This window comes from Formosa agariphila KMM 3901, assembly GCF_000723205.1.
Taxonomy (GTDB): Bacteria; Bacteroidota; Bacteroidia; order Flavobacteriales; family Flavobacteriaceae; genus Formosa; species Formosa agariphila.
In genome coordinates this window covers 3,866,849-3,982,191 of the sequence record NZ_HG315671.1, presented here as the reverse complement: position 1 = coordinate 3,982,191, position 115,343 = coordinate 3,866,849, and the positions used below count along the sequence as shown (strand labels likewise).

90 protein-coding genes (2 of these 90 running past the window's edge) are annotated in these 115,343 nt (G+C 34.0%); 45 read left to right on the top strand and 45 right to left on the bottom strand.

Annotation, left to right across the window (positions count from 1 at the left end):
* From BN863_RS16760 to BN863_RS16745, 4 genes are all read left to right on the top strand, one after another.
* Positions 1–1,210, top strand: partial view of a TonB-dependent receptor domain-containing protein gene (locus BN863_RS16760; protein ID WP_038532550.1) — the final stretch only. 1,253 nt of this gene lie to the left of the window's left edge; the window shows 1,210 of its 2,463 coding nt (coding positions 1,254–2,463); the start codon falls outside the window, past its left edge; the stop codon is at positions 1,208–1,210.
* Between the two features lie 105 nt (positions 1,211–1,315).
* Positions 1,316–3,658 carry a type IX secretion system anionic LPS delivery protein PorZ gene (gene porZ / locus BN863_RS16755; protein WP_038532548.1) on the top strand — a complete coding sequence of 781 codons (2,343 nt, stop codon included), beginning with the start codon at positions 1,316–1,318 and terminating at the stop codon, positions 3,656–3,658.
* Positions 3,658–4,377, top strand: coding sequence for a DNA repair protein RecO (gene recO / locus BN863_RS16750; protein ID WP_038532546.1), 720 nt, complete (start codon positions 3,658–3,660; stop codon positions 4,375–4,377). Before porZ ends, recO begins: the two co-directional genes overlap by 1 nt.
* A gap of 20 nt (positions 4,378–4,397) precedes the next feature.
* Positions 4,398–6,809, top strand: a complete 2,412-nt coding sequence (locus BN863_RS16745; protein ID WP_038532544.1) for a TonB-dependent receptor — start codon at positions 4,398–4,400, stop codon at positions 6,807–6,809.
* 2 nt (positions 6,810–6,811) lie between these two features.
* Here BN863_RS16745 and BN863_RS16740 read toward each other — a convergent pair whose 3' ends face one another.
* Complete coding sequence (locus tag BN863_RS16740; protein WP_038532543.1) at positions 6,812–10,813, bottom strand: choice-of-anchor D domain-containing protein; 4,002 nt, start codon at positions 10,811–10,813, stop codon at positions 6,812–6,814.
* A gap of 97 nt (positions 10,814–10,910) precedes the next feature.
* On the opposite strand from BN863_RS16740, the gene BN863_RS16735 reads away from it, so the two are divergent.
* The gene (locus tag BN863_RS16735; RefSeq protein ID WP_038532542.1) at positions 10,911–11,384 is read left to right on the top strand and encodes a regulatory protein RecX; all 474 of its coding nucleotides are present in this window, start codon (positions 10,911–10,913) and stop codon (positions 11,382–11,384) included.
* 55 nt (positions 11,385–11,439) lie between these two features.
* On the opposite strand, the gene BN863_RS16730 is transcribed toward BN863_RS16735, so the two are convergent.
* The 3 genes from BN863_RS16730 to BN863_RS16720 form a co-directional block, all read right to left on the bottom strand.
* Positions 11,440–11,928: a DUF6646 family protein gene (locus BN863_RS16730; protein WP_038532541.1), complete on the bottom strand. Its 489-nt coding sequence runs from the start codon at positions 11,926–11,928 to the stop codon at positions 11,440–11,442.
* Positions 11,929–11,969: 41 nt separating this feature from the next.
* Positions 11,970–12,833, bottom strand: coding sequence for a cupin-like domain-containing protein (locus BN863_RS16725; protein WP_038532540.1), 864 nt, complete (start codon positions 12,831–12,833; stop codon positions 11,970–11,972).
* A 217-nt stretch (positions 12,834–13,050) separates the two neighbouring features.
* Positions 13,051–14,874, bottom strand: coding sequence for a TonB-dependent receptor plug domain-containing protein (locus tag BN863_RS16720; RefSeq protein WP_038532539.1), 1,824 nt, complete (start codon positions 14,872–14,874; stop codon positions 13,051–13,053).
* 69 nt (positions 14,875–14,943) lie between these two features.
* On the opposite strand from BN863_RS16720, the gene BN863_RS16715 reads away from it, so the two are divergent.
* Entirely contained in the window at positions 14,944–16,437 is a 1,494-nt protein-coding gene (locus tag BN863_RS16715; RefSeq protein WP_038532537.1) for an aminotransferase-like domain-containing protein, read from the top strand.
* A gap of 99 nt (positions 16,438–16,536) precedes the next feature.
* On the opposite strand, the gene BN863_RS16710 is transcribed toward BN863_RS16715, so the two are convergent.
* The 5 genes from BN863_RS16710 to BN863_RS16690 form a co-directional block, all read right to left on the bottom strand.
* The gene (locus BN863_RS16710) at positions 16,537–18,576 is read right to left on the bottom strand and encodes a beta-N-acetylhexosaminidase (protein WP_038532534.1); all 2,040 of its coding nucleotides are present in this window, start codon (positions 18,574–18,576) and stop codon (positions 16,537–16,539) included.
* A 17-nt stretch (positions 18,577–18,593) separates the two neighbouring features.
* Positions 18,594–19,019 (bottom strand): hypothetical protein, encoded by a 426-nt coding sequence (locus BN863_RS16705; protein ID WP_038532532.1) that lies wholly within the window; start codon positions 19,017–19,019, stop codon positions 18,594–18,596.
* Between the two features lie 6 nt (positions 19,020–19,025).
* Positions 19,026–20,954 (bottom strand): glucosamine-6-phosphate deaminase, encoded by a 1,929-nt coding sequence (gene nagB / locus BN863_RS16700; protein ID WP_038532530.1) that lies wholly within the window; start codon positions 20,952–20,954, stop codon positions 19,026–19,028.
* 97 nt (positions 20,955–21,051) lie between these two features.
* Entirely contained in the window at positions 21,052–22,644 is a 1,593-nt protein-coding gene (locus tag BN863_RS16695) for a RagB/SusD family nutrient uptake outer membrane protein (protein WP_038532528.1), read from the bottom strand.
* Between the two features lie 5 nt (positions 22,645–22,649).
* Positions 22,650–25,739: a SusC/RagA family TonB-linked outer membrane protein gene (locus tag BN863_RS16690; RefSeq protein ID WP_038532526.1), complete on the bottom strand. Its 3,090-nt coding sequence runs from the start codon at positions 25,737–25,739 to the stop codon at positions 22,650–22,652.
* Between the two features lie 754 nt (positions 25,740–26,493).
* Here BN863_RS16690 and BN863_RS16685 point away from each other — a divergent pair.
* The 6 genes from BN863_RS16685 to BN863_RS16660 are packed head-to-tail and all read left to right on the top strand — an operon-like array spanning position 26,494 to position 32,478.
* On the top strand, positions 26,494–27,534 hold the full coding sequence (locus BN863_RS16685; RefSeq protein WP_242404047.1) for a sensor histidine kinase: 1,041 nt from the start codon (positions 26,494–26,496) through the stop codon (positions 27,532–27,534).
* Positions 27,531–28,244: a LytR/AlgR family response regulator transcription factor gene (locus BN863_RS16680; RefSeq protein ID WP_038532523.1), complete on the top strand. Its 714-nt coding sequence runs from the start codon at positions 27,531–27,533 to the stop codon at positions 28,242–28,244. Before BN863_RS16685 ends, BN863_RS16680 begins: the two co-directional genes overlap by 4 nt.
* 46 nt (positions 28,245–28,290) lie before the next feature.
* Positions 28,291–29,631, top strand: a complete 1,341-nt coding sequence (locus BN863_RS16675) for a sugar MFS transporter (protein ID WP_051774905.1) — start codon at positions 28,291–28,293, stop codon at positions 29,629–29,631.
* A 4-nt stretch (positions 29,632–29,635) separates the two neighbouring features.
* Positions 29,636–30,727, top strand: a complete 1,092-nt coding sequence (locus BN863_RS16670) for an acyltransferase family protein (protein ID WP_038532521.1) — start codon at positions 29,636–29,638, stop codon at positions 30,725–30,727.
* A gap of 57 nt (positions 30,728–30,784) precedes the next feature.
* Positions 30,785–32,041 carry a Y-family DNA polymerase gene (locus tag BN863_RS16665; RefSeq protein ID WP_038532519.1) on the top strand — a complete coding sequence of 419 codons (1,257 nt, stop codon included), beginning with the start codon at positions 30,785–30,787 and terminating at the stop codon, positions 32,039–32,041.
* A complete protein-coding gene (locus BN863_RS16660) occupies positions 32,038–32,478 on the top strand; it encodes a LexA family protein (protein WP_038532518.1) in 441 nt (146 codons plus the stop codon). Before BN863_RS16665 ends, BN863_RS16660 begins: the two co-directional genes overlap by 4 nt.
* Positions 32,479–32,603: 125 nt before the next feature.
* Here BN863_RS16660 and BN863_RS16655 read toward each other — a convergent pair whose 3' ends face one another.
* The 7 genes from BN863_RS16655 to BN863_RS16625 all read right to left on the bottom strand — a co-directional run bounded on the left by BN863_RS16655 (position 32,604) and on the right by BN863_RS16625 (position 43,508).
* Positions 32,604–32,897 carry a FoF1 ATP synthase subunit delta/epsilon gene (locus tag BN863_RS16655; RefSeq protein ID WP_038532516.1) on the bottom strand — a complete coding sequence of 98 codons (294 nt, stop codon included), beginning with the start codon at positions 32,895–32,897 and terminating at the stop codon, positions 32,604–32,606.
* A 79-nt stretch (positions 32,898–32,976) separates the two neighbouring features.
* The gene (gene atpD / locus BN863_RS16650; protein ID WP_038532514.1) at positions 32,977–34,485 is read right to left on the bottom strand and encodes a F0F1 ATP synthase subunit beta; all 1,509 of its coding nucleotides are present in this window, start codon (positions 34,483–34,485) and stop codon (positions 32,977–32,979) included.
* Between the two features lie 165 nt (positions 34,486–34,650).
* On the bottom strand, positions 34,651–36,270 hold the full coding sequence (locus tag BN863_RS16645) for an SGNH/GDSL hydrolase family protein (RefSeq protein WP_038532511.1): 1,620 nt from the start codon (positions 36,268–36,270) through the stop codon (positions 34,651–34,653).
* A gap of 10 nt (positions 36,271–36,280) precedes the next feature.
* Entirely contained in the window at positions 36,281–39,007 is a 2,727-nt protein-coding gene (locus BN863_RS16640; protein ID WP_038532509.1) for a TonB-dependent receptor, read from the bottom strand.
* 220 nt (positions 39,008–39,227) lie between these two features.
* Positions 39,228–41,078, bottom strand: coding sequence for a glutamine--fructose-6-phosphate transaminase (isomerizing) (gene glmS, locus BN863_RS16635; RefSeq protein WP_038532506.1), 1,851 nt, complete (start codon positions 41,076–41,078; stop codon positions 39,228–39,230).
* 6 nt (positions 41,079–41,084) lie between these two features.
* Positions 41,085–42,674, bottom strand: a complete 1,590-nt coding sequence (locus BN863_RS16630; RefSeq protein WP_038532504.1) for a DUF4270 domain-containing protein — start codon at positions 42,672–42,674, stop codon at positions 41,085–41,087.
* Positions 42,675–42,698: 24 nt separating this feature from the next.
* Entirely contained in the window at positions 42,699–43,508 is an 810-nt protein-coding gene (locus tag BN863_RS16625) for a glycogen/starch synthase (RefSeq protein ID WP_038532502.1), read from the bottom strand.
* 109 nt (positions 43,509–43,617) lie between these two features.
* Here BN863_RS16625 and panC point away from each other — a divergent pair, with 109 nt between their 5' ends.
* From panC to BN863_RS16570, 11 genes are all read left to right on the top strand, one after another.
* A complete protein-coding gene (gene panC / locus BN863_RS16620; RefSeq protein ID WP_038532499.1) occupies positions 43,618–44,466 on the top strand; it encodes a pantoate--beta-alanine ligase in 849 nt (282 codons plus the stop codon).
* Between the two features lie 13 nt (positions 44,467–44,479).
* Positions 44,480–44,830 (top strand): aspartate 1-decarboxylase, encoded by a 351-nt coding sequence (gene panD, locus BN863_RS16615; RefSeq protein ID WP_038532496.1) that lies wholly within the window; start codon positions 44,480–44,482, stop codon positions 44,828–44,830.
* A gap of 51 nt (positions 44,831–44,881) precedes the next feature.
* Positions 44,882–45,796: a lysylphosphatidylglycerol synthase transmembrane domain-containing protein gene (locus BN863_RS16610; RefSeq protein WP_242404046.1), complete on the top strand. Its 915-nt coding sequence runs from the start codon at positions 44,882–44,884 to the stop codon at positions 45,794–45,796.
* Between the two features lie 90 nt (positions 45,797–45,886).
* Complete coding sequence (locus BN863_RS16605) at positions 45,887–47,035, top strand: alpha/beta hydrolase (RefSeq protein WP_038532490.1); 1,149 nt, start codon at positions 45,887–45,889, stop codon at positions 47,033–47,035.
* Entirely contained in the window at positions 47,035–48,396 is a 1,362-nt protein-coding gene (radA, locus tag BN863_RS16600; RefSeq protein ID WP_038532488.1) for a DNA repair protein RadA, read from the top strand. The genes BN863_RS16605 and radA overlap by 1 nt, the downstream gene beginning before the upstream one ends.
* Positions 48,397–48,506: 110 nt before the next feature.
* Positions 48,507–50,609: a M13 family metallopeptidase gene (locus BN863_RS16595; RefSeq protein ID WP_038532486.1), complete on the top strand. Its 2,103-nt coding sequence runs from the start codon at positions 48,507–48,509 to the stop codon at positions 50,607–50,609.
* A 97-nt stretch (positions 50,610–50,706) separates the two neighbouring features.
* Positions 50,707–51,171: a hypothetical protein gene (locus BN863_RS16590; protein WP_038532483.1), complete on the top strand. Its 465-nt coding sequence runs from the start codon at positions 50,707–50,709 to the stop codon at positions 51,169–51,171.
* 107 nt (positions 51,172–51,278) lie between these two features.
* Entirely contained in the window at positions 51,279–54,683 is a 3,405-nt protein-coding gene (gene ileS, locus BN863_RS16585; RefSeq protein WP_038532481.1) for an isoleucine--tRNA ligase, read from the top strand.
* 4 nt (positions 54,684–54,687) lie between these two features.
* Positions 54,688–55,068: a TraR/DksA family transcriptional regulator gene (locus BN863_RS16580; protein ID WP_038532479.1), complete on the top strand. Its 381-nt coding sequence runs from the start codon at positions 54,688–54,690 to the stop codon at positions 55,066–55,068.
* Positions 55,069–55,171: 103 nt separating this feature from the next.
* On the top strand, positions 55,172–55,753 hold the full coding sequence (locus BN863_RS16575; protein WP_148304638.1) for a DUF4097 family beta strand repeat-containing protein: 582 nt from the start codon (positions 55,172–55,174) through the stop codon (positions 55,751–55,753).
* Positions 55,754–55,782: 29 nt separating this feature from the next.
* Positions 55,783–56,406: a lipoprotein signal peptidase gene (locus BN863_RS16570; RefSeq protein WP_038532476.1), complete on the top strand. Its 624-nt coding sequence runs from the start codon at positions 55,783–55,785 to the stop codon at positions 56,404–56,406.
* Positions 56,407–56,439: 33 nt separating this feature from the next.
* Here the strand turns inward: BN863_RS16570 and BN863_RS16565 are convergent, their stop codons facing one another.
* The 4 genes from BN863_RS16565 to BN863_RS16550 are packed head-to-tail and all read right to left on the bottom strand — an operon-like array spanning position 56,440 to position 59,281.
* On the bottom strand, positions 56,440–57,003 hold the full coding sequence (locus BN863_RS16565; RefSeq protein WP_038532474.1) for a 5-formyltetrahydrofolate cyclo-ligase: 564 nt from the start codon (positions 57,001–57,003) through the stop codon (positions 56,440–56,442).
* Entirely contained in the window at positions 57,000–57,980 is a 981-nt protein-coding gene (locus BN863_RS16560; protein WP_038532472.1) for a succinylglutamate desuccinylase/aspartoacylase family protein, read from the bottom strand. The genes BN863_RS16565 and BN863_RS16560 overlap by 4 nt, the downstream gene beginning before the upstream one ends.
* Positions 57,981–58,859, bottom strand: a complete 879-nt coding sequence (gene rimK, locus BN863_RS16555; protein ID WP_038532469.1) for a 30S ribosomal protein S6--L-glutamate ligase — start codon at positions 58,857–58,859, stop codon at positions 57,981–57,983.
* Positions 58,856–59,281, bottom strand: coding sequence for an ATP-dependent zinc protease family protein (locus BN863_RS16550; protein ID WP_038532467.1), 426 nt, complete (start codon positions 59,279–59,281; stop codon positions 58,856–58,858). Before BN863_RS16550 ends, rimK begins: the two co-directional genes overlap by 4 nt.
* 111 nt (positions 59,282–59,392) lie before the next feature.
* Here BN863_RS16550 and uvrC point away from each other — a divergent pair, with 111 nt between their 5' ends.
* The 8 genes from uvrC to BN863_RS16510 all read left to right on the top strand — a co-directional run bounded on the left by uvrC (position 59,393) and on the right by BN863_RS16510 (position 72,101).
* Positions 59,393–61,186, top strand: coding sequence for an excinuclease ABC subunit UvrC (uvrC, locus tag BN863_RS16545; protein ID WP_038532464.1), 1,794 nt, complete (start codon positions 59,393–59,395; stop codon positions 61,184–61,186).
* Positions 61,187–61,190: 4 nt separating this feature from the next.
* Positions 61,191–63,428: a patatin-like phospholipase family protein gene (locus BN863_RS16540; RefSeq protein WP_038532462.1), complete on the top strand. Its 2,238-nt coding sequence runs from the start codon at positions 61,191–61,193 to the stop codon at positions 63,426–63,428.
* 159 nt (positions 63,429–63,587) lie between these two features.
* On the top strand, positions 63,588–64,370 hold the full coding sequence (locus tag BN863_RS16535) for a DUF3108 domain-containing protein (protein ID WP_038532459.1): 783 nt from the start codon (positions 63,588–63,590) through the stop codon (positions 64,368–64,370).
* Positions 64,371–64,729: 359 nt separating this feature from the next.
* On the top strand, positions 64,730–66,046 hold the full coding sequence (locus BN863_RS16530; RefSeq protein ID WP_084817569.1) for a M23 family metallopeptidase: 1,317 nt from the start codon (positions 64,730–64,732) through the stop codon (positions 66,044–66,046).
* A 2-nt stretch (positions 66,047–66,048) separates the two neighbouring features.
* Entirely contained in the window at positions 66,049–67,695 is a 1,647-nt protein-coding gene (pgi, locus tag BN863_RS16525) for a glucose-6-phosphate isomerase (RefSeq protein ID WP_038532457.1), read from the top strand.
* A 159-nt stretch (positions 67,696–67,854) separates the two neighbouring features.
* Positions 67,855–70,407, top strand: coding sequence for a TonB-dependent receptor (locus tag BN863_RS16520; RefSeq protein ID WP_038532455.1), 2,553 nt, complete (start codon positions 67,855–67,857; stop codon positions 70,405–70,407).
* A gap of 11 nt (positions 70,408–70,418) precedes the next feature.
* Positions 70,419–71,558 carry a hypothetical protein gene (locus tag BN863_RS16515; protein ID WP_038532453.1) on the top strand — a complete coding sequence of 380 codons (1,140 nt, stop codon included), beginning with the start codon at positions 70,419–70,421 and terminating at the stop codon, positions 71,556–71,558.
* A 99-nt stretch (positions 71,559–71,657) separates the two neighbouring features.
* Positions 71,658–72,101, top strand: a complete 444-nt coding sequence (locus BN863_RS16510) for a hypothetical protein (RefSeq protein WP_038532450.1) — start codon at positions 71,658–71,660, stop codon at positions 72,099–72,101.
* A gap of 15 nt (positions 72,102–72,116) precedes the next feature.
* Here the strand turns inward: BN863_RS16510 and BN863_RS16505 are convergent, their stop codons facing one another.
* Positions 72,117–73,184, bottom strand: coding sequence for an endonuclease/exonuclease/phosphatase family protein (locus tag BN863_RS16505; protein WP_038532447.1), 1,068 nt, complete (start codon positions 73,182–73,184; stop codon positions 72,117–72,119).
* Positions 73,185–73,294: 110 nt separating this feature from the next.
* On the opposite strand from BN863_RS16505, the gene BN863_RS16500 reads away from it, so the two are divergent.
* Both BN863_RS16500 and BN863_RS16495 read left to right on the top strand, forming a co-directional pair.
* The gene (locus tag BN863_RS16500; RefSeq protein ID WP_038532445.1) at positions 73,295–76,057 is read left to right on the top strand and encodes a TonB-dependent receptor; all 2,763 of its coding nucleotides are present in this window, start codon (positions 73,295–73,297) and stop codon (positions 76,055–76,057) included.
* A gap of 21 nt (positions 76,058–76,078) precedes the next feature.
* On the top strand, positions 76,079–77,485 hold the full coding sequence (locus BN863_RS16495) for a DUF5689 domain-containing protein (RefSeq protein ID WP_038532444.1): 1,407 nt from the start codon (positions 76,079–76,081) through the stop codon (positions 77,483–77,485).
* Between the two features lies 1 nt (position 77,486).
* Here BN863_RS16495 and BN863_RS16490 read toward each other — a convergent pair whose 3' ends face one another.
* Positions 77,487–78,425, bottom strand: a complete 939-nt coding sequence (locus BN863_RS16490) for an endonuclease/exonuclease/phosphatase family protein (protein WP_038532441.1) — start codon at positions 78,423–78,425, stop codon at positions 77,487–77,489.
* Between the two features lie 114 nt (positions 78,426–78,539).
* Between BN863_RS16490 and hflX the strand changes: the two genes are divergently transcribed.
* Positions 78,540–79,766 (top strand): GTPase HflX, encoded by a 1,227-nt coding sequence (hflX, locus tag BN863_RS16485; RefSeq protein WP_038532439.1) that lies wholly within the window; start codon positions 78,540–78,542, stop codon positions 79,764–79,766.
* Positions 79,767–79,833: 67 nt separating this feature from the next.
* Complete coding sequence (locus BN863_RS18880; RefSeq protein ID WP_038532437.1) at positions 79,834–81,108, top strand: bile acid:sodium symporter family protein; 1,275 nt, start codon at positions 79,834–79,836, stop codon at positions 81,106–81,108.
* A 121-nt stretch (positions 81,109–81,229) separates the two neighbouring features.
* Here BN863_RS18880 and BN863_RS16475 read toward each other — a convergent pair whose 3' ends face one another.
* The 13 genes from BN863_RS16475 to BN863_RS16415 form a co-directional block, all read right to left on the bottom strand.
* Complete coding sequence (locus BN863_RS16475; RefSeq protein WP_038532434.1) at positions 81,230–81,526, bottom strand: EF-hand domain-containing protein; 297 nt, start codon at positions 81,524–81,526, stop codon at positions 81,230–81,232.
* A gap of 144 nt (positions 81,527–81,670) precedes the next feature.
* Positions 81,671–82,594 (bottom strand): DUF3078 domain-containing protein, encoded by a 924-nt coding sequence (locus tag BN863_RS16470; protein ID WP_084817568.1) that lies wholly within the window; start codon positions 82,592–82,594, stop codon positions 81,671–81,673.
* A 69-nt stretch (positions 82,595–82,663) separates the two neighbouring features.
* A complete protein-coding gene (locus tag BN863_RS16465; protein ID WP_038532429.1) occupies positions 82,664–83,170 on the bottom strand; it encodes a DUF2480 family protein in 507 nt (168 codons plus the stop codon).
* Position 83,171: 1 nt separating this feature from the next.
* Positions 83,172–83,495 (bottom strand): DUF59 domain-containing protein, encoded by a 324-nt coding sequence (locus BN863_RS16460; RefSeq protein ID WP_038532426.1) that lies wholly within the window; start codon positions 83,493–83,495, stop codon positions 83,172–83,174.
* A gap of 1 nt (position 83,496) precedes the next feature.
* Positions 83,497–83,919 (bottom strand): SufE family protein, encoded by a 423-nt coding sequence (locus BN863_RS16455; RefSeq protein ID WP_038533829.1) that lies wholly within the window; start codon positions 83,917–83,919, stop codon positions 83,497–83,499.
* 38 nt (positions 83,920–83,957) lie between these two features.
* A complete protein-coding gene (locus BN863_RS16450; RefSeq protein ID WP_038532423.1) occupies positions 83,958–84,431 on the bottom strand; it encodes a hypothetical protein in 474 nt (157 codons plus the stop codon).
* Between the two features lie 47 nt (positions 84,432–84,478).
* A complete protein-coding gene (locus tag BN863_RS16445) occupies positions 84,479–85,693 on the bottom strand; it encodes an aminotransferase class V-fold PLP-dependent enzyme (RefSeq protein ID WP_038533827.1) in 1,215 nt (404 codons plus the stop codon).
* A 96-nt stretch (positions 85,694–85,789) separates the two neighbouring features.
* On the bottom strand, positions 85,790–87,103 hold the full coding sequence (gene sufD, locus BN863_RS16440) for a Fe-S cluster assembly protein SufD (RefSeq protein WP_038532421.1): 1,314 nt from the start codon (positions 87,101–87,103) through the stop codon (positions 85,790–85,792).
* Between the two features lie 78 nt (positions 87,104–87,181).
* On the bottom strand, positions 87,182–87,934 hold the full coding sequence (sufC, locus tag BN863_RS16435; RefSeq protein ID WP_038532419.1) for a Fe-S cluster assembly ATPase SufC: 753 nt from the start codon (positions 87,932–87,934) through the stop codon (positions 87,182–87,184).
* An 11-nt stretch (positions 87,935–87,945) separates the two neighbouring features.
* On the bottom strand, positions 87,946–88,347 hold the full coding sequence (locus BN863_RS16430) for a hypothetical protein (RefSeq protein WP_038532416.1): 402 nt from the start codon (positions 88,345–88,347) through the stop codon (positions 87,946–87,948).
* Positions 88,348–88,367: 20 nt separating this feature from the next.
* Positions 88,368–89,816: a Fe-S cluster assembly protein SufB gene (sufB, locus tag BN863_RS16425; protein ID WP_038532414.1), complete on the bottom strand. Its 1,449-nt coding sequence runs from the start codon at positions 89,814–89,816 to the stop codon at positions 88,368–88,370.
* 85 nt (positions 89,817–89,901) lie between these two features.
* Positions 89,902–90,231, bottom strand: coding sequence for a HesB/IscA family protein (locus tag BN863_RS16420; RefSeq protein ID WP_038532411.1), 330 nt, complete (start codon positions 90,229–90,231; stop codon positions 89,902–89,904).
* 492 nt (positions 90,232–90,723) lie between these two features.
* Positions 90,724–91,506, bottom strand: a complete 783-nt coding sequence (locus BN863_RS16415) for an MbnP family protein (RefSeq protein WP_038532409.1) — start codon at positions 91,504–91,506, stop codon at positions 90,724–90,726.
* A 164-nt stretch (positions 91,507–91,670) separates the two neighbouring features.
* Between BN863_RS16415 and thiL the strand changes: the two genes are divergently transcribed.
* Positions 91,671–92,723 carry a thiamine-phosphate kinase gene (thiL, locus tag BN863_RS16410; RefSeq protein WP_038532407.1) on the top strand — a complete coding sequence of 351 codons (1,053 nt, stop codon included), beginning with the start codon at positions 91,671–91,673 and terminating at the stop codon, positions 92,721–92,723.
* Between the two features lie 4 nt (positions 92,724–92,727).
* Here thiL and BN863_RS18350 read toward each other — a convergent pair whose 3' ends face one another.
* The 3 genes from BN863_RS18350 to BN863_RS16400 all read right to left on the bottom strand — a co-directional run bounded on the left by BN863_RS18350 (position 92,728) and on the right by BN863_RS16400 (position 94,557).
* Positions 92,728–92,997 carry a hypothetical protein gene (locus BN863_RS18350; RefSeq protein WP_084817567.1) on the bottom strand — a complete coding sequence of 90 codons (270 nt, stop codon included), beginning with the start codon at positions 92,995–92,997 and terminating at the stop codon, positions 92,728–92,730.
* Positions 92,998–93,061: 64 nt separating this feature from the next.
* Positions 93,062–93,835, bottom strand: coding sequence for an alpha/beta fold hydrolase (locus tag BN863_RS16405; RefSeq protein ID WP_038532405.1), 774 nt, complete (start codon positions 93,833–93,835; stop codon positions 93,062–93,064).
* Positions 93,836–93,900: 65 nt separating this feature from the next.
* Positions 93,901–94,557 (bottom strand): hypothetical protein, encoded by a 657-nt coding sequence (locus BN863_RS16400; protein WP_038532402.1) that lies wholly within the window; start codon positions 94,555–94,557, stop codon positions 93,901–93,903.
* A gap of 102 nt (positions 94,558–94,659) precedes the next feature.
* On the opposite strand from BN863_RS16400, the gene BN863_RS16395 reads away from it, so the two are divergent.
* The gene (locus tag BN863_RS16395) at positions 94,660–95,982 is read left to right on the top strand and encodes an aspartate kinase (RefSeq protein ID WP_038532401.1); all 1,323 of its coding nucleotides are present in this window, start codon (positions 94,660–94,662) and stop codon (positions 95,980–95,982) included.
* A gap of 23 nt (positions 95,983–96,005) precedes the next feature.
* On the top strand, positions 96,006–96,452 hold the full coding sequence (locus tag BN863_RS16390) for a GNAT family N-acetyltransferase (RefSeq protein WP_038532398.1): 447 nt from the start codon (positions 96,006–96,008) through the stop codon (positions 96,450–96,452).
* 110 nt (positions 96,453–96,562) lie between these two features.
* Here the strand turns inward: BN863_RS16390 and BN863_RS16385 are convergent, their stop codons facing one another.
* Entirely contained in the window at positions 96,563–97,129 is a 567-nt protein-coding gene (locus tag BN863_RS16385) for a hypothetical protein (RefSeq protein ID WP_038532395.1), read from the bottom strand.
* A gap of 97 nt (positions 97,130–97,226) precedes the next feature.
* Positions 97,227–98,519: an aminopeptidase P family protein gene (locus BN863_RS16380; RefSeq protein ID WP_038532393.1), complete on the bottom strand. Its 1,293-nt coding sequence runs from the start codon at positions 98,517–98,519 to the stop codon at positions 97,227–97,229.
* A 379-nt stretch (positions 98,520–98,898) separates the two neighbouring features.
* On the opposite strand from BN863_RS16380, the gene BN863_RS16375 reads away from it, so the two are divergent.
* The 4 genes from BN863_RS16375 to BN863_RS16360 all read left to right on the top strand — a co-directional run bounded on the left by BN863_RS16375 (position 98,899) and on the right by BN863_RS16360 (position 104,230).
* Positions 98,899–99,576 carry a succinate dehydrogenase cytochrome b subunit gene (locus tag BN863_RS16375; RefSeq protein ID WP_038532391.1) on the top strand — a complete coding sequence of 226 codons (678 nt, stop codon included), beginning with the start codon at positions 98,899–98,901 and terminating at the stop codon, positions 99,574–99,576.
* A gap of 12 nt (positions 99,577–99,588) precedes the next feature.
* Complete coding sequence (locus BN863_RS16370) at positions 99,589–101,601, top strand: fumarate reductase/succinate dehydrogenase flavoprotein subunit (RefSeq protein WP_038532389.1); 2,013 nt, start codon at positions 99,589–99,591, stop codon at positions 101,599–101,601.
* 10 nt (positions 101,602–101,611) lie between these two features.
* Positions 101,612–102,367, top strand: a complete 756-nt coding sequence (locus BN863_RS16365) for a succinate dehydrogenase/fumarate reductase iron-sulfur subunit (protein ID WP_038532388.1) — start codon at positions 101,612–101,614, stop codon at positions 102,365–102,367.
* A gap of 93 nt (positions 102,368–102,460) precedes the next feature.
* Positions 102,461–104,230, top strand: coding sequence for a MutS-related protein (locus BN863_RS16360; RefSeq protein ID WP_038532386.1), 1,770 nt, complete (start codon positions 102,461–102,463; stop codon positions 104,228–104,230).
* Between the two features lie 508 nt (positions 104,231–104,738).
* Here BN863_RS16360 and BN863_RS16355 read toward each other — a convergent pair.
* From BN863_RS16355 to BN863_RS16345, 3 genes are all read right to left on the bottom strand, one after another.
* Entirely contained in the window at positions 104,739–105,761 is a 1,023-nt protein-coding gene (locus tag BN863_RS16355) for a phytase (protein ID WP_148304637.1), read from the bottom strand.
* A gap of 63 nt (positions 105,762–105,824) precedes the next feature.
* Positions 105,825–108,677, bottom strand: coding sequence for a TonB-dependent receptor (locus BN863_RS16350; RefSeq protein ID WP_084817566.1), 2,853 nt, complete (start codon positions 108,675–108,677; stop codon positions 105,825–105,827).
* A 162-nt stretch (positions 108,678–108,839) separates the two neighbouring features.
* A complete protein-coding gene (locus BN863_RS16345; RefSeq protein WP_038532384.1) occupies positions 108,840–110,465 on the bottom strand; it encodes a tetratricopeptide repeat protein in 1,626 nt (541 codons plus the stop codon).
* 171 nt (positions 110,466–110,636) lie between these two features.
* On the opposite strand from BN863_RS16345, the gene BN863_RS16340 reads away from it, so the two are divergent.
* The gene (locus tag BN863_RS16340; RefSeq protein WP_148304636.1) at positions 110,637–111,020 is read left to right on the top strand and encodes a hypothetical protein; all 384 of its coding nucleotides are present in this window, start codon (positions 110,637–110,639) and stop codon (positions 111,018–111,020) included.
* Between the two features lie 222 nt (positions 111,021–111,242).
* Here the strand turns inward: BN863_RS16340 and BN863_RS16335 are convergent, their stop codons facing one another.
* Positions 111,243–113,330, bottom strand: coding sequence for a S46 family peptidase (locus tag BN863_RS16335; protein ID WP_038532379.1), 2,088 nt, complete (start codon positions 113,328–113,330; stop codon positions 111,243–111,245).
* Positions 113,331–113,516: 186 nt separating this feature from the next.
* Here BN863_RS16335 and BN863_RS16330 point away from each other — a divergent pair, with 186 nt between their 5' ends.
* Positions 113,517–113,846 (top strand): hypothetical protein, encoded by a 330-nt coding sequence (locus BN863_RS16330; protein WP_038532378.1) that lies wholly within the window; start codon positions 113,517–113,519, stop codon positions 113,844–113,846.
* Positions 113,846–114,625 carry an amidohydrolase gene (locus BN863_RS16325; RefSeq protein ID WP_038532376.1) on the top strand — a complete coding sequence of 260 codons (780 nt, stop codon included), beginning with the start codon at positions 113,846–113,848 and terminating at the stop codon, positions 114,623–114,625. The genes BN863_RS16330 and BN863_RS16325 overlap by 1 nt, the downstream gene beginning before the upstream one ends.
* On the opposite strand, the gene BN863_RS16320 is transcribed toward BN863_RS16325, so the two are convergent.
* Positions 114,612–115,343: the 3' end of an Ig-like domain-containing protein gene (locus tag BN863_RS16320; RefSeq protein ID WP_038532374.1), read on the bottom strand. Its footprint extends 876 nt past the window's final position; only the last 732 of its 1,608 coding nucleotides appear in the window; the start codon falls outside the window, past its right edge — the gene reads right to left on this strand; its stop codon occupies positions 114,612–114,614. The genes BN863_RS16325 and BN863_RS16320 overlap by 14 nt on opposite strands.

Sequence of the window (115,343 nt, the reverse complement as noted above, 5' to 3'; positions counted from 1 at the left end):
AAACGGATTAGACACAGAAAAAGTAAGAACCTTAGAAAATCAAGAAGAGGTATTGTTACAAGCAGATTATGTATTGCCTATTGGAGAAGATGGTCAGTTTGAGTTTGGATACCGTGGAAATTTCAACACCTTAGATACAGATTATACCTTAGCTTTTAACGATGGTTCGGACTTTGTAGTCGATACAGACGTGAGTAATAATTTAATATACGAAGAGCGTATTAATGCTTTGTATACCCAATATGGTAATAAAATAAAAGATAAATTTTCGTACTTGTTAGGATTACGTATGGAATCTACAGGAATTACTATAGATCAAGTAACTAGTAATGATTACGAAAAGAAAGATTATTTAGGTTTCTTTCCAACAGTAAATTTAGGTTACGAGATTTCTGAAGACCAGAGCGTTATGTTTGGTTACAACAGAAGGATAAGAAGACCAAGATCAAGATATATAAACCCATTCCCGTCTAGAAGTAGTGCTACAAATTTATTTCAAGGTAACCCTGATTTAGATCCAAGTTATTCATCTTCTGTAGATTTAGGATATCTAAATCAACTAGGTAAACTAACTTTAAATAGTTCTGTATATTATCAGCATTCAACAGATGTTTTTACATTTATATCTGAAGCAACTGGGGAAACGGTTCTCGTAGGAGGAACAGAAATACCTGTAATTAAGCGTTCGCCAATTAACTTGGCAACTAACGATCGCTATGGTTTCGAGTTTACAACTACATATAGAGCGAGTAAGAAATGGAACATGAATGCGAATTTTAATTTCTTTAACTCTATAACACGAGGCGATTATAACGGAATTAATTTTGATGCAGATAACCTAAGCTGGTTTATTAGATTGAATAACAAAGTTACTTTGCCAGCAGAAATAGAATGGCAAACACGACTTATGTATAGAGGTCCAAGTGAGGATGCACAGAATGAAACAGACGGCATGTTTTACTGCGGTTTAGCATTTAGTAAAGAAGTGTTTAACAAAAATGCATCTATAACATTAAATATTAACGATGTGTTTAACTCTATGAAAAGGAGTACACTTTCTACCACAGAAACCTACATTAGCGATAGCGAATATCAACGAAGAGAACGCTCGTTCAATATAGCATTCACATACCGTTTCAATCAGCAAAAGAGTCGTCAGGAACGCGGTGAGCGAAATGGAGATGGAGACGACATGGATTTTGAAGGTTAAAAATTTTTAAAGCTTCCCTTAACGGGAAGCTTTTTTTCTTTAATATATTTTTTTACCATAAAAACTCGTTACTTATAAATATATTTGAAATATTAAAAATCATATATGTTTAAAAGAATTCTTCTCGTTATTTTATTGGTATGCCCTTTAATTACAATGGCGCAAGATTATACCGAATCTTGGGAAGGTCACTTTTCGTATATTAACATTATAGATGTAACGGCAAGTGAAACTAAAATTTATGCAGCTTCAGAAAATGCTGTTTTTAGTTACGATATTCAATCTCAAGAAATAAGTACACTGTCTACAATTCAAGGCCTTTCGGGAGAATTAATTTCAACCGTTCATTATAGTGATAATTTTAAAGCCTTAGTTATTGGATATGAAAATGGTTTAATAGAGATTTTTTTAGAAGACGATACTAACGTTTTACATGTTGTAGATATTGTCGATAAACCAACTATTCCGCCAACTAATAAAAGAATTAATCATATTAACGAGTATGAAGGGGTGTTGTATATCTCAACAAATTACGGAATCTCAGTTTATAATTTAAGCCGATTAGAATTTGGAGACACCTATTTCATTGGAGATTCAGGAGTACAAACAATAATTACTCAAACCACAGTGTCTAATGGTTATATATGGGCTTCAGGACTTAATGCAACAGGTATAAAACGTGCTGAACTCAGTAATACTGATTTAATAGATTATAATCAGTGGACTAAAATTTCTCTAGGCAATTATACTTCTGTACAAGCAGTGTCAGATAATGTATATGCCACAAATACGAATAGAGAAATTTTTAGAATTGAAAATAATTCAAATCTAAATCGATTAAAACAATTTCCGAGTGACGTTTTAGACGTTAAATCTGCCAATAATGAGCTTGTAATTACAACGGCCAATCTTGTGTATTTGTACGATGATGCTTTTAGAATTATTGCTCAAGTGGGAGCAAACGACTCTTTTAACACGAGTTATACATCTGCAATTTCCACTATAGACCATTTTTATATCGGTTCTAACAGTTTAGGTGTGTTACAATCTCCTATTGGTAATGCTTCCGTTTTCGAAGATATTTATCCTAATGGACCATTATTGAATATTCCTTTTTCGGTGCAGGCTGGTAATAATAATGCTTGGGTAACTTACGGCGATTATACAGTAAGTTATAATCCGGCCCCTGTAAAAAGGTATGGAATTAGTCATTTAAAAAGTGATGTATGGAATAATATTCCAACCGATAGTGTTTTAGGAGCCACAAATTTAAATGCAATAAGTGTCAATCCAAATAAAATAAGCCAAGTCTATATTAGTTCATTTAATGAAGGAATATTAGAAGTAGAGTCAGATGTAGCTGTTAAGCTTTTTAATGAAACAAATAGCGGTCTAGAAACTGTAGATGTACCGGGTTCTAAGAGTGTTCGTGCAAGTGCTTCAACTTTCGATAATAATGGTTTGTTGTGGTCTTTAAGTAGTCTTGTTTTAAGTCCGTTAAAATCGTATGATTTGCAATCTAATCAATGGAAGTCTTATAGTTTTGAAGGGTTGTATTCCGATCCTATAAATGACGAATTAGGATTTTCGGATATTGCAATAGACAATGCGGGTATTGCATGGATGGGAGCTTATTTTAATGGCCTAATTGGCTACGATTATAAATCGGGTACGTCACAAATAAAAAGTTTGAACGAGGAGTCTCAAAACATGCCAGACAAAACAGTTACCGCCCTGGCTTTAGATAACAGAAATCAATTATGGATTGGAACACCTAGAGGTTTACGGGTTTTGTATAATACATCTTCCTTCTTTACAGATCCTAATGTAGAGGTTAGTGAAATTATAGTTTTAGATAATGGTATTGCAAGCGAATTGTTATCTCAAGAATATATTACGAGTATTGAAGTCGATGGCTCAAACAATAAATGGATAGGAACCATTGGTTCTGGAATTTTTTATTTTTCTTCAGACGGACAAGAAACGATTTATCATTTTACAAAGGACAATTCACCCTTACCATCTAATAATATTACAGACATTAGTATCGATAATTCTAACGGAAAGGTTTTTATAGGGACAGAAAGTGGCTTATTAGCTTTTAATTCTGGTAGCTCTGGTACTAAAGATAATTATAGTGATGCTTATGTGTATCCAAATCCTGTAAGGCCAACATTTAATATTACAGACGACCTTGTAAAGATTAAAGGATTAACAGATAATGTAAATATTAAAATCACCGATATTGAAGGTAATTTAGTTGCAGAAGCTCAGGCCAATGTTAATTCTAGATATGGTGGAGCTAATTTAGAAATTGATGGTGGAACAGCCTTTTGGAACGGAAAAAATCTTGCAAATAATGTCGTGCGTTCAGGGGTGTATTTAATCATGCTTTCAGATACAGATACTTTTGAGACTAAAGTGCTTAAATTAATGATTATAAGGTAATGTATTACTCTTCAAGTGCTATTGTATTATCTAAACTTAAGTATCGAGACCATGATCTTATAGTTAGTTGTTATACCAAAGAATATGGTATTGTAAGCTTTTTGTTGCGTGGTGTTTTAAAGAGTAAAAAAGGAAATGCAAAGGTCGCTTACTTTCAGTTGTTATCTCAAATCCAAATTGAGGCAGATATTAAGCAAAACAGGTCGCTACAAACATTAAAAGATGTAAAGATTAATGTATTGTACGCCACGCTTCACACTCAGGTTGTAAAGAGTGCTATTGTAATGTTTTTAGCAGATGTGTTGGCAATGGTTTTAAAAGAAGAAGAAGCCAATTTCGAGTTGTTTGAATATATAGAAACAGCTTTAAATACTTTAGATGAAACTAACGATTGTGCAAACTTTCATTTGGTGTTTTTGGTTCATTTAACAAAGTATCTTGGTTTCATGCCAGACACCTCAAATATTGCATATAACTACTTTAATTTAAGTACAGGTCAATTCGAAAAACAATCTACAAGTATTTATTCTGTCACTGGAGACAATTTAAAATTTCTAAAGATTCTATTAGGCATACTTTTTGATGATTTGGAAGCAATAAAAATGAATGCTAAACAGCGTCAGTCAGTTTTAGAGATGTTGCTTTTGTATTATGAATTACATCTTGGTCACTTTAAAAAGCCAAAATCATTAGCCATTTTTAGCCAAGTATTTAATTAATAACCGACCAAAGATTCTGTATGAATTCAAAATTACTTTTCGGGTTTTTTTTCCTGATATCTTTCTCCATTTTAGCCCAAAATATTACCGTTTTAAATAATCAAAATGAAGAGCCTATTCCTGGAGTAGTTGTTTATAATGCAGATAAATCCCAGAGTGAGATTTCAGATATTAACGGTATAGTGTCAATTCAAAGATTTTCAGATAACGAAATCATATTTTTTAGGCATATGTCTTTTCAAGATTTTTCTATTGAAAAGTCTAAGCTAAAAGCAACCTTAAGTATGTATTTAGAGCCCTTAACAGAAGGACTTGATGAGGTGGTTGTTTCTGCATCAAAATTTGGTCAAGGTAAACGCGATATTCCTCAAAAAATAGTGTCTATTTCTAGTAGTGCAATTGCGCTCGATAATCCGCAAACTAGTGCAGACCTTTTAGAAAATACTGGAAATGTATACGTTCAAAAAAGTCAGTTAGGTGGAGGAAGTCCCATGATTCGTGGATTATCGACTAACCGATTACTAATAACTGTAGATGGTGTGCGCATGAATAATGCTATCTTCCGTTCTGGAAATGTTCAAAATGTAATTTCTATAGACCCGTTTGGAATAGAACATACTGAAGTTATTTTAGGAGCGGGGTCTGTGGTTTATGGTAGCGATGCTATTGGTGGTGTAATGAGTTTTTATACCAAATCTCCTCAGTTATCTTATACAGATAATTTAGGTGTTTCTGCAAATGCGGTGGTACGTTATGCAACAGCTAATAACGAAAAAACGGGACATGTAGATTTTAATATAGGCTTAAAAAAATGGGCGTTTTTTAGTAGTGTAAGTTATACCGATTTCGATGATTTAAGAATGGGTAGCCATGGCCCGGACGATTACTTACGTCCAGAATATGTAATTACTGAAAATGGCGAAGATCAAATTGTTGTTAATCCTAATCCAGAAGTTCAAGTCCCAACAGGATACAATCAAATTAATGTGATGCAAAAGGTGCGTTTTGAGCCTAGAGATAATTTAACTTACGATTTAGGGTTGTATTATTCTACAACATCAGATTATTCAAGATACGATAGATTAATACGTTACAAAGGGGATGATTTGCGTTCTGCCGAGTGGAATTATGGACCACAACGTTGGTTTATGTCTAATTTACAAGTCACTAAATTAAGTCGTCATTCTTTGCTTTACGATAAGTTTCAGGCTAATGTAGCATATCAGAATTTTCAAGAAAGTAGAATTGATAGAGATTATCAATCTGTAATTAGAAACTCAACAGAAGAACATGTAGATGCTATTTCAGCAAACATAGATTTTGAAAAACAACTGAGTTTAAAAACACAGTTATTTTACGGTTTAGAATACGTTTATAATAAAGTTCATTCTTATGGCGAGCAAGAAAATATAGAAGAAAATACAGTAATTGACGCTATTTCTCGATATCCAAATGGATCCGATTGGTCGTCTATGTCGGCATATACAAATTTTAAATATAAACCGAGTTCTCAATTTATATTACAAACGGGGTTGCGTTATAATCATGTATTAGCAAATGCTAATTTTGAAGAAAACAATGTGTTTTTAAATCTGCCGTTCGATACTGCCGAAATTAATACAGGAGCTTTAACAGGAACAGCAGGAATTAGTTGGATTCCAGCTGATATTATTCAGTGGAAATTAAATTTTTCAACAGCATTTAGAGCGCCAAATATTGATGATGTTGGAAAGGTTTTCGACTCAGAACCTGGAGCTATTGTGATACCAAACGATGATCTTAATCCAGAATATGCGTATACAGGAGATTTAGGTGTTAGTATAAATATTGAAAATAAAGTAATTATTGATGCGGCTACTTACTACACCTTTTTAGATGATGCGTTGGTACGTCGAGATTCAGAAATTAATGGCGATTCGTATATCGATTATAATGGAGAAAACAGTCGTGTACAGTCTATGCAGAATGCCGCAGAAGCTCGTATTTATGGTTTTGAAGCTGGAATACAAATTCATTTTTCAGAAGCTTTAAAATTAACGTCTCAATACAATGTGGTAAGCGGATATGAAATGGAGGAAGATGAAAAATTACCGTTACGACATGCAGCTCCTAAATTTGGAAATACACATCTTACTTGGCAACAAAATAAGCTTACTATAGATGCTTATGCTATGTATAATGAAGAAATGTCTTATAACGATTTAGCGCCTTCAGAACAAGGTAAAGACTATATCTATGCTTCTGATGAGGATGGGAATCCATATACGCCTTCTTGGTACACATTTAACTTAAGAACTCAGTATAAGTTCAATCCAGCTTTAACTTTAACAGCAAGTTTAGAAAACATTACCGACCAACGCTATCGTCCATATTCTTCGGGGATTTCTGGAGCGGGTAGAAATTTAATAGTAGCAGTAAAATATAGTATCTAAGTTTATTTTTTAATAAACTTTTTTCTAAAAATAATTTCATTTTTACTTGATGCGGTAAGCACGTATGCACCAGAATTTAATTGTGGAAGATTATAGATGTCGCGATTCGATTTTGCATTGAATTTGTAAATCTGACGACCCAAAATATCATGAATTATTAGCTGTCTCATTTTAAATTGATTCGATTCTAATTTAAAAATCCACTCATTTGCATTTAGTTGAATAATCTGAACTAAAGATGAAATGTCTAATTCTTCTACAGTTAATGTTTGCGCTTTAAATTTCAAGTAAAAACGATTGTTAAATTCTCCAGGTTCCGAAGTAAACGTATACGCTGATACTTTTAAATTATGATATATGTTTAAATAAGTATCTTCTAAATAAATTTCATTTTCTTCGAAAAATTGACCTTCAAACGAATCTAAACTAATGCTGTAAATTGTAGGGGTTGTTATTTTAGAATAAAACCCCAGATTAATTTGTTCTTCTGTTGTTATACTTTCTGTAGCCTTTCCTTGAATGGTTAGCTTTTTATCAGTATCAGTAATTCTGGAGTATAATTTTGCATGGACATCTTTGGTGATGTTTAGGTCTAAATCATAATAAACGCCATCATAACTGTCATTTGCACCTGTAATGTAACTCACTAAAGTTTGGTTAAAAATGCCATTATCTGAGGTTAAGTTTACCCAAATTTTATTCGATTTAGTTGGTCTAAAAAATTGAGTGTTTTTGTCTGTAACACGCATTGCATTATTAAATATAACATGTCCACTAGGTGAGGGGTAATCATTAGAAAATTTTACAAAGAAACCCTGACACGATGGAATAAAATTATCAGGTATTGTACCTGTTCCTTCTTGTGCGGCTATAGCACCTGAGCCGTTAATAATGGCATAGTCAGACGGACTATAATTAAATAAATAATTACCATTATTGGTGTTCGATATTGGCGAGTCGTGAGACCATAAATAGATAACGCCTTCTAGAGTGCCTTCAGGATTTCTAACATTTACATTGGCATCAAAAAATGCTGAAACATCAATTGCAGAAGGATAGGGGTTTCCTATTAAATTCCAGTTGCCATCTAGTAACGAAACATCATTCCGTTCTACAGGAGTAAGAATTGTTCCATTATTAAAGTCGCCAGAAAAAGAATAGGTGTAAGTGTTTCCTTCAATAAAATTGGTGTTAGAATGAGTCGCTGCATAACCTACACCTGCAGCTAAATAATCTGTACGTTTTACTGCCTCAAGTTCGCCAATAGATTGCCAGTCGTTAGCATCGTCGTCCACATCGTCTTGACCTAATTCTTGGGCATTATTATTGTTTTCTTCTTTGTAGATATCGACAAAATTAGATGCTTTATACCAGAATAAACGTTTAGAATGACTAAAAACATTATTAAATGTTTCATTCTTAACCGGAGAACTCCAATAGGTGTACTCATCCCAAGTGTTTAAAATGGCTGTCTCTTTTTCAACTGTAATGGTTCCCGAATTTATAATATTTGAATCATCAGACTGAACAAAACTTCCTTTGTCTTTCACTAATAACTCTCCTTCAATATGTAATGTATTTGTTACTTTTGCAAACGAATTAGCACCAACAATTAAACTGTTTTCTATAGGGATATACAAGCCACAAGTAGTAAGGTTACCATGCAATAAGGTATTGTAATTATTATCTATAATGGTAAGAGATTGTACTGTAGGAGCAATATCATTTTCCCATGCTGAACCTGTCCATACACTTTTGTTTACAGAAATTTTATTACTATTTGTAGCTATAAAGCAGAGGTTAGAATCTTCTAATACTCTACAGTAATATTGGTTTTTATTAACATTGGTAGTATTCGTTATTGTAAGGGTTTGAGATTGTGCGCCAATGTGATTTTCATCGTCTAAAACTTCTACCCAAGTATCGCTTTCTGGAGTGTTCACTAACCACTGATAGCTTAAGTTTTTCTGTCCTAAAACACCTTCATTTGCAGTTGTTGAAAGTTGAGTTGTTAAACTGCAATTGGCATTGTTGTGACTGGGTTGAGATGTAATGGTTGGTGCAGTTCCAATCGAAAAATCATAGGTTCCAATATTGGTGTAATCAACAGTTGTGAAAGCCTCCCAATCGTTTGTATTCCATATGGTGCTAGGTGTATTCTGAATGTTGTTTTTCCGTCTGTAAGTATATCCTTTTTGTGAAATAGTAAAGGAGTCTCCAGAGATATTTCCCCATAAATCAATCCAATTCCCGTTGTGTAATAACCGAATATTATCATTATTATTTATTCCAACTAAGTTGCTTAGTAAGTCATAACCGTGAGTTGAATGCGGATAGTTAGCATCGGTTGCGCCAAAAGCAATTACAAAAACATCTTGATTGTCTAGGGTAGACGATTCAAATTCAATAGTTCTTACAGTCGTGGCATTGTAATGAATTTCCAGACTATAATCTTCCATGTTTATAGTTTCTCCAGAGCCGTTAAAAATTTCGATATAAGAATGAGATCCATTGGGGTGGTCTGTAATTTCGCTAATAAATAAATGAGTTGGTGTATAACCGTTGTCACCATCACAATCAGTCGTTTTGTTGGTAAGCAGATTGAAGTTTGTCGTGTTTTGACAACCTAAATCATTAATTATAGAAAGGTTTCCCGAACTACTGTGTTCTGGAATGGTAACTTCTATTTCAGTGTCAGAAATAACATGTGTATCAGCTGGAATACCATTAAGATTTGCTGTTGTTGCTGTTCCAAAATTTGAAGCTGTTATAGTAACCACAGTTCCCGCAGGACCATTGTTAGGCTGAGCTAAAAGTGTCGCCGATGAACATTTTCCTGTGCCTTGTACTTCAAAAGTATATGGATTTTCGTTATCGTCGTTATTTAGAATTGTAATTATAGAACTACGAATACCTGAGGACAATGGTGTAAACTGTATAAAAAAATCAATTTTTGTTTGATTAGGAATAGTGGAATTACTTGGATTTGAAATAATTTGAAACTCTGAAGGGTTTGATGAGGTAATCTCCCCAACAATTAAATCTAATTCTCCTTCATTGTGAATGTAGTAAGTCTTTGGTGTTGTTGCTTCGCCAACAACTGTCGCTGCAAACACGGTGTTGTACCCTGTATTAGCTGTTGCTTCAGAGGGGATGGAAGCTCCTGAATTCCGTTCAATATCAATTTCTGGTGCTGGTGTAAATCCGTTTCCAATAAGTGAGATGATACAATCATTTTCGTTTGTATCTGAATTTAATATGTGAAGTTCTCCAGTAATTACACCTGTGGTATTGGGTTGAAATGTTACTGTTATTGGTAAAGTTTCGTTTGGAGGAATTATTAAAGGAAAATTAAAGATGTTACTTGTGAAATGAGACGTAATAGTAGATGTTGAAACTTCTAAATTGACATCGCCTGTGTTTTTAATTGTAAAGCTTTTTTCAACACTTGCATTGGTGGCAGTACTTCCAAAATCCATTTCGAAACCACAATTTTGAAGATTTCCATATTCATCTAAAAGTTGTAATTCGGGAGTATTTGCACCTCCACAATAAATTGTAACATCATCTAAATAATAAGAACCACCATCTCTGTCAGACATGATAATCTGTATATAATACTCGCCAATTAAATTTAAATCGATAGAGAATAATTGATGTGTTTCATTGGTCTGATCAACGGTAATTAATCCTGCTTCTGTCCAAGGTCCAGTCATGGACGTGCTATATTCAATACTTAATGTTCTATTGTCGGTAGATGGTGATCTAGCCAATAAAAATTGTATACTTTGTGGGCTTGTTATAGCGACCTGTGTTACGAGGTTGTCAGTAGTAGCATTAAAGCCAACACCTTTTCCTTCATAACCGGCCGTAGTATTTGTATAAGTGTTTGAAGCTGTCCAGTTTCCGTAACTTGTATTAAAATTATCCGATAAACATTGGCATAAACCTAGAGGAATTACCGATAAAAATAATACTATTGTAATAGTATATTTAAATTTCATCGCAGTAATGTGATTTATGTCCTTAAGGGAGAAACTTAAATTTAGAATAAAAAACACTGATAATCAAGTGTTTGTGTAAAATTATTTAGAATAATCTATGGATACCCATAAAACTTATACTGTAGAAGAGGCTAAACGCGCTTTGGAGCATTATTGTGCATACCAAGAGCGTTGCCATAAAGAAGTGCAGGAGAAATTGAGAAGTATACGTATGATTCCCGAGGCCATAGACGAAGTGATTGTACATTTATTAAACCATAATTTTTTAAATGAAGAACGGTTTGCAAAAGCCTATGTTCGTGGAAAATTTAAATTTAAAAATTGGGGAAGAAATCGATTGACAATGGAGTTAAAACGACGTCAAATAAGTAGATTTAATATACAAACGGGGCTAAAAGAGTTAGATGCCTTAGATTACTATGGTGTTTTTGATGCTTTAGCAGAACGAAAATATAATACGATACAAGAGTCTAATAAGTATAAAAAGAAGAAAAAATTAGCCGATTATTTGTTGTATCGCGGATGGGAATCGCCAATGGTTTACGAGAAAGTAAACGAGTTAATTAAATAAAAAAGGAGTTTCAATATAAGATTGAAACTCCTTTTTTTATATTTTAAATTTGTGCTTATATATTAAAAGAAGCACCTATGTTAAACACAAATTGGTTGTTTAATTCTTCTTCTAAAGATAAATTATCTGTATTATATCTCGCTATAGGGAAGTTAATTTCAGAATAGATTCCGAAGCCTTCCGAAAAGAAATATCTAGCACCAACATGAGCTCCAAAATTCTTTAAGCTAAAATTTAATCCAGGATAAATGTCGAATTCATTAATACCAATAACCGAAGAAAGGTTTGCGTTAAAACGTGCTTTAAGGTCAAAACGGTCTTCAAAATTAGCATCTAAGTTATCGTTTACACCTAAAAGGTAAGTAGACGCTAAACCAAACGAAATGTTCTCGCCAGCACCAAAATCGTAAGTACCTGTTATACCAGTTCCGTTATCTTGGAAACTAGCTCCAATTTGAAATTTTTGGTCACCTTTACCTTTAAAAGCTTGAGCATTAGCAAAAGAAACTACGCATAAGCATGCGATAAATAGAAAATTTTTCATGAGTTGTAATTTTGGAGCAAATATAAGTTTTAAACTGAAACTTAAGAATTATATTTTGAGGTTCTCTTAATGGCTTCTTCATTTTTCCAGTCAATCCAATCTTGACCTTTAATGCGTCGCATAAGATTGTCGTAGTTACGCATTACAAATACATTGTATAGGGCTTTACCTAGGTTTTTAGGACGTCTAGCAATAGCACGAAGACTCATTGAAAATCCGGGCGTAATGTAGCGCATATAATGCCAATAACCTTCTGGCATGTATAAGACCTCGCCATGATTTAATTCGGTTTTATAACCTTTCGCCTTTTTTAAAGCGGGCCATTTATCTAAATCAGGATTATTAAAATCGATATCTTCTCGAGTAATTAAGGCGTGGGGTACTTTATATAAATACTTATTTTGCTTTTGGTCGAACAGAATGATTTCTTTTTTACCTTCAAAATGAAAATGGAAAATATTGGCCAAGTCAATATCGTAATGCATAAAAGTGTAGGAGTCTGTTCCTCCAAAGAATAACATCGGGAGTCCTTTCATAAGGCGTAAGCCAAAATCAGGAAATGTAAAATCGTTTTGTAATTGAGGGACTTCCTTTAAAATATTCCAAAGAAAAATTCTGAATTTTGTTGGTTCACGTTTAAGTAAATCAATGTATTCACTCATTTTCATTTTAGCGTGCGGTTCGTTAAAACCATCTTTAAAATCTACAGGCCGATCGTCGTAAAGCGGAACCGTCTTGTCGCCTGCAACAGATTTTATGTAATCTAAATTCCATTTGGAATACGCAGGCCAATCGTCTACAAAATGTTCGATAACCACAGGTTTCTGTGGTCTAAAATATTGGGACATAAATTCCTCTTTTGTAATGGTTTTTACACGAGGAATATCTTGAAGATTTAGTTTCAAACGAACAAATAATTAGTACTGCAAGTTAAGAAATTGTTATATAAAAATTGAGCTTCAAAAATAAAATCAGCTTAATTTTTTTAATTTCAAAACTTTAAAAGCATCTATTAATAACGCATAGTACTTGTTGTTTAATTTAAATTATTATGCCACGTAGGTTAAGTATACTGGTGTTAGGCAAAACGAAAACCACTATGTTATTTACTTTATAATTAATTTATTTAAATGAATATTTTAATCCGAATAGTAGGTTACCTTTTGGCATTGGCACAAGGTTTGTCTCGGTATATTCAGTATTAAAAATATTACTTGCTATCACTGAAAATTCGAAAGCTGTATATGTATACGTTACACTAGCATCTACCACAGAATAGCTTTCTCCAGAAGTACGTTCTGCATATTTATAAATAATGGCTTGCGACAGATTTTTTAAAAATTGAGAGGAGTAACGTGTTACAAAATGATGCTTCAAAGAGTTGATAGAATATTTTGAATAGTTAGAGTCTAAATCTTTTAAATCATCGTCTATGTAGGTGTAAGATGCATTTATACTTTGCGAATATACGCCCATTAAAAAGTTGTAATTGGTGTATACATCGACACCCATAGTGTTAACTTCTGCAATATTTGTGGCTTGCCAAAGGTCGTCTTCATTTTCTTTTACATAATCTATTAGCTCTCTAGAATCTCTATTAAAAAGGGCAATAGAAGCACTAAAATTATTTTTATTGTATTTTATTCCAAGTTCTTCAGCGACAGCTTCTTCTGGTTCCAAATTTTCATTACCTAAAGTCGTTGGATCGCTATAGTATAAATCGGTATAAGTTGGAATTCTATAAGTATATCCTATGTTTCCATAGACTTTAAAATGGTTATTTAATTCGTATCCTATATCGACACCTGGAAAGGCGTGCCATTTAAAATCTGAATAATAAGTAACAGCAACTCCAGGAGTAACATCAAATTTATCATTAAAAAACTTAAATCGATGTTCTAAAAATACTGTTGTCATGAAACGATCTCGATCCCCTAAATTATTACTAGCTAAATACACTTGGGCAGCATCTACTCCAAAACCTGTAATTCCTAAGTTAGAGGTGTAAGAAGCGTTAACTTGTGCTCCAACTTTATTGGTAATATGTAAGTTTCTATAGCCAGTAGGATTATTACGGTCGTATAAATACATGTCTTGATTTCGTCTCCAATACAGCTGAGGTTTTATAATCCAATCATCCTTTTTTATTTTTGTAGATAATCCAACTAAACTCGTTTGTGTTTCCTCGTATTGTTCGGTTGCAGAAGGTGTTGAATAAAAACCATTTGCTCCAAAATCACGTTCAGAAAAAGCTGTTAAAAGCGTTATTGGTAATTTGTTTTTATTGAATGTGCTTTTAATAAAGTAATTCTGATTGTCGTAATCGGTGTTATGTCTGTAGCCTTCAGATGTGTTTTTAGATACGTGTACAATATGATTAGAATCTTCTAAATTCACACCAGCAGTCACTGCAGCATTCAGAGTATGAAAAGAACCTCCTTGTGTTTCTAAAGTTAACATATCTTCTGTGTATTTTTTGGTGACAATGTTTACGGCTCCAGTAAAAGCATTCTGTCCAAAAACACGAGCGGCAGGTCCCGAAATAATTTCTATGCGCTCAATAACTTCAATTGGTAACGCCATATTCATGGTATGGTGCCCCGTTTGTGCATCATCTACTTTTATGCCATCAATAAGTAGTAAGGTTTGTTCGAAACTTCCACCGCGGATATATAAATCAGACTGCATACCAGCAGTTCCACGCCTACGAATATCTACACCGGCCACTTGTTGTAATAAATCTGCAACATTGGTCGCTGCCGAAGCCTGAATAACTTCAGATGTTATGATGTTTATAGATCTAGAGTTTTTAGAAAACGGAAGATCTATTCTACTTGAAGTTACTATAACTTCTTCTAATTGTTCTTCTAGTATAGGCTCTTGTGCAAATAAGAATGATGTTGTTGTTAAGAGGCTTAGAGTGGTAATTAGTTTTATTGGTTTCATGATTGTAAATTAAATACGATACAAAAGTCGTAACTTTACGGACTATTAAAATAGTCCAGTTACAAAACAATGAATAGTCCGGTTGAGACCCTTTTTAAAAAGTTGCTTGAATTTGATAAATCGAAAACAAAACCGGTATATATTCAAGTGTCCGAACAAATTGTAAATTTAATACAACGCGGCTATTTATTAAAGGGGTCGGTGTTACCAGGTACACGTGCTTTAAGTCAATTATTAAATATTCATAGAAATACAGCTGTCGCTATTTACGACGAGTTAGCCTCTCAAGGTTGGGTAGAAATTATACCTAACAAAGGTACTTTTGTACTTCTTCCTGAACAGAAAACCGCCAAAATTAAAGCGTCTGCTCATTCTTTTAATAAAGCCTATTCCTATTCTGAAACTACAGGTTTTCCTTTTCATAATGCTATGCATTTAGCGTCTACCTCACAAGTAACCAAATCGGAGTATGTTATAAACGACGGTAAACCCGATTTAAGATTACATCCTACATTTCAGTTTGCGCGATGGTATAGTGCGGCAATGAAGCGTAAACCATTAATAAAAAAATGGAATAGAACAAGAACAGGGTCTTATTCTGAGTTTGAAACCCAACTTAGTAATTACTTGAATGCCACTCGTGGTTTTCGTATAAAACCGAAGAACCTAATCAGTACGCGAAGTACAGAAATGAGTCTGTATATTGTTTCTCAGTTGCTTATTAAGCAAAACGATATTGTCTTGGTTGGTCGTTTAAGTAATTATGCTTCGAATATGATATTTCAACAAGCAGGAGCAATCATTAAAACAATTCCTGTAGATGAAGATGGGCTAGATGTAGACTATATTAAAACGCATTTTGTAAAAGGGAGCATAAGGTGCATTTATATTTGTGCACAACGCGATTATCCTACAACAATTACTTTAAGTGCACAACGTCGTTTAAAATTATTACAGTTAGCAAAGCAATATAAGTTTGCTATTATTGAAGACGATTTCGATTACGATTTTCAATTCGAAGGCTCTGCCATGTTGCCGTTGGCGAGTTCAGATGCAAATGGATTGGTCATTTACCTTGGAAAAATGGGGCAATCTTTGTTTCCTAGTTTTCAAACCGGATTTGTTGTAGCACCAGAAAATTTAATTTCAGAAACAAAAAATTATTTACAGTTGCTCGATCAGCAAGGCGATTTAATTCAAGAGCAAATGTTGTCTGAATTAATTTCTGAAGGGGAGATTAATCGTTTAATAAAAAAGAATATTCTAATTTATAAACGCAGACGTGATTGTTTAATTCATCATCTTTCAATGTCTTTTAAAAAAAGTATTCAATACGAAATTCCTTCAGGCGGATTAGCTATCTGGTTACAGTTTAAACCTGAGATTTCGTTAGCTAAATTTGCTGAAGTTTCCGAAAAGAACAATGTTTTTATCCCGAAAACGATGCTATATCAAGATAAAAATACCTGTGCTATTCGTTTTGGGTTTGGACACCTAGATGAAGCGGAAATTGCAGATGTTGTTCAAGCTTTAAAATTAAGTTACGATACCGTAATTTCTTAAGATGAATAATAACCGTTTTAGTTTTTAATATGTAATGCAAAAACCCCGATATGAACCAAAAATATCGGGGGTTACAAACAAACTAATTCAAATGAACTATTAATTATATTTAGAGAGTGCTTCTAAAGATTCTACCATAGCAACCTCAACATCTACATGATCTTGTTTTAAAACCGATAAATTGTTTTGTAGTTGCGCTTTGGCAGAATCAGAAAGCGTGGTATTCGTTAGTTTCTGAAGTATAATAGATGACGCTTCAGAGAGGTTTTTAGACAATGAATCTAAATCATTTAAAAGGGGTGTTTTTTCTAATTTAGAAAATGTCTCATGATTTTTAGACCACTGTTTTAAATACACTATAAGTTCTGCTTTAGTGTTTTCGGTAGGTGATGCCATATAGCTTTTTACTAAGCGGTTAAACTTAACGGCATCTTTAGCATCTACAGTACAAGCATCTGCAAATAATCGAAACGGAGAGAAGGTTTTGTATTCTGTTCCGCCTTGATTTCTTGAATAGATTTTAAGTGGTTCGCAAATATTCATTAGTGTTTCTAAAGAAGAAATATCTTGATTATTCGACAAGTTTCTTAAAAGAACAGCTTTGTTTTTAATATGCGTTATACCTAATTCTTCTAGGCGGTAGCTGATTACGTCTAAACGCTTTAACATATTATCTACATCGTTTACATCTTTTTGCGACCAAAGGCGTTCTGCTATGGCTGCTGTTCTTGGCCAAATTCTAGAATCTATAGTTTCCGATGTGGTAAGTTCGCTCCACATGGTTGCTTCTCCTCCTAGAATACGTGCTTGTTCTTCTGCTGTTAATTGGATATCGCCAATTGGTTCGTTTTGATAGTGCTTTATCACAGATTCCATACGGTCTATATAAAACCCGTTAGATAAAATGGTGTTGTAGCCTTGTTTAGCGGCCTCAATTAATGAACCTCCTTTTGGAAGGCCTTCGTTTTCCGATCTCCAAGAGTGAATCACAGCTGTTGTTGGCATGGTTGGCGTCATAATCTCATCCCAACCCACTAGGTTTTTGCCTAATTTATTTAAAACTTTCTCAAGCTTAATATTAAAATAGGTTTGTAAATCGTGATTGGTTTTTAGTTTATGCGCTTTTTTAAATTTCTGAATATTTTCATTAGCATCCCAGTGTTTTCCTTCGTTTTCATCGCCTCCAATATGGAAGTAAGTGTCAGGAAAGAGTGGTGCGATTTCAGTAAATAGATTTTCTAAAAAAACATAAGTGTTGTCGTTTGTAGGATCTAATGTCGGGTCGAACACACCTGAATAACGCTCTACACTATAAGTGGCTCCCGGTTTACTTCCCAATTCAGGAAAGGCTGTGAGTATAGCTGTGGCATGTCCAGGGACATCTATTTCTGGAATGACGCGTATTCCTAATTTTGAAGCATAAGCTACCACGTCTTTAATTTGGTTTTGGGTGTAAAACAACCCGTCTGAAGCCAAATCTGTTAATTGCGGATACACTTTAGATTCTATACGAATCCCTTGGTCGTCTATTAAATGCCAGTGAAATACATTCATTTTTACCGAAGCCATAGCCTCTAAATTGCGTTTAATCACATGTACGGGATGGAAATGTCTAGATACGTCTATCATTAAACCGCGCCATACAAAACGAGGAGCATCAGAAATTGAAGCGCCTTTAAAGTAGTATGTAGTAGCATCGTTGCTTGTAAGTTGTAACAAGGTTTCAATTCCTCTTAAAGCCCCGATATCTGTGTTTGCGGTAATAGTTGCACCAGAATTTGAAACGTTTAATTGATACGATTCGTCGTTGTCTATAGTCAGTTTTCCTTCGTTTTTATAGCTGATTTTAATCGTTGCATTGGGATTAGCTTTTGCTGAAGTTGGGAAACCTGAATTAATAAATACACCCGTTCTACCAGAAAGGCGTCTTAAAAAAGAGGTCGCCACAAAGTGTACACGGTCTTGTGCAGGACCGTCAATAGAAATAGTTAAGTTTTCAGTAATAGGAAGGATTTGCTTCGTATCCTGTATGTTTTTTGGCCAAGGCATCAAATCATATGTACTTGCTAATGCATCTTGAGCGTGACTCAAAGCACTGTTAAAGGTTATGATTATTAATAGTAATATGATTTTTTTCATTGTGTCTTATTTAAGGCTCAATTAATTTTAATGTACTTTTCTGTAATGGTTCTATTAATTCCTGCGGCTTCGATTTTTTCTATTCCAGTCTGAATTAACGTATCTCCTTTCATTTGAATTTTAAAAGAAAATGTTTGATTTTTAATGGCTTCCGAATTGGTGTAACTCAAAACCTCTTCATAGTCTCGTCCGTTTAAAACGTAAGAGCCAGCACCGCTGTAAAAATGTGCATTAGAATTTATATTCTGATTGAAAAAAGCAAAATGTGAGTCATTGATAATTTTAATGAACTCGGTATGTTGTAAATCTTTAATTTGAATAGTATCATTTTCAATAATTTCAGCATAAACCATTTTCCAAGTTCCTGAAATTGGTATGTTTTCAGGAGTGTTTTTACAAGACAAACAGATTAAAACTGAAATTATTAAAAGTGATTTTTTCATTCTATTTTAGAAATGATAACGTTTAAACGCTTCAATAGCAGCGTAATCTGCAAGCCCTAAATCGTTATATTTTTTGGCTGTTAAGCGATTTCTGTCTTCTGCACGAACCCAAAATTCTCTGGAGTCGTCGCCCTGAAACATGACACCATCTTTTTGAGATTGGTGATAGAAAATAGCATGACGTTTTTTAAGTACCTGATCCGGACTCATAGGCACAGCCATTTCTATTTCGTAAGATTCCCATTCGTGCCAAGCACCACGGTATAACCAAACCCAGCAATCGTTCATGAATGCTTTTGGTTTAAGCACATCTATAGCTTCAAAAAGCGCATCTAAACACACTTTATGAGTGCCGTGCGGATCTGCCAAATCTCCTGCTGCATAAATTTGATGAGGTTTAACAGCTTCAATTAAAGATGTAACAATGTCGATGTCGTCCGACGTTAAATTCCCTTTTTTAATGGTTCCAGTTTCGTAAAACGGTAGATTTAAAAAGTGAACATTTTCATCTTTTACACCCAAATAGCGTGTTGCGGCTAAAGATTCACTTTGTCTGATTAAGCCTTTTAATTGTCGCAATGCTTTCGAATCGATATCCTTGTCTGTCTTACTTTGCAGAAAGTCTATTATCGCTTTAGCTTCAGAATTATCTGGATTTAATTTGCAGATAATTTCAGCAAATTTTAAAGCCTCTTCATCTGAAACAGCAATGTTTCCAGAGGTTTGGTAAGCAATATGTACCTCGTGACCTTGTTCTACTAACCTATCGAAAGTTCCTCCCATAGAAATAACATCGTCGTCTGGGTGCGGACTAAAAATAATAACACGTTTTTTAGCAGGATTAGCACGCTCTGGTCTGTGAGAATCATCGGCGTTTGGTTTTCCTCCAGGCCATCCTGTAATTGTGTGTTGTAGTTTGTTAAACATTTTTATGTTTAAATCGTAAGCCGTACCTTCTTCGGTTAACAAGCCAGACATTCCGTTGTCGTTATAGTCTTTATCTGTTAATTTTAAAATAGGTTTACCTAATAGTTCACTAAGCCAAACCACAGCTTTAAGTTTTAAAATGTCTGTCCAACGGCAAGAAGCAACCAGCCAAGGTGTTTTTACGCGTGTTAATTCTGATGATGCTTCGCTATCTATAACAAAAGTAGTATTGTCGTGGTCTTGTAAATAGGTTGCAGGTACGCTTGAAGTTTCTTCGCCTTCAATAGTTTCTTTAAGGATTTTAGCTTTGTTTAAACCCCAACCTAATAATACAATACGTTTTGCGCTTTTTACGGTACCAATTCCCATGGTAATGGCTTTTCTTGGTACGTTATCTATACCTAAAAAAGCAGGCGCAGCATCCGCTCTTGTAACGTGGTCTAGCGTAATACTTCTGGTTCCAGAATTTAAATGTGAACCCGGTTCGTTAAAACCAATATGTCCAGTACGTCCAATTCCTAAAAGTTGAAAATCTAAGCCACCATACGATTTAATTTTTAACTCGTAATCGATGCAATATTGATATAAATCGTCTGCACTTACCATTCCGTTTGGAATGTTAATGTTTTCAGGAAGAATGTCTACATGATTAAACAGGTGCTCATGCATGAAGTAGAAATAACTTTGAATATTATCTTTCCCCATAGGGTAGTATTCATCTAAGTTAAAGGTGACTACATTAGAAAAACTTAAGCCCTCTTCCTTATGCATTCTAACTAGTTCTTCATACACTTTTATAGGAGAAGATCCTGTAGCCAGACCTAATACACAAGGCTGATTTAACTCCTCCTTTTCTTTGATTAATGCAGCTATTTCTTCAGCAACAATTATTGATGCTTCATTTGAAGAGTCGAAAATTACGTTATGAATTTTTTCAAAACGGGTTTCTTCAAATTTTCCAGCCTCCGTGTAGGCTATACTTTTTATATCAGTACTATCTACTCTCATTTTAATTTTTTTTTGATAAAGTAAACGGGACTCAACTCCCGTTTACTTTGTGAACTAATCAACACTTAATCAATTTATATAATTCGGTAATTCGGGATTAAAAATTAGATGCTCCAGTGTCCCACCATAATCTTGTTCCTCCAGTGTCTGGACCTTTTAACATTCCTACAGCAGCATCTACATTTGCTCCGTTTGTATTTTTCTCTACGTCTACAAAATTGATTCGACGAATTTGAATGTCTGAGTCTATTGTTCCTCCACTATTGTTAACAACTACAGGGAATAATCTAGGGTAACCCGTACGTCTAAATTCACTCCATGCTTCTTGTCCGTCAGGGAACATAGCAATCCATTTTTGAGTTATAATTTGTTCTAATTGCTCTTCTTTAGAACCTGCTTCGTTATATGCAATTTTAACATCTGAATTGTAAGCAATATTGTTATCTGGGTTTAAGGCGTCTACAAAATTTGCAGGTGTACTTGTTGTATCTGCTAAGTAAGCATCAACTCCAGAGGCTCCAAATTGTGCAAAAGAAGCACGAACACCAGCTTCGTAATTTGCTTTAGCATCTCCAGCACCAGCCCAACCTCTTAAGGCAGCTTCTGCTTTTAAGAAGGCTACTTCTGCAGCAGTCATCCAGATTTTATTAGAACCACTTACGGCAGAGCCAATAGGCGAGTGGCTTCCATATTCACTTTTTGCTTCAATTTCTATACCTTGACGAATCCCTTTGTACGCTCCTAGACTAGGGTCTAAAGCTGCGTTAAATAAAGTTGAAATTCTGTTGTCTTTAAATCCAGTTAAGATAGATTCCATTTCTGCACTCATGGCAATATCTCCCCAAACCTGGCTAATTGTTAATACGGGATGCACAAAGCCACCCATATCTACTAACATGTCTTGAGATTCTAATAATCCAGCGTTGCTAGATAATGCAAGCTCACCTTGAGTTTGTGCCAAAGTAGGATTTACTTTAGAAACACGAATTGCTAAACGTAAACGTAATGTGTTAGCAAAAGCTCTCCATTGCCCAATGTCTCCACCAAGAGATGATTGGTCGAAAGCAGTAAATTGTGCATCTTCTATAAATGGTTCAAGACCATCTATAGCTTCACTTAAATCTGCGAAAAATGCATTGTAAGCTTCTTCTTGAGAATCATATTGTCCTGTAGTATCGTAATCGTTAAATTTTGAGTAACGTATTGGTCCGAATACATCTGAAATACGATGCATGGCCATAACTTTAATGATGTTAGATAAGAAAATAAATTTAATCCCGTTTGGGTCTCCAGAAATCTCTACTTGTTGGGTGATTTCACGAGCGTAAGGCATAACACCATTTCCGTCGTTAGCATCGTAAGCATCGCTCCAAATAAAACCGTTCCAACCATTTACTAAACTATAGGTTTGGTTGTTTATGTTTCCTGCAAAAGGTGTAGGCGAAGTCATATATCCTGAAAAGATATCTGCATTCAAGTTTTGTTGTAATTGGTAGTTCCAGGCTGGCTCTACACGAATTACATTTGAAAACATTGGTGAAAATCGAGATCCTATATGGTTGTTTTGTTGTGTTAAACTTTCTTGAGAGATTCCGTTTGGATTTGTGTTTATATCTTCAAAATCTCCAGTACAGTTTGATAAACTCATGGCAACAACAGATGCCAATGTGTATTTTAATATATTTTTCATTTTTCTTAGAAATTTATGTTAACATTTAATCCGATACTTCTTGTAGAAGGTTGGTTATAAATATCTACTCCTTGTAATCCCATTCCTGTACTTGCTGCAATATTCGGGTCGAAAGGCGCATCTTTATAGATGAAGAAAAGGTTGTTTGCGATAAGAGAGAAGTTAATGTTATCTATCGTACTATCGTTTAAATTTAATTTGTACCCTACAGATAATTCACGTAAGCTAATGTTAGTGGCATCGTAAACATATTCTCCTAACATACCATCTCTACCACCAATTGCATTGTAATACGTTTGTGCATCGATTTGAGAAGCAGTACCACTTTCGTCTACAACGTTTATCATTCCGCCGTTGTTATTTCTAGCATCTGCAGAAGCTTGAGATACACCGTATTTATCGTTTACAGCTTCAGTAACACTTACAACATCACCTCCAAATTTACCATCGATAAGGAAATTGAAGTGGAAGTCTCCAAATTCAAAAGAGTTATTCCATCCTAATGTAAAGTCTGGTTGAGCATGTGCTACAGTTTCGAAATCTGTGCTTAATAGTGTTCCAGAAGAGTTAATTATTGGTGTGCCATTTTCGTCTCTAACTAAAGAACGCGCCTTAATACTTCCAAAGTCTTCTCCTTCAATTAAAGAATACTCGTAACCATTTACACCACGAGCAGTAATAATAGCTTCACCGTTTTGTAATGATGGGTGCACTGCAATCACTTCGTTATCGTTTTTAGCAAAGTTGATAGCTGTATTCCAGGTAAAGTTATCTGTAACTACAGGTTTTCCGTTTAATACAAGTTCGATACCTTTATTAGAAATTTCCCCAGCATTTACAATGTTTTGTGCATATCCGTTTGGATTTGGTTCAGCTTGGATGTAGAAAATTTGGTTGTAAGTATTCGTACTATAGTATGTGAAGTCTAAACCTAAACGGTTACCAAAGAAACGCCATTCTGTACCAATTTCGTAAGCTTTTTGTCTTTCTGGCTCTAATGTCTCACCTTCAATAGGAGCAAAAGGGGCAGTACCAATTCCTGTATTTGTGTTGTTTATTGAGTTTAAAGGAATAGTAGCGTATACCGGAATATCTTTTCCTACCTCTGCGTAAGATCCTCTTACTTTAGCGAAAGAGATAAAGTCTGGCATATCGAACATTTCTGTTAATACCGCTGTTAAACCAACAGAAGGATAAAAGAATGAATTTGAATCTGTATGTACTAAGGTAGAAGACCAGTCTGAACGTCCAGTAACATCTAAGAATAACATATCCTTATATCCTAAGTTTAATGATCCGAAAACCGATTGTACTTCTCTGTTTAAAACCGATTGTTTAATGTTATTTGTAGTTGCAAAGTTTGCAATTGTAAATACATTAGGATAGTTAAGACCTACACCATCACGACCAGAGTCTAATAAAATTTGATCTCCCAGTTGGTATTTTGTTAAACTTGTTCCTAAAAGACCAGAGAAAGAAAAGTTTTCTGACAAGTCTTTGTTATACGATGCTATTAAGTCGATGTATTGTTGTGTGTTTTCTGTTTTTTCTAAAACATAACGTCCATTATCTCCAGAGTTTACTGGGTCTGTTCCTGCATATTGTCTTTTGTCGAATGTAAAGAAAGACTTGTCGTAACTTCCTCTAGATTGTAAAGCGAAATTTTCGGTAACATTATATTTTACAGATACATTAGCCAATACGCGTTGTGCAATATCTTTACTTGGGCTACGGTTAATTAACCAGTATGGGTTTTGTTGTATGTTCTCATCGAAAGACGAAGCATATTGGTCCATTTGGTTTAAGTTTGTATTGAAATATTCGTACTTGTCTTTGTACATATCTCTACTAATTCCAACAGGATTAAGGTAAACCGCTGTTAACGGGTTAGAGTATAAACCATTTGTTGGACGATTCCATATACGTTGATCCGATAAGTTAATACTTGCAGACACTTCAATTTTATTGTCGAAGAATGCTGCAGTTTCTCTTAATGTAATATTGTTACGTGTTAATCTGTTTTCTGGAATAACACCTTCACCTACTGTATTTGCGTAAGAGAAATACGTTTGAGCTTTCGAGTTTCCTGCGGTTAACGATAAAGCGTTAATAGAGGTGAATCCTGTTTGGAAAAAATCTTTAGCATCATTACTTAATCCGCTAGCTTTATCTCCCCAAGATTTAGCATCTGCAACACGACCATTTTCTGCAATTGGCTGTCCAACAGATTTACTTTGATATTCAGATTGTAACTCTGGTAATGAAGTTACATTGTCTACCGTAAAACTTGAGTTGAAGTTTACTGCAAGAGCACCATCTTTACCTTTTTTAGTAGTAATTAAAATTACACCGTTAGCCCCTTGGCTACCGTATAAAGCCGAAGCTGAAGCACCTTTAAGGATAGTCATGCTTTCAATATCGTCTGGATTAATTAACGACATAGCATCACCACCATCACGGTTACCTGTTTGGCTACCAAAAATATCGGTACCAGGCTCGTTTCCGTTAGAACCGTTTCCGCTGTTTAACATCGGGATACCATCAATTACATATAACGGGTCATTGTTAGACGTAGAAGAGTTTCCTCTTAATACCACTTTAGATGCGCCTCCTAAACCAGAAGAACTTTTTGTAATAGTTAAACCTGCCGACTTTCCAGATAAACTGTTAATTGGGTTGGTTTGTTTTACCTGTGTTAATTCGTCTCCGCTAACTTCTTGAGCAGAATACGTTAAGGCTTTTTTCTCTTTCTTGATACCTAAAGCCGTTACTACAACTTCGTTTAATTGCTCGCTATCTTCATCTAATTGTACATCATAAGTACTTGAAGCAGCAACCGTAATTTGAGAGGTTGTCATTCCTAAATATGAGAATTTTAATACATCTCCTAGGCTGGCGTCTAATGTATAGTTCCCATCAAAATCTGTTAGTGTTCCATTCGATGTGCCTAAAACCACAACATTTACCCCTGCGATCGGCATGCCGTCTACTTTAGAGGTAACAGTTCCTTTAATTTCCTTGTCTTGCGCTTGCATTGCTTGTGCGCTACAGAACAATAAAGAAAATAAGAAGGTCATTCTTAAAAAGTGTTTCATAATTTGATTGTTTAGTCTCTGTTATTTGATTCAAGTTTATTTCTTTTTATGTTTATTTTAAAATTAAATATCTAAACGACACGATTTAACATATAAATAACATTAAGCCATGGACAAGCGTTTTGTATAAAATGCTAAAAGGTGAATATAGTTAGAGAATGATTATGGTATTGTTTAATTTTTTTAATATTTAGTCTTTTTGTTGAAGTATTATTATGAAATAACTAAAAACGTTGAATTATTTTAAATTGATGTTAGGTGTATTGTTCGCCTAATATGAGTACAGCATATTCAAGTTGAGGTTTATTATATTAATTGTAATTCTATTAATAAGCAGTTTGTGTAGTTGTTGATAATTAGATGTCTAGTGTTTTTTTGTGTGTTGCATTGCTCAATTGTAAGACTCTAATAATTAGAGGAAGCCTTTTTGTGATTCTAAAAAAAATATGTTTTCTAGTTTTAGTCTTTCTGTATTTAGGGTGAATTTGTTTTTATTACTTCTTAACTATAAACAAAACCTTTAGTGTTAAATCTCAGGTGTTTGATTCATGTTTACTTTCCTCAAATTTATTTTGAAATTAAATATCTAAACGACACGATTTAACATATAAATAACATTAAGTGGTAGATAAGCGTTTTTCGTGAAATAAAGAAAGGTGAATTTAATTGTGAATTAACTATTATATTATTAAAATTGCTTAATGATTACCCTTTTTCTTTAAAATATTATCATCGAATTCTAAAAAACGTTGCATTGTTTAAAATTGATGTCAAACAATCTATTTCAGTAAAATATCACATCCTATTTTGGTTGGGATACTTTATGTTTAATGTCATAAGGTGGGGAAGTTACTTTAATGATTATTGGTATTCGTTGAAATCCAATTTAATAGAGTTCCCTATACATATTATAGTAGTTTATATTAATGTATATATATTAATTCCGAAATTAGTGTTGCGTAAGCGCTATTGGAGTTATTTGTTCTGGCTGATATTTATGTTGGCCATGGTGTATTTGGTAAGAACGGGATTAAATTACGTTTTAGTAACCAAAAATATTTGGCCAGAGGCAGGGAGTTCTGGACAGTTTTTAGAACTAAACCATATAGTGGCCGTGGTTTTAGGCGAATTATATGTTATCGGGTTTGTGTCTGCTATAAAATTGCTTATCGATTGGAGTATAGAAAAGCAACGTAATGAAGCTTTAGCAAAGTTACAGTTAAGTACAGAGCTTAAATATTTACGAACACAGATTCAGCCACATTTCTTTTTTAACACCTTAAATAATTTATATGCGCTAACCTTATCTAAGTCTGATAATGCTCCGCAATTGGTGATAAAAATATCAGATATGATGCAATATGTGCTATATGAAGTTAATAGTTCTAAAGCCGATTTGTTTGAAGAAATAAATCATATTAATAACTTTATAGATATTGCCCGTTTGCGTTTTAACGATAGTATAGAATTTGAAACAGACATCACTGGAAATATTGAAGATGTTGAGGTGCCGCCATTACTGTTTTTAACGTTTATAGAAAATAGTTTTAAGCATGGATTAAAAAATAGTGACAAAGTAACGGTGGCAATGAGTTTTGAAGTCAAAGGAAAAGATTATTTAGAGTTTAATTTAGTGAATAGTTTCAATTCTAATTCCGATATTACAAACGAACAAGGTATAGGTATTGCAAACACCAAGCGGCGATTAAATTTATTGTTTGGTAGCAATTATGTATTAGAAACTACTATTAGGGATAATACATATAACCTGTTTTTAAAAATTCCCATTCGATGAAAATTAAATGCTTAATAATTGACGACGAATCTCTAGCAATTAAAGTTATAGAGGATCATTTAAAGAATTTCGATCACATAGAAATCGTGGCGACTTTTAATAATCCTTTAAAAGCATATCCTATTATTGAACAAGAAAAAATCGACGTCATTTTTTTAGATATTAATATGCCACAATTAAGTGGTTTTGCCTTTATTGAAAACCTAAGTTATAAACCTTTAATAGTTTTTACCACAGCCTATCGCGAATATGCAGTAAAAAGTTTCGAGTTAAATGTGTTAGATTATTTAGTGAAACCTATTCCGTTTAATCGCTTTCTAAAAACCATGAATAAGGTCTACCAGCAGGCTTATATAACAAATGCAACTTCAGAATTAAACTTACAACAAGAACCTCATATTTTTCTTAAGGTAAGTAAGAAGTTAATTAAGGTGAACTTAAATGATATTCTCTATATAGAAAGCCTTAAAGATTACATTAAAGTGATAACCTCTTTAGGAGATTATGTGGTTCATAAATCTTTAACCGCTATTTCCGAAGAGTTACCACAATCTAACTTTTTACGCGTACATCGGTCTTATACCATTTCTATAAATAAAATTAAATCGGTAGAAGGAAATACTATTGAAATTGCTAATCGTAGAATCCCAATTGGGAGGAATTACGTAAAAATTGCACGTGAGCGTATCTTTAAAAATGAAGATTCTTAAATTAAAACAACTACATATTAATTAAATAATTACTTACTAAAACATCATGTCTAAAACCGCAGAAACACACGCGGCACAGAAGAATACTTCTTTAGTGCCTATACTAATTATTGCCGGATTGTTCTTCATTTTCGGATTTGTTACTTGGATTAACGGTGCCTTAATCCCTTTCATGAAAACCATAAACGAGCTTACAGATGCGCAATCGTATTTAGTAGCTTCAGCATCTTATATTTCATTTGTTGTTATGGCTTTACCAGCCTCTTATATTATAGGAAAAGTAGGCTATAAAAAAGGAATGTCTTTAGGTTTAGCTGTTATGGGTGTTGGTGCCTTGGTTTTTATTCCTGCTGCCGAAGCTAGAACGTATACCTTGTTTTTAACCGGAATCTTTATTCAAGGTTTGGGAATGACATTGTTGCAAACTGCTTCTAATCCGTATATAACAATATTAGGGCCTATGGAAAGTGCTGCTAAACGTATTGCTATTATGGGAATTGCAAATAAAATAGCAGGTGCTTTAGGGTCTTTAATTTTTGGTGCAATTTTATTATCTGGTATCGATGAAATTAATGAAAGATTAACCAGAGTGTCTTTAGATGAAAAAACAACGTTGCTTAACGAAATGGCCGATAGCGTTGTAACGCCGTATATTATTATGGCTGTTGTGTTATTTATACTTGCGGCGTTAATTACAAAAGCGCCGTTACCACATGTTGAGGCCGAAGAGGTTGAAGAAGAAGCTACATCTGGATCAGTAATTGTAAAAAAGACAAGCATCTTTCAATTTCCACATTTATGGTTAGGTGTACTTGCTTTATTCGTGTATGTAGGTGCAGAAGTTATTGCCGGAGATACTATTATTTCTTACGGATTATCTCTTGGAATGCCTGGTGAAGAAGCCAAATCGTTCACGCTAATGACATTGTTAGCTATGGTAGCAACTTATGCGTTGGGTGTGTTTTTAATTCCTAAATATGTAAGTCAAGTGTTGGCTTTAAAAGTTAGTGCTATTCTAGGAATTATTTTCTCACTTTGTATTTTAAATACTACCGGATTTACTTCAGTATTATTCGTTGCAGCTTTAGGTATTGCGAATGCTCTAGTTTGGCCAGCAATTTGGCCTTTAGCGTTAACAGGTATGGGTAAATTTACTAAAACAGCTTCGGCCTTATTAGTTATGGCTATTTCTGGGGGAGCTATTATTCCGCCATTATATGGTTTATTAGTCGATGGTAAAAAAGAGGAATTAATGACTCAAGGTGTAGATCAAGCGACAGCTATGGCTAACTCTGCAACTTCAGGATATTGGATTTTAATTCCGTGTTATGTGTTTATTCTATTTTATGCCGTGTACGGACATAAAGTTGGATTAAAAAAAGCATAGGATAATGAAACAACGTATTGAATCTGTAGACCTACTTCGCGGCATTACCATTGCCGCGATGATTTTAGTAAACACACCCGGAGATTGGGGTAATGTGTATGCGCCACTTTTACATGCCGATTGGCATGGGTTAACACCTACAGATTTAATTTTTCCATTCTTTTTATTTATTGTCGGAATTTCAATCTATTACGCCTATAAGAATAAAACGGCTTCTGTAGACGTTTATAAAAAAGTAGCTGTTCGAAGTTTAAAACTCATTGGTTTGGGGTTGTTTTTAAAATTATTTACTCCAATACCGCCATTTTTCGAAGCTTTAGAAACAATTAGAATTCCAGGTGTACTGCAACGCATAGGAATAGTATTTTTTGTTACAGCTTGGTTATATCTTAATTGTAATTGGAAAACTTTAATCGGAATTTCAATCACTGTTTTGCTAGGATATTGGATGTTTTTAGGATTTGTACCGTTTCCAGATGGTACCTTACCAACTTTTGACAGAGCTCCGAATAATTGGTCTAATTATATCGATTTAAAAGTTTTAGGAAAGCATATGTGGAAACCCGATTATGATCCTGAAGGTATTTTAGGAACATTTCCAGCAATTGTAACCAGTATTTTAGGTGTGCTAGTAGGGAAGTTTTTAGATTCGGAGACGACCTATAAAGCTATAAAACTTGTAGCAATGGGCTTGGTTGGTGTGCTTTTAGGATATTTATGGGATTTAGTTTTTCCTATAAACAAAGCACTCTGGAGCAGTAGTTTTGTTCTTGTTACTGCGGGTATGGGGACCATGATATTAGGACTAATTTATTATATAGTCGATGTTAAAGGTTGGCATTTTGGTGCACTCTTTAAATATGCGGGTATGAACGCAATTACAGTCTATTTTCTATCTAGCTTAATTAGTAAAATATTTTATAAAATTCCTGTAGGTGTGGGTAAAAACATACATTCTTGGTTGTATCAGACCTTATTCGTTCACGATGCGTTAGCTGCAAACTTTTCTTCATTATTGTATGCTTTAACTGTTGTTTTATGTTATTTAGGCTTGGGGTATTATTTATATAGAAAGAATATTTTTATTAAGGTTTAACATTCTAATGTAAGACGCAGGCGAATAAAATATATGAAAAACATGTACCTTTATCGCATGTATGCTTTAGTCGATTGTAATAATTTTTATGCGTCTTGCGAGCGGGTTTTTAATCCGGATTTACGCGGAAAACCCATTGCTATTTTATCAAATAACGATGGTTGTGTTATTGCGCGTAGCGACGAGGCAAAAGCGTTGCAATTACCTATGGGTGCGCCCGCTTTTAAATATGAGTCTTTTTTTAAGGCAAATAAAGTTCAGGTATTTTCTTCTAATTATCCGTTATATGGAGATATGAGTACGCGTGTTATGCGTATACTAGAGCAATTTACTCCAGATGTTGAGGTATACAGTATAGATGAAGCTTTTTTAGAATTTAAAGGCTTTAAAGACTTCGATTTTAAGTCTTGTGGTCACGATATGCGTTCGCGCATTTTAAAATGGACAGGTATTCCTACTTGTGTAGGAATTGCTCCAACTAAAGCGCTCTCTAAAGTCGCTAATAAAATTGCACGTAAATTTCCAGAGCATACAAAAGGTGTCTTTTTAATTGATTCTGAAGCTTCTAGAATTAAAGCTTTAAAATGGTTTAAAATTGAAGATGTTTGGGGAATTGGCAGACGCTTAGCACGACGATTAAAACTAATAAATTGTCATACTGCTTTCGATTTTACTCAACTTTCCGATGCATTTATTAGAAAAGAATTTTCTATAGTAGAATGGCGTCTTAAACAAGATTTATTAGGATATCCTACATTGAGTTTAGAAGAACCGTCTCCTAAAAAATCTATTGCAACCACAAGAAGTTTCGAACGTACTTTTTCTGATATCGATAACATTATCGAACGTATTTCTACATTTGCTACTAGTTGTGCAGAGAAACTGCGGAAACAGAAAAGCAGTTGTCATATGATTATTGTAGAATTAAGTAGCGATCGACATAAAAAAAATGAAGTACGTGAATATGGTAGTAAAATGATTACCTTACCATATCCAACAGATTCGTCTTTGCTCATAAGCACGCAAGCTGTTGCTGCTGTAAAACAACTATTTAAACCAGGAGTAAAATATAAACGGGCTGGTGTTGTGGTTACAGGTTTAGTGCCTAACGATGCGTTTCAGTTAGATTTGTTTGCTTCAGAAAATCCGAAACATAAACCTTTAATGCATGTTATAGATGCTTTAAATACAAAGTATAAAGGCCATGCTATTAAATTAGGAAATCAAGATTTGCAACGCACATGGAAAATGAAACAAGAGCGCTTGTCTCCAAAATATACAACCAATATTAACGATATTATTATTGTAAAATGATGTTACATAAAACTCAAAATTTAACCTTTTTCACACCAGAGATTGTTCTAGACTCTGGAGCCGTTTTTGTGGATTCAGGAATTTCAGCTGGATTTCCATCACCAGCAGACGATTTTAAAGAAGAACGTTTATCCTTAGATGCTGAGTTGGTACGAAATAAGGAGGCTACTTTCTTTGCACGTGTTAGCGGACAATCTATGATAGGTGCAGGGCTAGATGATAACGATTTGTTGGTAATAGATAGAAGTTTATCTGCAACGCATAATAAAATTGCTGTATGTTTCTTAGATGGAGAATTTACGGTAAAACGATTAAAGGTTGATGGCGATGAAATTTGGCTGCTACCTGAAAATCCAAATTATAGCCCAATACAGGTTACAGATGCAAACGATTTTGTGATTTGGGGCATTGTGACCAATGTTATTAAAAGAGTGTGATTTATTACTATAGGAAATACGGATTTTAAATTGATTGGTGAATTAATCTTTAATCTTTTAGTAAATCAAAAAACGCCTCAAAAAATAAATTTTAGTAGGCGTTTTATATATAAGTAATAAAAGTATTAATCGGCTAAGATTATAATTTTATTGTCTTTAGCTTCTAAAGTTCCAGACTTAATATTAAGCGTTAATGTTTTATTGTCTGATACATGTGGAGTAACTTCTGGATGTAATGCGTTGTACTCTAAATGTGGCTGACTATGTACTTTAATTTTTATAGTTCCAGCTGTTAAAAGTGATACTATAGCCGCATGATGATTAAGCATTTCAAACTCTCCATCGGCACCAGGTACAGTAACGGCATCTACTTCCGAACTAAATAAAGTGGCCTCTGGCGATACAATTTCTAAATACATATTCTTTTTAGTTATTTGTTTTTAGTTATTCGTTACTGGTCAAATGTCTATTAACCATTAACTAATATCTAACAACCAATTATGCTTCCGCTAACATTCTATCTCCAGTTTCTATAGCTTCTTCAATAGAACCTTTAAGGTTAAATGCTGCTTCTGGTAAGTGATCTAAATCACCAGACATAATCATATTAAAACCTTTAATAGTTTCTTTAATATCTACTAAAACTCCTGGAATACCTGTAAATTGTTCTGCAACGTGGAATGGTTGAGATAAGAAACGTTGTACACGTCTTGCTCTACCAACGGCTAATTTATCTTCTTCAGATAATTCTTCCATACCTAGAATAGCAATAATATCTTGTAATTCTTTGTAACGTTGTAACAACTCCTTAACACGTTGTGCACATTCGTAATGTTCTTTTCCTAAAATATCTGCTGTTAAAATTCTTGAAGTAGAATCTAATGGATCTACCGCTGGGTAAATACCTAGCTCAGCAATTTTACGAGACAATACAGTTGTTGCATCTAAGTGAGCAAAGGTTGTAGCAGGAGCAGGGTCAGTTAAATCATCTGCAGGTACGTATACCGCTTGTACAGATGTAATAGAACCTGTTTTAGTTGATGTAATACGCTCTTGCATAGCACCCATCTCTGTAGCTAATGTTGGTTGGTAACCTACGGCAGAAGGCATACGACCTAATAATGCAGATACCTCTGAACCAGCTTGAGTAAAACGGAAAATGTTATCTACGAAGAAAAGAACGTCTTTTCCTTGACCATCTCCAGCACCATCACGGAAATATTCTGCGATAGATAAACCAGATAATGCAACACGTGCACGTGCTCCAGGTGGTTCGTTCATTTGTCCGAATACGAATGTTGCTTTAGATTCTTTCATGATGTTTTTATCTACTTTAGATAAATCCCATCCTCCATCTTCCATAGAGTGCATAAAGTCATCTCCGTATTTGATAATACCAGACTCTAACATCTCTCTTAAAAGGTCATTTCCTTCACGAGTTCTTTCTCCAACTCCAGCAAAAACTGAAAGTCCACCGTGACCTTTTGCAATATTGTTAATCAACTCCTGAATTAATACTGTTTTACCAACACCAGCACCACCGAATAAACCAATTTTACCTCCTTTTGCGTAAGGCTCAATTAAGTCGATTACTTTAATACCTGTGAATAAAACTTCTGTAGACGTTGATAAATCTTCGAATTTTGGTGCTTGTCTGTGGATTGGTAATCCAGCATCACCTGTTTTTGGCAAGTTTCCTAAACCATCAATAGCATCTCCAATTACATTGAAAAGTCTACCGTAAACATCATCTCCAATTGGCATTTGTATTGGTGAACCCGTAGCAACTACTTCTGTTCCTCTACTTAATCCATCAGAAGAGTCCATTGCGATTGTACGAACAGTGTCCTCACCAATGTGAGATTGTACTTCTAATACTAGAAGTGTACCATCAGGTCTTGTGATTTCTAATGAATCGTAAATTTTTGGAAGAGCTCCTTCTGAGTCGAATACAACATCGATAACTGGACCAACGATTTGTGCAACTTTACCTGTAATTTTTGACATTACTTAAATGTTTATAGATTTTTGCTTAAATTTCTTGAAAAATAACTATTTTTTCGCGCTGCAAATATAATAGTTTATATTTAAAAAGAAATATGTTTTTATCTTTTTTATGAATGAAAAACGCCTTCAAATAGAAGACGTTTGGTTTTTTAAGTGATATTTAAATTATTGAAGTAAAGGAGAATAGTTTGTTGGGTAATCTCCAAGGTTCGTAAAGTTTCCTGAAGCCTCAAAATTCGATTCGTAAGTAGCGTCAATTGCTTTCATAAATTCATTTGCAATTAAGGCATATCCTCTAGATGTAGGATGTACTCCATCTAATGAAAACGCACCACCCGTTACTAAATTCGAGTTCAATATAAATTCTCCATAACCATAACCTCCTGGATTTGCAACTTGTTGTAACACCCAATTTGCATCTACATGTGCTAAACCTGCTTGGTCTGCTATAGTTTTAATTGTACTGTTAAATTGATCTGTAGCTGTTTTTATTTCAGTCTGTTCAGAAGGAATTAAAACCCATTTATCTTCTAACGGAAGAGTTATACCTTCAGCCGAAAATTGATTCGCTATATTTTCTGATAATCCTTGAGCTATTAATGCATCTGCCATAGTTTGATTTATAGTTCCAATAACGGCACTACTAGGCAATACAAATAAATCGTCTTCGGTTGCTTGTCTTGCTTGTCCATAAAAGGAGCCTAGTAAAGGTGCTACAATAGGAGCGGCAGCTGCTGGTAAACCCATAGATTCTAAAAATGCAGGAAATGTTGGACTTGCTAATAAGGCTCCTGAAATTTCAGCAGACATATCGCTTAAACTTTCATCTTTAATTACAACAGCATTTGCACTAGTTTCTGTAAATACAATATTACGTTGCGATTGTCCGTACGCATCGAATATTTGGTTTAAAGCACCATACACAGTGTTAAGTGTTGGAATTAATGGTCCGAATGAAGGGTTTGTAGGGTCTAAAGGATTGTATGGTACGGTTGTAAAATGTGCAATGCTTGTTACATACGGTATGTTGGCTACAACGCCTTTTGCTCCTGCAGATGTTAATGAGTTAACTAAAGTAGAGTATACATAATCGAAGGTTGGGCCATCTGTAATAGGGTTTGATCCATCTCCGCCACTAGTAGCATAGCCTAAAATATCGTTATTACCAATCCAAAGTGAAAAGAAGGTCGGGTTTTGTGCCATGGTTAGTTCTAACATAGATACATCCGGTGTGCTACCTGTCATTCTAATAAAATAAGGATTTGCTAGTCCTGCAGAAAGGTTTGCAATATTTCCGTAACCATTAGCTAGGAGGTGAAAACTTTTAGCGCCAGGAACGCCCATGTTGTTAAAAGGACCTGTAGGGTTGTTCAATACAATATCTGTAGTTACTGTAACTGGACCAATAACAGATTCTAATGATAGCGGAGAACCTCCAGTGGTTACTAATCTTGGATTAAACCCAGGAAGGCGTGTTCCTGCAGCGGCTAATCCACCATAATTATCGTTAGTTAAAGGTTGTGTAAATGTCCCACCACCTGCTAACTCAAATCTTTCTGAGAGCATTTTGGGGAATGAATTTTCCTGTGCAGCAATAAATAAAGAGTTATCGGTATATCCAGAAGTTAAGGAGTTTCCTATAGATACATAATTTGAAAAATCGGCAGTTCCTGCAGTTAACTCAGGATATATAACAGTATTATCATCTATAGCGTTGTCATCGTCGTTATTACAAGCAGCAAATGTAAGGGAAAGGGCTGCTAACCAAATATATTTTACTTTCATGTGTTAAGTGTTATAGGTTGTTAATTGTCCAAGAAACATAATACATAGAGCCGATGTAACCTGTACCAATGGCAGTATAATATTCATCGCCTAATAGATTTGTTGCTCCTAATTTAAATGAAGATTTTAAAGATGGAACTCTGTAGTTTACTTGCGCATCTATAGTATGATATGCAGGAATGTCTCCGTCTCCAAAGGTAGATTGCCATAAATAGGCATCACTCCAGCGCCAAGAAACATTAAAACCGAAATTTGTAAATAGATTAACGTTTCCGAAACTTGCTTTTACTTTGTGTTCTGGTGTATTAAAATTGGTTCTGAAATCTGGGTATGCCGCTTGATCGAATTCTTGTTTTGTAAAGGTGTAATTGGCAGATAAATCATAAGAATTAAAAACTTTAGTAGACAGTTGAACAGAAGCACCATAAGATTCGACATCGGCCGCCGAGTTTGTATAGGTTTGATACGCCTCATAATCGCCGTTTTGAATTGCTGCTAGCGATAAACCATTGTCTCCAGCAGTTCCGTAAAAAGGAACAAGCACTGTTTCGTTCGAAATAAAATCTTTGTATTTGTTGTAATAGGTGCTAAAATCGATAATAATACCATCTATTTTTCCGCGATATCCAATTTCGAAAGATAAAACTTGTTCTGGTTTTACAATATCGGTATTTGTGGCAACAGGAGCGCCATTTTGAACAGAATTTAAGCTGAAAGCATTTTCGTAAGCAGCTCTCCCTACTACATTAACTGTTGCAGGTTGTCCTAAAGCTTGTCCGCTTGCACTTACATCGTAAGTTCTTATATCTCTATCTAAATTACTTTCTGCAGAACCGACTAATATTGCTCGACCTGAATCTAAGCCAATAAATAAATCTTGTGTTGTTGGGTTTCTAAATCCGGATTGTACAGAGCCTCTTATGTTGTGGTTGTCTGTTTCTCCCATGGTGTATCCTAAAGAAAGTCTTGGAGAGAAGAAACCATCAAATAATTCAGACTTATCGTAACGTAAAGACGCTGTTAGTTTTAAAGCTTCATTAGCTAAGAATTTTTTCTGAAGTTGGGTGTATAATCCTATTTCGTTATATTTAATAGAGCCATCGCTATCGGTATAAATGGTCCCAGACGAATTTAAATCGTATTGTCTAAAAGAACCACCCACTTGAATTTCTGCCCAATCTGTTAAATGGCTAAAATTATAGTTCGCATCTGAATGGTAATATTTAGAGGCGTCCTTAAACTGAGAGCCTCTAGTTAAATCTGGTTCACTAGTCACTTTATCGAAAGCGGCTTTAAATTCGCTTGTTCCAGGAATTAAACGACCTTGATCTGCTGCGGCTCTTGCATCGGCATGTGCTTGTGTATCTGTTGCTCCGCCTAATGTCGCAGCTGCATAGGTTTGAATGTATTCGCCAAACCATTGTTGGTCGCTTTTCCACGTTCTGTTAATGTTAATTCCGGTAAAAACCATATCGTAAGAGTCTCCGGCATTATCTGCAACGATATATCCTCTAACAAAAAAATTATCGTTTTTCACTTCTAATTTATGTTGTTGTTGAAAGAAATTTGCAATGTTGTATCGGTTTGTTCCTTGGTAAATGGTGTTTCCCGTTCCTGCTTTTCCAACATAAGATATCTCGAAATCATCTTTCCATGGTCTAAAATATAATCCCCAATCGGCCTTTAAGCTTTCGGCATTGTAATCGGTTAAATCTGTTTCATAATATCCTGTTCGACTTACATTCATGTTTGGAATGATTCCTAGTCCTCCAGATGCGGCTTTTATATTTGTAGCAACTTCGTCTCCGTACACGTTGTAACCATCGTAATCTGCAGATGCTCTAGTTGCACCTGTTCCTGGTTTACCTGTATAATTATTTGCAGCCCAATCTGTACCTTTTAGCCAGCCAAAATTAACCTTGGCTGCAAAAACATCGCTGAATTTATGAGCAATTCTAACTCCAACATCGGTATACGAATTTGTTCCAGCGGCTTCTTGAGAAGTTACACCTTGTTTTACGTAACCACTAATTCCTGAGTAATCGAACGGATTTTTACTTCGCATAAATAAAATACCATTAAATGCATTGGCACCATATAATGCAGAAGAAGCTCCAGGAAGTAATTCTACGCTTAACACATCTGTTTCTGTCATTCCAACTAAATTCCCTAATGGGAAGTTTAATGCGGGTGTAGAATTGTCCATGCCGTCTACTAATTGCATAAATCGTGTATTAGAAAAAGATGCAAAACCTCGTGTATTAATAGATTTAAAAGTTAAACTGTTAGTATTTATATCTACACCTTTTAAATTTTCTAATCCATCGTAAAAATCGGCAGATGCTGTATTTTTAATTTCTGTCTGTCCAAAACGTTCAATAGTTACAGGTGATTCGAATATACGTTCTGGTGTACGTGATGCAGAAATAACAACTTCATCTAAAACGGTACCTTCTTTAAGGATAAAATTTAAAGTTTGATTGGAGGAAGTGACTTCAAGTACCATAGGGTCGAATCCTACACTGCTTGCATTAACTTTAAAAGGTGGGGTTCTATCTGTAGTAATGTTAAAATTACCGTCGAAATTTGTAACGGTTCCGGTTGTAGTACCTTCAATTATTATACTAGCACCAGGGAGCGGTTGACTGTTGTCATCTAATACGGTTCCGGAAAATGTTGTTTGTGAGTAGGTTAAGCTACAAACAAGTACGGCCAGAAGAGAAAGGATGTTTTTCATATACGAGTTTAGTTAAAGTGTTTGTTTAGCAATATACATTTTTTTACTATAGAAAAAATATGATTTACTAATAAAAAGACATCTATATTAACAATATCGTAATTTAATGACGAGTAGTTTGATTATTTAGTAATTTACTTTTAAGATTGGTATGTACAAAAAAAGGCATTTAGAACTTCCGTTCTAAATGCCTTTGCTTATAAGTAATAGAATATATTATTTATTCTACGGTTACAGATTTTGCTAGGTTACGAGGTTGATCTACGTTTTTACCTAGTTTTACAGCTATATGATAAGATAATAATTGCAGTGGAATCGTTGTTAATAATGGTGATAAAGATTCTGAACAATCAGGCACTTCGATAACGTGATCTGCAAGGTCTCTTACACTTTCGTCTCCTTCGGTAACAATTCCAATAATTTTTCCTTTTCTAGATTTAATTTCTTGAATATTGCTGACTACTTTTTCGTAATGTCCTTTTTTAGTAGCAATCACGATAACTGGCATTTGCTCATCAATTAAAGCAATAGGTCCGTGTTTCATTTCTGCTGCAGGATATCCTTCAGCATGTATATAAGAAATTTCTTTCAATTTTAAAGCGCCTTCTAAAGCTACAGGGAAGTTGTAACCTCTTCCTAAATATAAACAGTTTTTAGCGTCTTTATAAATGTCGGCTACCGTTTCTACGTAAGCGTCTGATTCTAATGCTTTTTTTACTTTTTCAGGGATAAGTTCTAACTCAATTAAATGACGACGGAAATCTGAGCTTGACATGGTTCCTTTAGCTCGAGCTAAACGTAATGCCATTAAAGTTAAGACCGTAATTTGAGTTGTAAATGCTTTAGTAGAAGCAACACCTATTTCTGGACCTGCATGAGTATATGCTCCCGCATCACTTTCTCTAGCTATAGATGACCCTACAACATTACATACACCAAAAACAAATGCACCTTTAGATTTCGCTAATTTAATAGCAGCTAAAGTATCTGCTGTTTCTCCAGATTGTGAAATGGCAATTACAATATCTTTTTCTGTAATAACAGGATTTCTGTATCTAAATTCTGAAGCATATTCTACTTCAACAGGTATGCGCGCTAAATCTTCGAATATATATTCTGAAACCAGTCCAGCATGCCAAGATGTTCCACAAGCGACGATAATAATACGATCGGCGTTAAGGAATTTTTTCATATTGTCCTCAATTCCGGCCATCTTAATTATACCTTCATTTGCTAATAAACGACCTCTAAAGGTGTCTAATATCGCATTAGGTTGTTCGTAAATTTCTTTCAACATAAAGTGCTCGTAGCCACCTTTTTCAATTTGTTCAATATTTAATTGAAGTTCTTGAATATAAGGATCGACTAATGAGTCATCTTTTATTTTTCTAACTTTAATCTCTTTTCCTAAACGAATAATTGCTAATTCTTCGTCTTCTAGGTAGATTGCGTTTTTTGTGAATTCTAAAAATGGAGAGGCATCACTTGCAATAAAAAACTCGTTTTCTCCAACTCCAATAGCTAACGGGCTTCCTAATTTGGCAGCAATAATTTCGTTAGGTTTCTTTTTGTCGAAAACAGCGATTGCATAGGCACCTACAACTTGATTAAGAGCAATTTGTACTGCTTTTCCAAGTTTTAAGTTCTTTTCTTGTTTTAATACTTCTTCAATCAGGTTTACTAATACTTCTGTATCTGTATCCGATTCAAAAGTATAACCTCTAGTGATTAATTCTTTTTTAATCGACTCGTAGTTTTCAATAATTCCGTTATGGATAATTACTAAGTCTCCAGAATTGGAGTAGTGAGGGTGAGAGTTTACATCGTTTGGAACCCCATGAGTTGCCCAACGTGTATGTCCAATAGCTACAGAGCCACTGGTATCAAACTTTTCATTGATGAGCTCTTCAAGATCAGAAACTTTACCTTTAGTTTTACATATTTTTAGCTCAGTACCGTTATAAATTGCAACACCTGCACTATCATAACCACGGTATTCTAATCGTTTAAGTCCATTAATTACTATTGGGTAAGCTTCTCTATGACCTATGTATCCTACTATTCCACACATAATTTTTTAGTTTTCTGGTTCGGTGTAATAAATTTTTAATTTAGCACGTAAATTTTCAGGAACATTGGAATTACTTCCATGTAATACCGTTCCTTTAGGAGATAAAATTGCTCCTTCTGGAAGCCCTGTTACCTCTTCACCTTCGCTACCTAATAAGTCGGCAGTCAGAGTGTTATTTACATTAGTTGATAAAACTAAACCAATTTTTGTGTTTGTAGAATCTTTTGTTAAAATATTTTTAACATGTTCTGTTATGCGTATTTTATACTTATAGTTACCGTCTGTATCTAAACGTTGGCCCAAATGCGAAATTTTAGAATATAGAGGATCACCTGTATTTGTTGTCTGGTCGAAAGAATAATCTATTAAAGTGAGATTGTTATTTACATCGTAAGCATATAATCTGTCGTACGTATGATTGTCGTTTGCGGTGTTAATTTGACTCTCGTCTTCGTAAACAATTAATTGGGCTTCATTAATTAACCACTTATCTTTTTGGGCTAAAAATTCGTCTAAATAGCTATCTGCTTCACCATCTCCATCTTCATCTGGACCATGAAATAAATCTATAACAGCCATAGAACCTTCACCTCCTTTTAAGTATAAATTAGTGTCTCCTGTTAGAGCATTACCATCAGAAAAATTTATATCACTTTCAAACAGATTAATTCTTGTTGTATTAAATTTAAGAGTGTACTCGCCTTCAAAAATTTCTGCGTCTGTGTCAGATTCGGTAGTGTAGTTATACTTTATAGCAATTTCTGCATCTCCAGAATCGAAGTTTATTAAGATTTGATTTCCATCATTATCTACAGTTTCAGCTTTAATATAAATACCTCTAAAGTAATTTACAAAGTTGTTCTGGTTACTTAACTCAGGGCTGTCTTCTTTGTCGAAAATTAATTTCTCCCAAAAGTTATTGGTGTTTAGAAGGTCTACTTGTAGTCTAGGCGATAAACGGCTAGTTACAACATCTTCTTCGGTGTCTTCGTCGTATTCTTCTATTACAATTTCTTCGTTACTTGGGAAAAAACTTGTGTTACTGTATAAAAGTTCTCCTTTAAAGTTGTCGAAATTAATGGTTTCATTTGCATTTGAGTAATACAACTGACTTTCGTTAAAATCTGAACTTGGATCCGTACTTCTTAAATAATACGTGTTTTGATAAATCGATAATTTAATAGGAGCGGTTCCGTATAAAGAATCTAACTTGTACGTTGTTCCACCTTCGTCGTCAACTTCAACAGCTGTAGAATAGTATGGTAAAGTTAAAGTTATGGATTCGATTTCAGGGTTTATTCCAAAATAAGGGCTGTATGTATTAGGGTACATTTGCGAAACTACACTTGCTGTAGTGATTCCGTAATCTGGATCGTTATAGGCACCTAATAAATTTGATGATAAACCGTTAGTTTGTACTGGTTTTACTTTTTTAGAGTAAGCAATAATCGGGTATTCTATACTGTCGGTAATAAAATCTTTATTACCAACAATGTCTGTACCGATAGAATTATAATCTTTATCGCACGCTATTAAAACTGTTAGTATAACTAGAAGTATACTAGATAGTTTAATGACTTGTAAAATCTTTTTCATATATTTTTTATGAAGTAAAACGAATTATTTTAAAACTTCATTCATGTAGAAGTTAGAATACGCCTCGCCAAATTCTTCTTTGTTCTTGTATCCTAAAACAGGTTTGTTAGAATTGTCTAAGTGTGTAGTTATTTCTTTAGAAATATCCTCAGAACCAATAATAAGAGCATCGGAATAATCGATAGCTACTTTCATTAAGTTGTTATATGTAGGCTCGCTTAACGTTTTAACAACATCATCATTAATATTGTCGAATTTAATTTTGTCAGACATCGTTTTATTTAACGTGCCTTCGTAACCTTGGTTGTAAATAGATGTTACAACTTTACTGTCGTTAAATAAAGGTTCTCCTGCAAAATATTCCTTTAAATACAATGGAAGTAAAGATGCTAACCAACCGTGTACGTGTATAATATCTGGTGACCAATTTAATTTCTTAACGGTTTCTATAACACCTTTTGCAAAGAAAATAGCACGTTCGTCGTTATCAGAAAATAAAGCACCATTCTCGTCTGTAAGAGTTGCTTTACGTTTAAAATATTCGTCGTTATCTATAAAATATACTTGTATACGTTCTTTAGGAATAGATGCTACTTTTATAATAAGCGGCATATCTAAGTCGTTAATTACTAGATTAATTCCAGATAGTCTTATAACTTCGTGTAATTGATGTCTCCTTTCGTTAATGTTTCCATATCTAGGCATAAATATCCTGATTTGTCCACCCTGTTGGTTTACCATTCTAGGCGTTTCAAACGACATAGAAGAGATTTCTGTTTCAGGTAAATAAGGAACTACTTCAGATGATACATATAATATCCTCTTATCTTTCATAAATTACTGGGCTTTTGAGAATTCAAAATAAAAAACACGCAAAATTACAAAATTTTATGCAGATTGCTACTAAAATAATAACTTTGCCCCCGTTAATTTTTTATTAAAGGTGAAGATATTTACAGAACAATCGGAATTAAAAAAGGAAATAGAACTATTAAAATCTCAAGGTAAGACTTTGGGATTGGTTCCTACAATGGGCGCGTTGCACAAAGGACATCTGTCTTTGGTACAGCGAGCTTTAGACGAAAATGATGCGTTGGTAGTGAGTATTTTCGTAAATCCTACTCAGTTTAATAATCCAGACGATTTGGTTAAATATCCAAGAACATTGGAGCGTGATGTTGCCTTGTTGAAAACAGCATCTGATGATATTTTAGTGTATGCGCCTGCTGTTGAAGATGTTTATGAAGACAAGGTAGAGTCTGTGGAATACGATTTCGATGGATTAGAGCACAAAATGGAAGGGAAATTCAGACCAGGACATTTTGACGGTGTTGGAACCATTGTAAAACGATTGTTTGAAATTGTTACTCCAGATAATGCGTATTTTGGCGAAAAAGATTTTCAGCAATTAGCCATTATAAAAAAGATGGTAGAGAAGCATAATGTGCCTGTAAACATTGTGCCTTGCGAGATTTTAAGAGAAGATAGTGGTTTAGCTATGAGCTCTAGAAATGTGCGTTTAACACCAGAATATTTAGAAGCATCGCCATTTATTTATGAAACCTTGAAAGCTTCTAAAATCAAGTTTGGCACAGAAAGTGCTAAAGATGTAATGGAATGGGTTGAGAGTCAGTTTAAAAACCATCCGTTATTAGAGTTGGAATATTTTGTTATTGCAGATATAAATACTCTAGAAACTATAGATAACAAAAAAGAAAATACACTTTATCGCGCGTTTGTAGCAGTATATGCAGACGATATAAGATTAATAGATAATTTAGCACTAAATTAATTAACTTTGCCACATGCAAATTCACGTAGTAAAATCGAAAATTCACAGAGTTAAATGTACTGGAGCAGATTTAAATTACATTGGTAGTATCACTATCGATGAAGATTTAATGGATGCAGCAAACATTATTCAAGGTGAAAAAGTTCAGATTGTAAATAATAACAATGGTGAACGTTTAGAAACTTATGCTATTCCTGGACCACGAAATAGTGGAGAAATTACATTAAATGGTGCCGCTGCTAGACGTGTTGCTCCAGGAGATGTATTAATACTAATTACTTATGGTATTATGGATTTGGAAGACGCTAAAACATTTAAACCTGCTTTGGTCTTTCCAGACGAAGCAACCAATAAGCTTATATAATTATTGAATCCTAAAATATCCAAAATATTAAAAATCTCACTCCCAATTTTATTGGGAGTTTTTTTAATAGCATATTCGTTGTCTAAAGTTTCTTTAGATGAGCTTCTAGTGTATTTTAAAAATGCCAATTATTGGTGGATTTTTCTCGGATCTATTTTAGGTTTATTAAGTCATTTGTCTCGTGCGTATCGTTGGTTGTTTATGCTTGAGCCTATGGGGTATCAAGTAAAAATGTCTAACAGTATTATGGCTGTTTTTGCTGGATATTTAATAAATTATACCATTCCTAGAGCAGGAGAAGTTGCTCGGGTTTCTATTTTAACGACTTACGAAGGTGTGCCTTTCGATAAAGGTTTTGGTACTGTGGTGGCAGAGCGTATTGCCGATTTAATCGTGATGATGGTAATCATTTTGGTGACCTTATTTCTTCAGTTCGATTTTATTTTCAATTTCTTTCTTTCTAAGTTCGATTTGCCTAAAGTAATTACGGGTTTGGTTACTCTAACGGTGTTGGGTTTGGCGTTTCTGTTTTATATTAGAAAGAGTCGTTCTGGTTTAGCAATAAAAGTTAGAACCTTTGTGGCTGGTTTGATAGAAGGAGCATTAAGCATCTTTAAAATGAAGAAAAAGTGGCAGTTTATTGGTCACACACTTTTTATTTGGGCTATGTATGTGCTCATGTTTTATATTACTACGTTTGCTTTAAATGGTTTACAACCTATTTCTATTGGAGCTATCTTAATCGGATTTATTTCGGCAAGCTTCAGTATAGCTGCTACTAACGGCGGAATTGGGTCTTATCCAGTTGCGGTTTATGCAGCGTTTTCTTTATTCGGAATTGCTCAAGGTCCTAGCATTGCTTTTGGTTGGATTATGTGGTCTTCTCAAACCATTTTAATTATTATTTGTGGCGGATTGTCACTATTATTACTTCCCATTTTTAATAGAAAAAGAACCTTAAAATAGGGGTTTTAAAGAAAGTTTCATTATCAAATAGATTTTTTTCAACAAAAAAGGTATTTTTCATACCTTGCGTAAGACTTAACCGTGTTAAAAATGAAAAGACTATTATACCTATTTGCTTTACTATTTTCTTGTCAATTTGTCTCTGCCCAAGCTATTTATGAAACCATTCGGTCTGAAAAACTTTCGGCAACAAGAGAACTTAAAATTCAACTCCCTAGAAATTATAGCGAAAATGTCGATAAAAAATACCCTTTAGTAATTGTTTTAGATGGTGATTACCTGTTTGAAATTGTTGCAGGGAACATAGATTATTATTCATATTGGGAAGATGTTCCCGAAGTTATTGTTGTAGGAATAAATGAGGTTGAGGATAGATATTACGACACCATGTTCTCTGAGCAAAATTCATTACCAATAGATAGTAGTGCTAAGTTTTTCGAATTTATCGGGATGGAATTAATTCCGTATATAGAAGAAAAATACAGAACAGAAGATTTTAAATTAGCAATAGGTCACGGTGCCACTGCCAATTTTATTAACTATTATTTGCTAAAAGAAAAACCTTTATTTCAATCGTATATCGTGATAAGTCCACAATTGGCTCCGAATATGACGCGATATATTCCAGACCGTTTAGGTAAAATTGATAAAAGAACATTTTATTATTTAGCAACTACTACAGATGATCTTAAGCCAGTGCTAAATGGAACAGATTTATTAAACAATAGTTTAAAGAATATAGATAACGATTATTTACAATACGATTTTGATAAGTTTGAAGGTTTAACACATTACTCTGTAGTTGCCCAAGCTATTCCAAAAGCATTAGAACGTATTTTTTACGTGTACCAGCCTATCACTGCTAAAGAATTCGATAAAGATATTATGGCGTCTAACGAGCCGGCTATCGATTATTTAAAAGAAAAATACGAGTCTATTAAAGAGTTGTATGGTGTAGAAAAAACCATTTTGGTAAACGATTATAAAGCTATTGCAGCAGCAATTGAAAAGAAATCTGAATATAAAGATTTTCAAGAGTTAGGTAAAATGGCGAGAGAATCATATCCAGAAACCATGTTAGGTCAGTATTATCTTGCACGTTATTACGAAGAAACAAATCAGCCTAAAAAAGCAATGAAAACTTATCAATCGTCTTACATTTTCGATGAAATTGCAGGATTAACGAAAGACGATATGATTGAACGTGCAAACCGACTTAAAGCAGATTTCGGATATTAATGGCAAAAGTAAAAACAACCTTTTTCTGTCAGAGTTGTGGAGCGCAATACGCCAAATGGCAAGGGCAATGTAATTCGTGTAAAGCATGGAATACTATAGCTGAAGAGGTAATTCAGACCCCTGAAAAAAGCGATTGGAAAACACCAAATTCAAACACAGCTAAACGGACTTCTGTTCCACTTTTAATAAACGAAATAGATGCCTCGAAAGAAGCGCGGTTAGACACCTTCGATGCAGAATTTAATCGTGTATTAGGTGGCGGAATTGTACCAGGGTCTCTAACGCTTTTAGGAGGAGAGCCAGGGATAGGTAAAAGTACATTGTTGCTTCAAGTAGCTTTAAAACTACCTTATAAAACATTGTATGTGTCTGGTGAAGAAAGCCAGAAACAAATAAAAATGCGTGCCGAACGCATTAATCCTAATAATAGCAACTGCTATATTTTAACAGAGACTAAAACGCAAAATATCTTTAAGCAAATTGAAGCCTTGCAGCCCGATATTGTTATTGTAGATTCTATTCAGACGTTACATAGCGATTATATCGAGTCGTCTTCTGGAAGCATTTCTCAAATAAAAGAATGCACTACAGAGCTTATAAAATTCGCCAAAGAAACTTCTACGCCAGTGGTGCTTATAGGGCATATTACTAAAGATGGTAATATAGCTGGCCCAAAAATTTTAGAACATATGGTAGATACGGTACTTCAGTTTGAGGGCGACCGCAATCATGTGTTTAGAATATTAAGGGCTAATAAAAACAGATTTGGATCGACTAGCGAACTTGGTATTTATGAAATGCAAGGTTCTGGGTTAAGAGAAGTTTCTAATCCTTCAGAAATTCTAATATCTAAAAAAGATGAAGAATTAAGTGGAAATGCAATTGCTGCAACTCTAGAAGGTATGCGCCCGTTAATGATTGAAGTTCAGGCGTTGGTTAGTACTGCGGTTTATGGTACGCCACAACGTTCGGCAACAGGTTTTAATGCCAAACGGTTAAACATGTTGTTGGCTGTTTTAGAAAAACGTGCCGGATTTAGATTAGGTGCAAAAGATGTGTTTTTAAATATTACAGGAGGAATTACTGTAGATGATCCCGCGATAGATTTAGCGGTAGTTGCTGCTATTTTATCTTCTAATGAAGATGAAGCCTTGGCCAAAGATTATTGTTTTGCTGCAGAAGTTGGTTTGTCCGGAGAAATTCGTCCTGTGCAACGTGTTGAGCAACGTATTCAGGAGGCAGAAAAACTAGGATTTTCAACTATTTTTGTATCTAAGTATAATAAAATCTCTCTTAAACCTAAGGCGATAAAGATTCAATTAATTTCTAAAATTGAAGATTTAGTTGATCTAATTGTGTGATTTTACTAAATAATTCAAATTTCGAGTAACTTTTTAAGAGAAATGGAGACTATACATTGTGTAAGTTCACTTATTTTTAATTTTTAAAAAATCAATTCAAACTTAAATATATGAAGACTAATATTTTAAAGTTATCTGTGCTTGGTGCCATTGCTTTTGGAAGCTTAACAGCTTGTAAAGAGGAGGCCAAAAAAGAAACGGCAGAGGTAGTAAAAGAAGACGTTGTGCCCGGAATCAATTTAGATTATATGGACAATTCGGTTAAACCGAATGATGACTTTTTTAAATACGTAAACGGAAATTGGATAAAAAACAATACCATTCCTGATGATAGATCACGATGGGGAAGTTTCGATGAATTAAGACAAAAAACAGACGAAGATGTTTTAGGCATTTTAAAATCGGCAATGTCAGATAATAAAGATCTAGAGCAAGTGCAAGTACTTCCTGGTTCAGATCAAGAAAAAGCAGTGTTTCTTTACGAAACAATTATGGATACTGTAGCTAGAAATAAAGCAGGTATCGATCCTTTAAAACCTGTTTTAGCTAAAATTGATGCAATAAGCAATGTTAAAGATTTAGAGGCTTATTTAATTGAAATGGAGCCTCAAGGAGGTGCTGGGTTTTTTGGATTTAGAGTAGGTGCAGATGCAAAAGATAGTAATAAAAATGTTGGAAGCTTAGGGACAGGCCGTTTAGGACTTCCAGATCGTGATTATTATGTTAAAGACGACGCAGATTCTAAAGAAAAAAGAGAACAATATGTAGCATACATTACAAAAATGCTTCAGTTTTTAGGAGATACGGAAGCAGTTGCGAACGAACAAGCTAAACAAATTTTAGCGTTCGAAACCAGTTTGGCTGAACCTAAAATGGATAAAGTAGAATTAAGAGATAGAAGAAAAACATATAACCCAACTGCGGTTACAGATTTACAAAAAATGGCTCCGGCTATAGATTGGAAAGCGTATTTTGATGGTATTGGTGCTAAAAATTTAGATACTGTTGTTGTAAGCCAGCCTCAATATATAAAAGCGCTTCAGTCTATTTTAGCAAAAGACAATGTTAGCGATTGGAAAGCATATTTGCGTTGGTCTGCACTTAATAGATCTGCAGGTATGTTAAGTCAAGAACTAGAATATGCAAGCTGGGAATTTTATAGCAAAACATTACGTGGTGCTAAAAAACAACGTCCAAGCGAAGAAAGAGCATTACAAACTATTAATGGTACAGTTGGAGAAGCTTTAGGTAAGTTATATGTAGATAAAAAATTCCCACCAGAAGCTAAAGCAAAAGCAGAAGAAATGATTAAAAATGTGATTAAAGCATTTGAAAAAAGAATTTCTTTATTGCCTTGGATGAGTGAAGACACTAAAGCAAAAGCAATTGAAAAGCTAAAAGCAACTACAATAAAAATTGCTTACCCAGATAAGTGGAAAGATTATTCTGCTTTAGAGATTGCAAGTGTAGAAGATGGAGGGTCTTACCTTCAAAATATACAAAATGCAAGAGCTTGGAACTTCAAAGAAGATATCGATAAGCTAGGTAAACCCGTAGATAAGAGTGAGTGGTATATGGCGCCACAAGTTGTAAATGCGTATTTCAATCCATCTTTCAACGAGATCGTGTTCCCTGCAGCTATTTTACAACCTCCATTTTATAATTATCAAGCAGACGATGCTGTAAATTATGGTGGAATTGGAGCCGTAATCGGACATGAAATTTCTCATAGTTTCGATGATTCAGGATCTAGGTACGATAAAGATGGTAACTTAAATAATTGGTGGACAGATAAAGATTTAGAAGAGTTTACAAAACTTGGAAAAGCTTTAGCAGATCAATACAGTAGTTTAGAAGTGTTACCAGAAACATTTATTAATGGTGAATTTACTTTAGGTGAAAACATCGGAGATTTAGGTGGAGTAAACGCCGCTTACGATGCTTTACAAATAAAATTTAAAGAAAATGGTATTCCAGAACCTATAGACGGGTTTACGGCAGACCAACGTTTCTTTTTGTCTTGGGCTACTGTTTGGAGAAGTTTGTATAGAGATGATGCGTTAAAAAATCAAATTAAAACGGATCCGCATTCTCCAGGTATGAATCGTGCCGTGCAACCCCTTTTAAATGTCGATTCGTTTTACGAAGCATTTAATATTAAAAAAGGTGACTCGATGTATATCGCTCCAGAAAACAGAGTTAAAATCTGGTAAGTACTTTCGTTTGAGTTAAATATTTTAAAACCCCCGACAATACGTTCGGGGGTTTTCTTTTACCTTTCATTTTTAATAAAGATGATTAACCATACCTATGAAAGTAAAAGGAATTTTATTAGCGATATTAAGTGTCATGATACTGTCCTGTGGCACACGCAAAACCATTAATAAAGATGAATTAGTTGGAACTCTAAATGACTATACAACTAAAGTCGATGGAAATACTGCATTAAAGCAAGCGGTATCCGATGGGGTCTTGACAGATCTTCAAGGTGCTGAAGATATCGGAACCTATAAAATTTATGTGGATTACGATAAGCAGACTGGTGATTTAGTGCATATTAGGAATGTAGAAAAAACAGGAAACCTTAGAGACGAAAACTATTATTTTAAAGATAATGCTTTGGTGGTTGCAATTGTAAAATCTTCTGTAGCTAAAGCAAAGCGAATTTACCTTAATAAAGGTAAAATAATCTCGTCATCAAATATAGATTCTAAAGAAGAAGATTTGCTTTTAACTAAGGCAAAACGCTTTCAAACCGAATATAAAGACAACTAAAAAATGAATTTAAAAAACCAATTATTTTCAATTGGTTTTTTTGAGTATTAACACCGCTGTTTTCTTAAAATTCATTAATTTCGCGTTCTTATAAGAAAATAGAACGAATGAGCATGAGATTTCCTGAGTATAAAGGTCTTAACTTACCAAATGTTGCAGAAGAAATTCTTGATTTTTGGGAGTCTAAAAATATATTTGAAAAGAGTATCACAACTAAAGAAGGAAAGGAACCCTATGTTTTTTTCGAAGGGCCTCCGTCTGCAAATGGCTTACCTGGTGTTCACCATGTTTTAGCACGTTCTATTAAAGATATTTTTCCGCGTTATAAAACCATGAAAGGATTCCAAGTAAAGCGTAAAGCGGGTTGGGATACACACGGTTTACCAATTGAACTTGGAGTGGAAAAAGAGTTAGGGATTACCAAAGAAGATATTGGTAAAACCATTTCTGTAGAAGATTATAACGCGGCTTGCCGTACTGCCGTAATGCGTTATACAGGTATTTGGAACGACCTAACTCGTAAAATGGGATATTGGGTAAATATGGATGATCCATATATTACTTACGAACCAAAATACATGGAAAGCGTATGGTGGTTATTAAAACAGATTTACGATAAAAAATTAATCTACAAAGGGTATACCATTCAGCCGTATTCTCCAAAGGCAGGAACAGGTTTAAGTTCTCACGAATTAAATCAGCCGGGAACCTACCAAGATGTTACCGATACAACAATAGTTGCACAGTTTAAAGCTAATGCAGATTCGTTACCAGACTTTTTACAAGACGAAGGCGATATCTTTTTCTTAGCTTGGACAACAACGCCGTGGACCTTACCAAGTAACACCGCCTTAACTGTAGGAAATAAAATAGACTACGTTTTAGTAGAAACGTATAACCAATATACATTCGAACCTATGAATGTGGTATTGGCAAAACCATTATTAGCAAAACAATTTGCTGGTAAATTTTTCCAAGTCGATGCTAAGCCTGCATTGTTAGATTATAAGCATGGCGACAAGAAAATTCCGTTTTACGTTGTAAAAGAATTCAAAGGAAAAGATTTAGTTGGGATTACTTACGAGCAATTAATGCCGTATGCACTTCCAAACGATAATCCTGAAAATGCCTTTAGAATTATTTCTGGAGACTTCGTTACTACCGAAGATGGAACAGGAATTGTACATACTGCACCTACTTTTGGGGCAGACGATGCCTTGGTTGCAAAACAAGCGACTCCAGAGATTCCGCCACTATTGGTAAAAGACGAAAACGGAAACTTAGTACCGTTAGTAAACTTACAAGGTAAATTTAGACCAGAAATGGGAGAATATGCTGGTAAGTATGTGAAAAACGAATACTATAACGATGGTGAAGCTCCAGAACGCTCTGTAGATGTTGAAATCGCTATTCGTTTAAAAGAAGAAAATAAAGCCTTTAAGGTTGAAAAATACAAGCACAGTTATCCAAATTGTTGGAGAACAGATAAGCCTATTTTATATTATCCATTAGATTCTTGGTTTATTAAGGTAACCGACGTTAAAGGACGTATGGTAGAACTTAACGACACCATTAATTGGAAACCAAAATCTACGGGGACAGGACGTTTCGGAAATTGGTTAGCAAACGCTAACGATTGGAATTTATCACGTTCGCGTTACTGGGGAATTCCATTACCAATTTGGAGAAGCGAAGATGGTAAAGAAGAAATTTGTATTGGTTCTGTTGCCGAACTGAAAGCAGAAATGACTAAGGCTGTCGAAGCTGGCGTAATGGAAGCCGATATTTTCGAAAGTTTTGAAATCGGAAACAATTCTGAAGAAAACTACGCACAATTAGACTTGCATAAAAATATTGTCGACCAAATTACATTGGTGTCTGCATCAGGGCAACCTATGAAACGTGAAAGCGACTTGATAGATGTATGGTTCGATTCTGGTTCTATGCCGTATGCACAATGGCATTATCCGTTTGAAAATAAAGAAAAAATTGATGGAAACGAATCGTATCCAGCCGATTTTATCGCAGAAGGTGTAGACCAAACACGTGGATGGTTTTATACACTTCACGCCATAGCAACTATGGTATTCGATTCTGTAGCCTATAAAAATGTAGTATCTAATGGATTAGTATTAGATAAAAACGGACAAAAAATGTCGAAGCGTTTAGGAAATGCTGTCGATCCTTTTGAAACCCTTACAGCTTACGGTCCAGATGCCACACGTTGGTATATGATTGCAAATGCAAATCCGTGGGATAATCTAAAATTCGATATTGAAGGTATTGAAGAGGTAAAACGTAAATTCTTCGGAACACTTTACAACACCTATTCATTCTTTAGCTTATATACTAATTTAGATAAATTTACTTACAGTGAAGCTGATATTCCATTAGCAGAACGACCAGAATTAGACCGTTGGATTTTATCAGAATTACACACCCTTATTCAGCGTGTAGACGAATATTATGCTGAATACGAGCCAACAAAAGCGGCACGTGTAATTTCTGAGTTTACACAAGACTATTTAAGTAACTGGTATGTGCGTTTAAGTAGAAGACGTTTCTGGAAAGGCGATTACGAACAAGATAAAATTTCGGCTTACCAAACCTTGTATACTTGTATGCTAACCATTGCAAAATTAGGGGCTCCGATTGCGCCATTCTTCATGGATAAACTTTACCGAGACTTAACACAAGTGACACAAAAAGAAACATTTGAAAGTGTACATTTGGCTGAGTTTCCTGTGTTTGATGAAGCAGTTATAGACAAGTCTTTAGAGCGTAAAATGGGACGTGCTCAGGTAATTTCGTCTTTAGTATTATCATTACGTGCTAAAGAAAAAATTAAAGTACGCCAGCCGTTACAAAAAATCATGATTCCTATAGATACCAAGGAACAGAAAGAAGAGATTTTAGCAGTTGCCGATTTAATTAAGCACGAGGTAAATATTAAAGATATCGAGTTGTTAGAAGACGCGTCAGATATCTTAGTGAAACAAATAAAACCAGATTTTAAAGTCTTAGGACCACGTTTTGGGAAGGATATGAAGTTGATAGCTAGTGAAATAGCTAAAATGACCTCGGAAGACATCAAAAAAATTGAGCAAACAGGAACTTTAGACATTGAAATTAATGGAAAAAGTATTACTTTAGGACGTGAAGATGTGGAAATTATATCGCAAGATATTGAAGGATGGTTAGTTGCTAACGAAGGAAATTTAACAGTTGCTCTTGATATCACAATTTCTGAAGCATTAAGGAAAGAAGGAATTGCAAGAGAGTTAATAAATAGAATACAAAATTTACGTAAAGATTCAGGTTTCGAAGTTACAGACCGTATAAGTGTTAAGCTTCAAAAACATGATGATATTGTAAAAGCTATTCAAACTAATTTAGAATATATTAAGGCAGAAACCTTAACCGCCGAACTAGAAATTATAGACCACGTAAACAACGGGATTGACATTGAGTTTGATGATATTGAAACCAAGTTGTTTATAGAAAAACACTAATATTATGAGCGTAGATTTAAATGTAAGACATACAGATAAGGATTTGGCTGAATTTAAAGTAATAATTCAAGACAAAATTGTAAAAGCTAAACGCGATTTAGACTTAATCAAGAGTGCTTATCAAAACGATTTAAATAACGGAACAGACGATACGTCGCCAACGTTTAAAGCGTTTGAAGAAGGTAGCGAAACAATGAGTAAGGAAAGAAATTCTCAATTGGCTATTCGTCAAGAAAAGTTTATCCGTGACCTTAAAAATGCACTAATCCGTATTGAAAATAAAACATACGGAGTTTGTCGTGTTACAGGTAAATTAATAAATAAAGAACGTTTAAAATTAGTACCTCATGCAACGCTTAGTATCGAAGCTAAGAACATGCAATAAGAGTACTTTAAATTTATAAAATTAAACGCCTTGCATTTTTGCAAAGGCGTTTTTTTGCTTTTATATGAAATTATTTGCTTTAAGTATATTCACTTTATTTTGTATGGCATTGAACGCTCAAAAGCGTGTCGATAAAAGTATTGATGCACAAGGTCTTTCAACATTGCAAATAGATGGTAATAATTGCTTTAAAATACGTGTAACAGCATCTCAAACAAATCGCATTTTAATTCAGACTAATATTGCTGGCGAACACAACGAAGATATGGTTGTGGTTGCGAAAAGAAGTAATGATTCCTTAATGATTTCTACAAGATTTCAGCCGCTGTTTGAAGCAGATAATGATAAGCTGAGTGTACATAAATTAATATCTGTTGAATTAGAAATACAATTGCCAAAACACATGAACCTCAACATAAAAAGTGATATTGCAAGTGTGGAAGCTCAAGGCGATTTTAACACGGCCTTTATCGAGTTGAATCAGGGAAATTGCACGCTAGCATCCTTTTCAGGTTCTGCAACAGTTAATACGGTTCAAGGCGATATTTACGTAGAAGCTAATTACGTAAAAGTAAGTGCGGATTCAAGACATGGAGTTGTTAAACTTCAGAAGTTAAATTTTGGAGAAAACCATTTGAATTTAAAGTCTATTCATGGAGATATAAGTGTATTTAAAACAGAATAATATTCCTATTTTTACTGAAAATTAAAAACATGTCCTTAAAAAAAGCCAGTATACTTATTTTTGTCGTTTTACTCATCGATCAAATAAGTAAAATCTATATAAAAACACATTTTATTTTAGGTGAGGATGTTACAGTTTTTAACTGGTTTAGAATTTATTTTATTGAAAATGAAGGAATGGCTTGGGGAACTAAAATTAGTGATTTTAGCGACTCCATTTCAGATAGAACAGCTAAAACTTCGCTAACTATATTCAGAATATTTGCTATTTTCGGAATAGGATATTGGTTGTATTCAACTGTAAAAACTAATGGTCATTATTTACTAACTATTGCAATTGCGTTAATCTTTGCAGGGGCCTTAGGTAATATTATAGATTCTGTATTTTATGGTGTTATCTTTAACGATAGTCATGGCCAAATTGCTTCATTATTTCCTGCAACTGGAGGTTATGATACTTTACTTCATGGAAAAGTAGTAGATATGTTATATTTCCCGATGTGGAAGGGGTATTTGCCAGAATGGTTGCCGTTATGGGGAGGGAAGTTTTTTACCTTTTTCGAACCTGTTTTTAATGTTGCAGATGTTGCCATTAGTACTGGTTTTGTAATGTTGCTTGTGTTTAATAAAAAAGCATTTCCTAAGGACTCATAAAAAAGCAGTTGACTGCTGTGTGCTTTCCTTTTTTTAGAATGTGTAAATCCTATTGGGAGTTACGCAATAATCTAAAGGAATATCAGTGTCGTAAACATCAGAAATTTCATCTTCAGATTCAAAAAAAGATAATCCTATTTTTATAGTTTCAGGATTGCAAGCTTCTAAAAATCTGTCGTAAAATCCTTTACCGTAACCAATTCTGTTTCCTTTTTTGTCGAACGCTAAAAGCGGAATAAAAACCACTTCAATACTCGAATTTGGGATAGGAATACCATCTATAGGCTCCGGGATATTATAACTATTTTTCTTAATTGTGGTAGCATCTGTAAGTAAAACATGATGCATGAGTCCGGTGTTGAAATCGCTCTTAGAAATCACGATATTTTTATCTTTTCCGGATAGGATATTCAGAATAAATTCGGTGTTAACTTCTTGTTGTTCTTCAATAGTTAAAAAGATATGATAGAATGATTTGTCCCAAATAGGAAGCTTTAAAAGCTGATTGGAAATGGCGATGCTTAAATCGTCGCACGCATCTAATGATAATGCTTTACGTTTGGCTTTGTATGTTTTTCGTAACTCTGATTTTGTCATAAATCACGTTTGAGTTTTCTTGTAATATGGAATATGGCGTCTCCTTGATAAACAATAGGGGATTCGTTAACGTTAATGATATAGCCGCTACTTTCTGCTTTTACATAATCGTTAAATTTTCCGTACGGATCCGTAATGTTACCAATAATATCTCCCTTTTTTACTTTGGTACCCATTAAATCTAGTGCAGGTCTAAACATACCCGAATAATTAGCACGCTGCCATCTGGTTTCTAATATAAATACACACGGTTTTTTTGGTGGTGACACTTTAAATTTAGCATTAAGCATGTCTAAATAAAATAAAACCCGTTTGGCACCGTTAACGCCTGTGTTTGTAACGTTTTGGTCTATATGTATAGATTTTCCACCTTCGAAAAGAAGCATAGGAATCCCTAATTTTGAACAGGTAAAACGAAACGATTTACTTAAATTTTTAGAGTACATTACAAAGGGAGCTCCAAACGCTCTTGCTAAATTATCTAGCTCTCTGTCGTCCTTCATAATTCGAATTTGTGGTGCATTAAATCGACCCGCACCACCGGTATGAAAATCGAATACATAATCTACAGAAGGAATAACCTCGTGAATTAATTTATAGGCAACCTGACTTGCTAACGAACCATTATCGTTTCCAGGAAACACACGGTTTAGATCACGGCCATCAGGAAATTCTCGTTTTAAGTTTATAAATCCGAAGATATTAATTACAGGAATACAAATAATACTACCGCGTTTTGGTTTGTTAAGTCCTTTGGCGATAATTTGGCGTACTATTTCCACGCCATTTACTTCGTCGCCATGAATTCCTGCTGTAAATAAAACTGTTGGCCCTGGTCGCTTAGAGCGTTCTATAAATACAGGAACATCGACACTAGAAGACGTGTGCAGATTAGCGACATCGAAACTAATTTCGGCACTTTCTCCCGGATGAATTTTGTGTCCTAAAACATGTAAAATATCCTTCTGAAATATCATTTATCGTTTTGCGTTTCGTTCAATAAAACTAATTATATTCTTAGCAATATTTTTGCCAGTAGCAGCTTCAATACCTTCTAATCCAGGTGTAGAGTTTACTTCTAAAAGTAATGGTCCTCTTGCAGACTGTAACATATCTACCCCACAAACAGGAAGTTTTAATGCATTAGCAGCATTAACCGCTAATTTTAGTTCGGCTGCATTTAATTTAATAATGTTAGCCGATCCTCCACGGTGTAAGTTAGAACGGAACTCTCCTTCTTTTCCTTGGCGTTTCATAGCTCCAACCACTTGCCCGTCTACAATTAAAGCTCTTAAATCGGCACCGTTAGCTTCTTTAATAAACTCTTGTACAATAACTCTTGCTTGTAAACCATTAAAAGCTTCAAGAACAGATTCTGCAGCGTTTTTAGTTTCTGCTAAAACTACTCCTAAACCTTGAGTTCCTTCTAAAAGTTTAATAATTACAGGTGTTCCACCAACATGTGCAATAACCTCTTCTACATCTCTAGAGTAATTTGTAAATACCGTTTTTGGCATTCCAATTCCTGCTTTACTTAGGCGTTGTAAAGACCTTAGTTTATCGCGAGAACGCTGTATTGCATCGGAAGTTACTATGGTGAATACATTCATCATTTCAAACTGACGAACAACAGCACAGCCATAGAATGTTACCGAAGCACCAATACGTGGAATAATGGCGTCTACATAATCTAAATAACGATTTTTGTAGTAAATAGTTGGTTTTTCCTTTTCTATAATAATGTCGCATTTAAGCGGGTCTATTACTTCTATAAGGTGTCCGCGTTTTTCACCTTCTTCAACTAATCGGTCTGTTGAGTAAAGCTCTGCGTTTCTTGATAAAATTACAATGTTCATTGGTCTTTTAAGTTAAGAGATAAATTTTGAAGATCAACATCGACTAAGAATTTTCGTTTTAAAAACTGTCTGCCAATAAGTACAGGAAATCGCATATCGTCTCGTGTGCTTAAAGTTAAGTTGATCTTGTACGTTTTACCAAAAATTATCACTTCAGATTTTATTTTATATCTATTTTCTTTTATGCCGTTGCTACTTTTTACGTTTGTAAAGGTGTATTCGTTAAATATTACTTCTTTACTACTAAAGTTAGGATGTCCTTTGCTGTAAAAAATGCAACGCAGTGTATTGTTTTCTTCTTTAATTTCTGAACAATGAATCGCAGAAGTATATGCTCCTGTATCTATTTTTACATCGATATTAAATAAATCTAATTTTGGAAAATCAAATTTATCTACACGACCTATTATGCGTTTATCCATATGGTTTTAAAAAGTGGGAAAGATATTTAAAGTTGAATAAATCGCGCAATATTAAATGCTAAATTTTATACAATGAAATTGGTTTTAAAATTGTTGTAGTATCTTTGATATATGGATGAAACCGCATTACAAATTCAGTTAAAAACCTTGCCATCTTCACCAGGGGTGTATCAGTATTTCGATGCTAATGGAACTATAATTTATGTAGGAAAAGCAAAGAATTTAAAGAAGCGAGTGTCTTCTTATTTTACCAAAACACACGACAGTGGCAAGACGCGGGTACTTGTAAAAAAGATTGTCGAGATTAAGCATATTGTGGTCGAGACAGAAACCGATGCGTTACTTCTGGAGAATAATTTGATAAAAAAATATCAGCCAAGATATAATGTGTTGTTAAAAGATGATAAAACGTATCCATGGATTTGTATTAAAAAAGAACGGTTTCCGCGTGTATTTTCTACCCGACGTGTTATAAAAGATGGTTCTGAATATTTCGGGCCCTACACAAATTTTAAGACCATACACACGTTGCTAGATTTAATTAAAGGCGTGTACCCGTTAAGAACATGTAATTACGATTTATCTGAATCTAAGATTGAATCGGGTAAGTATAAAGTGTGTTTAGAGTATCATTTAGGAAATTGTAAAGGACCATGCGAAGATTATGAGAGTATAGAGGAATACAATAGAAACATTGTTGCGATACGCGAGATTTTAAAAGGAAATTTTAAAGATTCTTTGGCTCAGTTTAAAAATCAAATGAAATACTTTGCAACGAATTTACAATTTGAAGAAGCACAAAAAGTCAAAGAAAAAATTGAAGTCTTAGAAAATTATCAAGCAAAATCTACCATTATTAGTCCTAAAATTAGCAATGTAGATGTGTTTTCTATTATGAGCGACGAGGGTTTTGGATATGTAAATTTTCTTCAAATTTCATATGGTTCAATAATTCGGTCACATACTCTAGAAATTAAGAAAAAATTAGATGAAACCGATAAACAATTATTAGAATTGGCAATAACTGAGATTCGTCAGCGTTTTCATTCCAATTCAAAAGAAATATACGTACCTTTTAAAGTGAGTTTGGGTGAAGACGTTCGGGTAACCGTTCCGCAGTTAGGCGATAAGAAACGTATTTTAGATTTGTCGCTTCGTAATGCAAAATATTATCGCATGGAACGCTTTAAACAAATTAAAATTACAGATCCAGATCGACATGTAAATCGTATTATGGCACAGATGAAAACCGATTTACGATTACATGAAGAGCCTAGATATATTGAATGTTTTGATAACTCGAACATACAAGGAACCCATCCAGTAGCCGCTTGTGTGGTGTTTAAGGATGGAAAACCGAGTAAAAAGGATTACAGGCATTTTAATATTAAAACAGTGGTTGGACCAGACGATTTTGCATCTATGGAAGAAGTTGTATTTAGGCGTTATAAACGTTTGGTAGAAGAACAGCAACCGTTACCACAACTTATAATTATTGATGGTGGAAAAGGGCAATTATCATCAGCATTAAATGCTTTAGATGATTTAGGATTGCGAGGAAAAATAGCTATTATCGGAATTGCAAAACGTTTAGAAGAATTGTTTTATCCTGAAGATCCAATTCCGTTGTACTTAGATAAAAAAAGCGAGACACTGAAGATTATTCAGCAATTGCGAAATGAGGCGCACAGATTTGGTATAGAACACCATAGGAATAGACGAAGTAAAAGTGCGCTAAATACCGAATTAGAAACCATACCGGGAATAGGACAAAAAACGATTGTCGAATTGTTAAGTCAGTTTAAATCTGTAAAACGCGTTTCGAACGCATCATTAAAAGATCTAGAAGCTGTTGTAGGTGTGTCTAGAGCAAGTAAAATTTATAATTATTATCATACCACATAATTACATGCGCCTAATTTTATTTATTAGTATTTTATGCATAGGAGGTTTTGTTCAAGCACAAGAACAAAACGTCAAAAATTCTAATGACTTAAAAGTAGGTTTGGTTTTAAGTGGTGGAGGAGCTAAAGGTTTGGCGCATATTGGCGTGCTTAAAGTTATAGACAGCTTGGGTATTCGTGTAGATTATGTTGCAGGAACCAGTATGGGAGCTATTGTAGGATCGCTTTATGCCTCTGGGTACACTGGTGTAGAAATCGATTCTATTTTTAGAACTATAAACTTCGATAATATAATTACAGATAACCTTCCGCGAGAGACCAAGACGTTCTACGAGCGTGAGAATTCCGAGCGTTATGCATTAACCTTGCCATTCGATGGATTTAAAGTCCGTTTACCAACGGCATTATCACGCGGGCAAAATACATTTAATTTACTATCAGCATTGACATTTCATGTTAATGGAATTACCGATTTTAGTCAATTACCAATCCCGTTTTTCTGTATGGCTACCAATATGGAAACGGGTGAAGCTGTTCAGTTAGAAAGCGGAAATTTAGCGCAAGCTGTTATGGCTAGTGGTGCGCTGCCAACCTTATTTCAGCCAGTGAGTATTGGAGATAAGGTTTATATAGATGGAGGTGTGGTTAATAATTATCCGTCAGAAGAAATGAAAGCTAAAGGTGTTGATGTTATTATTGGTGTAGACGTGCAAGATGCTTTATCTAAAAGTAAAGATTTGAAATCGGCTACCGAAATACTATATCAAATTCAGAATTATAAAACGCTGAGTGATATGGTTAAAAAAGTTGAAGATACAGATATTTATATCACTCCAAATATTGAAAACTTTAATGTTATTTCTTTCGATCAAGGTACAGATATTATAAAAAATGGTGTTTTAGCGGCAGATAAAAAAGTTGGAGACTTAAAAGATATTGTAAGTAAACAATATACTAAGCACAAAGAATTCCCACAGCGAAAGCAAATGGATTCAATTACAATTAATGGTATTCAAATTCACGGAAACAATACTTATACACGTGCCTATATTTTGGGAAAACTAAAGTTAAAAACGGGGCATCGTGTTAGTTATATGGATTTTTCAAGCGGTGTAAATAACCTTATTGCGACTAATAACTTCGATAGTTTTAATTACGATTTAAGGAGTTCTAAAGATAAAGAAGGTTATGATTTAATTACCTATGTTAAAGAAACACAGCAGAAAACAGCACTTAAATTTGCATTGCATTACGACGATTTATATAAAAGTGCAGCTTTAGTGAATGTAACAAGTAAGCGACTTTTAACGAAGAACGATGTGTTGTCTTTCGATTTTGTTCTAGGAGATAATTTGCGTTATAATTTTGAATATTATATCGATAAAGGATTCTATTGGAGTATAGGATTGCGTTCGCGTTTTAATCAATTTAATAAAAACATATTCACAGATATTATTTTAAGAGATGAGGACCAAGACATAGGTGTTAATAAAATTGATGCAGAATTACGAGATTTTACAACCCAGTTTTATGTGCAAACGCAATTTTTAAGCGATATGGCACTGAGTTTAGGAGCAGAACATAAATTTTTAAAAATAACATCTGAAACAATTACAGATTCTCCAGAAGCATCGGATCGCGTATTTGAAGAGAGTAGTTATTTTAGTGCCTACGGAAAGTTGAATTACGATTCTTATGACAATAAATACTTTCCGAAAGAGGGATTTTATTTTAATGGCGATTTTCACTTGTATTTTTATTCAATCCCAGACGATATTGAGTTTACACAATTCTCGATTGCAAAAGCAGACTTGGGGTATGCTTTTAAATTAAGTAATAAATTTTCTGCAATAATTACAGGTGAAGGCGGATTTAGAATTGGTGAAAATGAAAGTCCGTATTTAAACTTTGCATTTGGAGGTTATGGTAATAATTTAATCAATAATATCAAGTCGTTTTATGGTTACGATTGGCTATCTATCTCAGGAGATAGTTTTGTAAAATGTTCGTTTGCTATAGATTATGAATTTGCTCATCGGCATCATTTTAAGGCAACAGCCAACTTAGCAAATATTAGCGATGATGTTTTTAGAACAGGCGAATGGATTACTTCTCCAGACTATACAGGTTATGCACTTGGTTATGGGTGGGATTCGTTTTTAGGACCTATAGAAGCTACATATTCATATTCTCCAGAAGCAAAAAATAGTGTATGGTATTTAAATATTGGATTTTGGTTTTAATGTTAATTATGAAATTTTAATGCATGTTATTTTTCAAATGAGTTCTATTAATTTTGATGGAGTTTCTTACTTTTAATACATTTGGAATAGAAATTGTAATTATTCTATCATAATTAAATACATATGTGTAAAGTTTTAACTTACAATTACCTAAAATCCATGAGAAACCTACTTGTCTTTATTTTGTTTTCTGTTTGTATGTTTTATAAAGGCTCTGCTCAAAACCAAAGTGCTTTTCAGAATGGTGAATGGTTTAAATTTGATATGAGTTACAGCGGATTTCTAAAAGCTGGAGAAGCAACTTTAGAAGTTAAAGATAATGAGTTTAAAGGCAAACCTGTATATCATATTGTTGGAAAAGGATGGACTACAGGAGCTATAAAATGGTTCTTTAAGGTAGAAGATTTGTATGAATCTTATATTGATAAATCGACTTATGTTCCTTATAAATTCATTCGTAAAATTGATGAAGGTGGACATACAAAAGATATAGAAATAGAATTTAATCAGAGTGCTAATAAAGCATTAGTGAATAATAAAAAGAGAGCGACATCTAAAGAATTCGATATTCCTAAGAATGTTCAAGATATGGTATCTACCTTTTATTTTTTACGAAATGAACTTGAAATTGAAAAACTTAAAGCAGGAGATGAAATTCTTGTTGATATGTTTTTCGATGAAGAAAATTATGCCTTCAAATTAAGATATTTAGGAACAGAAACTATAGAAACTGAATTCGGTAAAATAGCTTCTTTAAAATTTAGACCTTACGTTATGGCAGGTCGTGTGTTTAAAGAGGAAGAGAGTTTAACACTTTGGGTTTCTAACGATCGTAATAAAATACCACTTCGTATAAAAGCAGATTTAGCAGTGGGGTCTTTACGTGCCGATTTGTCTGCGTTTAAAGGGTTAAAGCATCCATTTAAATTAATAGCAGACTAGGTTTAAATTTGGCTTTGTTTGATTCTTTATCTCTTGAATAAACATGTTTACACTTGTAAAGCGGGTTTAATAGTTGTTTTGTATAATTTGAATCTGAAAGTTTCCAAAAAGATTAGAATTAAAGTTTTTATTAACAGTTTAGTGAAGGCTTAAGAGTAACGAATTTATTAAATTAGCCGAATTCTGAAATAGGCATAATCTTTGTGCAACATTTTAACTGTTGTTTATACTGTCTAAACAGAACATTAGGTGGTAATAAATTTCGTATCGAGACGTTTAGAATATTGATACACTTTGGTTTTTTAACACCAAATAACAGAACAAATCATTAGTAAAAAGCAAATATTTTTTCCAGATTTATGGACCAAACAAGAATGAGCAGATTGGGGTATAGATGTGTCGTTTTTTTTGCAGCAACACTAGGTTTAGTGAGTTGTAAAGACGATCATCAAAAAGACAAAGTAAAAGAAGATTTAGCAGTTATAGAAAAAGAGATTGTAGACCCCGACGTTTACGAGTTTGGATTCAATTTAAGCGATTATATTGTAAAACGTGACACCGTTAAATCGGGTGATAATTTTGGTGAAATCTTACAGCGAAATAATATTGGGTTTTCTAAAATTTACGAAATCGCGGAAAAAACGAAAGATAGCTTCGATATCAGAAAAATTCAAATCGGGAAACCGTATACATTACTTTGCGCTAAGGATTCGCTAGAAACGCTAAAGACTTTTATTTATCAGCCAAATAAAGAAGAATATGTCGTGGTTAATTTTCAGGATTCTATTCATGCTTTTACAAGCAGAAAGCCTATTAAGTATGTAGAAAAGGAGTATTCTGGAGTTATAAATAGTAATATTTCTCAAACTTTAGCCGACGATGGTTTAAGTTTAATCTTGGCTTATAAAATGTCGGATATTTATGCATGGACTATCGACTTTACAAGACTGCAGAAAGGAGATCGTTTTAAAGTAATTTACACAGATAAATATATAGACGATACCATTTATGCCGGAATTGATAAAATTAAGGCTGCTTATTTCCAGCATAATTCAGAGCCATTTTATGCTTTCGAATTTGAAACAGACCCTGTTTTGGGAACTACAGATTTTTATAACGAACAAGCAAAAACCTTACGTCGTGCATTTTTAAAAGCGCCTGTAGAATACAAACGAATTTCATCGCGATATAATTTAAACAGACGTATTGCTTTATATGGTAATCGTGTAAGACCACATAAAGGTACCGACTTTGCCGCAAATATAGGAACACCTATTGTGGCTACTGCCAACGGTACAGTAACAAAATCGAGTTATACAGGAGGAAATGGTAATTATGTAAAAATTCGTCACAATAAAGTTTACGAAACACAATATTTACACATGCAAAAACGTAAAGTAAATGTTGGGGATTATGTAAAACAAGGCGATGTAATCGGTTGGGTTGGAATGACAGGTAATACTTCTGGACCGCATGTTTGCTACCGTTTCTGGAAAAACGGAAAGCAAGTAGACCCATTTAAACAAAAATTACCTGCAGCAGAACCAATTTCAGAAGACTTAAAAGTAAAATATTTAGAGTATATTAAGCCTATTAAAATTCAAATAGATGCTGTGCCTTTTAAAGGAATACCTAAACCAAAAGTAGAGCAAAACTTAATAACACAAACCTATTAATAATGGCCTTACCAACAATCAACCCAACAACAACTCAAGCCTGGAAAAATCTTCAAAAACATTTTGAAGCCATCCAAAACACTCACATGAAAGATTTATTTGCTAACGATCCTGATCGTGCAAATAACAATACTATAGAGTGGGAGGATTTCTATGTAGATTACTCTAAAAACAGAATTACTGAAGAAACCATGACCTATTTGCTTCAATTAGCAGATGAGGTAAAGTTAAAAGATGCCATTCAGAGTTATTTTTCTGGTGAACGAATAAATGAAACCGAAGGTAGAGAAGTTCTTCATACTGCATTAAGAGCTCCAAAATCAGCTAAAATTTTAGTTGAAGGCGAAGATGTAATGCCAGAAATATATCATGTAAAGGGAGAAATTGAGGCGTTTACTAATAAAGTATTAAGTGGCGAATTAAAAGGATTCACAGGAAAAGCATTTACAGATATCGTTAATATTGGTATTGGAGGATCGGATCTTGGTCCTGCAATGGTAGTAGAATCGTTACAGTATTATAAAAACCATTTAACAACTCATTTTGTAAGTAATGTAGATGGTGATCATGTTAACGAAGTAATTAAAGTCTTAGACCCGGAAACAACTTTATTTGTTGTAGTGTCTAAAACATTTACAACTCAAGAAACCTTGTCTAATGCTAATACATTACGAACTTGGTTTTTAGAACATGCAAATCAGGAAGCCGTTGCAAGTCATTTTGTGGCAGTATCTACTAATATTGAAAAAGTAAAGGAATTCGGAATTAACGAAGCAAACATATTTCCAATGTGGAATTGGGTTGGTGGTCGTTTTTCGTTATGGAGTGCTGTAGGTTTAACGATTAGTTTAGCTGTAGGGTATAAAAACTTTGAAAGTTTGTTAGAAGGTGCTCACGATATGGACGAGCATTTTAAAACTACAGATTTCGATAAAAATATTCCTGTTGTATTAGCACTATTAAGTGTATGGTATAATAATTTCTTTAAAGCAGAAAGTGAAGCTGTAATTGGGTATAGTCAATACTTAACTCAGTTTGCAACTTACCTGCAACAAGGTATTATGGAAAGTAATGGTAAAAGCGTAGACCGTAATGGAGATCGAGTAAATTACCAAACAGGGACTTTAATTTGGGGAGAACCAGGAACAAATTCTCAACATGCATTTTTTCAATTAATTCATCAAGGAACAAAACTTATTCCAGCCGATTTTATAGGGTATGCAGAGTCATTACATGGTAACGCAGATCATCAAGACAAATTAATGTCTAATTTCTTAGCTCAACCTGAGGCGTTATTAAACGGAAAGTCTAAAGAAGAAGTTCTAGAAGAAATGAAAACTCAAGATTTATCTGAGGCTGAAAAATCAAGTTTACTTCCTTTTAAAGTATTTGAAGGAAATAAGCCAACAAATACCATTTTTATAAAGAAACTTACACCTGCAAGTTTAGGTAAATTAATTGCCATGTACGAGCATAAAATCTTCGTTCAAGGGGTGATTTGGAACATATTTAGCTACGATCAGTGGGGTGTAGAGCTAGGAAAACAGCTTGCAAATAAAATTTTAAAAGAGTTTGACGGAAGCGAAAATTACGAACATGATAATTCGACTCTTAATCTTTTGAACTTTTATAAAAAAGCACGTCAATAAACTGTAAAGACGTAAAAATTACTCCAAAAGTTCTTCATTTTTGTTATTTGGCGCAATATCAGTATATTGCGCAATGTTAAAAACCTTAACATTTACGTAATAATAGATAGCTAATTAGCACTATTTTTGCACTCGTAAAATTAATCTCAAATAACAAAAATGAAGAACATTACACAAAACTTATTTTTTGCAATAATCATGGTGTTTAGTACCGTGTCTTTTGCGCAAAGTATTGTTACAGGAACTACTATAGATCCTGAATCCAACATGCCTTTACCTGGAGTGAACGTGGTGGAAAAAGGAACTAAGAATGGTGTTTCAAGTGATTTCGATGGAAATTTTTCAATTAAGACAAAGAGTACAGATGCTGTTATCGTTGTTTCTTACATTGGATATTTATCTAAAGAAATTCCTGTAAATGGAGATGCCGATTTGGGTAAAATTGTTTTAGAATCTAGCGAAGTTGGTTTAGACGAAGTTCAAATTATTGCTTCAATAGCAGTGGATAGAAAAACACCTATTGCTGTGTCTACAATTAGAGCAGAAGAAATTGAATTAAAATTAGGAACTCAAGAATTTCCAGAGGTTTTAAAATCTACTCCTGGAGTTTATGCAACTAAAGCTGGAGGAGGTTTTGGTGACGGACAAATTAACGTAAGAGGTTTCGAAGATGAAAATGTTGCTGTTTTAATTAATGGTGTTCCAATGAACGACATGGAAAATGGTAATGTTTACTGGAGTAACTGGGCAGGTCTTGGAGATGTTACAAGTACAATGCAAGTGCAACGTGGTTTAGGTGCATCTAAGGTTGCTGTACCATCTATTGGAGGTACAATTAACATTGTTACAAAAACTACTGATGTAGAAAAAGGTGGGTCTATTGGATCTACTGTTGGAAACGATGGCTACCTAAAGTATGGAGCTCTGTATTCTACAGGTGTAATGGAAAATGGTTTTGCTGCTACAGTTTCAGCTTATAGAACCACTGGAGATGGTTATGTAGATGGTACAGAATTTGAAGCTTTATCATACTTTATAAATGTTTCTAAGCAAATTAATGACAAACATAAGTTAGCATTTAGTGCTTTTGGAGCAACACAACGTCACGGTCAAAGACAAAACAGTCAAACTATTGCAACATATAGAGCGACAGATCAAGGTGGAAGACGTTTTAATGCAGATTGGGGTTACATGAATGGTCAAGTAACTCACCAAGAGGATAACTTTTATAACAAACCTCAAATTTCATTAAATCACTTTTGGAAAATTTCTGATGATACAAAATTATCTACAGCATTATATGCATCGTTTGGTAGCGGTGGTGGAGGTGGTTACGATGGTGAAAACAAATTTTCACTAGGCGAAAACGGTATCACAGATTACAGAATTGGAGCTTATGGCCCAACAGATTTCGATAAAATTGTAGACGAAAACCAAGCTTTAGGAGCTTATGGTTCTGAAACTATTTTAAGAGCTTCTCGTAACGATCACGAATGGTATGGTTTATTATCTACTTTAGATCATAAAATTGGAGATAACTTAGTGTTAACTGGAGGTTTAGATTTAAGAACGTATAAAGGAATTCACTATACAGAATTAACAGATTTATTAGGAGGTCAGTATTTTGCTGATGATGCTAATGTAAACGATCCAAATGCTACGTACCAAGTTGGAGATACATATTCTTACCATAATGATGGTTTAGTTAACTGGGTTGGTCTTTTCGGTCAATTAGAATATTCTGTAAATAATTTATCAACTTTTGTCGCTATTGCAGGATCTAACACTGGTTTTAAACGTGTAGATTATTTTAACTATTTAGATAGTGATCCAAATCAATCAACAGATTGGTACAATTTCCTTGGGTATAGTGCTAAAGGGGGTGCAAACTACAACTTAACAGATAATCATAACGTATTTGCTAATATTGGTTATTTTGAAAAAGCTGGTGGGTTTGATGCTACTTTTATCGGTTATGATAATGAAAGAATTAATCCTGATGCAGAAAATCAAAAGATTTTTAGCATGGAATTAGGATATGGTTTCAGATCTCAAAAGTTCTCTGCTAATGTTAACATATATAGAACTGCTTGGAATGATAGAACAGAAACTTATAACTACCAACAACCTGATGGAACTTTAGCTGCAGCTAACATTCTAGGAGTAAATGCACTTCACCAAGGTTTAGAGTTAGATTTCGTATATAGAGCTTCAGATAAGTTTAAAGTTACGGGTATGGCTTCATTTGGAGATTGGAAATGGAATAACAATGTAGAAGATGTTGAAATTTATGATGAAGATCAAAATTTAATAGATACTGTAGATTTATTTATTGAAGGATTGCACGTTGGTGGATCTGCTCAAACAACTATAGCTCTTGGTTTAGACTATGAGTTTATGCCTAAAACAAGAATTATGGCAGACTTTAACTATTTCGACAGATTATTTGCAGAGTATGACCCTAGTGATAGAGGTACTGCAGGTACTCCTGAAGCATGGGAAGTACCAGCTTACGGATTGTTCGACTTAGGATTAGTTCATAATTTAGATTTTGGACCATTTGATGTGCGTTTAGTAGCAAGAATGAATAACGTATTTAATACAGAGTATGTTGCAAATGCTTATGATGGAACGAATTCTGTAGCAGAAACTGCACGTGTATGGTATGGAACAGGTAGAACATTTAGTGTAGGTGCTCAACTTAACTTTTAAAGAAAATTAAAATGAAGAAATTAGTATATTTATTAGTAGTTGTAGGCGCAATGTTAACAAGTTGCGATCCTATGGAAGATATTTATAATGACATTGATAGTGTAGATAAACCAATTGTTGGGACAGAAGACTATACTTTAACAGACGATGATTACGCAGACCTAGAATTAGGATTTGGGAGCTTCGATTCTGATGACCAAGCTAAAGAATTAATTCCTGGATTTTTATCAGAAGCATTTCCTTATTGGGGAAATGGATCAGCTGTATTAGTAACATACAACCTATATCAATCAAACAGTATCAAGTCTGAGACAGCTTACACCGTAACAGATGAAGATTATGCGACTTTAGGATTTAATTATGGAAACTTTGATAGCGCAGGAGATATGACAGAATTACTTATGTATAAGTATCCAGATGCTACAAGAGGTGCTATGGTAGACTTAACATATAAGTATTATTCAGGAGGTTCAACTTCAGAAGTAACAAACAATTTTATTCTTTTAGATTCTTGGGAAATGGTGCGTGAGTTCTCTACTGAAGAATACAATGCTATGGAGCAAACTTATCCTAACTTCTCAAGTCAGGATGTTGCAGAATTTAATATTTCTGTGTACTTAGAATCTTTATATCCTTATGCTAAGGCAGACGATCGTGTAGTAACTATGTATGAACTGTATGTAAGCGGTGGAGACAATAGAATGATTATTGTTCCTTTTGTTTTTGATGGTACAAAGTGGAATGCTATCGAATCGGTTATCGAAAATTCATTACAATTCGGAAACGATAATGGAACATGGGTTCCAGATAATACAATTAGATATGCACTAGTAGGAGCAGATTACGAGTATATGTCTGAACAATTAATTACTGAACCTGGATTTGAAAGTCCTGCAGAAAGTATGGGATACTATAAGAATTTAGACAGAAGATTAGGTAATGAAAACTATTGGAGTGACGATACAACTAAAAATAATGCTGGATTAGAAGACATGATTGAAACAGGTTTAGCTATTTTACTTGATAAAATCGATCCAAGTGCTGCAGATGGTCAGAAGTATTTAATGACTTACGATATCTATAACGGTACAAATACTACTGAAACTACTCCTATGATTAAAACAGATGGAGTTTGGGTAAGAAATAACTAAGCCATTTTAGTTTATATAAATTAAAACCATGTAGAAATACATGGTTTTTTTATGACATTAAATTGCTTACATTTGTTTTTAATAAAATAATAAATCATCATGTATAATACCGTTCTTAATTTACACTCCTATTGGGCATTTTTAGTCCTAGCAGTATTAATAATCGCTACAATTAATAGTATTATTAACTATGTAGGGAAAAAAGAATATGGACCAAAAGATTTTAGATTGGCTTTATTTACAATTATTGTATCTCATATTCAGTTATTAATTGGAATAATTTTATACGTTGTTTCTCCTAGAATGGCATTGTTTAGCGAGCTAGGAATGGGAGGGATTATGAAAGACTCTATAAGCAGATTGTATTTAATAGAACATCCAATAATTAATATTTTAGCATTGGTATTTATTACTGTTGGGTATTCTAAACATAAATCAAAATTATCTTCTCATGCTAAGTTTAAAACCATTTCTATATTTTATAGTATTGGTTTGGTGCTCTTACTATCAAGAATACCATGGAGCATGTGGTTAGGATTATAATATAAAAAGCGACTTTTAGTCGCTTTTTTTAGGTCTAAACTTTTCTCTAATTAGGTAAAGATATACAGGGAAATGATCACTAAAACCACCTGTGTAACCCTCGTATCCAAAACTCCTAAAGGGATAGCCTTTGTATTGTCCTGTTTTTGTAATTAAAAATTGAGCATTAAATACACCTGCTTTATAAAAAGCATACGATCTAAAATCGGAGGTCAGTAGAGCTCCACTTACTAAAACTTGGTCAAAGAGACTCCATTTATCTCTGTAAGCTGTTGTGCCTAGACCATCGTTATAAAGTTGTTCCATGGGGTTGTAAATACCTTTTAAACCTACTTTTCGTTTCTCCTTCTCGGTCTTTAATATGCTTTTAAAACTTTCATTTGTAGGGTTGTCATTAAAATCGCCCATAGAAATTATTTTAGCATAAGGGTCTAAGGTATGAAGGGAGTCTATAATATGTTTGTTAAGTTTTGCTGCAGCAATTCGTTTTGGGTTACTTTTTGTTTCTCCACCACGTCTAGACGGCCAGTGGTTAACAATAATATAAATTAAATCGCCTTCCAATAATCCGCTAACAACCAATTGGTCTCGGGTGTAAATTGGAGTGCCTTTTAATTCATCTTTTAAATGAAGAGGATAATTAAATACAGATAATGGAGTAAACATTTTTTTCTGATATATTAATCCAACATCAATACCTCTTCGGTCTGGAGAATCAAAATGAACAATGCCGTAATTGTACTTTACAAGTAACGAGTCATTAATAATACTTTCAAGAACACCTCGATTTTCAATTTCAGAAACACCTAAAATTGTAGGTGCATTTTGTGTGACTTCAAAACCAATTTCAGAAATTACTCTAGACATACTTTTAATCTTCTCGATATATATGTCTTCCCGATGATTTGCCAATTCCATAATGGGGCTACTTTCATCAAAAGTTATGGGATCATCTTCAATATCAAACAAGTTTTCTAAATTATAAAACGCAATGGTATGAATAGAAAATTCTCTTTCCTGTCCCCATAATAATGTGACATGAACAAAGCAAATTATATATAAAACAGATTTTAAAGCATTCATATTTAGTTAAATAGCTATATAAATATATGATTTTATAAATAAAATTATTAAATTAAAGTTCTCTAATTAATTGATAGCTAGAAAATTAATAGATTTTAAGTTTCATTTTAATGAAAAAGTATATTCTAGCAGTCCTTTATATTATTTGCATATTCCAGTTAGCGCGTTCGCAATCTCAAGATATTACTGGAAGTGTTAAAGACGCTCGGTCTTTGCAATTACTTTCTAATGTTACTGTACAATTAGAAGGTACCAATCTTAGTGCCCAAACAAATGTCGAAGGTGAATTTATACTTAATAATAAAACTAGTTTTGGCGAATACATTTTAAAGGTTTCTAAAATTGGTTATGTAAGTAAGCGCTTTCCTATTGTGATTAACAAAGGGATGCCGTTACATATTGAAGACCTGTTTTTGGAATTAGATCCTGCTTCTAATCAAGAGGTATATACTATTATTTTAACAGACGATGAGTTGAATGACGATACAAGCGCATCCGATAATATTTCGGGTTTATTACAGGCCTCTAAAGATGTGTTTCAGCGCACGGCCGCGCTCGAGTTTAGTAGTTCTTTCTTTAAAATTCGAGGTCTAGATTCTAGCGAGGGGAAACTCTTAATAAATGGCATAGAAATGAATTCTATGTTTAATGGAAGAATGCAATGGAGTAATTGGGGAGGAATAAACGATGTATTACGAAATCAAGAATTTAGTTACGGTTTAGATGCTTCTACTCTTAATTTTGGAGGGGTTTTAGGAACCACAAATATTAGTACACGGGCTTCAAAATATCGTGAAGGGGGACGTTTAACTTACACGTCTTCTAACCGGAGTTATTCTAATAGGTTAATGGCGAGTTATGCTTCTGGATTGGTTAAAAACAATTGGGCTTATGCACTTTCTATTGGTAGGCGTTGGGGAGCAGAAGGCTATCAAGATGCTACATTTTACGATGCCAATTCTTTTTTTGTTGCTGTTGAAAAGAAATTAAGCAAACAACAAAGCTTAAATTTTACTGGATTTTATACACCTAATCGTCGTGGTAAATCGTCGCCAAATACACAAGAGGTTTTCGATTTACGAAACATTAAGTATAACGAATATTGGGGCTATCAGGATGGTGAAAAACGAAATTCTAGAGTTAAAGATGTTTCACAACCGATTTTAATGTTGAGTCATTACTGGGATATAAACTCGGCAACAGAACTTCAAACAAATATCAGTTATACATTTGGTAAACAAGGGCACAGCCGTTTAGATTATCCTGGTGGCGGAAATCCGAGTCCAGCATATTATCAAAAATTACCTAGCTATTATCTTGCCGATACTTCCGGACCAGATTATAGCAATGCCTATCTCGCCGAGCAGGAGTTTATACATCATGGTCAAATTAATTGGAATCGCATGTACGATGCCAATAGTACCAATGCGAATCAAGGTTTAGAAGCTGCTTTTGTGTTGTATGAAGATCGTACAGATGATAATCAGTTCTCTATAAATTCTATTTTTAATACAGAAGTTAATGACCATATTTTATTAAGTGGTACTCTAAATTATTCTCAATTGCATTCAGAAAATTTTGCTGAAATCCAAGATCTTTTAGGAGGCTTAAATTATTTAAATGTAGATGCTTTTGATGGTTGGCAATACGATTTACAAAATCCTAATGCCTTGGTGGACGAAGGTGGTAAGATTAAATATAATTACAATATGTATGCACATGTAATTTCTAGTTTTGCGCAAGCACAATTTAAATATAAAACGCTCGATTATTTTTTGGCGATTAATGCAAGTCAAACTAATTATCAGCGTGAAGGCTTATTTCAAAATGAAGCGTTTAAAGATAATTCCTTGGGTAAAAGTGAAGCTTTAAGTTTTTTTGGTTACGGAATTAAAGGTGGGGTAACGTATAAAATTTCGGCCAAACATGTTCTAGATTTTCATGCTGCTTATCTTACTGAAGCTCCAAATATTCAAAATTCATTTTCAAATCCTCGAGAGAATAATAATGTCGTAAAAGGGATTTCAGAACAACATATAATGGCTGCCGATATAAATTATATTTATCGCTCTCGTGTTATAACGTCTAAACTAACGGGCTTTTATATAGATAAAAGAGGAAGTAACGAAATTGGTTTTTATTATGCTGATGGATTAACATCTGCGGGGATAGAATTTAATGAAACATCAGCTTTTGTACAAGAAGTACTTCACAATGTAAATACACTTCATTTTGGTTTAGAATTCGGAATAGAAGCAAAATTAACATCATCATTCAAATTAAAAGCAGCGGCATCTTCAGGACAATACACGTATAATAACAACCCTAATTTATATCTAACCTCTTCTAGTTTTGTAACCGAAGACGGTGCTATAGATTTTGGAACTTCTAATCTTAAAAACTATAAAGTTGCAGGGGGTCCGCAATCAGCATTTTCATTCGGATTTGAATATAGTGACCCCGATTATTGGTGGTTTGGTGCAACAATAAATTATATGGCTAATACCTACGTAGATGTGAGCCCGCTAACAAGAACTTCTAATTTTTATTTAGATGATGATGGATTGCCGTTTAATGATTACGATGAAGATGTTGCCAAACAACTTTTAAAACAAGAACGCTTTGACGATTATTTTGTGGCGAATTTAATTGGAGGAAAATCGTGGAAGATTGATAAATATTATCTCGGTCTATTTGTAAGCATCAATAATGTATTAAATAATAGTTATAAAACTGGCGGGTTCGAGCAAGGACGGAATGCGAATTATAGAGAGTTGAAAGCAGATAACGAAAACCCCATTCGCGTGTTTGGTCCAAAATATTGGTATGGTCGTGGTGCCACGTATTTTGCCAATGTAAATATTAGATTTTAGTAAACATTAAATTTTTTGAAGATGAAAAGGACAAGAAATATAAATCGGATTTTAGGTGTTTTGATATTAATGACATTATTGTCCTGCGTTCAGGATGATGATTTTTCGGTACCTTCTAATTTAAATGAAGATGAAAATAAAAGCTTGAATACTATTCTTAACGGTTTAAAAGCAGGTACGCTTCAAGAAATATCTATAGCATCCTTAAAACAACAATTTGTTGCTGGCGAGGTTGTTCAATTTAGTTCTAAAAGTGTGGTTAAAGGTTATGTAACATCGTCCGATAAAACAGGAAATTTTTATAAAGAATTATATATTCAAGATCAGCCTAGTAATCCAACGGCAGCAATACATATTGTTTTAAATCAGGTCGATTCGTATAATCAGTTTAATGTAGGGAGAGAAGTTTATGTGTTATTGCAAGATTTATATTTAGGAGAAACAGCTTCAGAGATTTTAGCTATTGGAGGTGCCGAAGATGGAAGTCGAGTCGATTTGTTAACCGAAAATCAAATTAGAACACATGTATTTCGTTCTTCAGAAACGGTAGAGATTGAGCCAATTGTGTTAAATTTTTCAGACATTAATGAAAATTTTATAGGCATGTTTGTGGCTATAAATAACGTTGAGTTTCCAGAGCATCTAGAAGGTCAATCGTATTTTAATGCTATTGATGATTTTGATACTCAGCGAAAAATGCAACGTTGTGAAGGTTTTAGTTACGAAGAATTTATTTTAGAGACGAGTTCGTTTTCAACCTTTAAAAATGAAATACTACCAACTCAAAATGGAACGATAAAAGGAGTGATTTCTAAAAGTTATGGAGGCGACGATTTTGTTTTAGTTTTAAATGATACTAAAGATGTGATTTTAAATAATCCGCGCTGCACACCTTTAAACGCTGACGATTTTACTATAATTTTTGAAGAGACTTTTAATGATGCTGTAGACGAAGAAACCTTAGATATCGAAGGCTGGATTAATTTTGCTGAACGTGGTCATGTGTTATGGACTGAACAAATTTACAGTAAAAATGGTTATGCCGAATTTGGAACATTTGGCGCAACCGACACTCAAAACGTTGCATGGTTAATCTCTCCAGGTATACATATGGATGAACAGGAAAACGAATTTTTGAATTTCAAAATGGCTCAACATCATATTACTTCTGTAAGAAATAAGATTGAAGTTTTAGTCTCTACAGATTTTAATGGAACAGATGTGTTAAATGCCACTTGGACCGAAATTGAGGCCAAAGTTCCCACCAAATACGATGAATGGTATGCCTTTAAAGATTCTGGTTTAATCGATATTTCTCAATATTCTGGTACTTTATACATTGCTTTTAAAGTTACAGGTTCGGGAACCAATGAAGCTTTAGATGGCTCGTATCAATTAGATGATTTTAGAGTGTTAACCGAAAAGTAATTTAGACAACTTTAGGGACACTACGTAATAATAAGTACACAGGAAAATGATCGCTATAACCGCCTTTGTAGGTCTTCCCAGCATAAGTCCGGAAGGGCTGGCCTTTAAAACGACCTTTATATTGTTTCATAAAATCTGGATCAAAAATGTTAGCGCTATCAAAATTATGCGTTCCAGGCCTGTGGTCTAGAAAATTATGGGTTAACATAAATTGATCAAAAACATCCCATTTAAACCTGTAATTTACCGTACCTCTGTCAAAAGATTTTAATTGCTCCATCGGATTGAAAAGGGCGTTGTTATTAACCAAGGCTTGTACGCTTTCACTTGACGAATTATCATTAAAATCGCCCATTACAATAATCTTAGCGTTAGGGTCTTCTAACTTAAGGCTTGTTATTATTTCTGTGGCTTTATTAGAAACTTCCATACGTTTTGGTTCGTTAGATTCTTCATGTTTTGAAGGCCAATGATTAACCAAAAGATGAATGACTTCACCGTTAAAAATACCAGACACACGTAAAATATCGCGTGTGTAATCTGTTTCGCCGTTTTCTTCTGTTAAAATTATAGAATAAGGCGCAGAATCGGTTACTGTAAATTGGGTGGTGTCGTAAAGTAAAGCAACATCAATACCTCGCTCGTCTGGAGAATCGTAATGCACAAAATCGTAAGGTATATCTTTTAAGTGTTCAGAATCCAAAAGATCTTGAATTACTTTTGCGTTCTCCACTTCGGCAACTCCAACTATTGCAGGATGGGTTTCTGTTTCTGTTTTTCCAATGCTAGAAATAGCTAAACCTAATTTAAATAATTTGTTTTCGTATCGTTTTAAAGTCCAACGTTTTTCAGAAGTCGATAAAAAATCTGTATCGAAAGTGTTAGGATCGTTGGTGATATCGAATAAATTTTCTAAATTAAAAAAGGCAATGGTTTTCATGAATTAAGGTCTGTTTGCTAACGCAAGGTAAGACTTCAAAAGTAAAAAAGGAATCTTAAAAATATAAAAATTATTCAGCCTACAATTATGTAACTTTGTGCTTTAAATCAATTTATGCTAGAAAAAAAGGATATAAACTTAGAACGTGCAGTTTTAATAGGTATTATTACCAAAGATCAAAACGAAGAGCAATCTAAAGAGTATTTGGATGAATTGGAATTTTTAACGTATACCGCAGGTGGTGAAGTGTTAAAACGATTTACCCAAAAAATGGAAATGCCAAATCCTAAAACCTTTATAGGTACAGGAAAAATGGCAGATGTGCAGCAATTTATAGAAGATAATGATGTAGGTACAGCTATTTTCGATGATGAATTATCGGCTGCTCAAGAACGAAATATAAGTAAAATTTTAAATTGTAAAGTTCTTGATAGAACCAATTTAATCTTAGATATTTTCGCGCAACGTGCACAAACGAGTTATGCGAGAACGCAAGTGGAATTGGCACAATGCGAATATTTATTACCACGTTTAAGAGGGATGTGGACACACCTTGAACGCCAAAAAGGGGGGATAGGAATGCGTGGTCCTGGAGAAACAGAAATTGAAACAGATAGACGTATTGTTCGTGAACGTATTGCATTATTAAAAGCTAAAATTAAAACCATAGACAAGCAAATGTCGGTGCAACGAGGAAATCGTGGCGCTATGGTTCGTGTGGCTTTAGTAGGATATACCAATGTTGGAAAATCTACTTTAATGAATGTGGTTAGTAAAAGTGAGGTGTTTGCAGAAAACAAATTATTCGCTACACTAGATACTACGGTTAGAAAAGTTGTAATTCATAATTTACCTTTCTTATTAAGTGACACCGTTGGATTTATTAGAAAATTACCAACACAATTGGTAGATTCGTTCAAGAGTACGTTAGATGAAGTTCGTGAAGCCGATTTATTATTACATGTTGTTGATATTTCTCATCCTAATTTTGAAGATCATATAGCTTCAGTAGAGAAAATCTTAGGAGAAATTCAAGGTGCAGATAAGCCAACAATAATGGTGTTTAATAAAATTGATGCTTATGAAGCAGAGCCTTTTGATGAAACCGATTTACAAGAGGTTAGAAATTCTTCACACTATTCTATTGAAGAGTGGAAGCGAACTTGGATGAATAAACTTGGCGAAAATGCATTGTTTATTTCAGCCTTAAATAAAGAGAATTTAGAAGATTTTAGAAAACGTGTTTACGATGAGGTTAGAGAGATTCATGTCACTCGTTTTCCATATAATCACTTTTTATATCCAGATTACGAGGATTTAGATTTAAGTGAAGAGGAATAAAAAATAAAATAGGGATAGTTTATAACGTGTTAATGTGTAACTAAATTTAATTTTAAAATTTTAGAGGATGCAAAAGTATTTAGGTGTCTTAGGTTTTATTACCATAATTATTGGCTTAATTTTAATAAAAACAACTTATATAGCATATATGCCTATATTTCTAATAATAGGAATTATAGGCTTAGCCCTTTCTACAAGAAATCATAAAATATGGGGTGGGTTTACATTTTCCCTTTGGATTTTAGCCGGCGTGGTTACCTCGTTGGCATATCCGCAACATTTTCTTCAAATAGGAAGCTTTAAATTAGAACTTCTTATTGTACCACTTTTACAAATTATTATGTTTGGAATGGGCTCGCAAATGAGTCTGAAAGACTTTCAAGGAGTACTAAAAATGCCTAAAGGCGTTATCATTGGTGTTGTTTGTCAGTTTACCATTATGCCAATTGTTGGATTTACCATAGCTAGTGCTTTTGGATTTCCACCAGAAATAGCAGCAGGTATTATTTTGGTAGGATCCTCTCCAAGCGGATTGGCATCGAATGTGATGTCTTTTATTGCTAAAGCTAATTTAGCCTTGTCTGTTACATTAACGGCTTGTGCGACTATGTTAGCACCATTTTTAACGCCACTCTTAATGCGATTTTTTGCGTCTGAAATGATTACCATTGATGTGTGGGACATGATGATTGGTATTTTTAATATGGTTATTTTACCAATCTGTGCTGGTTTACTTTTCAATGTGTTTGCTTTCGATAATAAATCGAATAAGACAAAAGCATTTCAAACGTTAGGATTCTTCGGGATGGTATGTATTAAAAATGGGATTAATTTTTTCGATCAAGGAGGTACAGTGTCTAGCTTATTACAAAATATTGCGTACGATGGATTAAAATTCTTAGTTGTTCCAATAATTTTGGCAGTTGTTTTAAAGTACTATTTGGCTTCTAGGAGAGAAGCTATGAATAAGGTGCTATCATTCATATCCATGCTCGCTATTGCGGTTATAATAGTTGTAATTACAGCTTCGGGTAGAGACAGTTTGTTAGAAGTTGGATTTACATTAATACTCGCTTGTTTATTACATAATGTGTTTGGATACGGATTAGGATATTCCGTTGGAAAACTCTTAAAACTAGAAGAACAGGATTGTCGAACTATAGCTTTAGAAGTGGGGATGCAAAACGGCGGATTAGCGTCTGGACTAGCCTTGCAAATGGGTAAAGTGGCAACTGTAGGATTGGCACCAGCAGTATTTGGACCAATAATGAATATTTCTGGATCTACTTTAGCATCGTGGTGGAAAACAAAACCTCCTAAAACCAATAAGGTAAAAGAATAAGTCGGAAAAGAATAAATATAAAAAAGCGATTAGGTTATCTGCTAACCTAATCGCTTTTATGTTTTATAAGATTTTAGCTAGAGTTATTGTAGGGCTAACTAAAGTTTTAAAAATACAGCGTTTATTTCTTCTTTGGAGGTCTAGCAGAAAACTCTTCTAAATCAAGAAAACCATCTTTGTTTTTATCTTTTCTTTCAAACATGGTCTTAGTGTCTACAGGTTTTTTAGCCTCATTTCCACCTTCTTTAACTTTCTCATCTCTCGCTTCTAACTCTTCCAAACTTAATTTAGCGTCTTTATTTGTGTCAAGTCTTTCGAAAACAACTTTAGGGTCTCTTTTCTCTTTTTTTTCTTGTGCATTAACATTAGAAAAAGCCAATAAACCCAATACCAAAGTTCCAATTTTAATTAATTTCATATGATGTTGATTTTTAGTGTTAATAATACTCTTAGACTATTCTGGATTACTAAGGTTTAACCTAATAAATTAAATTTTTATAAAAAAAATAAGGCCTTCAATATGATATTGAAGGCCTTATCTATAAAATAATATGTTGTTAATTTAGAATGCGTAGCTTAAACCAAATGTCCAATATGTTTGTAAATCGTTATCAACATTGTCGAATGTTGCATTTGGGTCGTTTAATGTATTTACAGCATAATTAAGTGCTTCTTGCTTGTTGTCTCTTAAACCAAATTCGAAACCAAGACCAATTCCTCTCCATACTTCGTAGCCCAATGCGTTTGTCCATGTCCAGTTAGAAAGATTTGAATCTTCATAAGATTGGAATAAAGATAAATTAGATTTCACTTTTAATTTTCCGAAAGATTTAGAGTAATCTGCAACAAGTTTAAAACCTAGAGATGAGTCGAAAATAACATCATCATTACTAAACACAAAGTTGTAGTTTAAAGGGTGTGCTACAACAATTAAACTTGGAATTGGAGTCCACGTAATCCCGACCCCTAAGTCTAAATATCCAGGATCGTTAAAGTTGTTTAATAAGGTAGTTCTATATTCTACTAAAGCAGAAGCAGCTAATTTTTCAGTAAACTTATAACCGTAAAGTGAGGTTAAAGTAAAGATGTCTGTAGCTTGTCTGTAATCTTCGTCATCGTTTGGATCATCTTTATCATCAAACTTTACCCAGCTTAAATTAACGTTTGCTGTAGTATACCAGAAAAAAGTTTCTCTGTTTAATTTTGCGTAAGGGTTTACTGTAATTGTAATGTTCCCTGCAGAGTTATCTGGAGATCCTTGTGCATACCAATTGTTGAATTCAGATAAGTTAGCACCTATAGTACCAAAAGCACCAAAATGCCATCCTGGAAATTCATCAATTTTAGTTTGAAGAGCATCAACATCAGATTGAAGCGCACTTATAGAATCTTTTTTAGCACTCTGTAAACTTTCTAATTCCTCTTTTGTTTGAGCGAATGAAGCTGTGGCAACCAATAGGAAGCAGATTGTAAAAATTCTTTTCATAATAATTTTAATTATAATAACGTTTAAACGGCAAAAATAAAATAAGTGGTTTAATATTAAAGTTAAATTTTACTTTCTTTTATAAAGAGGAACGCTAGAACACGCTTCACCAAACATGATAGATTTAGCAACGGGTCTTATTTTATTACTAATCATAACATAAGCACTTTCTGGCACGGGTTTTTTAGAACAGCCTTTAATAATAACTGGGGCATCTTTAAATTCTGAAACATCTAAATCGTTAATAATATCTTGATAAATTGATGTTTCTAAATCTTTTAAATCTCCTAGATTTACTTTTTCAGCAAAAGGTTCTAACTCTACAGTTATGAGCATATAAGCCCATGCAGGCACAATAGCATCTGTAGTACACGTTAAAGCCACATATGCGTTTTGATATTGTTCCCAATTATGAGTTGCGACATGTGCTCTAAATTCTTTTTCACGAAGCACAAAACCTTCTAATAACCAATCTTTAATATCTAACAAAATTCTAGATCCTAAAGGATAATAATCTTCAAGATCCAAAACTTTTAGCTTGCTATTAGCAACTCTGTTTATAATATCTTCTGCCATATTAAAGCATACCTAATTCTAACTTAGCTTCTTCGCTCATTAAATCTTGACTCCATGGTGGATCAAAAGTTATTTCTACCTCTGCGTCTTTTACCATGTCTAAAGATTTTACCTTTTCTTCTACTTCTAAAGGTAACGTTTCTGCAACAGGACAGTTAGGTGTAGTTAATGTCATTAGTATTTTTACTTCATAGTCTTCGTTTACAAATACATCGTAAATTAATCCTAATTCGTAAATATCTACTGGGATTTCTGGATCGTAAATCGACTTTAAAACCTTTACAATTTTCTCGCCTAATTCGGCAGTATCTATTTCTGTGCTCATTTTAACTCAATTGTGTTTGGTATGCAATTGCATACATTTTTAATTGTTTCACCATACTTACCAATCCATTGGCACGGGTTGGAGATAAATGTTCTTTTAAACCAATTTCATCAATAAAATCTGTATTGGCATCGAGTATGTCTTTTGGATGTTGATCAGAAAAAGCACGGATTAAAATGGCTACAATCCCTTTAGTAATGATAGCATCACTGTCGGCTGTAAAATGCACTTTATTGTCGTTCATCTCTGCATGTACCCATACTTTACTTTGGCAACCTTTAATTAAATTGTCGTCGGTTTTGTATTGGTCGTCTATAAGAGGTAAAGACTTTCCTAAATCAATCATATATTGATAGCGTTCTTCCCAATCTTCAAACATTGCGAATTCGTCTATTATTTCGTTTTGTATGTCTTGTATCGTCACGTGTTTTGTTTTTATCAAATTTACAAATAGTAAATGTGTTATTCAACTTCTTCAGCTAATGCTATAATATAATCAACTAAAGGTTTAATTTCTGAATTCGGATTTTTATGATCAAATTCAGTTGTGCTATATTTTAAATTGTTTTCAGTAATATGTAATCTTGCTGAAAGTGCACCATCGGTATGACGTTGCGCAGAAGGAGCCTTTAATGTGGACAGCGTGTTTAAATCGACACGATTTAGTTTATTCATTAAAATGTCCCATTCCGTCTTAGAAATATCCTGAATTTTATCAGGACCATATTGTGATTTTCTTACTGAAATTTGATAATCTTCAATCTTGATGTCTAGAAAAGCACCTCTTGTAATCGCACTATAAATTATAAGAACGTTTTGTGGAGCAGTTTCAATTTTAGTAGAAGTTGTTTTGTTTTGAGCTGTTGCTGAACTGTTCTTAGAAAGTCCACAAGCACTAAATAAAACGATACTTAATAAGATTGTAAAGTGCTTCATAATTCAAAATTATATTAGAAAATTACAAAAAAGAAGTCAATCTGTATTTAAGATAACATCATTTTAGCTTTTTTAACACCTGAAACTAAAGCATCTATTTCTTCTTTTGTGTTATAGAATGCAAATGATGCTCTTACTGTACCTGGAATTTTATAAAAATCCATGATAGGTTGCGCACAGTGATGTCCTGTTCTAACAGCAATTCCTAGCTTATCTAAAATAGTACCAACATCGTAAGGGTGAATGCCATCTAAATTGAATGAAATAACAGACGTTTTATGTTTAGATGTTCCGTAAATTTTTAAACCTTCTATTTCTGAAAGTTTAATAGTTGCATACTCTAAAAGCTCGTGTTCGTAAGCTGCAATGGCATCGAATCCAATTCCGTTCATGTAATCTATGGCAGCTCCAAAAGCAATTCCACCGCAAATATTCGGCGTTCCTGCTTCGAATTTATGAGGTAAATCGGCATAAGTTGTTTTCTCGAAACTTACTTCAGCTATCATTTCACCACCACCTTGATAGGGCGGTAATTTGTTTAACCATTCTTCTTTTCCGTAAAGCATTCCTTCTCCGGTTGGACCACACATTTTATGTGCTGATACTACATAGAAATCGACATCTAAGGCTTGAACATCGGGTTTAATATGTGGACAAGATTGTGCGCCATCTATTAAAACAGCTGCTCCAACTTTGTGAGCTTCGTCTATAATGTATTTAATAGGGTTTATGGTACCTAAAGCATTAGAAATATGGTTTACAAAAACCAATTTTGTGTTTTCGGATAGGAGTTTGTCGTATTCAGACATGATTAACTCGCCTTCCAAATTCATTGGAATGACTTTAAGGGTTGCTCCAGAACGTTCGCATAACATTTGCCAAGGCACAATATTACTGTGATGTTCTAAAGCTGAAACTATAATTTCATCCCCTTTTTTTAATAGTGTTGAAAATCCGTTTGCAATTAAATTAATACCGTGTGTCGTACCCGAGGTATAAATAATCTCGTGTGCATGTTTAGCATTAAAATGCTTTTGAATTTTAAGTCTTGCTTGCTCGTAAGCATCTGTAGCTTCTTGGCTTAAACTGTGCACACCACGGTGAATGTTTGCGTTGTAGTTACTGTAATAATCTACAATAACATCTATGACCTGCTGTGGTGTTTGCGATGTTGCAGCATTATCAAAATACACTAAGGGTTTGCCGTTTACTTGTCTGTTAAGTATCGGGAAATCTTGTCTTATGTGTTCAACGTTAAACATAATTGATGGTTTAGCCCAGATAGAGGCAGTTGTTGGAGCTCTTTTTCGAGGCACGAGAAAAAAGCGACTGCCGAAAGCTGGAATTAGCTTCTAATTTTAAAGATCGAATCCTAGATTTACACCTAGTTTTTCGGCTATAATTTTATTTATACGTGTTTTAACTTCTGGTATTTTAACTGAATCTAAAACATTGTTACTAAAGGCGTACATAAGTAAGGCTTTTGCTTCTTTTTCAGGAATACCACGAGAGCGCAGGTAAAACATAGCGCTTTCATCTAACTGACCAATTGTACAACCGTGAGAACATTTTACATCGTCTGCAAAAATTTCTAACTGTGGTTTACTGTTAATGGTGGCTTTGTCGCTTAACAAAATATTATTGTTAGATTGGAAGGCATTTGTTTTCTGTGCTTCTTTATCTACTAACACTTTACCATTAAATACACCGGTACTATTATCGTTAAAAATACCTTTGTAATCCTGGTGACTTTCGCAATTTGGTTCGATATGGTGTACCAAAGTGTTATGATCTACATGTTGCTTTTTCCCAATAATGGTAATCCCGTTAAGTGTAGAATCTATACGTTCACCATTTTGATAGAAATTTAAGTTGTTTCTTGTTAGTTTTCCTCCAAAAGAGAAGGTGTGAACTGAAACATGACTTTCTTGTTTTTGGTTAACAGAAGTGCTGTCTATTAAAGAGGCATTTTCGTTGTCGTTTTGCAGTTTGTAATAATCTACAATAGCACGTTTGTTTGCGAAAATTTCGGTTACCGAATTCGTTAAAACAGGATTGTCTGTTAAACTTTGGTGACGCTCTATAATTTGCACATGACTATTCTCGCCTACAACAATTAAGTTTCTTGGTTGCAGCATAACTGCTTCTTCTGAACCTGTAGAAAAGTGTAAAATTTGAATTGGTTTATTAACCAATTTGTTTTTAGGAATGTGTATATAAGCACCTTCGCTTGAGAATGCTGTGTTTAAAGATGTTAATCCATCTTTTCCAGCCACTTTATTAAAGTAGTTCTCGATTACCAAACGATATTTTGGTTTGTTTAAAGCACTTGACATTAAACACACATCGATACCATCGTGAGTTGTTTGCGATAAATGAGATGAATATTTACCATCTATAAATACAATTTTATACGCATCGATTTCGTGTATAAAATACGATTTAACATCGCGAAATTCTATTGCATTTTCTTGCTTAGGGAATAAGCTGTAATCTTGCTTTAATACACTGTTTAACGACGTATATTTCCAAGCTTCATCCTTTTTTGAAGGAAATCCAGCTGTTTCAAATATTTTGAAGGCTTCGTTACGTAAGGCATGAACCGGTGTATCTACATCGATTTTATTTTCGAATGCCATAAACGAAGACTCTAATTTTTCTTTTAAATCCATTTGTCTTGTATTGTTAGTTTATATATTTAGGTTAAGGTGTAGCACCATAACTAATTACTAAATACAGTTAACTAATATTTAAGCGTTTACTTCTTCTTTAATCCAGTCGTAACCTTTTTCTTCTAATTCGTGTGCTAATTCTTTACCACCCGATTTAACAATACGACCGTTATATAAAACGTGTACGAAATCTGGAACGATATAGTCTAATAAACGTTGGTAGTGCGTAATTAAAACGACAGCATTGTCTTTACTTTTTAATTTGTTTACACCATTTGCTACAATACGTAAAGCATCGATATCTAAACCAGAATCTGTTTCGTCAAGAATGGCTAATTTTGGCTCAAGCATTGCCATTTGAAAAATTTCATTACGTTTCTTTTCTCCTCCAGAAAACCCTTGGTTAAGAGAACGAGATAAAAATTTTCTATCAATTTCTAATAATTCAGATTTCTCACGAATTAACTTTAACATGTCTTTTGCAGGCATGTCTTCTAATCCTTTTGCTTTACGGGTTTCGTTAATTGCAGTTTTCATGAAATTAGTCACCGAAACACCTGGAATTTCAACAGGATATTGAAACGATAAAAAGATGCCTTTATGTGCGCGTTCTTCAGCCGATAAGTCTTCAATATTTTCTTCGTCAAAGAAAATTTCACCATCGGTTACTTCATATTCTTCTTTTCCTGCGATAACTGAAGATAATGTACTTTTACCAGAACCGTTTGGTCCCATAATAGCATGAACTTCTCCAGGCTTAACCACTAAGTTAATCCCTTTTAAAATCGCTTTATCTTCTACGCTTGCGTGTAAATTATTAATCTTTAACATTACTCTATATCTTAGTTATTCGTGTTCTTAATTTTTATTGTATTCTCGTTTTGCGCTAAGGGCTGACTTACATTTATAATTTCGATTATTTCTACTCGAAATGGCCAACCTTCTTCACTATTTGGTTTCGCCCTTATAATGCCTTTAATTTCTACAGGAACCATATCGGTGGCTTCTGTTTTATAGGCTTTAGCTTGTTTGTTTAACTCATGCATGTTGTCGTTAATCACTACTCCATAAACCTCTTTCGTGGTTTGTAATACAGCAGCATCTTCAAAATAGACAAATTCACCTTTAATAATTTCGGTAGTATCTGCTTGATTTGTAGATGTCGTTTCTGCAGTAGATTTACTATCGTTTTTACAACTAATTAAAACGGTTAAGCAAAGTATTAAAACAAGAGCGTTTTTCATTTTTGTACTTCTTTAAGCAATTATCCTACAGATCCTTCTAAACTTATTTCCAATAGTTTTTGAGCTTCTACAGCAAATTCCATTGGTAATTTATTTAATACATCTTTACTAAATCCGTTTACAATTAAGGCAATTGCTTTTTCTGTATCTATTCCACGTTGGTTACAATAGAAAATTTGGTCTTCACCAATTTTACTAGTGGTTGCCTCGTGTTCTATTTGCGCTGTTTTATTTTTAGCTTCAATATATGGGAAGGTATGTGCACCACACTCGTTACCCATTAATAAACTGTCGCATTGCGAGAAGTTACGTGCATTTTCTGCTCTTGGGCTAATGTGAACTAATCCTCTATAAGAGTTTTGAGATTTACCAGCAGAAATACCTTTACTAATAATGGTCGATTTAGTGTTTTTTCCTAAATGAATCATTTTTGTTCCAGTATCGGCTTGTTGGTAATTATTAGTAACAGCTATCGAGTAAAATTCTCCAACAGAGTTATCTCCTTTTAAAATACAACTTGGGTATTTCCAAGTTACAGCAGATCCTGTTTCGACCTGAGTCCATGAGATTTTTGCATTTTTCTCACACAGTCCACGTTTAGTCACAAAATTATATACACCGCCTTTTCCTTCAGCATTTCCTGGGAACCAGTTTTGTACTGTAGAATATTTTATTTCTGCATTGTCCATAGCAATAAGCTCTACAACGGCAGCGTGTAATTGATTTTCGTCACGACTAGGTGCAGTACAACCTTCAAGGTAACTTACATAACTTCCTTCGTCTGCTACTAAAAGTGTACGTTCAAACTGTCCAGTTCCTCCTTGATTTATTCTGAAATATGTAGATAATTCCATTGGGCAACGAACACCTTTAGGAATGTAACAGAAAGACCCATCACTAAATACAGCAGAATTTAAAGCCGCGTAATAGTTGTCTTTTTGAGGGACAATAGTTCCTAAATATTTTCTAACTAATTCTGGATGCTCCTTGATAGCTTCAGAAATAGACATGAATATAATTCCTTTTTCAGATAATGTTTTCTTGAATGTTGTTGCTACCGAAACAGAATCGACAACAATATCCATAGCCACATTATTCATCTTCTTCTGCTCGTCTATCGATATTCCTAGCTTCTTATACATGGCTAGTAAATCTGGATCTACATCGTCTAGTGTTTTATTTGGGTCAACCGATTTTGGTGCAGAGTAATATGCAATAGATTGAAAATCTGGTTTTACATAATTTACGTTTGCCCAATCTGGCTCTTCCATGTCTTGCCAAACACGAAAAGCTTCTAATCTCCAATCTGTCATCCACTCTGGCTCTCCTTTTTTAAGGGAAATAGCTCTCACAATATCTTCATTTAGACCAATAGGAAAAGTGTCTGATTCCATGTCAGTATAAAAACCATATTCATATTCTTTGGTTTTTAATTCTTCCCTTAAGTCATCCTCTGTATACTTACTCATAAATTTAGTTTAATGTTGTAAAGTGAAAAAGTTAAAAGTTATAAAGCGAAGTTTATGTAGTATTAACTTTAAAACTTAATTTAAATTAAAGTGAAAAACTTTCTCCACAACCACAAGTTCTATTTGCATTGGGATTGTTAAACACGAAGCCTGCACCATTTAAACCACCAGAATATTCTAGTGTAGTTCCAATTAAGTACAAAAAGCTTTTTTTATCTACAATAATTTTTACACCATTGTCTTCGAAGATTTTATCTTCCTCTTGTTGTTCTTTGTCAAATTTTAAATCGTAAGACAACCCAGAACAACCGCCGCTTTTTACACCTACGCGAACAAAGTCTGTAGCTGTATTATAACCATCATCGGACATTAGTTCAATGACTTTCTTTTTGGCTGTATCTGATACTTTTATCATATATTAAATAGATTAATTCTAAAGAGAGTGCGAATATACAATTTAAGTAGAGTTTTTCCATAGAACCTTACATTATATTAACTAATAGTTAGATTGATTTTAACTATTGTTTTTGAAAGGCGAAATTGTTTGCGGAATTTTTAGCTATAGGCCTGTAAAGTTTGTTTTTTATATCTTTTTTGCTGTTAGTGGTAAGAAGTTTGTAAAAACATTTAAGTGTATGTAAATGTGTTATTTATATTCGGATTGCTTTTCCGTTTAATTCTCCTAAAATTAGAATTATGTGTAAATTGATAATGTAACGATATTTACTGTTTTTTTTACTTTAATAGTCTGTAATTTAGTATAGAATAAGAGTTTTATAAACCTATATATCGTGAGTTATATTTGGAAGCTAAGTTGCAGGTTTTCGAGCACGTAATGATTTGTATTACATGATTAATTAGAATAATTTACTCAATGTTTTAGTGTGAAATGAAAACGGTTTGTTATTTAATTATCTAAACTAAATACATTCTGACCATTTTCATTCATCATAATTTGAGCATTATAATTAGGTGTTAAGTCAGAATGTAATACATCTAAATCCCAAGTATTCGGGTTCTTAAACCATTCTGCAACATTCATTTTTATGGTAAGAATTTTATTGTCTGTTATGGTTGTTGGACCAAGATCAATTTTTATAGATGTATCTCTTGAAGGTTGTATGTGTGTTGTATCTACAGCTCTGTTGGTGTAAAATTGATAATCTATTTCTACAGCATCAATTGAATCATTTGCAGTTGGTACAAAATACTGACCTTCTAGTTGCATATAATAATAACCGCCACCAAAATTATTTGGTATGTTTAAATCTTCTGAATCTAAATTAGTATAAAACCCACTAACATTCTGACTGTCTTTAAGTCCGAATCTAAAACTAATGTTGCCGTAATTTCCAATAGGAATACTATCGAAAACTCCAAAAGAAAGGGAGTTGGCGTCTGATACATCTACTAAATTAGGGTAGGTGTAAATGTTTTTAATATTATTATCTTCATCGTAGAGTGTTACATCCGATATAACATAGCGCAACTTAGATATGCTCATAGATTCGCCATTGTTGTTTGTGTATTTGAATTGATTAAAGTCGGAATTGTTAATAGGCGCACCGTCCCAATTATGAGTAAATTCTAATCCAACAAATGCAAAGTATGATGCTGTGGAGTTATCATCACTATCTTCTGCACAAGAGCATAGTAATAATGCTAAAAGTATAATAAAACTATTTTTCATAAGTATCGAAATGAGGTGTGTAATTGATTTCATAAGATAGGTGTCCGAAATATATTAAAATTTAATTAAAGGTTGTTAAGTAGTTTCATGAAATCATTTATTTATAATTTAAAATCTGAGCTTTGTTTAGGTATAATTATAAATAAGCTTCTTATTTTTGCAGTATGATAGAAGATAAAAATCAACAACGTACAGAGTTAAGTCAGTTGGGTGAATTCGGTTTAATCGATCACTTAACTAAACATTTCGAAATAAAACAAGAAACGACTATAAAAGGTATTGGAGATGATGCTGCTGTTTTAGATTTTAAAGACAAACAAGTTGTAGTAACTACAGACTTGTTGGTTGAAGGCGTGCATTTCGATTTGAGTTATATGCCTCTAAAGCATTTAGGATATAAAGCTGTTGTGGTTAATTTGTCTGATGTGTTTGCTATGAATGCTCAAGCTACTCAAATTACCGTGTCTATTGCTATGTCTAACCGATTTCCGTTAGAGGCTATAGAAGAATTATATGCTGGTATAGAAACTGCTGCTAAGACCTATGGAATAGATGTTATAGGCGGAGATACAACATCGTCTACAACTGGATTATTAATTTCTGTAACCGCATTAGGTACAGTGTCTAAAGACGATGTAGTATATAGAAACGGTGCTAAACCTAACGATTTGCTTGTTGTTACAGGTGATATTGGTGGTGCTTATATGGGGCTTCAGGTGCTTGAAAGAGAAAAAGAAGTGTTTAAGGTGAACCCGAATAGTCAGCCGGATTTAGAGCCTTATTCTTATATTATTGAACGTCAACTAAAGCCAGAAGCTAGACAAGATATTGTAAAACTACTGAAGGAATTAGATGTTAAGCCCACAGCTATGATTGATATAAGCGATGGTTTGTCTTCAGAAATTATTCACTTGTGTAAACAAAGTAAAGTAGGTTGCGATTTATATGAAACCAAAATTCCTTTAGACCCACAATTTATAAGTACTTGCGAAGAATTTGATATCGATGGAACTACAGTTGCATTAAGTGGAGGAGAAGATTACGAATTGTTATTCACCATTTCTCAAGCCGATTTCCCTAAAATAAAGGCGAATCCAAACTTAACAGTAATAGGGTTTATGACTGAAGAAGCTGCAGGAATGCATTTGGTAACACGTGCAGAAACTAAAATTCCAATAACAGCCCAAGGTTGGAATGCTTTAAGTAAAGAAGAATAAAAAATTAATAGTAGGACGGCTCAGAAAAAGTACGGTTTTTAACGCGTGCAATTTTTGAGCTGTGAATACGTTCTAGAATTGAATTTATTTCCTTAAATTTTGGTGTAAGTTCTATTAAATTTCCATTTCCATTAGTTGTTAACTCTCGCTTACAACACGTACACTTATATTCTTTAACGTGATACGTTACTTGTTTTGTTACTTCATAATTATGACCAAAAACATTACAGTAAAGTCTAGGTATAGAGGCTGTTTTGTGTGTCTTGTTTTTCATAAGTAAATAGTATTGAGGGAATAAACTTATGAAATATTTATTAACAAAACGATAAAAGGTTAATTTAATCGATAAACTGCGTTAGTTCGTGTAGGGTTTCGCTTTCATTTTCAATGTAACTCATGTGCCCATCTGGAAACTCGACTAATCTCACTTCGGTGTTTAAGGTTTGTTGAACTATAGATTTTGGATCTAAAACCGGGTCGTTCTTTCCGTAAATAATCATTTTTTTATAGGGTGAGAAATGAAATAAAACTTCAAAATCTTGTCTTACTTTCATGCCTTCTTGAGCTGCAATATACCCTTGAAGCGGTGTTCTAAGCGCCTCTGTTTTTAGCCAGGCAATTTCTTTTTCGAATTTTTTAGTGTTCTCGGGTAGAAATAAATTTGCGACAGACATTTTTACTAAAGCTTCGTAATTATGCTTTACAACGTCTATAGTACGATTCCGTAATGTAATGCGTTCTGGAGAATCTGTTTTGGCGGTAGAGTTCATTAAAACCAGACCTTTTATATTATCTGGTAAACGCTCGGCTAAAACTAACGCTACATAACCTCCCATAGAGTGTCCCACAATATAATATCGCCGGATTCTTAAATGATTTAAAACGGTTTGAACAGCATCGGCCATCATATCCATGGTGTGAATATATCCAATGCAAGCGGTGTCTCCGTGACCTAATAAGTCTATGCAAATTACACGGTTTTTTTTTGCAAGTTTAGGCGCTATGCGGTTCCACATACTGCTGTTTTCTAAAAAACCATGAAGTAGAATAATCGCAGAACCTTTGCCTTGGTCGCTATAATATATTGGAGAACCTTTATGTTGTAAAATCATGACTAAAAATTAATGTGCAAAAATAATAGCTTCATTTAAATTAGAATACTTTTAAACTTTAAGATTTAACTATGTAATCGTTTTATTGCTGAAAAAGCCTTGTTTACATAACCTTCTTCAACCAAAACGGTAAATTCGTTAGTTGTAGAGACCACTTCGTAAAGGGTGATTCCTTCCCATGCTAAACGTTTAAATATCTGATAATATAAACCTGCAATTTTGGTATTGTCTGCAGGTAGGTTTATGCTTATTGCCGAAAGGTGATTCTGTAACCCTATTTGTTGTTCATTAATAAATATAGCGTCTATATGATTTTGCTCTGAACTAGATATTACAATATTGCTTTCGTGAATCCCACGTGTAAACGCATAAAATATATTCGATTTATCTCCTATTTTATTAATCACCTTAGCGTGACTTTCGAAAAGAGTTGTCGAATTTTTGTAGGTGTAATTCGATAAATTAGAGCGTACAGTAATATCTCCTAAATTATTTAATACACGTTTTAATCGTACCGAATTTCCTAAATCTTTAGGCGGAGAATAGCGACGTAACGCCATCATAATCGCACCAGATTTCACGGGTTTTCTAAGCATTTCGGTTATGGGGTCTACCAATTCGTTTGCTAAAGCAGAGTAGTTTACAATGTTTCTAGAAATGGCTTCTTCTAAAAAGGGTTGTGCTAATAAAATTTCTTCTACACAAGAGGCTATGGTTCTCATTTGTTAATTATTTAACAATTTGTACAAATTTAGAACAAATTTTTCATTTTTATTTTAATTCGTTCAACTCTAATTACTTTTGAGCCTTTAAAACTAAAAATTATGCTTGTATTAAAATTTGGAGGAACTTCTGTTGGGTCTGTAGAAAACATGACTAACGTTAAAAGTATCGTATCAGAAGGTGGAAGAAAGGTTGTTGTATTATCGGCAATGTCTGGAACTACAAATGCATTAGTAGAAATATCGCATACGATTTCTGAAGGTAAATCTGATGAGGCTTTAAGTCTTATTGAAACTTTATATAATAAATATATTATCGTTATAAACGACTTGTTTTCTAAGCAAGAATTTATTGATGAATCTTTGCAATATATAGATTCTGTTTTTGGTGAATTAAGAGCGTTGGTATCTCAGCCATCTCATAAATTACTTTATAATATTACAGTGTCGAAAGGGGAGTTGTTATCTACGTTTATGTTCAGTCGTTTTTTACAACAAGACGGTGTAAAAGCAACATTAATTTCGGCATTCGATTTTATGCGTACGGATAGATTACAAGAACCAGATTCATTCTATATTAAACGTAATTTAACGCGTGTTTTAGAAGATAATAAAGACACAGAAGTATTTATTACACAAGGATTTATTTGTTTAGATGCCGATGGTGATATTTCTAATTTAGAACGTGGAGGAAGTGATTTCACGGCAAGTATAATTGGTGCAGCGGTTCAGGCTGAAGAAGTTCAGATTTGGACAGATATCGACGGATTCCATAATAACGACCCAAGATTTGTTCACGATACCGATGCCATTTCGCATTTATCGTTCGATGAGGCTGCCGAATTAGCATATTTCGGAGCGAAAATTTTACATCCGCAAACGGTTATGCCGGTGCGTGATTTAAAAATTCCAGTACGTATTAAAAATACTATGGACCCTGCTGCCCATGGAACCTTAATAGACGACTCTGCAGAAGGTGAAGGGATTAAAGCTATTGCTGCGATTGATGGTATTACAGCCATTAAAATTAAATCGGCTAGAATGCTTCAAGCGTCTGGTTTCTTAAAGAAAGTATTCGAAATTTTTGAAAAATATCATACATCAATCGATATGATTACAACTTCAGAAATTGCCGTATCTTTAACTATAGATGATGCGACGTATTTAAAAGATATAGTAGCTGAATTAGAAGAGTTTTCTAATGTAAGTGTAGATACGCACAGAACTATTGTATGCGTGGTAGGTAACAATATTGTGAACCATCCTGATACACATAAATTGTTTCAAATTTTACAAGATATAAACATTAGAATGATTTCTTACGGAGGAAGTAATAATAACATTTCGCTCTTAATAAATACAAGTGATAAACTAGAAACACTTCAGAAATTACACCGTTATGTTTTCGACTCTGTAACAGTTTAAAAACGTAAATTAATTTTCAGAACATGACGTATAGAAAAGTTGTTAAAGAAGATGTGAAATCTGTCGCCGAATTATTTGATGCGTATCGTGTTTTTTATGAAAAAGAATCAGATTTAAAAGGTGCAGAAAAGTTTCTTTCTGAAAGACTAAAACGCAGAGATTCTGAAATTTTTGTTGCAGAAAATGAAAGTCAGAAATTAGTTGGTTTCGTGCAGTTGTATCCTTTGTTTTCTTCAACGAGAATGGAGAAATTATGGTTGTTAAACGATTTGTTTGTTACTTCTGATTTTAGAGGACAAGGCGTGTCTGTAAACTTAATTGAAAAAGCAAAACAATTGGTTGTAAAAACTCATGCTTGCGGTATGTTTTTGGAGACGAGTAAATCGAATATAGTTGGAAATAAATTGTACCCAAAAACGGGCTTTAAATTAAACGAAGATTCCAATTATTACGAGTGGAATAATTGCTGAAAAATAAAATTTAGCAATTTTTAATTAGAAAAATTACTGTTCATCTTAAATATTATTAGTGTAAAAAACGGAGCTATTTTTAGTTCCGTTTTTTTATGAATTTATGTTGATTAAAAGGAGTAACCAATGCGTAAATGAAGGTTGACTGCAACTACATTTTTATCACCGTAATAATAATCGTTTTTGTTTAATAGATAGCGTCCGTAACCAATTCCTATTCCAGTTTCGTAATTAAAATGGTTTCCAAGGTGCCTACGTATTCCCCAAGTGGGTATAATTGTAAAGTCTCCAATAAAATTAAGATGGTCTGCATTGGTTAATGTAAACCAATCTGGATGATAGCTAGTTTTAAGAGATACAAAATTTCCTGTATTATTTGCAGTGCGTCTACCTTTATTGGTGCGTTTCTTTAGATTGTAATACCAGCGAGGTTCTAATGTTAAAACAGGTGCAAGCAAATACCCATTTATATCGTTTACATCGCTTCCCCAAAATCCTGCATCTAAACCTAATTCACTACGCAAGGCTATGCTGTTTGTTAAACGGGCTTCGTTATTTGCATAAAATCCTAGAAACCCTGTTTGTATACCGTAAATAGATTTTTCGACAGTTGTGGTTTGGGCGTATGCAATAATTGAAATGATAAAAAAACAGAAAGTAGATAGGAGGTTTCTCATAATAGTAGGTTGCGCATTAACGAATCAAATATCATAAAAAAAAGCAGAACTCAATGCGAAGTTCTGCTTTTTTAAAATACATATGGACAATTAGATGTTACTTGTTCATCAAGTCTTCAATTTCATCGGCTTCAATTGGAATATTTCGCATTAAATTAAATGGTTCGCCATTTTCCTGAATCACGACATCGTCTTCAATTCTTATTCCAAAACCTTCTTCAGGAATATAAAGTCCTGGCTCTACGGTAAACACCATGTTGGCTTGCATAGGCTCTGTTAAAATACCATAATCGTGCGTATCTAATCCCATGTTGTGAGATGTGCCGTGCATGAAGTATTTTTTATAGGCTGGCCAGTCTGGATTTTCGTTTTGCACATCGGCTTTGTCTAATAAACCTAGCCCTAATAATTCCGAGGTCATAAGTTTTCCTACTTCAACATGGTAATCTGCCCAAATTGTACCTGGAACAAGCATTTTTGTGGCTTCGTTTTTAACGTGGTTTATGGCGTTGTACACTTGTTTTTGTCGGTCTGTAAATTTTCCTGAAACCGGAATTGTTCTAGACATATCAGATGAGTAGTTAGCGTATTCTGCACCAACATCTAACAAAATTAAATCGCCAGCTTTACATTCTTGATTGTTTTCAATATAGTGTAATACGTTGGCATTATTTCCTGAAGCTACAATTGGTGTGTATGCAAATCCTTTAGAACGGTTATTTAAAAATTCGTGCATAAATTCCGCTTCAATATTGTATTCCATAACGCCTGGTTTTACGAACTCTAAAATACGGCGGAAGCCTTTTTCGGTAATATCGCAAGCCTGCTGAATTAAATCAATTTCTATTTGATTTTTCACGGAGCGTAAACGTTGCAAAATCGGATTGCTTTTCGCAACACTGTGCGCTGGATATTTTTCTCGTAGCCATTTGTTAAAACGGTCTTCGCGAGTTTCTGTTTCTACATTGGCTCTATAATGTTCGTTGGTGTTTATGTAAACCGTTTCACACTGTGTCATGATTTCTTTAAAAACACGTTCGAAATCTTGCAACCAATACACGGTTTTAATTCCTGAAGTTTTAAAAGCAGCGTCTTTATCTAATTTAGCACCTTCCCAAACAGCAATATGCTCATTTGTTTCAGTTAAAAATAGAATTTCGCGATGTTTTGGGTTTGGGCAATCTGGAAATAAAACCAGGATACTACTTTCTTGGTCTACGCCACTTAAATAAAAAATATTACGGTCTTGCTGAAAAGGTAAAGCACTGTCTGCGCCAATAGGATATACGTCGTTGGAATTGAAAACAGCTAAACTGTTAGGTTTCATTTGAGCCGAAAAATTTGCTCTATTTTGAATAAATAAATCTGAATTTATTGCATGATATTTCATTAGAATTGATGTTTAAAATGAGATGTTTCCAAAATTACATATATAATAGATAGTGCTATAAATAGAAACCTTAAAATGATGTTAAAGGTTAGTATAAAAGTATTGCGTAGCTAGCTCTACGTATTTATACGGATGTTTGCCTACGTATTATAGGTGTCTGACCGTTTTTTATCTGCGATATGATACGAGTTCATGTTTTTGCTTAAGATTCTATTTGGTTAAACGTTTGAATAAAAATTTTTAATCTCAAAAGGCATTGTAAATCAGTCGGTTGAGAGGTTCTTTAAAATCGTTCTAAATTTGAATTTATATTCTTTAGATTTTGCCTATAAAACTATTCTAAGTTAAATTTGTTGGGAATAAAACTAATTATAAAAAAATGAGCGGATTTTTAAATTCATCAATAGGAAGAAAAGTCGCTATGGCGCTTTCAGCCTTCTTTCTTATGTTTTTCTTGCTTCAGCATTTTGCCATCAACATTTTATCGGTATTTAGTCCTGAGCTTTTTAACGAAGTATCCCATTTTATGGGAACAAATCCTTTAATTCAATTTGCGTTACAGCCGGTTTTAATATTTGGAGTTGTATTTCACTTTGTAATGGGGTTTGTATTAGAAATTAGAAACAGAAAAGCAAATGGTGTAAAGTATGCACAGAACAACGGTGCAGCAAATTCTACTTGGATGAGTAGAAATATGATTTGGAGTGGTGTTGCTATTTTAGCATTCATCATCCTACATTTTATCGATTTTTGGTTTCCAGAAATTAATACAAAGTTTATTAATGGCGATTGGTCTGGTACCATGGAAGGTGTAGAAGGTTACCGCTATTACGAAGAATTAGTTCATAAATTTGTAAGTCCTATTCGTGTGGGTGCTTATGTTATTGCCTTTGTGTTTTTAGCATTACACTTATTACACGGTTTCACATCTGCGTTCCAATCTATGGGAGGAACAGCCGGAAGAAAAAAGACATTACAAACTATAGGTAAAGCGTACTCAATACTAATCCCTTTAGGATTTATCTTTATTGCACTTTATCATTTTTTTAACCATTAATCTTAAATACAAATGGCTTTAGATTCAAAAGTACCAGAAGGTCCAATTAAAGATAAATGGACAGATTACAAAAATCATATAGACCTTGTAAACCCTGCAAACAAACGTAATATAGATATTATTGTTGTTGGTACAGGTTTAGCAGGAGGTTCGGCAGCAGCAACATTAGCCGAATTAGGATATAACGTAAAAGCATTTGCTTATCAAGATTCTCCTAGACGTGCACACTCAATTGCGGCTCAAGGAGGGATAAATGCAGCAAAGAACTATCAAGGTGATGGGGATTCAAATTACAGATTATTTTACGATACCGTAAAAGGTGGAGATTACCGTTCTCGTGAAGCAAACGTTCACCGTTTGGCTGAGGTGTCTGGTAATATTATCGACCAATGTGTGGCTCAAGGAGTTCCTTTTGCACGTGATTACGGTGGATTATTAGATAACCGTTCGTTTGGTGGTGTATTAGTGTCAAGAACATTTTACGCTAAAGGACAAACAGGACAACAATTATTATTAGGAGCATATTCAGCAATGAACCGTCAGATTGCTCGTGGAAAGATTGAAATGTTCAATCGTCACGAAATGTTAGACGTTGTTAAAATTGGAGGAAAAGCTAGAGGAATTATCGCACGTAATTTAATTACAGGTGAAATTGAACGTCATTCTGCACATGCTGTAGTTATTGCAACTGGAGGATACGGAAATGTATATTTCTTATCGACTAATGCTATGGGTTCTAACGCAACGGCGGCTTGGAAAATTCATAAAAAAGGAGCGTATTTCGCAAACCCGTGTTATACACAAATTCACCCAACATGTATTCCACGTTCGGGAGATTATCAGTCTAAATTAACATTGATGTCTGAGTCTTTACGTAACGATGGTCGTATTTGGGTTCCTGCTAAATTAGAAGATGCTAAAGCGATTCAACAAGGGAAATTAAAACCTACAGATATTGCTGAAGCAGATAGAGATTATTACTTAGAAAGACGTTACCCTGCCTTTGGTAACTTAGTACCTCGTGATGTGGCTTCTAGAGCAGCTAAAGAACGTTGCGATGCTGGTTACGGTGTTAACGCAACTGGTGAAGCGGTATACTTAGATTTCGCATTTGCTATTGACCGTTACGGAAAAGAGCAAGCTAAAATTCACGGTATAAAAGATGCTACTCCCGCTAAAATATACGAATTAGGACAAGCAATTGTTGAGGCGAAATACGGAAACTTATTCCAAATGTATGAGAAAATCGTAGACGAGAATCCATACAAAACGCCAATGATGATTTACCCTGCAACGCACTATACAATGGGTGGTATTTGGGTAGACTATAACTTAATGACTACTGTAGAAGGTCTTTACTGTATTGGTGAAGCAAACTTCTCTGATCACGGTGCAAACAGACTTGGAGCTTCGGCCTTAATGCAAGGTTTAGCCGATGGTTATTTTGTATTACCTTATACTATTGGAGATTATTTATCTCACGATATTAGAACCGGAAAAATTCCAACAAACACACCAGAATTTGACGAAGTTGAAAAAGAAGTTAAAGATCGTATCGATTTCTTCGTTAACAACAAGGGAACAAAATCTGTAGATTACTTCCACAAAAAACTTGGAAAAGTAATGTGGGATAAAGTAGGAATGTCTAGAAACGAAAAAGGTTTAACAGAAGCTATGGCCGAAATTAAAGCGATTCGTGAAGAATTCTGGAAAGAAGTTAAGGTTCCTGGTTCTGCAAACGAAATGAACGTAGAACTAGAAAAAGCTGGACGTGTAGCAGATTTCTTAGAATTAGGAGAATTGTTCGCTAAAGATGCTTTAGTAAGAAGAGAATCTTGTGGAGGTCACTTTAGAGAAGAGTCGGTAGAATTAGACGGTGAGCAAAAAGGTGAAGCAAAACGTGACGATGTTAACTTTGCGTTTGTATCGGCTTGGGAATACAAAGGAGAACCTGCAGATGCGGTTCTACATAAAGAAGAATTAGAATTTAAAGATATTGAACTGAAACAACGTTCATACAAATAAGATTGACATTATGGATAATATGAATCTAACGCTTAAGATTTGGAGACAAAAAGACTCAAGTACAAAGGGTCAAATGGTCGATTATAAAGTAACTGATATCTCAGAACATATGTCTTTTCTTGAAATGATGGATGTTCTTAACGAACAATTAGTAAACTCTGGCGAACAGCCAGTAGCTTTCGATCATGATTGTCGTGAAGGAATTTGTGGTATGTGTTCTTTATATATTAATGGTGAAGCTCACGGTCCAGATCGTGGAATCACAACCTGTCAATTACACATGAGAATGTTTAATGATGGTGATACCATTACTATCGAACCATGGAGAGCAGCAGCTTTCCCAGTAATAAAGGATTTAATTGTAGATAGAATGGCTTTCGAACGTATACAGCAAGCAGGAGGTTATATTTCTGTAAATACGTCTGGAAATACACAAGATGCAAACTCGTTACCAATCTCTAAGATTGCTGCCGACGAAGCTATGGATGCAGCAGCATGTATTGGTTGTGGTGCTTGTGTTGCAAGTTGTAAAAACTCTTCTGCAATGTTATTCGTAGGAGCTAAAGTTTCTCAATACGCATTATTACCACAAGGTCAAGTTGAAGCTGCCGAACGTGTTAAAAACATGGTTGCGCAAATGGATCTTGAAGGTTTTGGTAACTGTACCAACACTGGAGCATGCGAGGTAGAATGTCCTAAAGGTATTTCTTTAGACAACATTGCACGTATGAATAGAGAATTTATGAAAGCAAATGTAAAAGGATAATCTAAACCTTTTAATTGTTATAATATTAAGAATCCCAAGCGTCGTGCTTGGGATTTTTTGTTTAGTTTTAGAGCCTTTAAATAATAAATATCAATGAAATCTCCAATCGCTTTTTATAAAGAACAAGCTCAAATCCATCAAGTAAAAGCTACTGCGCTTAACAAGCAAATGCGACTACTAAGTATTTTGCGATTAGTGGTGTTTTTAGTTGCCGCCTATACTGTGTATTTAACGTTTTCTAATTGGCAGGTGGCAGTGGCTATTGCCGTAGTTGGAATAAGTCTGTTTTTATTTTTATTGCTGAAGTATACCAATATTAAACAGAAGCGTAATTTAGAACGTGCTATTGTTGCGATTAATGAAGATGAAATAAAGATTAAAAATGAAGGGTTTTTTGATCGTTTAGACGGTTTAGAGTTTCAAGATCCTTTACACGAATATTGTTTAGATGTCGATTTGTTTGGTCGTGGTTCTTTTTTTCAGAATATTAATAGAACGTATATAAAAGAGGGTGCAGAGAAACTTTCCGAAGCACTTAAAGCAAACGAAATTGATAATATTACAACGCGTCAGGAAGCTATTAAAGAGCTTTCAGATAAAGCGATTTGGAGACAGAATTATAGTGCTATTGCTAGTTTGATAAAAGTTGAAACACCTGCTAAAACTATTAATGAGTGGTTGTCTAATTACAAACCTAAATTCAAACCTTTTCTAAAAGTATTACCTTGGTTATTCACACTTGTAACATTAGTAATTTTTGCTTTTGTGTATGTAAATATGGTGTCTGCAAATTTATTAGGAATTTGGTTGTTACTGGGATTAGTAACTACGGGAATCTATTTAAAATCAATAAATATTATTGCATCTAAAACAGATAAGTTAAAGGAGACTTTTAAGCAGTATGCCGGTTTACTAGATAAAATTGAACAAGAAACTTTTCAATCGGAATTACTGATTGAAAAACAAAAAATGATTACTCAAGACCGAGAGAAAGCTTCAGATATATTTTCAGAATTATCTCGATTATTAGATCGTTTAGATAATCGGAACAATTTAATATCTGCTATTTTCGGAAATGGATTCTTTTTACTCGATATTAAAAATGCTTATGCCATCGAGCAATGGATAAAGAAATACGCCCATAAAACAACAGACTGGTTCGATGTGATTTCATTTTTCGATGCGTATAATTCATTAGGAAATTATACCTTCAATAATCCTGAATTTAACTTCCCAGAAATCAATAAAAATCAAGATGTCATTCTAGCTAAAAATTTAGGTCATCCGTTGTTAAAAGCAGAGAAGCGCGTAGATAACGATTTAAATATTAAAAACGAAGAGTTTTTTATTATTACAGGTGCAAACATGGCTGGGAAAAGTACGTTTCTTAGAACCGTTTCCTTGCATATTGTTATGGCGAATGTGGGGCTTCCTGTGTGTGCCGAAACAAGTACTTACAATCCGATAAAGTTAATTACAAGTATGCGTACAAGCGATTCGTTAACCGATGATAGTTCGTACTTCTTTTCGGAATTAACGCGTTTAAAATACATTGTAGATGCGATTCAAACCGACCGTTATTTTATTGTCTTGGATGAAATTTTAAAAGGAACAAATAGTACCGATAAAGCGATTGGTTCGCGAAGGTTTGTAGAAAAACTTGTAGCGTCTAATGCCACTGGAATTATTGCGACGCACGACTTGAGTTTATGTGAGATTTCGGAGGAATTATCAGAAGTGAAAAATCATTATTTTGATGCTGAAATTATTAACGACGAGTTGCACTTTGATTATACATTTAAAGATGGAATTTGCCAGAATATGAACGCAAGTTTTTTACTTAAAAAAATGGAAATTATATAACCTTTAAAATACATCAAAAAAAAAATATTCTATTGTTTTAAGAAATGATATTTTTTTAATTTAAAGTTGTTTTTTTAGTCTTTTATTTGTTTGAAAACGAATGTTTTTTCTTCTGATTTAAACTCAAATGTAATAACATTTTAAGAGTTTATGTTACTTGTGTATAGTGTGTTATGTGTTAATTTTGCTCTTTTTAATTTAAAATGTTGTGTCATTGTTTGAGCTTGAAAATCGATAAGAAATAGTCCGTTTTAATTTTGAAATAGGTGACTCATTTTTAGGTGAAATATTTTTGGTGTGAACCAAAATGAAATTAACAGTTTTACGCTCAATATTTTCGTTTTTTAAACACTTAAAATTTCATAGTTTAGGTTCTGAATTTTAAGTGTAAAATCTATCATTTTTTTAGACGCTTTTAGCTCACTTTAATACTTAAGATTATATAAAGTAAAACGCCACTTTCAGTTCTGAAAATGGCGTTTTTTTAGTTATAATATTTCAATAGAAATTATCTCAATTGTAAAGAATCTAAACTGTGGAAAAAGAAATCTTTTTCATCGTTCATAGAAACAAATAAACCATTTGGATATTTCGGTCCTAAAGCTTCTGTGGTCACATCGCAACCATCAGTTTCAATAGTACCCAGATTTAATGTTTTTACATAGCTGTTGTCACCACGTTTAAAAATATTAAAACTATGATCTTGTTGGTTAGATACAATTAGAAATCCAGCTCCATCGCTATAAGTCGCTAACGCGATTCCTTCGATATCATCTTTAAAATGTTCACTTCCAAACATAGAAATCTGAGCATCTCCTTTTGCCGGATCTGCATAGAATTTACGTATACCAACGCCTTCGTCAGAAAAATATACATGTCCTAAAGCATCATCTACAACAATAGCTTCAATTTCTTTTTGTCCACTAAAGGTTCCAAATTTTCTAACCAATTTCGCAGAAACTTTACTGTTATTTGTGGTTAACTCGTACTGGTATAAATACCCTTCTGTTGGTCCTTTTTTACGACTTACAATGGCGTAAGTTTTATTGGTCGTAGGGTTTTTGTAAATACTAATTCCCATAGGACGTCTTAATTCTAAATCGGTTTCGTCTTCAAAAACAGGAAATCCACCGTTATCTAAAGGCGTCATATCTGGAACAGTATACAATCGCATTTGGTTTTTTTCTCGTTCACTAAACATCATGATATCAACTGTAGTCGAATCGTTTAAAGCGAAGTCGTATTCGATATCTACATTGTTAGGGTAGTTTACTCCAGTAAGACTTTTCTCTTTAATTATTTTTCCGTCTAAGTCGAAGGCATAAACACCACCGTTTACTTCATCTTTGTCTGTACCAAAAACAATACTTTGCGCCGGATTGTTTTTGTTTACCCAAATGGCAGGGTCGTCTGTATCGTGAGGTGTTTTTTGAGAAACTAATGTTGGTTTAATTTCAGGTAATTTAGTTGTTGTTTTACAAGCCGTAAAACATAGTGTTGCCATGGCAATACTGAAAATTTGTTTTTTCATAATGTAGTTATAAAATATCCCGTTGTGTGCTGTATGTATTGTGAAACACAACGGGAGGTTAAATTATTTTTTAAATAAATCGTATTTCAATCCAAAAGTAACACGTGCTTGGTAGTATTCCATTTGCATTGTTCTAGCGCTTGTTCCTTGGTAGTAACGTAATGGTTGGTTTGTAATGTTATTTACATCGACATAAAAACTTAATTGTTTAGTGATGTTAGCACGTGCATTAAAATCTAAAAAGAACTGCTCGTCGTAATAACGGTCTTCAAAAGCACGTCCGCCAATTTCATCGATATAAGCATCAGAATAGTTACCAGATAGACGTAAACTAAAGTATTTACTTGTATAGCCTAAAGATGCATTAAACATGTTTGGAGCGGTTTGAGGTAAATCTAAATCGTCGCGCTCTTCTCCATCTTCATTTCTAATACCAGAAGCATCAGATTTAAGATACGTATAGTTTAAATAAATATTTAAATTTTGTAAAAAACCAGGCAAGAAATCTAACTGACGTTGATATGCTGCTTCGAATCCGAATAAGCTTGCTCTATCTCCATTAAAAGGTTGGTAAACTTCAAATCCGTCTGCATCTTCATATTGAAACGTATAGATAAAGTCTTCGATATCTTTGTAAAATACACCTCCAGAAAGTAAACCTACAGACGTAAAATAATGTTCTGCCATGATGTCGAAGTTCATAGAAGTTGTAGGATTTAAATCAGGGTTTCCTAAGCTAATTTCATCGTCTTCGAAGTTAATTTCTCTAGATGGAACAATATCCTCGTAATTAGGTCTAGCAATTGTATTTGTCCAAGCGAAACGTAAAACGGTATGGTCTGTAATATCGTATTTCAAGTGTAAACTAGGTAAAATGTTGGTGTAATCATTTTGACTAGTAATAGGAGATGTTGCTGAATAATCGCCATCTGCATCAAAAATAATCTCGTTACCAGTGGCATCAACTACCGTATGCTCCAAACGTACACCAAAAAGGAAACTTAGTTTGTCTGTAATGTTTTGGTCTGTCATAACATAGGCAGCATATACATCTTCTTTAACCTTGAAATTTCCTGTAATATACTCTTCTGGTAAATCTTCACTTTCGAAAAGTGAAGTATCATAAAGATCTAAACTTCCTAAATATTCTGGAGTAGCAAAATCTCCGATTACATATTGAGATCCAGGATTAAAATCTGCTTCTGTATAGTTACGTGTAGGTAGATTTCCTAAGAACTCTAAATCGTCATTTTCAGGTGAATATTCAATATAGTCGTTGTCCTGAATTTTTTCTTTGATTCTGGTTTTAGCACCAAACTTTAAAGTACCATTCTCTTTATCGAATATATGAAGCGGAAGCTCAAAATTAACTAAGGCGTTAAAATCTGTTTCGTCGGTATATTGATTTTCTTCGTACAACTCGTCGAATTCGAAGATTCTATAGTCTGCATCCTCTGCACTTTGTGGTGTGTAGTTCGGCTTATCTGCATTGTTGTTAAAGTTTATGCCGTATTCGCTTTCGTGAACTAAATAACGCTCGTTTAAACGTTCTTCTGAAGCTTTAGAGAATGAAGTCATCCAGTCGATTTGTAAATTGTTTACCAAGTGATCTCCACTAAGACTATAGTTTTGCATACGTTGGTCTTCTAAACGTGTGTTTTTATTTCTGCTATTGTCTATTCCTCCTTTAACTTCTCGTTTTACACCTACAGGAAATGCTGTTAAATTGTTGTTTGAATCTACACTAAAATCTCCATACTCGATATCTTCACCATCAAGAATTTCTTGCTCTAGTACAAATCTATTCTCGCGGTCGTCTCTCCAGTTATAGATAGACTTAAAGTAAAGTGTATTATTATCGTTTAATTTATAATCGAAGTTTGCAGATAAACTACGACGAATACGTTGTACGTGATATTCTCTAATTTCGAACACATTCGCATATGGGTTTACATCTACTTCTTGCATAATTGGTTCGCCTTCTTCGTCCTCTTCTCCAGTGTTGTATTCAAATTCGTCATCCCATTCGGCTTCAATGTTATCAGAACCAAAGTCAGAGTCGTTATAGGATGCAGACACAACCCATCCGAATTTATTATTTTTAGAACGGTCTCCAACTAGAAATGATCCGTTAATAATACGTTTGTCGTTAATTAAGTTAATCCCTGAACCACCGGTTGCAGATAAACGAAACCCTTGAGGCGATGTTCTTGTAATTAAGTTTACAGAGCCTCCAATGGCATCGGCATCCATATCTGGAGTAACCGCTTTGTTAACTTCTACGGTTTGGATCATATCCGATGGAATAAGATCCATTTGTACATTTCTATTATCGGCTTCTGCAGATGGAATTCTACTTCCGTTTAAAGTTACCGAGTTTAATTGTGGTGCTAAACCACGAACAATAATATCTCTAGCTTCTCCTTGATCCATTTGCATGGTAATACCCGGAATACGTTTTATTGCATCTCCAATATTAGCATCTGGAAATTTACCAATTTGATCTGTAGATACGATATTTGTAATGTTTTGCTTGTTTTTCTGTGTGTTAAGAGCTCTAGCTTGAGATCCAAAACCGAAAGATACTACTTGAACTTCGTCGAGTTCTGTAGCGTGTTCCTCTAAAGTAATTTTTAATGTTGTTGTTTGTGTAGGCTGAACAGTGATTTGTTGTTCGTATTCTGCATATCCTAAATATTTTATAGATAAAGTATATGTTCCAGCTTCTACATTTACAAACGTAAATTTCCCATTAAAGTCGGAAATAGCTCCTTTATTAAGTTCTTCAATTAATACGGAAGCGCCAGGAATGGTAATTTTATTTTCATCTGTAATGAGTCCTTGCACTTGTCCGGTTTGTGCTAATGCGCTTAAAGTTGTAACCATAAGCATCATTAAGGTAATCCAGTTTTTCATAATTATTTGTTAGGTTAATTTTTTTGACAAAGTTAGATTGAGAGCTCGTTTTTTATCTAAAGTAACCGTTAACAAAACGTGATAAACTGTGTAAATTAGCCTATATTATAAGGCAACATTAACATTGGAATTACAAGTTGGTAATGTTTTAGAAACATTGTATTATAAGTTTAAGAGGAAGACTTGAAGGTCTTCTTTTGAGTCGATTGGAAGTTTCTTTCGGAGTCTATAGCGTGCAATTCTCACACTATCAGGGGTTATTCTAAGTATTGATGCAATTTCTTTAGACGATAAATTAAGCCTTAATAACACACATAATCTTAATTCGGACGCTGTTAATTCTTTTGTAACATCCTTTTTTAAGTTTTGAGAAAAATGAGGATGGATTTGCTCGAAGAAATTAATGAATTCTGTCCACTCTTGTTCTTGAGAAATATCTAAATCGATGTCTTTGATTAACGTTTCAATTTTAGATTTTATCAGTACAGAATTTCTGTCCTTTATATTATTTAATGTTCGAGTTATATCCGAAATCATTTTGTTCTTATGTGCTAAGTGCAAACTGTAATTGGTAAGAGCCGACGTTTTTATAGTATTCTCTCTTTGTAAAGCAATTTCCTCTTGTGTCTTTTTATCTATATTTGCTTGCAAAAGCTCATTTTTATAGTGTTGAATTTTCGATTGCTGTTTTTTACGTTTTCTGAAATGTAGAAACCAACCTAATAACATGAGTATTATAAAGGTGCTCGCTAGTAAAATAATGTTTTGTCTAATTTTATTTACTTCGTTTTGTTTATTCAGAAGTTTTACTTCGGCTTCATGTTCTTCAACCTCGTAAAGTATTTGTAACGAACGAACTAATTCTGTGTCTTTATGTTCCGTTTCTTTTTTGTTTAAGTCCTGATACAGAATTATGTAATCGAAAGCGGTTTTATAATCGTCTAAATCGGCATAGTTTAATGCTAAATCTTTAAGCGCAGATTCTTCTTGATGTGTAGTTTTTGATGTTCTAGCCTGTTGAAGCGCTAGTAAGGTGTAAGGAAGTGCTTCTTCAGATTTCATCATTTTTCTGTACGCATCTCCTATATTATTGAGAATATTTATTTGGTTATACGTCGGGATATTGTTGGAGAGTGAATGTGCTTTTAAAAAGTATTTTAACGCATTGTCGTACTGTTGTAAGTCTTCATAAATACTTCCAATATTTTCGTAAGTAGTAGCTAAGCCAGTACTGTCGGAAAGTGTTTTGTAAATAGTTAAACTTTCTTCTTGATGCTTTAAGGCTAATGTGTAATTGGCCTCTTTTTCTGCCACACTACCTAATAATCCAAAACATTCAGCCTTTCCTTTTTTAAAATCCAGTTGTTCTGCTATCGATAAACTTTTAGTTAGATAAGATTTCGCATTTTCATATTGTTTTAAAGAGAGGTAGATGTTACTCATTTTGTTTCCAATATAAATAGCTGTTGTATCTTTTTTTGTACTCTTCTCTAAGGCATCGTGATAATGTTTTATGGCTTCGTTTTCTAAACCCAATTGCAAATAGAAATTAGCTAATTGGATGTGTGAATTCATTATAGCAACATCGTTTTTGTCTTGATTAGCTTTATCTAACCGATTTTTTAATTCAGTAAAAACGGTATCAATACCAGTATTAGAATCTTTGTATTGGTCTTGTGCGTTAAGATGAATAACGTTGAGAAAAATAAATGCGACTAGGTATACTGTTTTAATGGTGTTATGTCGCAGAATACTATAGCCAAAGCTGTTGGTTTTATATAAAATCATGGCCAAAATTAAAAAATGTAATGTTACTTAAATGTTTCCTTTTCGCCATTTTTATCTAAAATGTTACATATGTTTTATATACTGTTACCTCTGTGATATCCTGTTTTGAACGCTTGGTATACCTTTAAAGTGTTATTAAATCAATACTAGTATTAACTAAAAATCAACATTATGGAAAGTTTAAACAAGAGTAACGTTCAGAGTATAAAGGATACTATTTTTTGCAGTAAATTAAAGGTGTTAATCGTTGTTAGTTTTATGGGACTTGCGTTATTTACATCTTGTGGTGAAGATGATATCGCAGACGCTTTAGGTTTTGATTGTGGAACCGATTGGACTGATTTTACATCGAGTCATCTTTCAGATTTCACTAATGCAGGAATAGCATATGAAGCAAACCCAACCACCGAGAATTGTAATGCTTATAAAAATGCTGGTAATAGGTATGTAGATGCCTTGGAAAATCTTGAAGAATGCTACCCTGGAGCCTATGAAGGCGATTGGGATGAATACATAAATGATGTTAGGGCTGAAATAAATAATTTATGCGATTAATTTTTTTGAGCCTTACATTTTTAGAAATTAAACACAGCAGCTAAACTCTGCTTTCATTTGATTGTTTTGTCTCTTTATAGAATGAGTTGAGTCGTGATTTTACGACTAGACGAATTCGCAATAAAAAACCAGTGAATGTAAGTTCACTGGTTTTTTCAATTTTTAAACGGTCTATCCGTTTTTATAATGATGCCGTTTGTTTTAAATTTTATAGTAGAAATCTTACTTTTTAGGATGAACCAATTTCATCTCTTTAATTAGGCGTTCTGCACCAGCATATTTATCGACAATAAATAGTATGTAACGTACATCGACCATAATATTTCTACAGATTTCTGGGTCGTAATTCATATCACTCATTGTGCCTTCCCATACGCGGTCGAAATTTAATCCGATTAAATTTCCTTCAGCATCTATAGCGGGACTTCCTGAGTTTCCTCCAGTTGTATGATTGGTTCCTAAGAAACACACAGGTAATTTTCCGTTAGCATCGGCGTAGCGCCCGTAATCTTTACTTGTATATAAATCTTGAAGTTTTTGTGGAACGTCAAATTCATAATCACCAGGAATATATTTTTCCATAACGCCATCTAAATACGATACCGGATTGTAATACACAGCATCTCTAGGAGCGTAACCACGAACTTGACCGTATGTAACACGAAGCGTGCTGTTAGCATCTGGATAATAACGTTCGCTAGGTACAACTTCCATAAGGGCTTTCATGTATGCCGTTTCTAAAGTGTTTATCGAGTTGTTTTTCTCTTGAAAATCAGGTTCTATAGTTGTGTAAAAATCAATAATAAATGGTTTAGCATAGGCATAAGCAGCATCGTTATTTAGTTTTTCAACTACTTCTGTTGGTGTGCCTTCTAATACTGATAGTGCACGTTCCAGATTAGTAAATGCAGTTTTATTATAAATAGAAACATCTACGTCTTTAGTATAAAAAGGCATTATAGCTTCAAAAACACCTTTGTCTACTTCTGTATTAAAGTTTTTAAGTGTGCTTTTAATTCTATCTTGAGTAGCGGCTTTAGCTTCGTTAAAAACATCATCACCTTTAGTTGCTGCAGCTTCTAATTGCGATAATCTAAACATCATAGACATCAATTCGTTAGTTCTAACAAAAATTTCTACAAAATTACTACGTTTAACATCTACGGGAGCAAACGTTTCATATTGCTTTTCGAGTTCAGGCAGTATGTGACCGTATTCGCTTTCTAAGTTTTTTGTTTTTAAAGCTTCAGTAAAAGCGGCTTCTTCAGCCTTCTTTTTTTCAATAGCATTACTTTTTTTAATCCCTTGATTTTCGCCAATCCATTTTTTCCAAGCGTTTGCAATTCGGGCTTGTTTAGATGCGTATTGAATGCGGATTACATCGCTTTCTTTCATTTTGGCATCAATCACTTTTAAAGCGGCTTCGCGAATAGCAATATTGCTAGGGTTTAATTGTTCTGTAATTTCTTTAATGGCTACTGCAGGTAAATACTCTTGTGTTGTTCCTGGGAATCCGAAAACTAAAGTAAAATCACCTTCGCTAATCCCGTCTAAAGAAATTGGTAAAAAGTGTTTAGGCTTGTAAGGTTTATTGTTTTCTGAATATTCTGCTGGACGATTGTTTTTATCAGCATAAATTCTGAATAATGAAAAATCTCCAGTATGTCTTGGCCAAACCCAGTTGTCTGTATCCGAACCAAATTTTCCAATACTCGTAGGAGGCGCACCAACTAAACGGATATCGTTAAATCGCTCGGTAACGAATAAGAAGTACTGGTTGCCTTTAAAAAAGGACTTTATCTTTGTGTTTTGCCATTCTTCTTTTTTAGTAGCTGATTGAATTCTGTTACTATTTCCATCGGTTTTAGCTTGTTTCTCCTTTGCTGTCATATCTTTAGTAACGCCTTCAAGCACTTGAGCGGTTACATCTTCAATACGCACAATAAACTCAACGTATAAACCATTGTTTGGTAATTCGTCCTTAAGATTTTTAGCCCAAAAGCCATCTTTTAAATAATCGTTTTCTAGAGACGAATGCGATTGAATTTGTCCGTACCCGCAGTGGTGATTGGTTAAAAGTAAACCTTGTTTAGAAATAACTTCGCTTGTGCAGCCACCGTTAAAATGACCGATAGCGTCTTTTAAACTAGAATTATTAACATCGTAAATATCTTTGGCAGAAAGTTTACTTCCTAAGCTTTCCATATCGTTTTCATTCATCCCTTGTAAGAGCGAGGGAATCCACATACCACCTTGTTGTGCACTGACTTGAATGCTAATAAAAAGAACTAAAAGTTTTATTAATCTCATGAGTTTGTATTTAATTTTTGCAAAGATAAAAAAGGCTAAACTATTAGTGCGTTTTAAAGATGGTAATTCCTGTTTTTAAAATAATTATTAACAAAAATTGTTTAAAAAAAATGATGCCGTTCATCTAAAACTTTAGGGGAATACCTTGGCTTTTAGTAAATTGCTAGTCCCAAACCTATTTTACTTATGAAAAAACCACTACTATTGGCTTTTGCTATGTCATTATGTGCTTTAACGGCACTGAACGCTCAAGAAATTGAGTATAATAATAATGTTTACGAAGTGAAAGGCACTTCAATTTTGTTAAACGGTTACGATATAACCGAGAGTTTAACGTTAGATGATCAGAAAGCTATTTTTCGCGAGCATGAAGCTAAAGCTGGTGAATTTAGAGAGATGAAGAGAAACGAAAGAATTCAAAATAGAGCTATCGCTAAAGCCTACCGAAAAGAATTAAAGGAGGAAGAACGAGCGAAACGCATGACTAATAACGAAAAGAAATATGTATTCTTTTAATGAATGACCATTTACAGATAGCGCTTATTCAAACCGATTTAATTTGGGAAAACCCTAAGGCTAATCGCGAGAACATACAAGCGCTTGTGTTGTCTATTCCCGATGCCATAGATGTTGTTGTACTGCCTGAAATGTTTACCACAGGGTTTACAATGAATGCTGAAAAACACGCTGAAACGTTGTCTGGCGAATCGGTGTCTTGGATGAAACAATTGGCACACAAAAAACAGGCTGCTTTAATGGGAAGCCTTATTCTTAAAGAAGACGGTCACTATTTTAATCAATTGGTATTTGTGTACCCTAATGGCGATTTAAAAACATACAAAAAGCGTCATACATTTACTTTGGCTGGAGAGCATAAAGTATATACAGCAGGAACAGAACGCACTATTGTAGATTATAAAGGCTGGAAACTTTTCCCGTTGGTCTGTTATGATTTACGTTTTCCCGTTTGGTCGCGCTATAACAACGATTACGATGTTTTATTTTATGTTGCAAATTGGCCCGTTCCACGAACATCTGCTTGGGATGCTTTATTGAAAGCACGTGCAATAGAAAATATGTGTTATTGTGTAGGTGTAAATCGTGTTGGTGAAGACGAAAAAGGGCATATGTATTCAGGGCATTCTGCTGTTTATAATGCGCTAGGTGATACCGTTTCTGAATTTAATGAAAACGAAATTGGGTATCGTATTGTTGTTTTAAAGAAAGAAGACGTTGTTAATACCAGACGTAAATTCAAATTTTTGAATGATAGAGATGCCTTTACTTTAGAATAAATTCATATTCCGAATCGAAGCCCGTTCGTACTTCTATTTCTTCAGGGTAATAGCTTACACGTTCAGGCTGAATTTTTTTAAGGTAACTCCCTGTATCGAATTTTTTGTTTCCGTTTTCGTCATAAATTACGCGAAGGAGATACTTTCCGCTTTTCAAATACGTGAAATCTATAGGTGCCGCTTCGGTACTATATTGTTCGTATTTTACCTCGCCTTTTGCCGAAGTTAATTGAACAATTATTGGGTAAACGGCATTTCTAGGTAAGACGCGCACATTAGGATAATCGTCGTAAGCCTTGGTTTGCATAATATATTGTAGTGTGTCGTTTTTATCGTCGTAGAAATCGGTAATCGCACCTGGTAAAAATTGTAAACGATATTTCGAGTTCTCGTTCTTTTCAAATAAAAATCGAATGTTATTATTAAGCGTATCCATTTTTGTAGTGTATGGCACTACGGTAGAATCTTTATCTATAAGCGAAATGTAGGATGCATTTAATGATTTTATAGGTGTTGTTGCCGACAGAACAAAATCTTCATTAAAATTAATTTGCCCGTTTACACTTCCTTTTACCGTTAAAGAATCTTGATATTTATCTGTTATTTTAACTGAAAAAGTATCAATTGCAGTGTTCTTGTAAGCAATTTTAAACTTGATTGAATCTGTTTCAAGTTGTGGTCTATACCAATACATTAAAGAATCTGTTTCTTGATTTTT

What these genes read in the sequence shown, in the direction of transcription:
- porZ (WP_038532548.1), top strand. Translation starts at nt 1,316, where the DNA reads ATGTTTAAAAGAATTCTTCTCGTTATTTTATTGGTATGCCCTTTAATT.
- recO (WP_038532546.1), top strand. Translation starts at nt 3,658, where the DNA reads ATGTATTACTCTTCAAGTGCTATTGTATTATCTAAACTTAAGTATCGA.
- BN863_RS16745 (WP_038532544.1), top strand. Translation starts at nt 4,398, where the DNA reads ATGAATTCAAAATTACTTTTCGGGTTTTTTTTCCTGATATCTTTCTCC.
- BN863_RS16740 (WP_038532543.1), bottom strand. Translation starts at nt 10,813, where the DNA reads ATGAAATTTAAATATACTATTACAATAGTATTATTTTTATCGGTAATT.
- BN863_RS16735 (WP_038532542.1), top strand. Translation starts at nt 10,911, where the DNA reads ATGGATACCCATAAAACTTATACTGTAGAAGAGGCTAAACGCGCTTTG.
- BN863_RS16730 (WP_038532541.1), bottom strand. Translation starts at nt 11,928, where the DNA reads ATGAAAAATTTTCTATTTATCGCATGCTTATGCGTAGTTTCTTTTGCT.
- BN863_RS16720 (WP_038532539.1), bottom strand. Translation starts at nt 14,874, where the DNA reads ATGAAACCAATAAAACTAATTACCACTCTAAGCCTCTTAACAACAACA.
- BN863_RS16715 (WP_038532537.1), top strand. Translation starts at nt 14,944, where the DNA reads ATGAATAGTCCGGTTGAGACCCTTTTTAAAAAGTTGCTTGAATTTGAT.
- BN863_RS16710 (WP_038532534.1), bottom strand. Translation starts at nt 18,576, where the DNA reads ATGAAAAAAATCATATTACTATTAATAATCATAACCTTTAACAGTGCT.
- BN863_RS16705 (WP_038532532.1), bottom strand. Translation starts at nt 19,019, where the DNA reads ATGAAAAAATCACTTTTAATAATTTCAGTTTTAATCTGTTTGTCTTGT.
- nagB (WP_038532530.1), bottom strand. Translation starts at nt 20,954, where the DNA reads ATGAGAGTAGATAGTACTGATATAAAAAGTATAGCCTACACGGAGGCT.
- BN863_RS16695 (WP_038532528.1), bottom strand. Translation starts at nt 22,644, where the DNA reads ATGAAAAATATATTAAAATACACATTGGCATCTGTTGTTGCCATGAGT.
- BN863_RS16690 (WP_038532526.1), bottom strand. Translation starts at nt 25,739, where the DNA reads ATGAAACACTTTTTAAGAATGACCTTCTTATTTTCTTTATTGTTCTGT.
- BN863_RS16680 (WP_038532523.1), top strand. Translation starts at nt 27,531, where the DNA reads ATGAAAATTAAATGCTTAATAATTGACGACGAATCTCTAGCAATTAAA.
- BN863_RS16675 (WP_051774905.1), top strand. Translation starts at nt 28,291, where the DNA reads ATGTCTAAAACCGCAGAAACACACGCGGCACAGAAGAATACTTCTTTA.
- BN863_RS16670 (WP_038532521.1), top strand. Translation starts at nt 29,636, where the DNA reads ATGAAACAACGTATTGAATCTGTAGACCTACTTCGCGGCATTACCATT.
- BN863_RS16665 (WP_038532519.1), top strand. Translation starts at nt 30,785, where the DNA reads ATGTATGCTTTAGTCGATTGTAATAATTTTTATGCGTCTTGCGAGCGG.
- BN863_RS16660 (WP_038532518.1), top strand. Translation starts at nt 32,038, where the DNA reads ATGATGTTACATAAAACTCAAAATTTAACCTTTTTCACACCAGAGATT.
- BN863_RS16655 (WP_038532516.1), bottom strand. Translation starts at nt 32,897, where the DNA reads ATGTATTTAGAAATTGTATCGCCAGAGGCCACTTTATTTAGTTCGGAA.
- atpD (WP_038532514.1), bottom strand. Translation starts at nt 34,485, where the DNA reads ATGTCAAAAATTACAGGTAAAGTTGCACAAATCGTTGGTCCAGTTATC.
- BN863_RS16645 (WP_038532511.1), bottom strand. Translation starts at nt 36,270, where the DNA reads ATGAAAGTAAAATATATTTGGTTAGCAGCCCTTTCCCTTACATTTGCT.
- BN863_RS16640 (WP_038532509.1), bottom strand. Translation starts at nt 39,007, where the DNA reads ATGAAAAACATCCTTTCTCTTCTGGCCGTACTTGTTTGTAGCTTAACC.
- glmS (WP_038532506.1), bottom strand. Translation starts at nt 41,078, where the DNA reads ATGTGTGGAATAGTAGGATACATAGGTCATAGAGAAGCTTACCCAATA.
- BN863_RS16630 (WP_038532504.1), bottom strand. Translation starts at nt 42,674, where the DNA reads ATGAAAAAGATTTTACAAGTCATTAAACTATCTAGTATACTTCTAGTT.
- BN863_RS16625 (WP_038532502.1), bottom strand. Translation starts at nt 43,508, where the DNA reads ATGAAAGATAAGAGGATATTATATGTATCATCTGAAGTAGTTCCTTAT.
- panD (WP_038532496.1), top strand. Translation starts at nt 44,480, where the DNA reads ATGCAAATTCACGTAGTAAAATCGAAAATTCACAGAGTTAAATGTACT.
- BN863_RS16605 (WP_038532490.1), top strand. Translation starts at nt 45,887, where the DNA reads ATGAAAAGACTATTATACCTATTTGCTTTACTATTTTCTTGTCAATTT.
- radA (WP_038532488.1), top strand. Translation starts at nt 47,035, where the DNA reads ATGGCAAAAGTAAAAACAACCTTTTTCTGTCAGAGTTGTGGAGCGCAA.
- BN863_RS16595 (WP_038532486.1), top strand. Translation starts at nt 48,507, where the DNA reads ATGAAGACTAATATTTTAAAGTTATCTGTGCTTGGTGCCATTGCTTTT.
- BN863_RS16590 (WP_038532483.1), top strand. Translation starts at nt 50,707, where the DNA reads ATGAAAGTAAAAGGAATTTTATTAGCGATATTAAGTGTCATGATACTG.
- ileS (WP_038532481.1), top strand. Translation starts at nt 51,279, where the DNA reads ATGAGCATGAGATTTCCTGAGTATAAAGGTCTTAACTTACCAAATGTT.
- BN863_RS16580 (WP_038532479.1), top strand. Translation starts at nt 54,688, where the DNA reads ATGAGCGTAGATTTAAATGTAAGACATACAGATAAGGATTTGGCTGAA.
- BN863_RS16575 (WP_148304638.1), top strand. Translation starts at nt 55,172, where the DNA reads ATGGCATTGAACGCTCAAAAGCGTGTCGATAAAAGTATTGATGCACAA.
- BN863_RS16570 (WP_038532476.1), top strand. Translation starts at nt 55,783, where the DNA reads ATGTCCTTAAAAAAAGCCAGTATACTTATTTTTGTCGTTTTACTCATC.
- BN863_RS16565 (WP_038532474.1), bottom strand. Translation starts at nt 57,003, where the DNA reads ATGACAAAATCAGAGTTACGAAAAACATACAAAGCCAAACGTAAAGCA.
- BN863_RS16560 (WP_038532472.1), bottom strand. Translation starts at nt 57,980, where the DNA reads ATGATATTTCAGAAGGATATTTTACATGTTTTAGGACACAAAATTCAT.
- rimK (WP_038532469.1), bottom strand. Translation starts at nt 58,859, where the DNA reads ATGAACATTGTAATTTTATCAAGAAACGCAGAGCTTTACTCAACAGAC.
- BN863_RS16550 (WP_038532467.1), bottom strand. Translation starts at nt 59,281, where the DNA reads ATGGATAAACGCATAATAGGTCGTGTAGATAAATTTGATTTTCCAAAA.
- uvrC (WP_038532464.1), top strand. Translation starts at nt 59,393, where the DNA reads ATGGATGAAACCGCATTACAAATTCAGTTAAAAACCTTGCCATCTTCA.
- BN863_RS16540 (WP_038532462.1), top strand. Translation starts at nt 61,191, where the DNA reads ATGCGCCTAATTTTATTTATTAGTATTTTATGCATAGGAGGTTTTGTT.
- BN863_RS16535 (WP_038532459.1), top strand. Translation starts at nt 63,588, where the DNA reads ATGAGAAACCTACTTGTCTTTATTTTGTTTTCTGTTTGTATGTTTTAT.
- BN863_RS16530 (WP_084817569.1), top strand. Translation starts at nt 64,730, where the DNA reads ATGGACCAAACAAGAATGAGCAGATTGGGGTATAGATGTGTCGTTTTT.
- pgi (WP_038532457.1), top strand. Translation starts at nt 66,049, where the DNA reads ATGGCCTTACCAACAATCAACCCAACAACAACTCAAGCCTGGAAAAAT.
- BN863_RS16520 (WP_038532455.1), top strand. Translation starts at nt 67,855, where the DNA reads ATGAAGAACATTACACAAAACTTATTTTTTGCAATAATCATGGTGTTT.
- BN863_RS16515 (WP_038532453.1), top strand. Translation starts at nt 70,419, where the DNA reads ATGAAGAAATTAGTATATTTATTAGTAGTTGTAGGCGCAATGTTAACA.
- BN863_RS16510 (WP_038532450.1), top strand. Translation starts at nt 71,658, where the DNA reads ATGTATAATACCGTTCTTAATTTACACTCCTATTGGGCATTTTTAGTC.
- BN863_RS16505 (WP_038532447.1), bottom strand. Translation starts at nt 73,184, where the DNA reads ATGAATGCTTTAAAATCTGTTTTATATATAATTTGCTTTGTTCATGTC.
- BN863_RS16500 (WP_038532445.1), top strand. Translation starts at nt 73,295, where the DNA reads ATGAAAAAGTATATTCTAGCAGTCCTTTATATTATTTGCATATTCCAG.
- BN863_RS16495 (WP_038532444.1), top strand. Translation starts at nt 76,079, where the DNA reads ATGAAAAGGACAAGAAATATAAATCGGATTTTAGGTGTTTTGATATTA.
- BN863_RS16490 (WP_038532441.1), bottom strand. Translation starts at nt 78,425, where the DNA reads ATGAAAACCATTGCCTTTTTTAATTTAGAAAATTTATTCGATATCACC.
- hflX (WP_038532439.1), top strand. Translation starts at nt 78,540, where the DNA reads ATGCTAGAAAAAAAGGATATAAACTTAGAACGTGCAGTTTTAATAGGT.
- BN863_RS18880 (WP_038532437.1), top strand. Translation starts at nt 79,834, where the DNA reads ATGCAAAAGTATTTAGGTGTCTTAGGTTTTATTACCATAATTATTGGC.
- BN863_RS16475 (WP_038532434.1), bottom strand. Translation starts at nt 81,526, where the DNA reads ATGAAATTAATTAAAATTGGAACTTTGGTATTGGGTTTATTGGCTTTT.
- BN863_RS16470 (WP_084817568.1), bottom strand. Translation starts at nt 82,594, where the DNA reads ATGAAAAGAATTTTTACAATCTGCTTCCTATTGGTTGCCACAGCTTCA.
- BN863_RS16465 (WP_038532429.1), bottom strand. Translation starts at nt 83,170, where the DNA reads ATGGCAGAAGATATTATAAACAGAGTTGCTAATAGCAAGCTAAAAGTT.
- BN863_RS16460 (WP_038532426.1), bottom strand. Translation starts at nt 83,495, where the DNA reads ATGAGCACAGAAATAGATACTGCCGAATTAGGCGAGAAAATTGTAAAG.
- BN863_RS16450 (WP_038532423.1), bottom strand. Translation starts at nt 84,431, where the DNA reads ATGAAGCACTTTACAATCTTATTAAGTATCGTTTTATTTAGTGCTTGT.
- BN863_RS16445 (WP_038533827.1), bottom strand. Translation starts at nt 85,693, where the DNA reads ATGTTTAACGTTGAACACATAAGACAAGATTTCCCGATACTTAACAGA.
- sufD (WP_038532421.1), bottom strand. Translation starts at nt 87,103, where the DNA reads ATGGATTTAAAAGAAAAATTAGAGTCTTCGTTTATGGCATTCGAAAAT.
- sufC (WP_038532419.1), bottom strand. Translation starts at nt 87,934, where the DNA reads ATGTTAAAGATTAATAATTTACACGCAAGCGTAGAAGATAAAGCGATT.
- BN863_RS16430 (WP_038532416.1), bottom strand. Translation starts at nt 88,347, where the DNA reads ATGAAAAACGCTCTTGTTTTAATACTTTGCTTAACCGTTTTAATTAGT.
- sufB (WP_038532414.1), bottom strand. Translation starts at nt 89,816, where the DNA reads ATGAGTAAGTATACAGAGGATGACTTAAGGGAAGAATTAAAAACCAAA.
- BN863_RS16420 (WP_038532411.1), bottom strand. Translation starts at nt 90,231, where the DNA reads ATGATAAAAGTATCAGATACAGCCAAAAAGAAAGTCATTGAACTAATG.
- BN863_RS16415 (WP_038532409.1), bottom strand. Translation starts at nt 91,506, where the DNA reads ATGAAAAATAGTTTTATTATACTTTTAGCATTATTACTATGCTCTTGT.
- thiL (WP_038532407.1), top strand. Translation starts at nt 91,671, where the DNA reads ATGATAGAAGATAAAAATCAACAACGTACAGAGTTAAGTCAGTTGGGT.
- BN863_RS18350 (WP_084817567.1), bottom strand. Translation starts at nt 92,997, where the DNA reads ATGAAAAACAAGACACACAAAACAGCCTCTATACCTAGACTTTACTGT.
- BN863_RS16405 (WP_038532405.1), bottom strand. Translation starts at nt 93,835, where the DNA reads ATGATTTTACAACATAAAGGTTCTCCAATATATTATAGCGACCAAGGC.
- BN863_RS16400 (WP_038532402.1), bottom strand. Translation starts at nt 94,557, where the DNA reads ATGAGAACCATAGCCTCTTGTGTAGAAGAAATTTTATTAGCACAACCC.
- BN863_RS16395 (WP_038532401.1), top strand. Translation starts at nt 94,660, where the DNA reads ATGCTTGTATTAAAATTTGGAGGAACTTCTGTTGGGTCTGTAGAAAAC.
- BN863_RS16390 (WP_038532398.1), top strand. Translation starts at nt 96,006, where the DNA reads ATGACGTATAGAAAAGTTGTTAAAGAAGATGTGAAATCTGTCGCCGAA.
- BN863_RS16385 (WP_038532395.1), bottom strand. Translation starts at nt 97,129, where the DNA reads ATGAGAAACCTCCTATCTACTTTCTGTTTTTTTATCATTTCAATTATT.
- BN863_RS16380 (WP_038532393.1), bottom strand. Translation starts at nt 98,519, where the DNA reads ATGAAATATCATGCAATAAATTCAGATTTATTTATTCAAAATAGAGCA.
- BN863_RS16375 (WP_038532391.1), top strand. Translation starts at nt 98,899, where the DNA reads ATGAGCGGATTTTTAAATTCATCAATAGGAAGAAAAGTCGCTATGGCG.
- BN863_RS16370 (WP_038532389.1), top strand. Translation starts at nt 99,589, where the DNA reads ATGGCTTTAGATTCAAAAGTACCAGAAGGTCCAATTAAAGATAAATGG.
- BN863_RS16365 (WP_038532388.1), top strand. Translation starts at nt 101,612, where the DNA reads ATGGATAATATGAATCTAACGCTTAAGATTTGGAGACAAAAAGACTCA.
- BN863_RS16360 (WP_038532386.1), top strand. Translation starts at nt 102,461, where the DNA reads ATGAAATCTCCAATCGCTTTTTATAAAGAACAAGCTCAAATCCATCAA.
- BN863_RS16355 (WP_148304637.1), bottom strand. Translation starts at nt 105,761, where the DNA reads ATGAAAAAACAAATTTTCAGTATTGCCATGGCAACACTATGTTTTACG.
- BN863_RS16350 (WP_084817566.1), bottom strand. Translation starts at nt 108,677, where the DNA reads ATGAAAAACTGGATTACCTTAATGATGCTTATGGTTACAACTTTAAGC.
- BN863_RS16345 (WP_038532384.1), bottom strand. Translation starts at nt 110,465, where the DNA reads ATGATTTTATATAAAACCAACAGCTTTGGCTATAGTATTCTGCGACAT.
- BN863_RS16340 (WP_148304636.1), top strand. Translation starts at nt 110,637, where the DNA reads ATGGAAAGTTTAAACAAGAGTAACGTTCAGAGTATAAAGGATACTATT.
- BN863_RS16335 (WP_038532379.1), bottom strand. Translation starts at nt 113,330, where the DNA reads ATGAGATTAATAAAACTTTTAGTTCTTTTTATTAGCATTCAAGTCAGT.
- BN863_RS16330 (WP_038532378.1), top strand. Translation starts at nt 113,517, where the DNA reads ATGAAAAAACCACTACTATTGGCTTTTGCTATGTCATTATGTGCTTTA.
- BN863_RS16325 (WP_038532376.1), top strand. Translation starts at nt 113,846, where the DNA reads ATGAATGACCATTTACAGATAGCGCTTATTCAAACCGATTTAATTTGG.